The 112525-nt window shown below is 41.0% G+C and carries 126 protein-coding genes, 2 tRNA genes and 6 pseudogenes (2 of these 134 only partly in view); 24 read left to right on the forward strand and 110 right to left on the reverse strand.

Translation table 11 applies throughout. The annotated features are described in order from the left end of the window. From pepF to K1I67_RS00320, 7 genes are all read right to left on the reverse strand, one after another. Window positions 1-720, reverse strand: partial view of an oligoendopeptidase F gene (pepF, locus tag K1I67_RS00290; protein ID WP_223338301.1) — the start only. 1077 nt of this gene lie to the left of the window's left edge; only the first 720 of its 1797 coding nucleotides appear in the window; the start codon lies at window positions 718-720; its stop codon lies off the left edge, out of view. 10 nt (window positions 721-730) lie between these two features. Beyond that, entirely contained in the window at window positions 731-1474 is a 744-nt protein-coding gene (locus tag K1I67_RS00295) for a 16S rRNA (uracil(1498)-N(3))-methyltransferase (RefSeq protein ID WP_223338302.1), read from the reverse strand. A 1-nt stretch (window position 1475) separates the two neighbouring features. Then, on the reverse strand, window positions 1476-2426 hold the full coding sequence (gene prmA / locus K1I67_RS00300) for a 50S ribosomal protein L11 methyltransferase (protein ID WP_223338303.1): 951 nt from the start codon (window positions 2424-2426) through the stop codon (window positions 1476-1478). 137 nt (window positions 2427-2563) lie between these two features. Further along, window positions 2564-3037 carry a GNAT family N-acetyltransferase gene (locus tag K1I67_RS00305; RefSeq protein WP_070458439.1) on the reverse strand — a complete coding sequence of 158 codons (474 nt, stop codon included), beginning with the start codon at window positions 3035-3037 and terminating at the stop codon, window positions 2564-2566. Next, a complete protein-coding gene (locus K1I67_RS00310; protein ID WP_223338304.1) occupies window positions 3024-3461 on the reverse strand; it encodes an NUDIX hydrolase in 438 nt (145 codons plus the stop codon). The genes K1I67_RS00305 and K1I67_RS00310 overlap by 14 nt, the downstream gene beginning before the upstream one ends. Window position 3462: 1 nt before the next feature. Further along, window positions 3463-4530, reverse strand: coding sequence for a M50 family metallopeptidase (locus K1I67_RS00315; protein WP_223338305.1), 1068 nt, complete (start codon window positions 4528-4530; stop codon window positions 3463-3465). An 18-nt stretch (window positions 4531-4548) separates the two neighbouring features. Beyond that, window positions 4549-5019: a DUF3013 family protein gene (locus tag K1I67_RS00320; protein WP_223338306.1), complete on the reverse strand. Its 471-nt coding sequence runs from the start codon at window positions 5017-5019 to the stop codon at window positions 4549-4551. A gap of 115 nt (window positions 5020-5134) precedes the next feature. Between K1I67_RS00320 and K1I67_RS00325 the strand changes: the two genes are divergently transcribed. The 5 genes from K1I67_RS00325 (at window position 5135) to K1I67_RS00345 (ending at window position 9323) form a co-directional block, all read left to right on the forward strand. Beyond that, window positions 5135-6406: a replication-associated recombination protein A gene (locus K1I67_RS00325; RefSeq protein WP_223338439.1), complete on the forward strand. Its 1272-nt coding sequence runs from the start codon at window positions 5135-5137 to the stop codon at window positions 6404-6406. 264 nt (window positions 6407-6670) lie between these two features. Then, a tRNA-Lys gene (locus K1I67_RS00330) sits at window positions 6671-6743 on the forward strand. Window positions 6744-6959: 216 nt separating this feature from the next. Next, complete coding sequence (locus K1I67_RS00335) at window positions 6960-7391, forward strand: Rrf2 family transcriptional regulator (RefSeq protein WP_223338307.1); 432 nt, start codon at window positions 6960-6962, stop codon at window positions 7389-7391. A 77-nt stretch (window positions 7392-7468) separates the two neighbouring features. Continuing rightward, a complete protein-coding gene (locus K1I67_RS00340; protein ID WP_223338308.1) occupies window positions 7469-8473 on the forward strand; it encodes an NADP-dependent oxidoreductase in 1005 nt (334 codons plus the stop codon). 13 nt (window positions 8474-8486) lie between these two features. After that, entirely contained in the window at window positions 8487-9323 is an 837-nt protein-coding gene (locus tag K1I67_RS00345) for an alpha/beta fold hydrolase (RefSeq protein ID WP_223338309.1), read from the forward strand. Between the two features lie 112 nt (window positions 9324-9435). Here K1I67_RS00345 and K1I67_RS00350 read toward each other — a convergent pair. Beyond that, window positions 9436-10091, reverse strand: a pseudogene (locus K1I67_RS00350) (hypothetical protein). A 237-nt stretch (window positions 10092-10328) separates the two neighbouring features. Between K1I67_RS00350 and K1I67_RS00355 the strand changes: the two are divergent. Then, the gene (locus K1I67_RS00355) at window positions 10329-10862 is read left to right on the forward strand and encodes a hypothetical protein (protein ID WP_074324530.1); all 534 of its coding nucleotides are present in this window, start codon (window positions 10329-10331) and stop codon (window positions 10860-10862) included. A 60-nt stretch (window positions 10863-10922) separates the two neighbouring features. Here K1I67_RS00355 and K1I67_RS00360 read toward each other — a convergent pair whose 3' ends face one another. From K1I67_RS00360 to rpsL, 18 genes and pseudogenes are all read right to left on the reverse strand, one after another. After that, a complete protein-coding gene (locus tag K1I67_RS00360; RefSeq protein ID WP_223338310.1) occupies window positions 10923-11591 on the reverse strand; it encodes a hypothetical protein in 669 nt (222 codons plus the stop codon). A gap of 164 nt (window positions 11592-11755) precedes the next feature. Then, window positions 11756-12289: a thiol-disulfide isomerase gene (locus K1I67_RS00365; protein WP_223338311.1), complete on the reverse strand. Its 534-nt coding sequence runs from the start codon at window positions 12287-12289 to the stop codon at window positions 11756-11758. A 57-nt stretch (window positions 12290-12346) separates the two neighbouring features. Then, window positions 12347-13300, reverse strand: coding sequence for a hypothetical protein (locus K1I67_RS00370; RefSeq protein ID WP_223338312.1), 954 nt, complete (start codon window positions 13298-13300; stop codon window positions 12347-12349). A gap of 6 nt (window positions 13301-13306) precedes the next feature. Then, window positions 13307-13402, reverse strand: a pseudogene (locus tag K1I67_RS00375) (beta-carotene 15,15'-monooxygenase); the annotation flags it as partial. Window positions 13403-13456: 54 nt separating this feature from the next. Next, window positions 13457-13663, reverse strand: a complete 207-nt coding sequence (locus K1I67_RS00380) for a hypothetical protein (RefSeq protein ID WP_223338313.1) — start codon at window positions 13661-13663, stop codon at window positions 13457-13459. Window positions 13664-13686: 23 nt separating this feature from the next. Next, window positions 13687-14109 (reverse strand): hypothetical protein, encoded by a 423-nt coding sequence (locus K1I67_RS00385; protein ID WP_223338314.1) that lies wholly within the window; start codon window positions 14107-14109, stop codon window positions 13687-13689. Between the two features lie 133 nt (window positions 14110-14242). Next, entirely contained in the window at window positions 14243-14797 is a 555-nt protein-coding gene (locus K1I67_RS00390; RefSeq protein ID WP_223338440.1) for a hypothetical protein, read from the reverse strand. A 74-nt stretch (window positions 14798-14871) separates the two neighbouring features. Next, a complete protein-coding gene (locus K1I67_RS00395; protein WP_223338315.1) occupies window positions 14872-15435 on the reverse strand; it encodes an ABC transporter substrate-binding protein in 564 nt (187 codons plus the stop codon). Between the two features lie 187 nt (window positions 15436-15622). Beyond that, a complete protein-coding gene (queA, locus tag K1I67_RS00400; RefSeq protein WP_223338316.1) occupies window positions 15623-16660 on the reverse strand; it encodes a tRNA preQ1(34) S-adenosylmethionine ribosyltransferase-isomerase QueA in 1038 nt (345 codons plus the stop codon). A 28-nt stretch (window positions 16661-16688) separates the two neighbouring features. Then, window positions 16689-17597 (reverse strand): LysR family transcriptional regulator, encoded by a 909-nt coding sequence (locus K1I67_RS00405; protein WP_004250738.1) that lies wholly within the window; start codon window positions 17595-17597, stop codon window positions 16689-16691. Window positions 17598-17738: 141 nt separating this feature from the next. Then, window positions 17739-17969 (reverse strand): GlsB/YeaQ/YmgE family stress response membrane protein, encoded by a 231-nt coding sequence (locus K1I67_RS00410; RefSeq protein ID WP_061863446.1) that lies wholly within the window; start codon window positions 17967-17969, stop codon window positions 17739-17741. A 9-nt stretch (window positions 17970-17978) separates the two neighbouring features. Beyond that, window positions 17979-19220 (reverse strand): aminopeptidase, encoded by a 1242-nt coding sequence (locus tag K1I67_RS00415; RefSeq protein ID WP_223338317.1) that lies wholly within the window; start codon window positions 19218-19220, stop codon window positions 17979-17981. A gap of 21 nt (window positions 19221-19241) precedes the next feature. Then, entirely contained in the window at window positions 19242-19394 is a 153-nt protein-coding gene (locus K1I67_RS00420; protein ID WP_223338318.1) for a hypothetical protein, read from the reverse strand. A gap of 13 nt (window positions 19395-19407) precedes the next feature. After that, on the reverse strand, window positions 19408-20082 hold the full coding sequence (locus K1I67_RS00425) for a hypothetical protein (protein WP_223338319.1): 675 nt from the start codon (window positions 20080-20082) through the stop codon (window positions 19408-19410). Between the two features lie 40 nt (window positions 20083-20122). Next, complete coding sequence (locus tag K1I67_RS00430; RefSeq protein ID WP_223338320.1) at window positions 20123-24517, reverse strand: PolC-type DNA polymerase III; 4395 nt, start codon at window positions 24515-24517, stop codon at window positions 20123-20125. A 115-nt stretch (window positions 24518-24632) separates the two neighbouring features. Beyond that, window positions 24633-26714 carry an elongation factor G gene (fusA, locus tag K1I67_RS00435; RefSeq protein ID WP_223338321.1) on the reverse strand — a complete coding sequence of 694 codons (2082 nt, stop codon included), beginning with the start codon at window positions 26712-26714 and terminating at the stop codon, window positions 24633-24635. Window positions 26715-27108: 394 nt separating this feature from the next. Beyond that, window positions 27109-27579, reverse strand: coding sequence for a 30S ribosomal protein S7 (gene rpsG / locus K1I67_RS00440; protein WP_000087876.1), 471 nt, complete (start codon window positions 27577-27579; stop codon window positions 27109-27111). A 19-nt stretch (window positions 27580-27598) separates the two neighbouring features. Continuing rightward, window positions 27599-28015, reverse strand: coding sequence for a 30S ribosomal protein S12 (gene rpsL, locus K1I67_RS00445; RefSeq protein WP_001142333.1), 417 nt, complete (start codon window positions 28013-28015; stop codon window positions 27599-27601). A gap of 346 nt (window positions 28016-28361) precedes the next feature. On the opposite strand from rpsL, the gene K1I67_RS00450 reads away from it, so the two are divergent. Both K1I67_RS00450 and K1I67_RS00455 read left to right on the forward strand, forming a co-directional pair. Then, a complete protein-coding gene (locus K1I67_RS00450) occupies window positions 28362-28802 on the forward strand; it encodes a LytTR family DNA-binding domain-containing protein (RefSeq protein WP_223338322.1) in 441 nt (146 codons plus the stop codon). Then, window positions 28799-29257 (forward strand): DUF3021 domain-containing protein, encoded by a 459-nt coding sequence (locus tag K1I67_RS00455; protein WP_223338323.1) that lies wholly within the window; start codon window positions 28799-28801, stop codon window positions 29255-29257. Before K1I67_RS00450 ends, K1I67_RS00455 begins: the two co-directional genes overlap by 4 nt. A gap of 40 nt (window positions 29258-29297) precedes the next feature. Here the strand turns inward: K1I67_RS00455 and mutS are convergent, their stop codons facing one another. Beyond that, window positions 29298-31826, reverse strand: coding sequence for a DNA mismatch repair protein MutS (gene mutS, locus K1I67_RS00460; RefSeq protein WP_223338324.1), 2529 nt, complete (start codon window positions 31824-31826; stop codon window positions 29298-29300). Between the two features lie 199 nt (window positions 31827-32025). Then, window positions 32026-32472, reverse strand: a complete 447-nt coding sequence (gene argR, locus K1I67_RS00465) for an arginine repressor (protein WP_223338325.1) — start codon at window positions 32470-32472, stop codon at window positions 32026-32028. 145 nt (window positions 32473-32617) lie between these two features. Here argR and argS point away from each other — a divergent pair, with 145 nt between their 5' ends. Further along, the gene (argS, locus tag K1I67_RS00470; protein ID WP_223338326.1) at window positions 32618-34309 is read left to right on the forward strand and encodes an arginine--tRNA ligase; all 1692 of its coding nucleotides are present in this window, start codon (window positions 32618-32620) and stop codon (window positions 34307-34309) included. A 280-nt stretch (window positions 34310-34589) separates the two neighbouring features. Continuing rightward, window positions 34590-34838, forward strand: coding sequence for a MarR family transcriptional regulator (locus tag K1I67_RS00475; protein ID WP_223338327.1), 249 nt, complete (start codon window positions 34590-34592; stop codon window positions 34836-34838). Window positions 34839-35288: 450 nt separating this feature from the next. Here the strand turns inward: K1I67_RS00475 and nrdI are convergent, their stop codons facing one another. The 5 genes from nrdI to K1I67_RS00500 all read right to left on the reverse strand — a co-directional run bounded on the left by nrdI (window position 35289) and on the right by K1I67_RS00500 (window position 39978). Next, complete coding sequence (nrdI, locus tag K1I67_RS00480; RefSeq protein ID WP_049527317.1) at window positions 35289-35756, reverse strand: class Ib ribonucleoside-diphosphate reductase assembly flavoprotein NrdI; 468 nt, start codon at window positions 35754-35756, stop codon at window positions 35289-35291. 72 nt (window positions 35757-35828) lie between these two features. Beyond that, window positions 35829-36362, reverse strand: a complete 534-nt coding sequence (locus K1I67_RS00485; RefSeq protein WP_223338328.1) for an ABC transporter permease — start codon at window positions 36360-36362, stop codon at window positions 35829-35831. A 61-nt stretch (window positions 36363-36423) separates the two neighbouring features. After that, window positions 36424-37710, reverse strand: a complete 1287-nt coding sequence (locus K1I67_RS00490) for a response regulator transcription factor (RefSeq protein WP_223338329.1) — start codon at window positions 37708-37710, stop codon at window positions 36424-36426. 2 nt (window positions 37711-37712) lie between these two features. Beyond that, window positions 37713-39386, reverse strand: a complete 1674-nt coding sequence (locus tag K1I67_RS00495; RefSeq protein WP_223338441.1) for a sensor histidine kinase — start codon at window positions 39384-39386, stop codon at window positions 37713-37715. Continuing rightward, window positions 39364-39978: a YesL family protein gene (locus tag K1I67_RS00500; RefSeq protein WP_075227305.1), complete on the reverse strand. Its 615-nt coding sequence runs from the start codon at window positions 39976-39978 to the stop codon at window positions 39364-39366. The genes K1I67_RS00495 and K1I67_RS00500 overlap by 23 nt, the downstream gene beginning before the upstream one ends. Before the next feature lie 267 nt (window positions 39979-40245). Between K1I67_RS00500 and K1I67_RS00505 the strand changes: the two genes are divergently transcribed. Further along, the gene (locus K1I67_RS00505; protein ID WP_223338330.1) at window positions 40246-40383 is read left to right on the forward strand and encodes a hypothetical protein; all 138 of its coding nucleotides are present in this window, start codon (window positions 40246-40248) and stop codon (window positions 40381-40383) included. A 649-nt stretch (window positions 40384-41032) separates the two neighbouring features. Here K1I67_RS00505 and cadX read toward each other — a convergent pair. Together cadX and K1I67_RS00515 are read right to left on the reverse strand one after the other, a co-directional pair. Next, on the reverse strand, window positions 41033-41371 hold the full coding sequence (gene cadX, locus K1I67_RS00510; protein ID WP_000711091.1) for a Cd(II)/Zn(II)-sensing metalloregulatory transcriptional regulator CadX: 339 nt from the start codon (window positions 41369-41371) through the stop codon (window positions 41033-41035). A gap of 11 nt (window positions 41372-41382) precedes the next feature. Beyond that, on the reverse strand, window positions 41383-41997 hold the full coding sequence (locus tag K1I67_RS00515) for a CadD family cadmium resistance transporter (RefSeq protein WP_317628361.1): 615 nt from the start codon (window positions 41995-41997) through the stop codon (window positions 41383-41385). A 28-nt stretch (window positions 41998-42025) separates the two neighbouring features. On the opposite strand from K1I67_RS00515, the gene K1I67_RS00520 reads away from it, so the two are divergent. Next, window positions 42026-42187 (forward strand): FanG protein, encoded by a 162-nt coding sequence (locus K1I67_RS00520; protein ID WP_223338332.1) that lies wholly within the window; start codon window positions 42026-42028, stop codon window positions 42185-42187. A 90-nt stretch (window positions 42188-42277) separates the two neighbouring features. Here K1I67_RS00520 and rpmG read toward each other — a convergent pair whose 3' ends face one another. From rpmG to K1I67_RS00540, 4 genes are all read right to left on the reverse strand, one after another. After that, entirely contained in the window at window positions 42278-42427 is a 150-nt protein-coding gene (gene rpmG / locus K1I67_RS00525; RefSeq protein ID WP_001265622.1) for a 50S ribosomal protein L33, read from the reverse strand. Window positions 42428-42442: 15 nt separating this feature from the next. Continuing rightward, complete coding sequence (gene rpmF / locus K1I67_RS00530; protein ID WP_000290417.1) at window positions 42443-42625, reverse strand: 50S ribosomal protein L32; 183 nt, start codon at window positions 42623-42625, stop codon at window positions 42443-42445. Between the two features lie 148 nt (window positions 42626-42773). Then, complete coding sequence (locus K1I67_RS00535; RefSeq protein WP_223338442.1) at window positions 42774-42950, reverse strand: PTS ascorbate transporter subunit IIC; 177 nt, start codon at window positions 42948-42950, stop codon at window positions 42774-42776. Window positions 42951-42974: 24 nt separating this feature from the next. Further along, a complete protein-coding gene (locus K1I67_RS00540; RefSeq protein WP_223338333.1) occupies window positions 42975-43982 on the reverse strand; it encodes an SPFH domain-containing protein in 1008 nt (335 codons plus the stop codon). 184 nt (window positions 43983-44166) lie between these two features. Between K1I67_RS00540 and ilvD the strand changes: the two genes are divergently transcribed. Beyond that, window positions 44167-45870, forward strand: coding sequence for a dihydroxy-acid dehydratase (ilvD, locus tag K1I67_RS00545; RefSeq protein ID WP_223338334.1), 1704 nt, complete (start codon window positions 44167-44169; stop codon window positions 45868-45870). A gap of 58 nt (window positions 45871-45928) precedes the next feature. Here ilvD and K1I67_RS00550 read toward each other — a convergent pair whose 3' ends face one another. From K1I67_RS00550 to K1I67_RS00785, 48 genes and pseudogenes are all read right to left on the reverse strand, one after another. Continuing rightward, a complete protein-coding gene (locus K1I67_RS00550) occupies window positions 45929-46270 on the reverse strand; it encodes a metal-sulfur cluster assembly factor (RefSeq protein ID WP_223338335.1) in 342 nt (113 codons plus the stop codon). Between the two features lie 117 nt (window positions 46271-46387). Continuing rightward, window positions 46388-48205, reverse strand: coding sequence for an acyltransferase family protein (locus K1I67_RS00555; RefSeq protein ID WP_223338336.1), 1818 nt, complete (start codon window positions 48203-48205; stop codon window positions 46388-46390). 132 nt (window positions 48206-48337) lie between these two features. After that, window positions 48338-49480: a tRNA guanosine(34) transglycosylase Tgt gene (tgt, locus tag K1I67_RS00560; protein WP_016466286.1), complete on the reverse strand. Its 1143-nt coding sequence runs from the start codon at window positions 49478-49480 to the stop codon at window positions 48338-48340. A 502-nt stretch (window positions 49481-49982) separates the two neighbouring features. Beyond that, window positions 49983-50870, reverse strand: a complete 888-nt coding sequence (locus K1I67_RS00565; protein ID WP_223338337.1) for a peptidoglycan amidohydrolase family protein — start codon at window positions 50868-50870, stop codon at window positions 49983-49985. A gap of 1 nt (window position 50871) precedes the next feature. Continuing rightward, a complete protein-coding gene (locus K1I67_RS00570; RefSeq protein WP_223338338.1) occupies window positions 50872-51204 on the reverse strand; it encodes a phage holin in 333 nt (110 codons plus the stop codon). Further along, window positions 51191-51607, reverse strand: a complete 417-nt coding sequence (locus tag K1I67_RS00575) for a hypothetical protein (protein WP_223338339.1) — start codon at window positions 51605-51607, stop codon at window positions 51191-51193. Before K1I67_RS00575 ends, K1I67_RS00570 begins: the two co-directional genes overlap by 14 nt. A gap of 16 nt (window positions 51608-51623) precedes the next feature. Continuing rightward, entirely contained in the window at window positions 51624-52235 is a 612-nt protein-coding gene (locus K1I67_RS00580; RefSeq protein ID WP_223338340.1) for a hypothetical protein, read from the reverse strand. Between the two features lie 14 nt (window positions 52236-52249). Further along, window positions 52250-52498, reverse strand: coding sequence for a hypothetical protein (locus K1I67_RS00585; RefSeq protein ID WP_223338341.1), 249 nt, complete (start codon window positions 52496-52498; stop codon window positions 52250-52252). A gap of 169 nt (window positions 52499-52667) precedes the next feature. Next, a pseudogene (locus K1I67_RS00590) lies at window positions 52668-56675 on the reverse strand (phage tail protein); the annotation flags it as partial. A 14-nt stretch (window positions 56676-56689) separates the two neighbouring features. After that, window positions 56690-57547 carry a phage tail protein gene (locus K1I67_RS00595; protein WP_223338343.1) on the reverse strand — a complete coding sequence of 286 codons (858 nt, stop codon included), beginning with the start codon at window positions 57545-57547 and terminating at the stop codon, window positions 56690-56692. A gap of 9 nt (window positions 57548-57556) precedes the next feature. Continuing rightward, on the reverse strand, window positions 57557-61711 hold the full coding sequence (locus K1I67_RS00600) for a phage tail tape measure protein (protein WP_223338344.1): 4155 nt from the start codon (window positions 61709-61711) through the stop codon (window positions 57557-57559). A gap of 811 nt (window positions 61712-62522) precedes the next feature. Next, complete coding sequence (locus tag K1I67_RS00605) at window positions 62523-62999, reverse strand: tail assembly chaperone (RefSeq protein WP_223338345.1); 477 nt, start codon at window positions 62997-62999, stop codon at window positions 62523-62525. Between the two features lie 68 nt (window positions 63000-63067). Continuing rightward, a complete protein-coding gene (locus K1I67_RS00610; protein ID WP_223338346.1) occupies window positions 63068-63649 on the reverse strand; it encodes a phage major tail protein, TP901-1 family in 582 nt (193 codons plus the stop codon). Window positions 63650-63665: 16 nt separating this feature from the next. Beyond that, entirely contained in the window at window positions 63666-64031 is a 366-nt protein-coding gene (locus K1I67_RS00615; protein ID WP_223338347.1) for a hypothetical protein, read from the reverse strand. 3 nt (window positions 64032-64034) lie between these two features. Then, window positions 64035-64379: an HK97-gp10 family putative phage morphogenesis protein gene (locus tag K1I67_RS00620; protein WP_223338348.1), complete on the reverse strand. Its 345-nt coding sequence runs from the start codon at window positions 64377-64379 to the stop codon at window positions 64035-64037. Continuing rightward, window positions 64376-64654 carry a hypothetical protein gene (locus K1I67_RS00625; RefSeq protein WP_223338349.1) on the reverse strand — a complete coding sequence of 93 codons (279 nt, stop codon included), beginning with the start codon at window positions 64652-64654 and terminating at the stop codon, window positions 64376-64378. The genes K1I67_RS00620 and K1I67_RS00625 overlap by 4 nt, the downstream gene beginning before the upstream one ends. Window positions 64655-64666: 12 nt before the next feature. Then, on the reverse strand, window positions 64667-65032 hold the full coding sequence (locus K1I67_RS00630) for a phage head-tail connector protein (protein ID WP_223338350.1): 366 nt from the start codon (window positions 65030-65032) through the stop codon (window positions 64667-64669). A gap of 14 nt (window positions 65033-65046) precedes the next feature. Then, complete coding sequence (locus K1I67_RS00635; protein WP_223338351.1) at window positions 65047-65928, reverse strand: phage major capsid protein; 882 nt, start codon at window positions 65926-65928, stop codon at window positions 65047-65049. Window positions 65929-65931: 3 nt separating this feature from the next. Next, window positions 65932-66531 carry a DUF4355 domain-containing protein gene (locus K1I67_RS00640; protein ID WP_223338352.1) on the reverse strand — a complete coding sequence of 200 codons (600 nt, stop codon included), beginning with the start codon at window positions 66529-66531 and terminating at the stop codon, window positions 65932-65934. A gap of 308 nt (window positions 66532-66839) precedes the next feature. Beyond that, window positions 66840-67013, reverse strand: coding sequence for a hypothetical protein (locus tag K1I67_RS00645; protein WP_223338353.1), 174 nt, complete (start codon window positions 67011-67013; stop codon window positions 66840-66842). A gap of 155 nt (window positions 67014-67168) precedes the next feature. Continuing rightward, window positions 67169-68569, reverse strand: coding sequence for a minor capsid protein (locus K1I67_RS00650; RefSeq protein ID WP_223338354.1), 1401 nt, complete (start codon window positions 68567-68569; stop codon window positions 67169-67171). After that, entirely contained in the window at window positions 68538-70010 is a 1473-nt protein-coding gene (locus tag K1I67_RS00655) for a phage portal protein (RefSeq protein WP_411575259.1), read from the reverse strand. Before K1I67_RS00655 ends, K1I67_RS00650 begins: the two co-directional genes overlap by 32 nt. 59 nt (window positions 70011-70069) lie before the next feature. Next, window positions 70070-71377, reverse strand: coding sequence for a PBSX family phage terminase large subunit (locus tag K1I67_RS00660; protein WP_223338355.1), 1308 nt, complete (start codon window positions 71375-71377; stop codon window positions 70070-70072). Further along, window positions 71355-71786, reverse strand: coding sequence for a terminase small subunit (locus tag K1I67_RS00665; protein WP_223338444.1), 432 nt, complete (start codon window positions 71784-71786; stop codon window positions 71355-71357). The genes K1I67_RS00660 and K1I67_RS00665 overlap by 23 nt, the downstream gene beginning before the upstream one ends. A 69-nt stretch (window positions 71787-71855) precedes the next feature. Continuing rightward, a tRNA-OTHER gene (locus tag K1I67_RS00670) sits at window positions 71856-71933 on the reverse strand. Window positions 71934-72276: 343 nt separating this feature from the next. Next, window positions 72277-72603: a DUF1492 domain-containing protein gene (locus K1I67_RS00675; RefSeq protein ID WP_223338356.1), complete on the reverse strand. Its 327-nt coding sequence runs from the start codon at window positions 72601-72603 to the stop codon at window positions 72277-72279. 103 nt (window positions 72604-72706) lie between these two features. After that, a complete protein-coding gene (locus tag K1I67_RS00680; RefSeq protein ID WP_223338357.1) occupies window positions 72707-72940 on the reverse strand; it encodes a helix-turn-helix domain-containing protein in 234 nt (77 codons plus the stop codon). 1 nt (window position 72941) lies between these two features. Further along, window positions 72942-73361 (reverse strand): YopX family protein, encoded by a 420-nt coding sequence (locus tag K1I67_RS00685; RefSeq protein WP_223338358.1) that lies wholly within the window; start codon window positions 73359-73361, stop codon window positions 72942-72944. Continuing rightward, the gene (locus K1I67_RS00690) at window positions 73358-73675 is read right to left on the reverse strand and encodes a MazG-like family protein (RefSeq protein ID WP_223338359.1); all 318 of its coding nucleotides are present in this window, start codon (window positions 73673-73675) and stop codon (window positions 73358-73360) included. Before K1I67_RS00690 ends, K1I67_RS00685 begins: the two co-directional genes overlap by 4 nt. A 12-nt stretch (window positions 73676-73687) precedes the next feature. Further along, window positions 73688-73939 carry a hypothetical protein gene (locus tag K1I67_RS00695; protein WP_223338360.1) on the reverse strand — a complete coding sequence of 84 codons (252 nt, stop codon included), beginning with the start codon at window positions 73937-73939 and terminating at the stop codon, window positions 73688-73690. 19 nt (window positions 73940-73958) lie between these two features. Next, window positions 73959-74360, reverse strand: a complete 402-nt coding sequence (locus K1I67_RS00700; protein ID WP_223338361.1) for a hypothetical protein — start codon at window positions 74358-74360, stop codon at window positions 73959-73961. Continuing rightward, entirely contained in the window at window positions 74357-74617 is a 261-nt protein-coding gene (locus K1I67_RS00705; RefSeq protein ID WP_223338362.1) for a DUF1372 family protein, read from the reverse strand. Before K1I67_RS00705 ends, K1I67_RS00700 begins: the two co-directional genes overlap by 4 nt. A gap of 184 nt (window positions 74618-74801) precedes the next feature. Continuing rightward, on the reverse strand, window positions 74802-74993 hold the full coding sequence (locus tag K1I67_RS00710) for a DUF1653 domain-containing protein (protein ID WP_223338363.1): 192 nt from the start codon (window positions 74991-74993) through the stop codon (window positions 74802-74804). After that, entirely contained in the window at window positions 74993-75493 is a 501-nt protein-coding gene (locus tag K1I67_RS00715) for a DUF1642 domain-containing protein (protein ID WP_223338364.1), read from the reverse strand. Before K1I67_RS00715 ends, K1I67_RS00710 begins: the two co-directional genes overlap by 1 nt. A gap of 122 nt (window positions 75494-75615) precedes the next feature. Further along, window positions 75616-75768 (reverse strand): DUF7204 family protein, encoded by a 153-nt coding sequence (locus K1I67_RS00720; RefSeq protein WP_162837477.1) that lies wholly within the window; start codon window positions 75766-75768, stop codon window positions 75616-75618. An 11-nt stretch (window positions 75769-75779) separates the two neighbouring features. Beyond that, on the reverse strand, window positions 75780-76295 hold the full coding sequence (locus K1I67_RS00725; protein WP_223338365.1) for a hypothetical protein: 516 nt from the start codon (window positions 76293-76295) through the stop codon (window positions 75780-75782). After that, a pseudogene (locus K1I67_RS00730) lies at window positions 76292-77433 on the reverse strand (DNA cytosine methyltransferase). Before K1I67_RS00730 ends, K1I67_RS00725 begins: the two are co-directional and overlap by 4 nt. A gap of 176 nt (window positions 77434-77609) precedes the next feature. Further along, window positions 77610-78134: a hypothetical protein gene (locus K1I67_RS00735; RefSeq protein WP_223338366.1), complete on the reverse strand. Its 525-nt coding sequence runs from the start codon at window positions 78132-78134 to the stop codon at window positions 77610-77612. 22 nt (window positions 78135-78156) lie between these two features. Next, entirely contained in the window at window positions 78157-78993 is an 837-nt protein-coding gene (locus tag K1I67_RS00740; RefSeq protein WP_223338367.1) for a PD-(D/E)XK nuclease-like domain-containing protein, read from the reverse strand. Between the two features lie 5 nt (window positions 78994-78998). Then, window positions 78999-79970 carry a recombinase RecT gene (locus tag K1I67_RS00745; protein ID WP_223338368.1) on the reverse strand — a complete coding sequence of 324 codons (972 nt, stop codon included), beginning with the start codon at window positions 79968-79970 and terminating at the stop codon, window positions 78999-79001. 18 nt (window positions 79971-79988) lie between these two features. Continuing rightward, a complete protein-coding gene (locus tag K1I67_RS00750) occupies window positions 79989-80174 on the reverse strand; it encodes a hypothetical protein (RefSeq protein WP_223338369.1) in 186 nt (61 codons plus the stop codon). Next, window positions 80171-80350: a hypothetical protein gene (locus tag K1I67_RS00755; RefSeq protein WP_223338370.1), complete on the reverse strand. Its 180-nt coding sequence runs from the start codon at window positions 80348-80350 to the stop codon at window positions 80171-80173. The genes K1I67_RS00750 and K1I67_RS00755 overlap by 4 nt, the downstream gene beginning before the upstream one ends. Beyond that, window positions 80343-80681 (reverse strand): hypothetical protein, encoded by a 339-nt coding sequence (locus K1I67_RS00760; RefSeq protein WP_223338371.1) that lies wholly within the window; start codon window positions 80679-80681, stop codon window positions 80343-80345. Before K1I67_RS00760 ends, K1I67_RS00755 begins: the two co-directional genes overlap by 8 nt. Window positions 80682-80813: 132 nt before the next feature. After that, window positions 80814-81434: a polymer-forming cytoskeletal protein gene (locus K1I67_RS00765; protein ID WP_223338372.1), complete on the reverse strand. Its 621-nt coding sequence runs from the start codon at window positions 81432-81434 to the stop codon at window positions 80814-80816. Between the two features lie 74 nt (window positions 81435-81508). Beyond that, complete coding sequence (locus K1I67_RS00770; RefSeq protein ID WP_223338373.1) at window positions 81509-81802, reverse strand: hypothetical protein; 294 nt, start codon at window positions 81800-81802, stop codon at window positions 81509-81511. A gap of 10 nt (window positions 81803-81812) precedes the next feature. After that, window positions 81813-82103, reverse strand: a complete 291-nt coding sequence (locus K1I67_RS00775; RefSeq protein ID WP_223338374.1) for a hypothetical protein — start codon at window positions 82101-82103, stop codon at window positions 81813-81815. Window positions 82104-82196: 93 nt separating this feature from the next. Further along, window positions 82197-82373, reverse strand: a complete 177-nt coding sequence (locus tag K1I67_RS00780; RefSeq protein ID WP_223338375.1) for a hypothetical protein — start codon at window positions 82371-82373, stop codon at window positions 82197-82199. Beyond that, window positions 82370-83182 carry an ATP-binding protein gene (locus tag K1I67_RS00785; RefSeq protein ID WP_223338376.1) on the reverse strand — a complete coding sequence of 271 codons (813 nt, stop codon included), beginning with the start codon at window positions 83180-83182 and terminating at the stop codon, window positions 82370-82372. Before K1I67_RS00785 ends, K1I67_RS00780 begins: the two co-directional genes overlap by 4 nt. A 62-nt stretch (window positions 83183-83244) precedes the next feature. Between K1I67_RS00785 and K1I67_RS00790 the strand changes: the two genes are divergently transcribed. After that, window positions 83245-83472 (forward strand): hypothetical protein, encoded by a 228-nt coding sequence (locus tag K1I67_RS00790; protein ID WP_223338377.1) that lies wholly within the window; start codon window positions 83245-83247, stop codon window positions 83470-83472. Window positions 83473-83598: 126 nt separating this feature from the next. On the opposite strand, the gene K1I67_RS00795 is transcribed toward K1I67_RS00790, so the two are convergent. Further along, window positions 83599-84408 (reverse strand): replication initiator protein A, encoded by an 810-nt coding sequence (locus K1I67_RS00795; protein ID WP_223338378.1) that lies wholly within the window; start codon window positions 84406-84408, stop codon window positions 83599-83601. 70 nt (window positions 84409-84478) lie between these two features. Between K1I67_RS00795 and K1I67_RS00800 the strand changes: the two genes are divergently transcribed. Further along, the gene (locus K1I67_RS00800; RefSeq protein ID WP_223338379.1) at window positions 84479-84802 is read left to right on the forward strand and encodes a hypothetical protein; all 324 of its coding nucleotides are present in this window, start codon (window positions 84479-84481) and stop codon (window positions 84800-84802) included. Here K1I67_RS00800 and K1I67_RS00805 read toward each other — a convergent pair. The 3 genes from K1I67_RS00805 to K1I67_RS09900 form a co-directional block, all read right to left on the reverse strand. After that, window positions 84776-84916, reverse strand: a complete 141-nt coding sequence (locus K1I67_RS00805; protein ID WP_190279314.1) for a hypothetical protein — start codon at window positions 84914-84916, stop codon at window positions 84776-84778. The two genes, K1I67_RS00800 and K1I67_RS00805, sit on opposite strands and share 27 nt — an antisense overlap. A 33-nt stretch (window positions 84917-84949) precedes the next feature. Continuing rightward, window positions 84950-85165, reverse strand: a complete 216-nt coding sequence (locus tag K1I67_RS00810) for a helix-turn-helix transcriptional regulator (RefSeq protein WP_001198773.1) — start codon at window positions 85163-85165, stop codon at window positions 84950-84952. 69 nt (window positions 85166-85234) lie between these two features. Continuing rightward, entirely contained in the window at window positions 85235-85357 is a 123-nt protein-coding gene (locus K1I67_RS09900) for a hypothetical protein (RefSeq protein WP_263284435.1), read from the reverse strand. Between the two features lie 47 nt (window positions 85358-85404). On the opposite strand from K1I67_RS09900, the gene K1I67_RS00815 reads away from it, so the two are divergent. Further along, window positions 85405-85641, forward strand: a complete 237-nt coding sequence (locus K1I67_RS00815) for a hypothetical protein (RefSeq protein ID WP_223338380.1) — start codon at window positions 85405-85407, stop codon at window positions 85639-85641. Here the strand turns inward: K1I67_RS00815 and K1I67_RS09905 are convergent. Both K1I67_RS09905 and K1I67_RS00820 read right to left on the reverse strand, forming a co-directional pair. Next, on the reverse strand, window positions 85631-85762 hold the full coding sequence (locus K1I67_RS09905) for a hypothetical protein (protein ID WP_263284436.1): 132 nt from the start codon (window positions 85760-85762) through the stop codon (window positions 85631-85633). The genes K1I67_RS00815 and K1I67_RS09905 overlap by 11 nt on opposite strands. Before the next feature lie 74 nt (window positions 85763-85836). Continuing rightward, window positions 85837-86112, reverse strand: coding sequence for a hypothetical protein (locus K1I67_RS00820; protein ID WP_223338381.1), 276 nt, complete (start codon window positions 86110-86112; stop codon window positions 85837-85839). A gap of 177 nt (window positions 86113-86289) precedes the next feature. On the opposite strand from K1I67_RS00820, the gene K1I67_RS00825 reads away from it, so the two are divergent. The 4 genes from K1I67_RS00825 (at window position 86290) to K1I67_RS00840 (ending at window position 89962) form a co-directional block, all read left to right on the forward strand. After that, a complete protein-coding gene (locus K1I67_RS00825; RefSeq protein WP_223338382.1) occupies window positions 86290-87087 on the forward strand; it encodes an XRE family transcriptional regulator in 798 nt (265 codons plus the stop codon). A gap of 59 nt (window positions 87088-87146) precedes the next feature. After that, entirely contained in the window at window positions 87147-87689 is a 543-nt protein-coding gene (locus K1I67_RS00830; protein ID WP_223338383.1) for a hypothetical protein, read from the forward strand. Window positions 87690-87852: 163 nt separating this feature from the next. After that, window positions 87853-88998 carry a site-specific integrase gene (locus tag K1I67_RS00835; RefSeq protein ID WP_223338384.1) on the forward strand — a complete coding sequence of 382 codons (1146 nt, stop codon included), beginning with the start codon at window positions 87853-87855 and terminating at the stop codon, window positions 88996-88998. Between the two features lie 106 nt (window positions 88999-89104). Continuing rightward, entirely contained in the window at window positions 89105-89962 is an 858-nt protein-coding gene (locus K1I67_RS00840) for a DUF975 family protein (RefSeq protein ID WP_223338385.1), read from the forward strand. A gap of 47 nt (window positions 89963-90009) precedes the next feature. Here K1I67_RS00840 and K1I67_RS00845 read toward each other — a convergent pair. The 8 genes and pseudogenes from K1I67_RS00845 to K1I67_RS00880 form a co-directional block, all read right to left on the reverse strand. Beyond that, a pseudogene (locus K1I67_RS00845) lies at window positions 90010-90371 on the reverse strand (DUF1304 domain-containing protein). Between the two features lie 10 nt (window positions 90372-90381). Then, the gene (locus tag K1I67_RS00850; protein ID WP_223338386.1) at window positions 90382-90807 is read right to left on the reverse strand and encodes a MarR family winged helix-turn-helix transcriptional regulator; all 426 of its coding nucleotides are present in this window, start codon (window positions 90805-90807) and stop codon (window positions 90382-90384) included. 160 nt (window positions 90808-90967) lie between these two features. Further along, window positions 90968-91831: a DUF2262 domain-containing protein gene (locus K1I67_RS00855; RefSeq protein ID WP_223338387.1), complete on the reverse strand. Its 864-nt coding sequence runs from the start codon at window positions 91829-91831 to the stop codon at window positions 90968-90970. A gap of 148 nt (window positions 91832-91979) precedes the next feature. Beyond that, window positions 91980-93107, reverse strand: a complete 1128-nt coding sequence (locus K1I67_RS00860; RefSeq protein ID WP_223338388.1) for a LysM peptidoglycan-binding domain-containing protein — start codon at window positions 93105-93107, stop codon at window positions 91980-91982. A 176-nt stretch (window positions 93108-93283) separates the two neighbouring features. Then, window positions 93284-93898: an HAD hydrolase-like protein gene (locus tag K1I67_RS00865; protein WP_223338389.1), complete on the reverse strand. Its 615-nt coding sequence runs from the start codon at window positions 93896-93898 to the stop codon at window positions 93284-93286. Window positions 93899-93901: 3 nt separating this feature from the next. After that, complete coding sequence (locus K1I67_RS00870) at window positions 93902-95182, reverse strand: MATE family efflux transporter (protein WP_223338390.1); 1281 nt, start codon at window positions 95180-95182, stop codon at window positions 93902-93904. Window positions 95183-95242: 60 nt separating this feature from the next. Further along, on the reverse strand, window positions 95243-96727 hold the full coding sequence (thrC, locus tag K1I67_RS00875; RefSeq protein ID WP_223338391.1) for a threonine synthase: 1485 nt from the start codon (window positions 96725-96727) through the stop codon (window positions 95243-95245). A 74-nt stretch (window positions 96728-96801) separates the two neighbouring features. After that, window positions 96802-98079, reverse strand: coding sequence for a gamma-glutamylcysteine synthetase (locus K1I67_RS00880; protein ID WP_223338392.1), 1278 nt, complete (start codon window positions 98077-98079; stop codon window positions 96802-96804). A gap of 371 nt (window positions 98080-98450) precedes the next feature. On the opposite strand from K1I67_RS00880, the gene adhP reads away from it, so the two are divergent. The 4 genes from adhP to K1I67_RS00900 all read left to right on the forward strand — a co-directional run bounded on the left by adhP (window position 98451) and on the right by K1I67_RS00900 (window position 102685). Then, entirely contained in the window at window positions 98451-99470 is a 1020-nt protein-coding gene (adhP, locus tag K1I67_RS00885; protein ID WP_223338393.1) for an alcohol dehydrogenase AdhP, read from the forward strand. Window positions 99471-99927: 457 nt separating this feature from the next. Then, entirely contained in the window at window positions 99928-100917 is a 990-nt protein-coding gene (locus K1I67_RS00890; RefSeq protein WP_223338394.1) for a PTS sugar transporter subunit IIB, read from the forward strand. A gap of 29 nt (window positions 100918-100946) precedes the next feature. Next, window positions 100947-101759 (forward strand): PTS mannose/fructose/sorbose transporter subunit IIC, encoded by an 813-nt coding sequence (locus K1I67_RS00895; RefSeq protein ID WP_223338395.1) that lies wholly within the window; start codon window positions 100947-100949, stop codon window positions 101757-101759. 14 nt (window positions 101760-101773) lie between these two features. Beyond that, window positions 101774-102685 carry a PTS system mannose/fructose/sorbose family transporter subunit IID gene (locus K1I67_RS00900; protein ID WP_049502678.1) on the forward strand — a complete coding sequence of 304 codons (912 nt, stop codon included), beginning with the start codon at window positions 101774-101776 and terminating at the stop codon, window positions 102683-102685. A 210-nt stretch (window positions 102686-102895) separates the two neighbouring features. Here the strand turns inward: K1I67_RS00900 and pepC are convergent, their stop codons facing one another. The 9 genes and pseudogenes from pepC to leuS all read right to left on the reverse strand — a co-directional run. Next, entirely contained in the window at window positions 102896-104230 is a 1335-nt protein-coding gene (gene pepC / locus K1I67_RS00905) for an aminopeptidase C (RefSeq protein ID WP_223338396.1), read from the reverse strand. 120 nt (window positions 104231-104350) lie between these two features. Then, on the reverse strand, window positions 104351-105073 hold the full coding sequence (locus tag K1I67_RS00910; protein WP_223338397.1) for a pseudouridine synthase: 723 nt from the start codon (window positions 105071-105073) through the stop codon (window positions 104351-104353). 316 nt (window positions 105074-105389) lie between these two features. Next, window positions 105390-105962, reverse strand: a complete 573-nt coding sequence (locus K1I67_RS00915; protein WP_223338398.1) for a nucleotidyltransferase family protein — start codon at window positions 105960-105962, stop codon at window positions 105390-105392. Further along, window positions 105943-106941, reverse strand: coding sequence for a Holliday junction branch migration DNA helicase RuvB (gene ruvB, locus K1I67_RS00920; RefSeq protein ID WP_317628362.1), 999 nt, complete (start codon window positions 106939-106941; stop codon window positions 105943-105945). Before ruvB ends, K1I67_RS00915 begins: the two co-directional genes overlap by 20 nt. Before the next feature lie 180 nt (window positions 106942-107121). After that, window positions 107122-107969: pseudogene (locus tag K1I67_RS00925) on the reverse strand (ABC transporter permease). Further along, window positions 107969-108832: an ABC transporter ATP-binding protein gene (locus K1I67_RS00930; protein ID WP_223338400.1), complete on the reverse strand. Its 864-nt coding sequence runs from the start codon at window positions 108830-108832 to the stop codon at window positions 107969-107971. Before K1I67_RS00930 ends, K1I67_RS00925 begins: the two are co-directional and overlap by 1 nt. Before the next feature lie 276 nt (window positions 108833-109108). Continuing rightward, window positions 109109-109531 carry a GNAT family N-acetyltransferase gene (locus K1I67_RS00935; protein ID WP_223338401.1) on the reverse strand — a complete coding sequence of 141 codons (423 nt, stop codon included), beginning with the start codon at window positions 109529-109531 and terminating at the stop codon, window positions 109109-109111. A gap of 11 nt (window positions 109532-109542) precedes the next feature. Continuing rightward, complete coding sequence (locus K1I67_RS00940) at window positions 109543-110235, reverse strand: GNAT family N-acetyltransferase (protein ID WP_223338402.1); 693 nt, start codon at window positions 110233-110235, stop codon at window positions 109543-109545. A 111-nt stretch (window positions 110236-110346) separates the two neighbouring features. Further along, a protein-coding gene (gene leuS, locus K1I67_RS00945; protein WP_223338403.1) for a leucine--tRNA ligase crosses the window boundary here: on the reverse strand, window positions 110347-112525 show its 3' portion. The gene runs 323 nt beyond the window's last position; only the last 2179 of its 2502 coding nucleotides appear in the window; the start codon falls outside the window, past its right edge; its stop codon occupies window positions 110347-110349.

Here is a 112525-nt window from a genome sequence, read left to right on the forward strand (position 1 = left end):
CAACAATTTCTCAGACTTGACCTGAGCAAGATAGGCTGCCGCAGCTGTATTTTGGTGCTTACGTAGTCCTTCTGAGAACGAACGGAAGGATTTCTCACGGACTTCAGCATCCTCGTGATTTTGGTAGAAATTTTCATAGGTCACAAAGCTATTTTTGTAAGTCTTCCCATGGGCTTCAAAGTCAGCCATTTCAAAATCTCCAGCTCGCATCTTAGTATAGATATCCTGTGGACTATAGAAAACTTCACCCAGATTGGTCAAGGCCTTCTCCACATCCGCCCCAAGATAGTGGGCTTTTTTGATTTTCGCCTGACGAATAGCTGCCGTCAAGTGAGGTAACTCACCCAAACGGTCCAAGACTTCCTCGTCTGCAGCCACTAAGGCATCATCAAAGAAGGTTAAGGCAACACTGGCATCTGTCTCAAACTCCATTCCAGCTTGGGCGATATTGGCAAAATCTTCATTACCATAGTCTGTCGTCTGAGGCATAAAGCTGTAATTACCAATATGACTCATCTGAATATAGATTTGTTCCAATTCTGCAAAGGCCTTCTCGAAATCTTCAAAAGTGTGAAGTTTACCCTTGTAGTCACGACTAAATTGATTGATATCTTCACGCGCCTTTTCAATCGCACGCAAGAAGTCCTCACTGTCTTGATATAAGGCTGTCAAGTCCCAAAGTTCCTTTTCGGGAAATTCTGAACGGTGTTTTTGTTCCATTTTCTTCCTCTTATTTCTCTAATTCTAATAATACACTAATGGCTGATAAGGCGTAAAGCGGTGCTGTTTCTGCTCGTAGGATACGAGGGCCAAGTCCTGCAAGAATCGCTCCTTTGGCTTCAAAACTTTCGATTTCTGCGGGTGAGAGGCCACCTTCTGGACCAAAGATAAAGAGTAGTTTACTTCCCTTCTCAAGACTACTTACTGCTTGTATAAGGGCTGCTGATTCTCCTTCTTTAGCTGACTCTTCGTAAGCTACCACGATACGATCAAACTGGTCGAACTGAGCTAAAAAGTTTGCTTTTTTTTCAAAAAGGGTAATGCTAGGGACATGATTCCGCTTGCTTTGCTCGGCTGCTCCAAGGGCAATTTTTTCTAACTTCTCAACCTTTTTGCCCAACTTCTTGCCGTCCCATTTGGCAACTGACCAGTCAGCAGGGAAGGCCCAAATCTGGCTAGCGCCAAGTTCTGTTACTTTCTGGGTGATCAACTCGAGCTTGTCTCCCTTAGGGAAGCCTGATGCGATGGTCACTTGGACTGGCAGTTCCACATTGTCAGCTAATTCCTCAACCAGCTCCAATTGACGCGCCTCTATATTTATCACGCGCGCCAAGCGCTTAATACCATCATCAAAGACCAAAGTAACCTCATCATTTTCCTTCAGGCGCATGACCTGAAACATGTGCTTGCTAGTTTCCTTGTCCTCAATAGTGACAGGTGAGATTGCACTCCCCTTGACAAAATACTGCTGCATGCTAGCCTCCAATCACACCAGAAATATCCTTGGTCTTCTTGAAGACACAGGCATTCCACTCCCCTTGGATCATGTGGGTTTCAAGAAAAAATCCAGCTGCTTCTGCTGACTCACGCACCATGTTCCACTTGTCCTTAATAATGCCACTCATGATCAGGTAGCCTTCATCCTTGACCAAGCGATAAGCATCATCCGTCAGATGAATGAGGATATCCGCCAAGATGTTGGCCACGATGACATCTGCCTCAATCGCCACGCCTTTAAGCAAATCACCTGGCGCTACATGGATGTTTTCCATACAAGGATTGAGCTCAATATTTTCCTGAGCGACACGAACCGCCACATCATCCAAGTCATAGGCGAAAATCTCCTTGGCACCTAGGAGTGAGCTTGCAATAGAAAGAACCCCTGAACCAGTCCCTACGTCTAGCACTGTTTCACCACCACGAAGAACTTGCTCCAAGGCATAAAGGCTCATCTTGGTTGTTGGGTGCGTTCCCGTTCCAAAGGCCATGCCAGGGTCCAGTTTGATAATCTTTTCTCCTGCTGTCGCCTCATAGTCCGTCCATGACGGTACGATGGTCAGGTCATGGGTGATGCGTGCCGGTTCATAATACTTCTTCCAGTTGTCCGCCCAGTCTTCCTCAGCCAAAGCAGTCGTACCGATCTTGACCTCGCCCAGATCCATAAAATCGGTCAATTCTGCCAAACGAGCCTGCAAGTCCGACTCAACTGCTGCTACATCAACCGTATCCGGGTAGTAGGCTGTGACCACGATTTCTTCCTGCTGCTCGACCTCAGGAAAAATCTCACCAAAGCGGTCCACATTCCCCACATAGTCCATGCTGTCTTCGATTGCCACCCCTTGAGCACCTAACTCAATCAAGAGATTGGAGACTAATTCCTCTCCCTCACGCTTAACTGTAACTTTTAACTCTTGCCATGTTTCCATATTTAAGATACCAAGCCCGTAAAACACAAAGCCAAAATAGGAACTTCAACGAAGACGCTTGAATCTAAGAGAAGTTTATCTTTTCTGCACAGTGTTTAGGGCGGGTTCAGTTTAGAAATGTAACCGAACCATCCTTTCTATTTCTCTATCCATTTTTTCATGTAGACCATATCCATGCCCTCTTTTTCAGGCTCAATATGGGTTTGATGGTAGCCATTCTTCTCATAGAAAGCAACCATGCCTGCATCTTGTAATACCGTACACAAATCCCACTGTGTAATGGTGGGGAACTCTTTTTCCAGCAAGCTTAAACCTGTAGATCCATACCCTTTTCCTTGATAGGGAGGTAAAATCGCCACTGTTCCCAACCAAGCATTTGTTAACTCTTCATTGGTCTGAATTCGTAAAAAACCAATCTTTTCTTCATCTTCTCTCACAAAGTAGTAATAGCTATTAGGACGTTCTACCAGTTTCCACTTGATTCGTTCGCGGTCCTCCAGATAAGGATCATACTCATCTTGGTATTTCTCATAGACCGCCTTAAAACTGGCTCTTTGAATGGCAATGATGGTTTCTAAATCTTCCGCTCCTGCTCTCTCAAGTCTTATCATAATTCTCCTCCAAATAATCCCTCAATCTACCCTGTAGCTGAGGCACTGCTTGTTTAGAATTGAGAAATTCCTCAATGCTCATCAGTTTATAGCCCTGACCTTCGTCACCAAAGACAATATTGTCAAATTGTTCTTGTCTTAGCTGACCAACCATAAAGACCGATTGCTTGTCTTTAAAGATTACGCTAGGATAAATCTTGCTCCAAAGCAGACAGTCTTCATCTAAATGAATTCCCAATTCCTCATAAACTTCACGCGCTGCGCACTCGAAAGGACTTTCGTTTCCTTCACGACCACCACCTGGAAATTCCCACATGTTGGGACAAGGGATATCGTCCTTGTCATCACGCAAGATAGTCAAGACCTTATCCCTACAAATCAAAGCAATCTTAGAGCCTGTAAAATCAGAAATTTCTATTTCCATATTAGACTCCTTCGGCTAATTCCTTTTCCAGTTCGGCTAACCAGTTTTCATAATATCTTTTCTCATCCCGTAACATCCGGCTGCTATTCATTTTCTGTCTAGCAATCTTCATAGCCTTGTGAGTTTGAACTACATCTTTCTTTACCTTAAATTGATACCAAGCTTGAATGACCTGCATATCCGCTGTTTTTAGAGATAAAAAGGATTTGACCCCTCGAATACTTGCATATTCTTCCGCTTTCTTATTATCTCCTTCTATCAGAGCAACTTGAAGAAGGTATAATTGAGAAATAGTTTTAGACATTGGATTATCTGTTTTCTCTAACACAGACTGAAACTGTTGCTTTGCAAGCTCTATATTATCATCCAATATGAATACCAATCCCTGAAGAGTCTGAACACTTTCTGCAAAACTCCCTCTCACATCCTCATCAACAGACATGATAAAGTCTTTTAAATCATATTCTTGAGGAGCTAGCAAGGTCTGGGCAGAATGCCTCAACATCAGGTAGGCGTATTTCGTATTTTCAGGGTGTTGTAGTAATTCCCAAATTTTTGCTCCATCGGTAATCCCAACTGGCAGAGCATTGAATAGAAGAAGAGATAAATTTAGACAAATCCAAGTGCCTGCAAAATACCAGTTTGTTGTCAAAAAACCAAAAAGTGTTGCCAATAATATCAAGCAAAGGTGAACTATCAAGCCTCCTGAAAGCATCAAGATGATTCTTTGATCACTTTCATTCTCTTTTAAACCAATATACTGAGCACCAACATTTTTTATAACTGCTGTTCGACTAAGATGAAGCCTTCCTGACTTTTTGGTTAAAAGAAAGTTCCCTAATCCAAAAGCCACCAGCCGATAGCCTGTCAAGTAGCCACAAAAAGCATGTCCCAGCTCATGAAGAATAAAGATTAAATACATACTTAGAAGAGCGAAGGCATAACCAAAAGTAAAGACTAAAACTGCGGAATACCCCAACTCTGCAAATGCGATTGTTCCACAAGCAAAAGCTAGCATAATAAATACAAAAGCTAGCACATAAACCAAATAAATCCCAATTTTCTTCATAAAATCTCCAACCAACTCCTAGTATCTCGGATAAGGGTAAAATTCTCCTTCTTCCAAGCCTGCTTTTCCTTCTTCAAAGACTTCTTGGTTCCATTCCATGACGAATTCTTCTGCTTCTGGGTCTTCCAAAAAGTCCATGAGGGCATCTAGTCCAACCTCTGCAGTATCTTTAAGAAATAGCGCAAAATAAGCTAAAAACTCACGAGAAAAACCTTTCTTCGGCAAATAAGGGATGACTGCCAGATAGTCTTCCTCATTAATTATTGACTTGGCAGGGTTGTAAAAAAGTACCGCTTCTTCAAAAAGGATATCATCTGACGAAACCTCTCCGTCTTCATCTAACATCTCCACCCCTGCAGCATTTTGTGCCTCTAATAGAAAACTCACTTCAACCGCATGATTACGCTTGTCCCAACTAATCTCATAATCAAAAGGAAAGTTCTTATCCAACTCTTCTTGTAAAACATCTAAAAATCCATATGTTGCCATTTTGTCCTCTTTCTATACGACTCTTCAATCGCCCCGAATACTCGGAAATATGCTAAAATAGATACTACCATATTACCACATTAGTATCAGAAAATCCATGTTAGAAAGGACTGCTATGCCAGACAATCTCGCGCTTCGTATGCGCCCCAAAACCATCGACCAGGTCATCGGTCAGGAGCATCTGGTTGGACCAGGCAAGATTATCCGCCGCATGGTGGAGGCAAATCGTCTATCATCCATGATTCTCTATGGACCTCCAGGAATTGGTAAGACCAGTATTGCCTCAGCCATCGCTGGAACGACCAAGTATGCTTTTCGGACCTTCAATGCCACTGTTGATAGTAAAAAACGTCTCCAAGAAATCGCTGAAGAAGCTAAATTCTCAGGTGGTCTTGTACTGCTACTAGACGAGATTCATCGTCTTGACAAGACTAAACAAGACTTCCTCTTGCCTCTCTTGGAAAGCGGACTGGTCATCATGATTGGGGCGACGACTGAAAATCCTTTCTTTTCTGTCACTCCAGCCATCCGCAGTCGCGTTCAGATTTTTGAGTTGGAACCCTTGTCTAACCAAGATGTCAAAGGAGCCATTCAAATAGCCCTGACTGACCCTGAACGAGGCTTTGATTTCCCTGTTGAGTTAGATGATGATGCCCTTGATTTTATCGCAACATCTACCAACGGAGACCTCCGCTCTGCCTTTAACTCACTTGATTTGGCAGTTCTCTCCACACCAGCAAAGGATGACGGCATCCGTCATATCACACTTGACATCATGGAAAATAGTCTTCAGAGAAGCTACATCACTATGGACAAGGATGGAGATGGACATTACGACGTTCTCTCTGCTCTCCAGAAATCCATCCGTGGCTCTGATGTGGATGCCAGTCTCCACTACGCTGCCCGCTTGATTGAAGCAGGTGACCTTCCTAGTTTGGCACGCCGTTTGACGGTGATTGCTTATGAAGATATCGGCTTGGCTAATCCCGATGCACAGATCCATACCGTAACTGCTTTGGATGCTGCACAAAGAATCGGCTTCCCCGAAGCTCGCATCCTCATTGCCAATGTCGTCATTGATTTGGCGCTTTCACCTAAGTCCAACTCAGCCTATGTGGCTATAGATAAGGCCTTGGCTGCCCTTAAAACATCGGGGCATCTGCCGATTCCACGTCATTTACGGGACGGCCATTATAGCGGTAGCGAGGAATTGGGAAACGCCCAAAATTATCTTTATCCCCATAACTATCCTGGTCACTGGGCCAAGCAAGATTATTTGCCAGAAAAAATTCGCGACCATAGCTACTTCTCACCAGAAGATAGCGGAAAATACGAACGAGCCCTAGCTCAGCGCAAGGAAACCATTGATAAATTACGAAATTTGTGAAATCCTTTCCAAATAATTACATTTACCCCTTGATTTTTTTTGAAAAAGTGGTATTATATAAACATAGAAACGCTGTGGTGTACGACCTCACACTTAAGTGTTGACCGACTATTTTTTGTATTATTAGGGAAACAAAAGTCTTCTAACAGCATGTAGGCCGTCTCACACGGAAACAGCTTCAGTTAGAGCGAGTTGCCCACCTGCTTAATTGCGCGGGTTCAATACAAACCGTGAAGTTTCGGCACCAATACAGCTTTTTTGTTTGCCTCCTTAGCTCAGTTGGTAGAGCAGTAGACTCTTAATCTATGGGTCGCAGGTTCGAGCCCTGCAGGGGGCATCTAAATCAACAGGAAAAAGCCTTGATAACCAAGGCTTTTTTGTTGTTCTAAAGTATATTTATCCCCTATTTTTTATGAACTGCCTTTCCAGACATCTCTAATCTGATGACACTCTTCAAAAAAAATTTTAAAATTTAAAACAAAAGTTTTGCTTTTCTTTTTATTTGTGTTATACTTGTTCTTGTGTCAGATACAAGTTATCTAAAGGAGTTTATATGGATACGAAATTTTCAGTAGCCTTACATATCCTGACTATGATTAGTGAGAGCAAGGATACCTTAAGTTCACAAGCTCTGGCTGAGAGCGTCGGAACCAACGCTAGTTATATTCGTAAGGTGATTGCCTTATTGAAAAATGCTGGACTAATCCAGTCTCATCAAGGAAAAACGGGCTACCAACTTAGTAAACCCCCAAGGAACATCACCTTACTTAACATTTATTTTGCCACACAAGAAGTCAGCCACATCAGCTTATTTCCCGTTCATCAAAATAGCAATCCGGATTGTCCCGTTGGGAAACATATTCAAGCTGCCGTTTCGCCACTATTTGCTAGCGCTGAAGCTCAACTTGAGAAGGAACTAGCCCAGCAAACCTTAGAAGATGTCATTAACAATCTTTATAAAGAAGCCAAACAAAAACGAAACTGATTTGCATGCAGATCAGTTTTAAAAAGACTAGACTTGTATCTTTATTAGATACAACAAAAAATAGAAAAGAGAAGACAATGAAAGCTGCGCAACATACTACTTATAACAAAAACAATATCACTCTTAACATCACAGAAATCGCAAAACCAAGTATCACAGACAAAGAAGTTTTGGTCAAAGTCACCGCTGCTGGTGTTAATCCTCTCGATAACATGATTTCCCGAGGAGAAGTCAAGATGATTGTCCCTTACAAACTCCCACAAACTGCGGGAAATGAAGTGGTCGGTATCATTGAAGAGACCGGTAGCCAAGTCAAAAATCTCAAAGTCGGAGACCGAGTTTTTGGGCGTTTACCACTTGATCATATTGGTGCCTTTGCAGAATACGTAGCTGTCGATAGTCAGGCTATAGCCAAGGTTCCAGACTATCTGTCTGACGAGGAAGCGGCTGCTGTCCCTTTGACTGCCTTGACTATTATGCAAGCCTTAGAACTCATGGGGGCTCAAGCTGGCAAGACCATCTTTATCTCTGGTGGTACAGGCGGTGTCGGTGGGATGGCCATTCCGATTGCTAAGGCTAAAGGTTTGAAGGTCATTACCAATGGGGCTGGAGATAGCGCTGAGCGTGTATTGAACCTAGGAGCAGATCGTTTTATCGATTACAAAACAGAGGATTATACAAAAACTGTTAGCCAGGTTGATTATGTCCTTGATACCCTTGGTGGCACTGAGACTGAAAAACAAATGTCTATCATGAAAAAAGGTGGTCAGCTTGTTTCCCTCCGTGCTATGCCAAATGGTGACTTTTCCAAACGTATGAACCTGCCAAAATGGAAACAAATCTTACTTGGACTAGCCGGTCACAAATTTGATAAGATGGCTGACAAATACGGCGTTCACTACCATTTTATCTTTGTGGAAAGCAATGGTGCTCAATTACAAGAGGTAGCTGACCTCTTTAGCAAATTGGAAATCAAGCCATCTATCGATACAGTCTATCCATTTGAAGAAGTGAATAGCGCCTTAGACAAGGTCGCTAATGGTCGCTCACGTGGAAAAACAGTCCTCAGCTTTAAGAAATAAAAAGGAAAAGACAATGTCATATCTTACAACTAAAACTCAATACATCACTGTCGACGGGAACAAAATCGCCTATCGCGAACTCAGCAAAGGCAAATCAAAATTACCTCTTCTGATGCTGGTCCATTTGGCAGCAACCCTCGACAACTGGGATCCAAAACTCTTGGACTTGATTGCTGAAAAACACCATGTGATTGTGGTCGACCTTCCTGGTATCGGAGCCAGCCAAGGCAAAGTGGCGCCAACCATTCCTGGAATGGCTGAGCAAACAATTGCCTTTGTAAAAGCCCTTAGTTACGATGAAATCAATCTCCTTGGCCTTTCTATGGGGGGCATGATTGCCCAAGAAATGGTTCGAATCAAGCCTGATTTGATCAACCGTCTCATCTTGGCAGGAACAGGACCTCGAGGTGGAAAAGAGGTCGATAAGGTCACAGGGAAAACATTTAACTATATGTTTAAAGCTGGACTCGAACGCATCGATCCTAGACGCTACATCTTCTATAACCATGATGAGCAAGGAAAAATCGAAGCTTTGAAAGTTCTCGGACGAATGGGGATGCGAACCAAGGAATTTGCGGACAAAGACATGAGTGTCCCTGGTTTCTTGACTCAACTCAAAGCTATTAAACGTTGGGGGAAAGATTCTCAAGACGACCTAAGATTTATCACCCAACCAATCTTAATCGTCAACGGGGATAAGGATATGCAGGTTCCAACAGAAAATTCTTATGATATGCATGAGAAAATAAAAGATAGTAAACTCATCATCTATCCACATGCTGGTCACGGTTCGATTTTCCAATATGCAGAAGAGTTTTCAAAAGAACTCATTGCTTTCTTGGAGGACTAATATGGTCAAAACCATTCTAATAACAGGTGCTACGGATGGCACAGGAAAAAGCCTTGTATCAAGGCTTTTTTGTTTATCTAAGTATTTAGGGGCTATCCCAAAAGATAGTTTCTCAATTTTCCACTTCTTCCTTAAATCGTACTTTTCCTTGGCTGTATAATCTCATAATTTTCACAAAGCGAACGGGATTGTTTTGGTTATACAAAAGAAAAATTGAAAAGAATAACAAGCCCGCTAACCACAAACCATAGCCTTCATCAATCGGTTGGCCAAATTTTAGAGGAAGAGTCAAGAAATACAAAAAATAAAAGATGGACACTATATTTACTGCAAAGCGGGCAAATCGAAAAGGTAAAGCAGACAGTTGTCTAGGATCAAACTGGTTTTTCACAAACAAATTATGAGATGCGGCATAGTAAAAGACTTTCTCTGTCGTCGGCTGTGCTTTGCGAACATTTTCAAGAGTGCTCGTTCAAGTAAAGCAACCAACGAGAAAAACTGCATCAACCAAAATAGAAAAATACAAGCTAGACTAAACCAGTTATAGACACCAATAAACTTGAGGGAAAAGAAGCCCGAGATTGCAGGCCCACCTGCTAGTAAGAGAATTACCAAGTCAGGAATAAAGGAATTCGTGTTACGAGCGCCTTCAGTATTGAGCAACCTACTCTTTGGAGCAGCTAGAGCCTCTCCTGTCTTTTGGTCATAATAAACAGCTTGTCCATTGCATTCGCCGATAAAGACACGACGGCGTCCAAGAAAAAACATATTGACCTCTTTCTATTTATGAAAACAAGTCCTCAAATTTTGGAATTTTATTATCCTAGTATACCATAAACCAACTTACTAGGTCATAGAATAGCTAAGAGCTACATCTTGCTAAAAGGTTGACAGAACTTCGCTCCATAGGATATGATGGGAATACCTAGAATTTTAACTCTGCATGTTCTTTACGACTTCTACTGAAAAAGCGTTAGTGAGTACAATTCTATATTTGGAGGTTTTATGAAAATCTATTATTCAAAATTTGTCGGTGTCGGCTATCTAGTCTTTGCAGCGGGTGTATTCTTTCAATTTTTCTTTTTCCTCGCGCATGGATTGATCGACTTTTCCCAGCTTAGTCTTCTCACTGTGGTTCCAACCATCCTCTTTTTCGCTGCTATCTATTCAACGATTGCAGGCATCAAAAGACTTTCTAGTCGTAGGCTCTCCTTTGAATTCACCTTTGAAGGCATTTATGTCTATCCTGGGCTCTTCTTTTCCAAGGAAATCTTCATTCCGAAAGAAGAATTGTTGCGAGCATCGTATGTTGAAGTGGATGTCAGTGACCCCGACCATGTCAACAGCAAGGCTTGCTATTTAGATTTTGACCTGAGAGAGGTGACCCAGCTAGAAGATATTTCTAAGTCAAACGTCATCATCGATACAAGTGTTCTAATATTGCGGCTCGCCCTTAGCCTCTGTCGATTTAGAGAGGAAGAAAAAGCCGAGTTGGCGACCTATCTAAAAGAAAACTACGGAATTGATTTCTTATATTAGAAAGCAATAAAAAAAAGCCCTGTTGTAGGGCTTTTTGTGTTGTTAGCGATTTAGCATATGCTACGTTCCGCTTTCATCCTGTTCTTTCTTAAATCGCACTTTTCCTTGGCTATATAATCTCATAATCTTCACAAAGCGAACTGGATTGTTTTGGTTGTACACTAACACGAGTGCAAAGATTACTAATCCAGCTACCCAGAATTCATAACCAAGTTCAATCTCCTGACCAAACTTTTGAGTGTAATTATAAAAAATATATAGCAAATAGATATTAGTGGCAACTATTAGAAAACGAACAATTCGGAAGATTTTAGTAGACAACTTAGCTGGATCAAAGTTATCTTCCCCCACCATCAGGTTATGAGAAGCTGCATAATGAAAAATCTTTTCTGTCGTCGGCTGGGCCTTGCGTACATTTTTATATAGAGCTCGTTCGAGTAAAGCAACCATAAACAAAAACTCAGCCAACCAAAATAATAGGATAAAGGTCAAACTGGTCCAGTTATAGACCCCGATACTCATAGCCGCAAGGAAGCCAAAGCCACCCGTTCCACCGGCCATGAAGAAAATCACCAATTCAGGAATGTAGGCGTTGGTCTTCCGAGCCCCTTCAGTATTGAGTAGGACACTCTTGGGAGCAGCTAAAGCCTCTCTCGTCTTTTGGTCATAATAGACCGCTTGACCATCACATTCGCCGATAAAGACACGACGGCGTCTAAGAAAAAACATCTTGACCTCTTTCTATTTCCTTTGTTATATTTCCTTCTTAACTCGACTATTTCTGTACCGTTCAACTGCCTTCAGCCATCGAATCAACCAGACAATGTGTTTTCGATTTCCACGCGCAACATCTGTATTTAAGAGCTTACTTTTAGCAGTACCTATATCTATACTTAGGCATATAAGATCCGATACATATTTTCCATGAAGCCATCAATCTCTCCTCGAACAATTTTCAACAAACGATCTTCTTCGGATTGCGAGATAGAGACTCCTTCTCTTTTTCCACTGTCGTTATCCTGAGAATAGTTAGAATAAATTAAATTAAGCTCTTTATCTAACACGAAAGCTACATATGTTTGTTTTTCATTAACTTGTGTAATGAAAAATAACTGAAAATCTTTTGTATCTTTCTGAGGAGGGCTGATTTTCAAATGTACTTCTCCTTCTATTTCAAGTGGATAAATGACTCCGTCTAGACGAATGGCACCATCAGATGGAATAATGTAGCCCGCTTTACGTATTTGAGATGCATACTTTTCCGAGGCCATTAAATAATGAAGAACTTCGACTTTATCCTGTTTTTCAAAAGCTGTTTTTAGAGTACTGGATTCTTGAGAATTCTTATAAGCGAGATACAAAGGAATAACTAATAAGATAAAAGATACTATTATCAACCACTTAAACTGTTTCATTTTATCTAACATTACTCTTACCTCCTCTTTCTAAATAGTCAAAGAAGGCTTTCTGCTTTTTCTTTCTCTCTATCTCTTCTTTTTAATCTGATAATAAATAAAACTAATAGTGGTATCCAAAAGAATTGAATAACCAAAAGTTCTTATTGTCCATATAAGCCAAATCGGGCTATTTTCAGCATCTATATTCAATAGTTTTAAAGACACTGCTAGAGTCAAAAATAAGACAACTTCTGTAGTCAAGCGGTGCTTTGCCTTTTTAAGGTCTATGGTTTTCAAAAAGGACTGACTCTTGGTTTCCTTAGGTACTTCTTCCCAATAGGTCTTATCCTTACTTCTTAGATAAAGTAGATAACCAACTTCGACGATTAATCTTGAAAAAGCTGAAATAAACACTATATTGCTCACAATCCCAAATGTTTGCAAATAATAACCGGATAAACTAGCCAATCCTCCGCCTAACAAAGTAACTCCTAGAATAATCCAAAGGGATGGTTTACTGTAAACACTTGAAAAGGCTATATAGTTAGCAGTTGTTCGTTTATCTGAAAATCCTTTTCTTAGTTGCTTTTTTAACCAACTGGCATTATAAACAATTAACCCCATGAATAAACCAATGGAACTTAACCAATAAATCAGCGAGTAGATCAGCGAATTTTTTAGAACCTCATTCGTTAAAATAGTGAGGATATAATCCATTAAAACCAATGAAAGATGAATCCCATTGATTAGTACAAAGAGCATCGCAGTACTAAAGAGTTGATGTTTATAGATGAATGTCTTGCTGAATGACATAATCTGACAGCCCAGCATGAGCAATAGAAGGAGACATAGAAAAAGAAAAGGGACATTCGAAAAGGGATCTACTGTGAACTGCTCCTTGATAAAAAAGTATACATGAGTCAGGTCGATACTCAATACAAACAAACCAGCCCAGGCCAAACTCAACATTCTAACAGAAGCTCTCGTGGAACCCAGCGCTTGAAAATATTCCTTATTTAATGCTTCTGACTGACGGTTCATATCCCACTACTCCTCTTCTAGTTGACTGCTTTTGATCAACTTCTTATAATAGCGTTTGCTGTACCATTCGCGGTCGCTAATCCCCAGATATTCTTTGTATTCCAGACGGCGTCTAAGAAAAAACATATTGACCTCTTTCTATTTCCTTTGTTATATTTACTTCTTAACTCGACTATTTCTGTACCGTTCAACTGCCTTCAGCCATCGAATCATATTATTTTGCCACAGCAATAGAACTGCGACAGCTGGCAAAATCCCCATCAGGCTTAAAGGAAACACCTCACTGCCGATTGGTGTTCCCATCATCTTCAAAACGAGCATGGAGAGGACAGAAATCGGACCCACCAAGCCCATGATAGCCATAAAGACTGTGAAAATCCAAGCAATTAGCTTCTTGCCAAGGGTAACCTTCTTATCTGAAAAATTTTTCCAAAAGAGATTGTATTGACGGCTCTTCTGAAGTTTTCCTTGCTGGTAGGTTGCGCTAAGGCAACATTTTTGTAGAGTGCTCGCTCCACGATCACCAATAGCAAAATGGCTTCCAGTAACCAAATTAGCAGAAAATAAATCAGAGTTCCATAGCTATAGACACCCGTAAAAAAGCGTGTTGCCGGAAAAAGCTGCATGATGCTACTGAATGCTAAAAGGCCACAAATCAACCAGACAATGTGTTTTCGATTTCCACGAGATGCCTCAGTATCTAAAAATTTACTTTTAGGAGCTGCTAGAGGATTTCGTGGCTCATCGACATGGACATAAATAGCCTGACCATCACTTTCCCCTATATAAATCACTTTCCTAAAAAACATACTTATCTTTCTCCTCTAACCAACTGTTTTTCTTAAAACTTCCCTGAAAAAGAGATTTTTTCTTCATTTACTCCTCAAATTTTATGACACAATTGATAGATTTTTTCCCAAAGAGAGATAAAAAATGAAAGAATTATAAACCTTGAGCAATATTTCCTAGTTGGTTCACTCGATCATGAATGGTTTCCACGTTTAGGTTTCCATGTTGATATTCACAAAAAAATCCATTTTCGTAGAAAACTTGCTCTGAAAGCTGACCTTTTGGTGTATTTGGGTATTCAATCATAACAACATTAAAGACACCACCTGTTCCTGTCCCCTCAATTGTATTGCCTCTAAAATGATAAGTGAAAGCCCGAAATTGTTTCCCCTTGTAGTTACCAGAGATGACATAGGCAACTTTTCTCTCATGTCCACACCCAAAAGGATAATAGCTAAAATTGGCATATTTTTCTACATAGGGACTTTGGGTAGGAGTTATAGTGAGCGTACTAGATATCGTTCTGCTTGAGTAATCCCTATAGTTGTCTCTACCTTGAGCTTGGTCAAATTGATATCCGTGCGCAGTTGCAAAGGCTAGATATTCATTGTTATTTTTATTGGCGTGGCTAATAGCCCAATAAACAATCCCTGCTACAAAAACAAAGATTAGTAACATAAAGATGATAAAGAAAACAACAAAAGTCATACTCATTTTATACTCCTTTTTAAATTGGTTAGAAAGCAAGGACATTTCATCACCCTTACTTCTGATTGATGTTCTTAGTTGCGGTAAAACTGGTTATCTTTGTCGCTTACAGATTGACCGATAGACAAGACATCTTGACTGCCATCTGTACCTGTCACTTCATTTTGGACTCCAGCTGGGGTAAAGATCAGTCGTGCCCCTTGTCCACCACCGACAAGATGAATACCTGTTGAGTAGTAGCCATCTTTTTCCTCTACTTGCCCCATCTCGTATTTAAAGGTTCCATTTGCACTTTGGATTGTTACAATCCCATCTGCTGTGACTGTTGCAGTTGTTCCCGCGTAGTTTTCCCAAGTTCCTACAAATTTAGCGTAAGCCTCTTGTGATTTTTGCTTATCTTCCGTTTGTTCTGCTTGAGTGGTTGTAGCTTCTATCGTACTATTTGTTTCTGACTTCTGCCCCTCTTTTTGGCCTGCTTCAGTTTTACTTGCGGACTCTGTAGTCACCTTGCTTGTTGTTTCCTTTTGGTTTGAAGCTGAAGTGTTCTTGTCAGTCTTTCCACCACAGGCAGCCAAGGTCAAGGCAGCCAACAAGGTCAGGACTGATAGGCTCGTATAGCGCAATGTTTTGTTTTTCATAAAAATCTCCTTTGAAATAGATACAGATAAAAGTAGCTCGTCAGATTTTGCATAGATTTTTGACGGCTGTTTCGTAGTCTTCAGTGTATCATTTATTTAGCATTAATTCAATAGCTATCTGATATCAAAAAAGGCTAATCCAATCAGGAATTAGCCCTTTTATTTCTAGTTTTGATTTGCTCGTTTTTTAGTAGATAAACATGGCATCGCCAAAACTAAAGAAACGGTATTTTTTGTCGATAGCATGCTGGTAGGCTTCGAGGACCAATTCACGGCCTGCAAAGGCAGAAACAAGCATGACCAAGGTAGACTTAGGTAAGTGGAAATTAGTAGAAAAAGCATCCACCACTTTCCAGTCATAGCCCGGTTTGATAAAGATATTGGTCCAGCCAGAATCGGCCTGGATTTGCCCATCAAACTTACTTCCGATAGTCTCTAGCGTACGGATAGAGGTTGTTCCTACAGCAATGACACGGCCACCATTTTCCTTGACCTGACGCAAGGTTGAAGCGGCTTCCTCAGATAATTGGTAAAACTCTGAGTGCATTTCGTGTTCATCTAGATTGTCGACTGAAACTGGTCTAAAGGTTCCAAGACCAACGTGCAAGGTCAAGTAGACTAGGTTAACTCCTTTCTGCTGGATCTCTTCTAGTAGTTCTTTTGTAAAATGAAGGCCTGCAGTCGGAGCAGCGGCTGAGCCACTCTCCTTGGCATAGACGGTCTGGTAACGTTCACGATCATCCAATTTTTCGTGGATATATGGAGGCAAAGGCATTTCTCCCAGACTTTCAAGCACTTCTAGAAAAATTCCTTCATACTCAAAACGGACAATACGGCCACCATGGGTTAATTCCTCGGTCACAACTGCGCTAAGTCGACCATCACCAAAAATAACACGGGTGCCGACCTTGAGACGTTTGGCAGGTTTTGCCAAGACTTCCCATTCGTCTCCTGCTGTATTTTTCAAAAGCAAGAGTTCAACATGGCCCCCTGTTTCTTCTTTTTGACCATGAAGTCGCGCTGGTAGTACGCGGGTGTCATTCATAACCAGGGCATCACCTGGCTCTAGCATTTCGATAATGGAGTGAAAGTGGCGATCTTGAAATTCTCCAGTCTGGCGATTGACCATCAAGAGTTTAGAGGCATCGCGCTTTTCAAGAGGTGTTTGTGCAATCAACTCCTCAGGCAAGTGAAAATCAAAATCATTTGTATTTAATGTCGTCATTCTTCTTTTCTCTTCTCATTTATTCAAATTACTTATCAAAGCGAACTTCTTCAAGTAGGTACTCGATGAAGCGTTCACCCATCTTAGACAAGCTAGTTTTCTCATGCTGGATATAAACCAGTTCAATGGGATCATCAATATCAAGCGGAATCGAAACGATATTGTCTCCATTAAGATTACTATTGAGGATACCCGTCGCGATGGTATAGCCGTCCAAACCAATCAAGAGATTGAACAAGGTCGCACGGTCACTAACAACGATGGATTTCTTGTGGTGTTCCTGAGACAAAATCTCCTCTGAGAAATAGAAGGAATTATGGGTACCTTGGTCATAGCTCAAATATGGGAAGTCTTCTAGGTCTGCCAACTGCACCTTGTCTCTTTTAGCAAGAGGGTTGGTCTTGCTGACAAAGATATGGGGTTGGGCTGTAAATAGATGGTGGGCAACGAGATGGTTGTCGTCCAACATCTTCGAAAGAACGTCCCGGTTATAGCTATTTAAAAAGAGGACTCCGACTTCACTTCGGAAGTTCTTGACGTCGTCAATGATTTCCCAGGTTCTGGTTTCACGCAAAAAAAGCTCATACTTTTCCATATCGCTTTTCTTGAGCAAGGAAACAAAGGCGTTGACCACGAAGGCATAGTGCTGCGAAGACACACTAAAAAGCTCGCGATGAGCGATTGGGTTCTTATAGCGTTCTTCTAAAAGTTGCGTTTGTTCGACAACCTGACGGGCATAGGACAAAAATTCCATCCCATCACGTGTGAGGGTGATTCCTTTAGGATTTCGGATAAAAATCTCAATTCCCATCTCATTTTCTAAATCACGAACGGCATTTGATAGAGAAGGCTGAGTAATGAAAAGTTGCTTGGCAGCCTCATTCATGGAACCAGTCTCTACGATTTTGATAATATAGTGTAATTGTTGAATTCTCATATTTTTATTGTACCATACTTGACGCAATATAAAAAGAACCAGTCACTGCAAGTCCCATTATCCTTTGTGAATCTTAAAAGAGGTCGGAACAGTTCCAACCTCTTTTTATCTTTATAGTTAAATAAGCTTTCAAATCGAAACTTAGCTTCCTCTTTCCCAGAAGATGGCTAACAAAATCATGGCTCCTAAAACTGATGGGATAATGGCTGTACCGTTTAGGCTTGGCCCCCAAGCACCAAAGAGTAATTGTCCTAAAAAGGCACCAATCCAGCCGAGAAACATTTTCCCGAAGCATCCCATCCGTTCTCCACGATTGGTGATAGCTCCTGCTAATAGTCCGATCAAAAGACCGACAAACATACTTCCAATCATAGTTTCTCCTTAAATTGCCCAATCTCCATTGCGGAAGAGTGGTACGCGTGTTCCATCCTCACGGATACCATCGATATCCATTTGGTTAGAACCAATCATAAAGTCAACGTGAACATCTGAACGGTTAAGTCCTGCAGCTTCAAGTTCTTCTTCGCTCATCTCTGCTCCACCAACAACACTGGTTGCATAGGCTGCACCGATAGCCAAGTGGTTAGAAGCATTTTCATCAAAAAGAGTATTAAAGAAAGTAATACCTGACTGTGAAATTGGGCTTGGATCTGGTACCAAGGCACATTCACCCAAGGCACGCGCACCAGCATTCTTAAAGACAAGGTCCTTCATAACTTGATCACCCTTTTCAGCTGTGATATCAACGATTTGACCATTTTCAAAGGTTACCTTGATGCCTTCGATGATATTTCCATTGTAGCTAAGAGGTTTTGTAGATGTTACATAACCATCTGCACGACGGAAGTCAGGAGCTGTAAACACTTCTTCTGTTGGCATATTTGGTAAGAAACCTTCACCTTGGGCATTGATAGCTCCAGCTGATTCCCAAACGTGGTTCTTAGGCAAGCCAAGTGTCAAATCAGTTCCAGGCGCTGTGTAGTGAAGGGCTGAGAATTGTTCATTGTTCAGCATTTCCGCCTTGCTCTTGAGAATAGCTGCATGTTCTTCCCAAGCCTTAACTGGATCTTCTTCGTAGACACGGCAAGTCTTGAAGATTTGATCCCAAAGGAGGTCTACTGCTTCTTCGTCACTCGCAGCATTTGGAAAGACTTTCTTAGCCCACTCTAGTCCAGCTGCAGCAGCTACAGTCCAGCTAACCTTGTTGGATTGCGTTGCGATACGCATTGGTTTCATGGCAATTCCCATAGCTTTGGCAGAAGCTGAAAGTTTTTCTGCATCAACTCCGTTCAAGGCACCTGGGTCAGAAGAACGAACACCGAGACGACTTGCTTTGTTTTCAAGAAGGTAATTCATCTCAGCAATTTTGTATTCTGGTACATTGTCCAAACGCTCCATTGGCGCGTGAAGGAATTTCTCACGGTTTACAAAGTCATCTGCCCATTGAACGATAACTTCGTGTGCACCAAGTGCATAAGCCTCTTTAACAATTAAATGCGCCAACTCGCGTTGTTCCACATCGATAGAGAGAGCCAGAGTGTGACCAGGTTGCACGTTCACTCCGTTAGCAACCAACAACTTAGCATATTTTTCTAGATTTTCTTTAAAATTTGGTAAAACCATTTTGTTTTCTCTTTTCTATTTTTATTTTTCTTTTAAAGCAGAAAATAATCCTGCCAAAGCAATAGCACTAGACAAAAGTGCTGTCGATAGAAGAATTGTCTGATCAGCAAGGTCCAATTGATACTCAAACACCTTCTCAGCTGGCTTGTCTTCCGCAAAAATTCTTAGTTTCATCAAATGTCCTTTCTTATTCCCCATGCTCTCCTAGATAGAGACGTCGAGCCTCTGGGCTATTCGTGAGGATATCTACATAGGTTTCATAGTTATCAAGCAGGGGCTTTCCTAAAGAGATATCTTGTTCTGGATTTATATTTTTCCCATAAAGATAGCAAAGGTAGAGACGCTCATTGAGTGTTGGAAATACTTCAATGGACATGTGTTCAGCCTGACCTACTCGTTCCCAATCCTGTTCTTTGATATCTGGTATGATATAAGCTTGGAAAAGGCCCATAAGTGGATTATCCTCCGGTTGACCACTGTCCTTATCCGCTAGAACTAAAGAACAGCGTCGACCAAAACCAGCTACTTGGCGCTCCCTCCCCTTTACCGAAACAGTAATAGGATGACCTCCAATATGACTATAGATCCATTCTTTGGGTAATCCATAATCTAATAAGGGCTCAAGATCTTTAACAATCGTTACAGGACTATAGCGTAGAAACTGGCGAGTAACAGCCTTACAAAAGAGGATATCCTCCTCTTTCAAGGTCACACCCTTCCAGTTATTTTCCTCGTTAAAATGGTTAAAAAATACTAGATAGGGTTCTCTCACCATTTGCGCTAAGACATAAACACCATTTCGTAAGCATATGGAAATAACTTTCCCTGATTTCCAGGGTGTTGCTCTTTTTTTCTTTAGCATCAATAACCAACCTCAAACCTACACAAGACATTTCATACTATTAAAACAAATCATCAAACAAACTCAACTGATTGTCCTCTGGCATATTGCCGAGAATGCCCATTTCATCCATCTTTTCAACCAAGGTTGATGAGAGTCCACCACGCTTGCGTAGTTCTGTTTTAGAGAGGAATTCTCCTTCTTGGCGCGCACGCACCAGTTGCTTGGCAACGTTCTCTCCCAGACCATCCATAGCGACAAACGGTGGGATGAGGGTGTCTCCATCTATGAGGAATTCCGTCGCATCACTACGATAGAGGTCCAACTTCCCAAATTTGAAACCACGTTCCCACATCTCATTGACGATTTCAAGTGTGGTGTAAAGGTCAATTTCTACGTTGGAAGCTTCATTGTTCTTGCGCTTTTCAGCAATTTCTTGCATCTTGCGTTTAATGGCATCCAAACCTGCACCCATGGTCTTGATATCAAAGGCCTTAGCACGGATGGAGAAGTAAGCACAGTAATAATAAATCGGATGGTGAACCTTGAAGTAGGCCACACGAAGGGCCATCATAACGTAGGCTGCTGCGTGGGCTTTAGGGAACATGTACTTGATTTTCCCACAAGATTCGATATACCACTCAGGTACATTATTGGCCTTCATGGCTTCGATATAACCATTGCGTTCTTCTTCTGATATTTTGAGCCACAATCCCTTACGCACGCGCTCCATGATGGTAAAGGCCATCTTAGGATCTAGACCAGCGTGCATGAGGTAAACCATGATGTCATCCCGACACCCGATAACGGTTGATAGGTCCGCAATTCCAGCCTTGATCAAGTCTTGGGCATTTCCCAACCATACGTCGGTACCGTGAGACAAACCAGAAAGCTGGAGCAACTCGGCAAAGGTGGTCGGATGGGTTTCATCAACCATTCCTCGAACAAAGTTGGTTCCAAACTCTGGAATACCAAGCATACCTGTAGAAGTTCCGATTTGCTCAGGCGTCACTCCTAGGATATCTGTTCCTGAAAAGAGGGCCATGACACCCGGATCATCCATTGGGATATCATTTGGATCAATACCTGACAAGTCCTGCAGTTTCCGAATCATGGTCGGATCATCATGTCCCAGTACATCGAGCTTGAGGACGTTCTCATCGATATCGTGGAAGTTAAAGTGAGTCGTTTGCCACTCGGCAGTGACATCATCGGCAGGATATTGCACTGGAGTAAAGTCATAGACATCCATATAGTTAGGGATAACAACGATCCCCCCTGGGTGCTGACCAGTCGTCCGTTTGACACCGGCAGCTCCTTGAGCAAGGCGCTCCACTTCAGCCTCACGGTAGAATTTGCCATAGTCACGCTCGTAACCTTTGACAAATCCATAGGCTGTTTTAGCAGCTACCGTACCTACCGTTCCGGCGCGGAAAGCATATTCTTCTCCAAAGATATCTCGGACGTCCAAGTGGGCGCTCGGTTGATCTTCCCCTGAGAAGTTCAAATCGATATCGGGTACCTTATCTCCGTCAAAACCAAGGAAGGTCTCGAAAGGAATATCCTGTCCATTTTTGCTGAGCTTGTGGCCACAGTTTGGACAGTCTTTATTGGGCATATCAAACCCTGAACCGTAAGAACCATCTGTGATAAACTCACTGTACTGACACTGACCACAGACATAGTGAGGAGAGAGAGGGTTGACCTCGGTAATCCCAATCATGGTCGCAACAAAACTGGATCCAACAGACCCACGAGAACCAACCAAGTAGCCTCGTTCGTTGGAACGGTGCACTAGCATTTGCGAAGCTAGATAAATCACGGCAAATCCATTCCCCAAGATAGAGGTTAGTTCCTTTTCAATCCGTAGATCAACGATATCTGGCAGTGGATTTCCATAGATTTCAAAGGCTTTCTTATAGGTTAGCTCAGCAACTGTTTCTTCGGCTTGGTCAATGAAAGGTGTATACAAGTCACCTTTAACGACCTCAACAGGCTCAAAGATTTCTGCCAAGGCATTGGTATTTTCAATGACAATCTTACGAGCCAAATCTTCTCCTAGAAAGGCAAATTCATCCAACATTTCATTGGTTGTTCTAAAATGCGCCTTGGGTAGTGGAGCTGGTTGGGCAGCTTCTCCATGACCGATCGTTCGGTTAATCATGGCTCCCTGACCTAGACTGCGGACGATGATTTCTCGATAAATTTCATCCTCAGGTTCGATATAGTGGACATTTCCTGTCGCAAGAACGGGCTTACCGAGACGGTCTCCGACATCAATTAAGCTCTTGATGATGGTTTGGAGTTCCTCCATGTCCTTGACCTGCTCTTTGGCAATCAGAGGGGCGTAGATAGCCGGAGGCATGACCTCGATAAAGTCATAGTATTTAGCTACTTCGATTGCCGCATCTACCCCTTGTGACACGACTGCATCAAAGACTTCCCCTTCCGTACAGGCTGAACCTAAGATCAAACCTTCTCGATGGGCATCTAGTACCGTACGTGGAATCCGTGGAACTCCTTCAAAATACTGGGTATTTGAAAGAGACACCAGTTTAAAGATATTTTTTAAGCCCACCTGATTTTTCACATAGATGGTCGCATGCTTGACTCGAGCTTTTTTATACGAATCCGGACTTATTAAATCAAGGTTCAATCTAGCCAAATCTGTCACACCATGCTTTTCTGCTACTTCCTTGATAAAGATGAAAAGCAGACGGCCAGTTGCTTCCGCGTCATAGTTGGCCATGTGGTGGTGTTCTAGGGCAACTCCAAAACGCTTGGTCAAGGGTCCAAGACCGTGGCGCTTGTATTCAGGATAGAGATTTCTTGCGAACTCTAGCGTATCGATGACAGGTTGAGTAATTTTTGGCAGACCGTGACGTTCATAATTGGCATTCATAAAGCCAACGTCAAAGCTTGCATTATGGGCGACAAGAACTGTATCTTTACAGAATTCTTGGAATTCTTTCAGAACTTGAACCAAGGGTTTGGCATTTTTTACATGGTCATCCGTAATTCCAGTCAATTCCGTAGTAAAGGCTGACAAGGGATGCCCTGGATTGATAAATTCATCAAATTCAGCAATGATATTGCCCTTATACATCTTGGAAGCCGCCACCTGAATCAAGTCATTATAGATAGCCGATAGACCTGTTGTTTCTACGTCAAAGACCACATAGGTTGCTTCAGACAAATCCATCTCAACTTCGTTATAGGCGATAGGTACACGGTCTTCAACGATATTGGCTTCCATCCCATAGATCAGCTGGATACCAGCTTTCTTAGCGGCCTTATAGCCATGAGGGAAGGACTGAACATTCCCATGGTCCGTAATTGCTACCGCCTTGTGTCCCCATTTAGCAGCTGTCGCAACGATTTCTTCTACTTCAGGCAGAGCATCCATGATCGACATATTGGTGTGCGCATGGAACTCAACACGACGTTCTCCCTCTGGCATCAAGTCTTTCCGTTCATAGTGGACGACTTCCTGGACATCTTGCACATTCATGGTCAAATCTCGCGTGAAATTATTGACTTCAACATTTCCACGAACACGGAGCCAAGAGTTTTTCTTGATCATGTCAAATTTTTGGGCTTCTTCTTCATTCTTGACCCATTTTTGCATAGAGAAACTAGAAGTATAGTCCGTCATCTTGAAGTTAATCAAGACACGACCCGTTCTAGTCACCTTATGCTCAACATCAAAGACAACTCCTTCAAAAACCAATCTATTTTCTTCGGTATTGACCTCGATCATAGGAGTAATCTCTGCCTTATCAAGTTTAGGCTTAGCAGCTGCCTTCTTGGCTTGAAAATCAAAAACAGGTTTGTCCTCAACTGGAGGAGGCGGGGCCATCTGTTCTAACTGTTCCATAGCCCGAAGAGTTTCTTCATTGGCTGCTTGAATAATCATTTGATTTTCCGTCTGAAAGGCTTCTTGTTCTTCCCTTGTGAGATCTTCATTTTTTTCTAAACTGCAGGAAAGTTTAGGAAAACCAAAGTGTTCCAACTGTTTACTAAGATTTGGCAGATGATTTTTTCTAAAATGCTCTGTATCTGCCGCTTCTGAAGCTTCAATGATTAACTGGTCATTTTCAAAGCGAACCTGAAAATCCTGATATATAGAACGAAAACCTTGACTAGCACAAGGACCTTCCGAAAAAGCCTCTCGATAGTAGGCTTGTAAAAGTTCTCTAGAAAATTCCTGATTTCTCGTTTTTATCTCAAAACTAGCCTGATTTCCTGTTTTTGAAAATTCTTCCTTCAAGCCTCTTTTTAACTCAAGAAAGAGCTCAAAAGGTAAAATATTCTCAAAGACAAAACGGAATTCCCAAACCTTGCTTCGTTTGTGAACAATAACTTGTTCTATTTCAGCCTGACTAAAGGCTTCATGATTTCTCACTTCAGCGGGGATTCCCAACTGATTCATTAAAATTTCAAAAGTGGTTGACATCCATTTTCCTCACAATATACTCCTTCTATTTTACCATATTTGAGGCACTTTTACCTATTTCTACCAAACAGAAAAAGGAAGCCACTAAGTGACTTCCTCGTAGAGTGACGACGTATTAGTCTTCACCCTTGTTTTTCTTAATGATTTCTTCTTGTACTGACTTAGGTACATCTTCGTAGTGGTCGAATACCATCATAAATGTACCACGTCCTTGTGATGCAGAACGAAGAACTGTTGCGTAACCAAACATTTCAGCAAGTGGAACGTAAGCACGAACGATTTGGCTGTTACCGTGTGCTTCCATACCATCTACACGTCCACGACGAGCAGTTACGTGACCCATAACATCACCAAGGTTTTCTTCTGGAACAGTGATTGTTACAAGCATCATTGGTTCAAGGATAGCTGGTTGTGCAGTCTTAGCAGCTTCTTTAAGTGCAAGAGATGCAGCGATCTTGAAGGCTGTTTCAGATGAGTCGACATCGTGGTATGAACCATCGTAAAGCTTAGCTTTAACGTCAACCATTGGGTAACCTGCAAGAACACCGTTAGCCATAGATTCTACCAAACCTTTTTCAACCGCTGGGATGAATTCACGAGGAACCACACCACCGACGATTGCGTTTTCGAATTCGAATCCTTTTCCTTCTTCGTTTGGAGTAAATTCAATCCATACATCACCGAATTGACCTTTACCACCAGACTGACGTTTGAAGAATCCACGTGCTTGAGTAGAAGCGCGGAATGTTTCACGGTATGATACTTGAGGAGCACCTACGTTCGCTTCAACTTTGAACTCACGACGCATACGGTCAACAAGGACGTCAAGGTGAAGCTCACCCATACCAGAGATAACTGTTTCACCAGTTTCAACGTTAGTTTCAACGCGGAATGTTGGATCTTCTTCAGCCAATTTTTGAAGGGCGATACCCATCTTGTCTTGGTCTGCTTTAGATTTTGGTTCAACCATCAATTGGATAACTGGTTCTGGAACGTTGATTGACTCAAGGATGATTTTAGCTTTTTCATCTGTCAATGAGTCACCAGTTGTAGTGTCTTTCAAACCAACGGCAGCAGCGATATCACCTGAGTAAACAGTGTCGATTTCTTGACGGCTGTTAGCGTGCATTTGAAGGATACGTCCGATACGTTCACGTTTACCTTTAGAAGTGTTCAATACGTATGAACCTGATTGAAGAACACCTGAGTATACACGGAAGAATGTCAAACGACCTACGAATGGGTCAGTCATGATCTTGAAGGCAAGAGCTGCAAATGGCTCTTCGTCAGATGCTGGACGAGTTTCTTCTTCTTCAGTATCTGGGTTGATACCTTTGATCGCAGGGATGTCAAGTGGGCTTGGAAGGTAGTCGATAACCGCATCAAGCATCAATTGAACACCTTTGTTCTTGAAGGCAGAACCACACAATACTGGGAAGAATTCAACGTTGATAGTCGCTTTACGGATACCAGCTTTCAATTCTTCGTTAGTGATTTCTTCACCTTCGAGGTATTTCATCATCAATTCTTCGTCAGTTTCAGCAACTGCTTCGATCAATTTTTCACGGTACTCTTGAGCTTGGTCAAGGTATTCAGCTGGAATGTCTTCTTCAAGGATATCTGTACCAAGGTCGTTAGTATAGATTTCAGCTTTCATCTTGATCAAGTCGATGATTCCACGGAAGTCATCTTCTGAACCGATTGGCAATTGAATTGGGTGAGCATTTGCTTGAAGACGATCGTGAAGTGTGCTTACTGAGTAAAGGAAGTCAGCACCGATTTTATCCATTTTGTTGGCAAATACGATACGTGGAACTCCGTACTCAGTTGCTTGACGCCAAACTGTTTCAGTTTGAGGCTCAACACCTGATTGTGAGTCAAGAACGGTAACCGCACCATCCAATACACGAAGAGAACGTTGTACTTCGATAGTGAAGTCCACGTGTCCTGGTGTGTCGATGATGTTTACGCGGTGATTGTTCCATTGAGCTGTTGTTGCAGCAGATGTGATAGTGATACCACGCTCTTGCTCTTGCTCCATCCAGTCCATTTGTGACGCACCTTCGTGAGTTTCACCGATTTTGTGGATTTTACCAGTGTAGTAAAGAATACGCTCAGTTGTTGTTGTTTTACCAGCATCGACGTGAGCCATGATACCGATATTACGAGTTTTTTCAAGTGAAAATTCGCGTGCCATGAGGTTTGTTTCTCCTATTTATTTTTGATTTCTATTCTATTATAACACGATTTCAATAAAAACGGATAGGCAGGACCCACCCGTTCTCAATGTTTTCATGCTATTGTTGGTTTCGACTTACTAGATGGTAAGTTGAGTTGAACTCGGACTAAAGTTAGTTAGCCGATTTGAGCCAGAACGGGATGCGGGGTGAAAAAGATAAACTTCCTTGTATTCATCGAATACTGCGTCAGTTTCCTATTTTCACTGTGCATCCTTACCGTTCCTAGCATCATGATCTAGTTGAGCTCAAGCTAAAAGTCTGGAGAAAAAGATGAATCTCATTGGTTGCAATCGCAACCTGCTTCGATTCCCTATTTTCTCTGGGACTTTCTTAACGCTTTCGCATCCTATATTACCAACGGAAGTGTGCGAAGGCACGGTTAGCTTCAGCCATACGGTGAGTGTCTTCACGTTTCTTAACTGCTGCACCAGTGTTGTTAGCAGCATCCAAGATTTCTTTTGCAAGACGGTCTTGCATTGTGTGTTCACCACGAAGGCGAGCGATTGTTACCAACCAACGAAGTCCAAGTGTTGTACGACGTTCTGGACGAACTTCAACTGGGACTTGGTAGTTAGAACCACCAACACGACGTGCACGTACTTCAAGTACAGGCATGATGTTTTCCATAGCTGTTTCAAATACTTCAAGTGCATCGTTACCAGTAACTTCTTTGATTTGTTCAAAAGCACCGTAAACGATTGAAGCAGCTGTACCACGTTTACCGTCAAGCATAACGCGGTTGATAAGACGAGTAACTAATTGTGAATTGTAAAGCGGATCTGGCAATACGTCACGTTTTGGAGCTCTATTTTTACGACTCATTTCTCTTTATCCCCTTTCCTTATGCTTTTTTCGGACGTTTAGTACCGTATTTAGAACGGCCTTGTTTACGATCGTTAACACCTGCAGTATCAAGTGCACCACGGACGATATGGTAACGTACCCCTGGAAGGTCTTTTACACGTCCACCGCGAAGAAGCACCACGCTGTGTTCTTGCAAGTTGTGTCCGATACCTGGGATGTAGGCAGTAACTTCGATAAGGTTGCTCAAACGTACACGAGCAAATTTACGAAGGGCAGAGTTAGGTTTTTTAGGTGTCATAGTTCCAACACGAGTTGCAACACCACGTTTTTGTGGTGAAGAAACGTTTGTTTGAACTTTTTTATGACTGTTGTAACCAACGTTCAAAGCTGGTGATTTAGATTTTTCTACTTTTGATTTACGCGGTTTGCGAACCAATTGGTTAATTGTAGGCATCTACATTCTCCTGTGTTTTTTTATTTTTGGTGATGATACACTTGGTGACAGCTATCATCTGTGTGTACTTTTGCAACATTTGTCAGCACGTCCCTGTACACTCTTGAGAGACCAAAAGTAAAAAGTACCGTCTATTATTGTACCACGTTTTTTCTATTTTTGTCAATATATTTCTTCTTATTTTTTGACTTCTTGGATCATAAATCTATCTGAAAACGCTCACCTACCAGATAGGTTCTCCAATCGACCACATAGACAAATCACCTTGTAATTGTCTAAAAAATGGTGTTTAATAGATTTGTAAGCAAGAGATCTCTATTACAATTTTATAAAGAAAGGAGAAATTATGAAAGTCAGACTTGACATTGATGCACAACATACTGAAGAACAAATTATCATCGAAGCGCCAACCTTGTCCACTCGAGTTCAAAAAGTCCAAGACTTTGTCCAATCCCTGGATCAAAATGAAACCATCAAAGGAAAATTTCAAGATCAGGTTTACCTGATTCAGATTAGCAAGATTCAGCGTATCTACATTGAAAATCGGAAGGTTCTGGCCGAAACAGATAGCCAAACCTATGCACTCGACATTCGTCTCTACCAAGCAGTTGACATTTTGCCTGCTTCCTTTATCCAAATTTCCCAGTCAGAAATTATTAACATTGACTCTATCAGTCACCTCAAATTAACCTCTAACGGCTTGATTGAAATCTATCTCAAAAACGACAGTTTCACCTACTCATCTCGCCGCTATCTAAAAGCTATTAAGGAGAAATTAGAACTATGAAAAAACAAGTATTTCACGATGCCACAACCGGTATCCTCATCGGTCTCATCCTATCCATTATCTTTTCTTTTATCTATTCGCCAAGTTACTACGCACCTCTAAGCTATGAATCCCCCGTTGGTCAATTCATGAGAGAGCATCAAGTCCATGGTTCTCTAGTCTTGCTCTACTCTACGATTATCTGGGCAGCTATCGGAGTCCTCTTTAGTTTTGGTAGCCGTCTATTCGCTCAAGACTGGAGCCTTCTTCGTGCGACTGTCACTCACTTCTTCCTTATGCTTTTAGGCTTTGTACCTTTAGCAATTCTAGCAGGATGGTTCCCATTAAACTGGGTTTTCCTCCTCCAACTCATTCCAGAGTTTGCAATTGTCTACCTCATTATTTGGACGATTCTCTACAAGATAGAATCAAAGAAGGTTGCCCATATCAACCAATTATTGGCTCAGAAAAAATAAGACCTAAAAACCCACTCAGTCTTGTGAGTGGGTTTTTGACTTATAATTTTTGTTTCCATTCTAACAAGAGGTTCATAGCTTGCATCGGTGTCATATTGTAAACATCTAGTTGGGCCAACTCTGCTAGGATAGGATTTTCTTCTTTTTCATCAAAGAGAGACATTTGCTCATTGACTGTGTTTCTTTGAATAGAAGGATTCTTCTGGCCTTGGCTCTCTAGCTGAGTTAAAATAGTATCAGCCCTTTTTAGCAAGTCTTCTGGTAGTCCAGCAATCTTGGCTACATGAATCCCGTATGATTTGTCAGCTGGTCCTGGTTCTATCTTATGAAGGAAGGTAACCTGTCCATTTTGTTCTAGCGTAGCCACATGAACATTGACCAGATGCTCAAGATCAGATTCCAGACTGGTCAATTCATGGTAGTGAGTTGCAAAAAGAGTCTTGGCACCAATATGCTCATGGATGTACTCGATGATAGACTGAGCCAGGGCCATACCATCATAGGTTGCAGTTCCACGCCCCAACTCATCAAAGAGAATCAGGGATTTCTCAGTAGCATGCGCAATGGCATTATTGGCCTCCATCATCTCGACCATAAAGGTGGATTGACCTGAAACCAAGTCATCCGCTGCACCGATACGGGTAAAAATTGCATCAAAGATTGGCAGGTGAGCACTTTCTGCAGGGACGTAAGATCCCATCTGGGCCATAACTGCTGTTATTGCCAACTGACGAATATAAGTTGACTTCCCGCTCATGTTAGGCCCTGTAATCAGCTGGATACTGGTAGCTTCATCCATTTGGATGCTGTTCGGAATATAAGTCTGGGCTCCCATGACCTTTTCAACAACAGCGTGACGACCTTTTTGAATATCAATTCGTGAATCTTGTGTAAATTCTGGTCGAATCAAGTGCTGATTTTCTGCTACTACTGCCAAACCTTGTAAAACATCGACAGTAGCAATTCCTTGGGCTAGGGCTTGCAGGCGTTGGATATACTTGCCAACCTCCTCGCGGATACGCATAAAGATTTCATATTCAAGACTGGCTGACTTCTCACGCGCTTCTAACATTTCACCCTCGATACGCGCCAACTCTTCTGTTCCAAAACGTTCAGAGTTTTTTAGCGTTGCCTTGCGGAAAAAGTGGGCTGGAACATGACCGAGCTGCGAGTTGGTGACATGGAAATAGTAGCCGTCTTTTTTATTGTAATCAATCTTGAGAGTATGGATGCCAGAGTTTTCTCTTTCCTTGGCTTCAATCTCAGCAATCCAGCTGGTCCCTTCCCTGAGAACACGACGGTATTTATCCAAGGTCTCATCAAAGCCCGTTCGAATAATACCACCTTCGGTAATCACGTGAGGAGCTTCCGAAGCAATGGCTGCGCTAATAAGACTCTCCAACTCAGGAATAGCATCCAGCTGTTCAATCAAATAGGCTAGAGCTGGTTGCTCCATTCCTTCTAAAATTGCTCGGATTCGTGGAACACTTCCCAAGGTAGTCGCTAATTGCAAGAGGTCTTTGGGATTGCTTTTCCCAAAAGAAACACGACTAGCCAGACGTTCGATATCGTAAACTCCCTTGAGGCTTTCCGTTAAATCACTGCGTTCAAAGAAATAATCCAGGAAGACTTGTACAACTTCCTGACGTTCAAGGATACGGTCCGTATCAATCAAAGGACGTTGAATCCAAGAACGTAGAAGACGCATCCCCATTGCAGTTTTAGTCTCATCTAGCAACCAGAAAAGACTGCCTTGTTTCTTACCTGAGCGAGCATTTTCAACCAAATCCAGACTAGCCTTGGTCGCAAAATCCATCTGCAAGAAATCTTTGATTTCATAACGAATAACTGGTTTTAAGTGATTCAACTCTCTCATCTGCGTCCGATGAACATACTGGAGAAGCTTACTGCTGGCAGCTTGTTCAACAGGTGCCAAGCGTGGATCTAGTAGATGTACATCTTCAAATGAATCTTGCTCATAGGAAAGTACCAAATTCATTTGACGACTGAGAATCTGTTCTTCCTCTTCGCTTAAGGCATAGCCGATGACGACTTCCCTGGCCTTAAGATTACGGATTTCACCACAGACTAGGGTAAAATCCAATAAGCCTGTCACATAGAAATCACCCGTCACCAGATCCATGTATGCCAAGCCAAATTGAGAACCATCACGATCAATAGCCACCAAAAAGTTGTTTTGACTATCTGGTTTACTGCTATCAACGACTGTACCAGGTGTAATTACCTGCACAACCTCACGCTTAACAACGCCTACAGCCTGCTTAGGATCCTCCATTTGCTCAGCAATAGCAACCTTGTAACCACGCTCAACCAGGACATCAATATACTGTTGGGCAGAATGATAAGGAACTCCAGCCATGGGAATAGGATTTTCAGCATTTTTATTGCGACTGGTTAGTGAAATTTCTAGTATCTGAGCAGCATTGACTGCATCTTCATAAAACAACTCATAAAAATCACCCATACGAAAGAGCAAAAAAGCATCTGGATATTGTTTTTTGATATCCACATACTGTTGCATGCCTGGTGATAATTTTTCTGTCGTCATCCATTCTCTCCTTGTTAAAAATAGAGAGTGGGACAGAAATCGGTAATTCGTTAGAATTCGATTTCGTCGTCCCACCTCCGCACAGTTGAGTAGGGCTGTAAAAGCTGATGAAATCAGCGTAGTAGAGCCTACTCAACCACTGCATCTTTCTCGACAATCAAAAGACAATTGAGAGGCTAGGACTTTTGTCCCAACCTCCTTATCTATTCTTCATCAAATCTAACAAACGATCTTCCATGAGCTTAGCAACATGCTGATCTCGGCAGATCACCAATAGGGTATTAGCACCCGCAACTGTCCCTAAAATCCATTCATCCTTGTTGGCATCGACAACATTGGCTAAAACTGCGGCTTCACCCAGCTTCGTATGCAAAACTAAGGTGAACTCAGCTCTTGCTACACCTTCTAAATGATGGGATAAAAACTCAACTAGGTCAATCTTCTCTGTCTCATTTGCCAGTACATAGTAGACCTTATCATTTTTCTTAACCTTGGTCAAGCCCAGTTCGCGTAGGTCACGAGACAAGGTTGTTTGCGTCACAAAAACATTGCGTGCTTCCAAACGATCTTGAATCTCTTTTTGAGTCCCTAATTTCTCCTCAGTAATCATCTGTTTGATTAACTGATGACGTTCTCTTTTTCTCATAACATCCTCTCGAGTGTATATTTATAACATTTTACAACTATTTAATAAGAACATTATACCAAAAAAACCGAATATTTCAAAAAAATTCTCATCATTCCTCAAAATTGTGATAAAATAGTAGAAAAGTCCAAAAAAGGAGCTCTTAATGAATACAAAAGAATTGATTGCTAGCGAGTTGGCTAGCGTCATTGATAGCCTGGACCAAGAGGCTATTTTAAATTTACTAGAAACACCTAAAAACTCAGATATGGGAGATATCGCCTTTCCTGCTTTCTCCCTCGCAAAAGTTGAGCGTAAAGCTCCCCAAATGATCGCTGCTGACATCGCTGAAAAAATCAATAGCCAAGCCTTTGAAAAAGTCGTCGCTACTGGACCTTACGTTAACTTTTTCCTCGATAAGTCTGCTATTTCTGCGCAAGTATTGCAGGACGTCATCACTGAAAAAGAGCACTACGCTGATCAAGAGATTGGTAAGCAAGAAAATGTCGTGATCGACATGTCTAGTCCTAATATTGCTAAACCATTTTCAATCGGTCACCTTCGTTCAACAGTTATCGGAGATAGCCTGTCACATATCTTCCAAAAGATTGGTTATCAAACTGTCAAGGTCAACCATTTGGGAGACTGGGGCAAACAGTTTGGGATGTTGATTGTTGCCTACAAAAAATGGGGTAATGAAGAAGCTGTCAAAGCTCATCCAATTGATGAACTCCTCAAGCTCTATGTCCGCATCAATGCTGAAGCTGAGAATGACCCAAGCTTGGATGAAGAAGCACGCGAATGGTTCCGCAAGCTTGAAAACGGAGATAAGGAAGCTCTTGCTCTTTGGCAATGGTTCCGTGATGAAAGTTTGGTAGAATTTAACCGTCTTTACAATGAGTTACAGGTTGAATTCGACAGCTATAACGGGGAAGCCTTCTACAATGACAAAATGGATGCAGTTGTAGATATCCTAGCTGAAAAAGGACTATTGGTCGAATCAGAAGGTGCCCAAGTTGTCAATCTTGAGAAATATGGCATTGAACATCCCGCTCTTATCAAAAAATCTGACGGTGCTACCCTCTACATCACACGTGACTTGGCCGCTGCCCTTTATCGTAAAAACGAATACCAATTTGCCAAATCGATCTATGTTGTTGGTCAAGAGCAATCAGCTCACTTTAAACAACTCAAGGCTGTATTACAGGAGATGGGTTACGATTGGAGTCAAGATATTGTCCACGTTCCGTTTGGTTTGGTAACAAAGGAAGGTACGAAACTTTCTACTCGTAAAGGAAATGTTATCTTGCTAGAGCCAACTGTCGCAGAAGCCATCAGTCGTGCTAAAGCGCAAATCGAAGCCAAAAATCCTGAACTCGAAAATAAAGACCAAGTTGCGCATGCTGTTGGGGTCGGTGCCATTAAATTCTATGACCTTAAAACTGACCGTACAAATGGGTATGACTTCGACCTTGAAGCCATGGTATCCTTTGAAGGAGAAACTGGTCCTTATGTTCAATATGCCTACGCTCGTATCCAATCGATCTTACGCAAAGCAGATTTCAATCCTGAAGCAGGTGCCAACTATAGCTTGAATGATGCTGAAAGTTGGGAAATCATCAAGCTCATCCAAGACTTCCCACGTATTATTAAACGTGCAGCTGATAACTACGAGCCTTCTATCATCGCTAAATATGCGATTAGCTTAGCGCAAGCCTTTAACAAATACTACGCTCATACTCGTATCTTGGATGAAAGTCCAGAACGCGACAGCCGTCTAGCTCTCAGCTATGCAACTGCAGTTGTCCTCAAAGAAGCACTTCGTTTGCTCGGCGTAGAAGCTCCAGAGAAGATGTGATTCAGTACTAACAATTGGAACTAAAGTTCCTATTTGTTAGACGCTAGCCGCTTTTATGCGGACTTGCTATCTGCTTCACTAGTAGTACAACAGACATATTATCGATTTCTGTCGCACTACGTCGTAATCGGTAAAATCACTTGATTGCAGAACAATCTAAGTAACTAACGCTAAATCCTATAGGCGAATTGCCTAAACACTTTACTAGAATGACTTGAAAAGCGGAGACTCTTCGCTTTTCTCTTGCTATTCATTTCTTTATCACTTAGGGAGAATTTTTATGAGCCAATACGCTTATATCTTAGTTGTTATTAGTCTTCTTTTTCTCTTTCTTGTCAACAAATATGAAAAAGAGAAACTTCAAAGACTGCTTCAGGACCAACTATTGAAAGATCAAGATTTTCGTGCAACTATCAAAGAAAAAATCCAAACGATAGAAAATATCAATGATGTCATCGACTACATCAATAAGGGATATCGTTTGGGAATCATGATTTCAAAGGAAATTGTGGAAGACATCAGAAAATGAGGCTGGGACAAAAGTCCTAGCCTCTTCTTGTCTTTGGATTGTCGAGCAAGACGCAGTGGTTGAGTGGGCTCTACTACGCTGATTTCATCAGCTTTTACAGCCCTACTCAACTGTACGGAGGTGGGACGACGAAATCGAATTCTAACGAATTACCGATTTCTGTCCCACTCTCATTTTTTCCTGAGAACTAAGATTCCCACCAGTATAACAATCCCTAGTGATGCCATGATTCCGTAAGCTGACAAACTTTCATCAAGAAATTTCTTGGAGAACTGCAACAGAGCGAACTCTAAGAGTAGCAAAGCACTGCATAGCATAATATCCTTGAAGCTTGGTTTGCGTTTTATATACTTTAAAAATGATCTCTGTAGTTTACACATTTCGATTGTTCCCTTTTGGAGTAAATCCTTCATCCATAGAATAAATCTCTTCCTTAGAAAATCTGGCCTCTTACAAAGCTTCTAATTCATAGAGTTCTGCAATAATCCCTGCAACCTTTTTAATATCTCCCAGCATTCCACGCATCTCAAAGTCTGCTAGAACAGGGAAACCAAAGCGTTGGCTGTATTGTTTAGCCGTCAAACAGTATTGGTTGTTAAAGTTACGATTGCCTGATCCTACAACACCAAAACATTTACTGGCATTGTCTCCATAGGCGATAAAATCACCTACTGGAGTAGTCAAAATCTCCACATCACCATTGTCAACACCATTGCCACCTTCTAGGTAAGTCGGTAGGAAAGCGACATAGGGATTAGTCATCTCAAAGAAGTCTTCTCCTTCCTTGACCAAATCTTTAATATGAATTTTTTCTACTTCAATGTTCTCATACTGTTCTAATAGATATGCCTTCAATCGTGTTACGAAACTCTCCGTGTTTCCGCTCAAACTGATATAGACCAAGGAAATTTTTTTCATGCTCTCCTCCTTTTTTGAATCATAAAAAATAACTACCAAGATTGTATCTTGATAGTTATGCTTTGTCAACTCTTAGGCCAGTTCTTCCTCTTCTTGAGCTTCTGTTAATTCTTTTTGCTGACGCCACATTTTATAGAAGACGATTGCTAGGAAGATAACATTGAGTACGATCCCAAAAATAGCAGAACCTTTGGCACCAAGCTCCGCTCCCATACGGATGTTAGGATCTGTAAAAAGTGAAACCGCATCCTGAACGCCGATAAAGTTGTAGATAGAACCAACGATGGCAACGAAAACATAAGCAATATAAGTGTAGTTAGCCAATTGAAGGTTTTTACGAATAAGGAAAACCAAAGCCACAACAACTAGAATAACAGATAAGACAACCAAAAGAATGCTGAAGACAGAATGACCATGCTCCGATACCTTAATGGTGTAATCAACAAGCTCCTTAGCATAAGTAGCATTAACACCTGATGCTGATGTTTCTAGATTGCTCATACCCTCCGCGGTAGGTACTGGAGAGATAATTCCAAATAGCGACATTGCTGATAGTATGGCTGAAAAAATCAGTAATACCCATAGATAGATTGGTTTCTTTTTCATCAAAGCAACCTCCTTAAGTTTTTTAGTTTATTATAGCATATTTTAACAAGTAAAACAAATCCTACAAGTTTGCTTCTATCTGTTTTCGATAGGCTTTGGGAGACTTTCCACACAGTTTTCGAAAGACCTTATAGAAATAACCTACATTACTGTAACCAACCGTATAGCAGATATCCTCGATACTATCATTGGTGGATAACAAGAGTTGCTGAGCAGCCTTGATGCGTTGCTTATTGAGAAGCTCTGCAAAGGTAGAATTGGTTTCCTTCTTGATCAACTGCCCCAAATAAACGGGATTAATAAAGAGATCCTTGCTGATATCCTTGAGAGAAAGCTCTTTTTTGTAGTCTCTACCAATGACCTCAAGTACACTGACTACATTTTCATTCATACGGTATTGACCGAAGAAGGATGTCAAGGTTTCCTTGGTATAAGCGACTAAATCCTCAAAAGTTGTAATGGCATGAATGTTCTTGACGATATCTGTCATATCGTCTGCTTTCAGATGTTCAAAAAGATGGAAAACATCCATGACAAACTGGGTAAAGAGCTGCTTGGTAATGGATACTCTAGGGGTATTTTCAAGGACAATCTGCTTAAGCAAGGTCAATTCATCAATAATTTGCTGGAGATTTCCTTGGATGATTACTCGATAGATAGGTTCGTAGTAAGAAAAGAGACTTTCAGACTGATCTAAATTGACCGAGCCATAAAAGAGAGTCTTTTCAACATCACGCTTCCACTTTTCAAAATTAGCTTGATAAGGTACTTCAAAAGGCATGGCCAACAAGCCCTCAAATTCCTGATCAGCAAGGACAATCTGCCAGTCTTGACCTAGAACGTAGTAAGGAATGACAAAATTCCCTTGTTTTTCTTTTGAAAGCCCAATCCACCAGTTTTCTTTTTGGCTGAGATGAGTCTTGAAGGCTTCTTCATCTAGTTGCTGACTCAATATTTCTGGCTCATGAGATTTTTCACCAAGCTGACTGGCAATCTTTTCAAGCAAGCGTTCCAGTTCAACCTTATCGACTGGTTTGACCAGATAATCAACGACATTGAGATTCATGGCTTTTTTGACATAGTCAAATTCTTGATAGCCCGATAGTAGGATATAATAAGCATCTGGCAACAAGTCCTTCATTTCCTGAATCATTTCAAGTCCTGTTTTGTCAGGCATGTTGACATCAGATATCACAATATCCACAGGATGTTCTCGGACATAGTCAAGAGCGTCGTCGGCATGATTGGCTGTAGCGACGACTTCCATATCCCATTTATCAAAAGGAATCAAACGCTTGAGACCTTCGGTAATCATGTACTCGTCATCCACTAATAGTACTTTATACATCTTTATCCTTTCTCCTCATCCTGAATAGTAATTCGATAACGAACACCTTGGTGTTTCATTGATTCTACACTAATGTTATAGCGATCCCCAAAATAGAGAACAAAGCGTTCATGAACATTGACGATCCCAATGGACTGTCGTTTTTCACTATAATCCACTGTGTGTTCAAAGGTTCTTTGGGCTAATTTAGTTTGAATTTCTGCTAATTTTTCAGCAGACATGCCACGGCCGTTATCGGTTACTAAAATTTCGACATAACCCTCTTGTTTCAAAGCCTTGATACTGATAACATTGTCCGTTCTTCTGTGGTCAACTCCGTGGGCAAAATAATTCTCCACCAAGGGTTGGAGGGTGAATTTTGGAATGCGCATTTCTTCCAATTTAGGGTCAATCTTAAATCCGTAAGCAATGGATTTCGGATAGCGAACCATACAGAGATAGCTGTACTTCCGACAAAACTCTACTTCTTGCTTGAGCGTCGTTTCTCGTTCATTAGAAATGTTGTTGCGCAAGAGGCTACTAAATTCGTAAATAATATCCGCCAACTCATCCTGATTTTCCATAACTGCGTACATTCGTAAAAATTCGAGGGTATTGTACATAAAATGCGGATTGATTTGAGCTTGTAGAGCTCGCATATTGGCATCTTTTTGGCTCAACTCCAACTGATAAATATCATGGATATTTCTCTCCAGTCGATCCAACATATCATTTGTCGTTTCCGCGATTAAAAGTAATTCCTGGTCTTTCTTCGTAAGATCAATTCTTTTGCCTTGTTCTCCTTGAGCAATATCATGGATTGTTTCCACTAGGTCAACAACCTGCGCTTGGTACTTAGAAAATGTTTTTTTCAAGGTTACATATAAAATAACGATAAAGAGGAAACTAAAAGCAAGAATAAAAACCGAACTAGAGATGCTACCACTAAGGACATAACCTCGAGGAACTGCAACCTGAACCTGATATCCATGAGCAGTCTCATCTTGCAACCATTCCTCTCGATCACTTTTTTCACCTTGGTGAAACATTTCCGTTTCAAAAGGAGAGGTTATGCTCACAGCAATTGGGATATTTCCTCTGGTATTGTCAATAGCCTTATAAAAAACATCGGAAGATACAGAAACATAAATAACTCCAAGAGCTTGATCCGATACTGGATCGGATACGGGAACGGCAAAACTATTAGCATCTGGCTTAAAGGCGTCTGCAGAAACCTTGTAACCACTACGATTGTCCCTAGTCGAAACATAAACTTCTGTCGAGTCTTGCAAGACAATGGCTACACCCGTTACAAAATCATTGCGCACATAAAGGTCATCGATATTTTCATAAATGGATACAGAAATATAGGGTGATGCCTTACGCTCCAGTTGCCAATAGAAATAATCTGGTGTACTAAGGCTAAAATACTTATAAATTCCCTCGATTCGCGCTTGATTATCTACTAAACTTTGGGCTGAACGCGCTGATTCTCGATAGTAATACTCAACCTCACTCACTGTCCGAGTCAAAACCCGCTGAGAAACCTGTCTTGCTTCTTTTTCGCGACTATCCCAGTTTACATAGGAAATCAAAAGAGCAAAACTAGCAATGATGACAATCATCACCCAAGTATAGGTTCGAAGGAGTGAATGAAGCCAAAACTGTTTCATTCTATTTGGACGCCAATTTTTCATGAATGTTTTCATAAACAGGCTCCAATAAATCACTAATAAAGAAATGCCACATACCAATCCCTACAAAAATGATAAGGGCTGGCATATAGAAGCCAATAATGGCTAACAAGACGCTACCAAGAAGAACCTTGGCCACTGCTGACAAGCTCATAAAAATTCCGATAAAGGCAAGCTTTAAGGTATTTTGATAGGATAAGTCAAAATAAACTTGCAATTTTAGAGAAACTGTATAAGCCAAAAATACCAAGGCTACCAAAAAGATATTTAAAAATGTTGCTGCCAAATGTATAATGGTCTGATGCGGCAATTGGATCATGAGATACAAACCATAAATCAAGAGCAAGTCAAGTCCCATAAAGGTGTAGAAACTGAGATTGCTTTTAACAAAATTGCTCTTAAATAAAGCCCATGCTTCCTTGAAACGATAAGCACGGTAAGAATAGCCGTGTTCTGCAAATAAACTCATGAGAGTCGCACTAGCTGGCGCTATACCAAAGACTACTCCTCCTGCTAGTGTCAATAACCAAAAATAAACCGTTGCAATCATCCCCAAAAAGAAACGATGAAAGACTAGCTCAATAAAATTTCCCACGGTTTGCCTCCAAAAAAATAATCTAGAACTATTATAACATATTTCAAGCGCTCTCAAAAATAGGAGGAGAGAAAAGGTGGTGAGAATTAAACTCCCTACCTTTTCAGGAGCAAGTTTGCAGTAGGTGTCCATCGTTGTCAAGGGTGTACAAATATCAGTTTATAAAGGATATATATATTTGCTTAATAAAGGGTTCTGTACTATAATTAAGATAGATAGAGATACCGATTAATAATCAAAGAACCAGTCATTAAAAACGCCTACCATTTGGGAGAAGAAGCTAGCACGTTCTTCAAATCGATCAGCAATAACAAACAAGTCTTGCTGACGTTTGAAGACTTAGAAGACGAGCAACTGGAAGCAGTTAACGAAGACGGAAGCCTAAACGAAGAAATGGTAGACTAAACTATATCCGTTGGATTACATACGAAAGGAGTATGAATCATGACTATTTTTATTTTAAAAACTACTTTGTTTTGGGTTGCGCTTGTATTGAGTCTTTTCTCTGATAAATTGTTCAAACAACAATATGTAAAAATCGTAAAAATAATTTGCACTATAATCATGTTAGTCGTTTCATTATCATATCTGTTCTAAGTTATTTTAAGAATACAGGAATTTGTTTGTCCTGTATTCTTTTTTTCGTCAAATGTACATTGATAAAATGAATAAATAACAAGTTGATAAAATCAACCAAATTAGAGGCGAAAAAAGGTATAGATTGAACTGAAATATAGTGAAATTAACAAAAGAAAAAACGCTTAAAATCAGCGTTTTTCTTATGTATTGATTCGTATTGAATACTTACTTCACTTCTATCTACAGTTTCTAAATCTCTAAATATAATAGAGCTGAAGCAGTGGTAAAACAGATCATCAACAAACTTGGTAATATCTTAGGAAATAATTTCTTTATAGTCCAAGTCGGTTTGCTTTAAATTATACTTTTTTCTTAAACATTTGCTACGAGTAGGTCTTTCTTGTGAGTAATTTTCATCAAATAATTTCATAGATAAGTCCTGTATATAATCATGGTAAAGTAGTAAAAATAGTTGTTATCCTAGTTGATTAAAAAAATCTCTGATTTCCTCATCTTTTATAAAATAATATATAATTTTCCCCTCTCTTCTAGTATCCAAGATGTTTTGATTGGCTAGTTTACGAAGATGGTGGGAGGCAGATGCCATACTGAGATTTAGTAAACAGGCTATATCACAGACACAGAGTTCTTCAACAGCAAGGAGATAAAAGATGATATTTATCTGTTTATTATCGGTAAACTTTGATAAAATACGAAGTGATTTTTGGACTTTTTCCTTTTCAAGGTAGTTCGTTGCGGTTGTAACATTTTGTTGATTTATAACATTCACTTGGCAGATACTATCTTTTTTCATAATATTTTCTCCTAGCTTAACAAAGTCCATAGCATGTCAAAGCTGTTGTTTTCAATCAGGATATACATCCCCAATCCTAAATAAACAACGGCAATAAACCATCTGCTATATTTTTCCAAAGTTTCTCCAACAGAAGGGACTTGTGCCAATTTTTGGGCAGAAAAAACCAAGAGATAAATCATGACTAGAAAAGTAAGTAAAGCCACTATCAAATTCGTTAAATTTAAGGTAATAAAATATGGGACAAAAACACCAATATTGTCAGCACCACAACTTGCAAAAGTAATCATAGCGACTAGAAAAATCAGGTTTTTATCATCTTTGCGCAAACCATCTTTTGCAATAGCTTCTCCATCAGAATCTCCTAAAAGCAAAACTTTGAGTCCTAGGAAAATTGGAATCAAACCGAGCAAACCTAAAATCTCTTTACTAGGAATATAATTTAAGACAAATGCAAAAAGTAAACTTAGCAATATTAGACTAACAGAGCCTAGAAATTGTCCTAAATAGATGTTAATGATGTCTTTTCTGCTTTTTCTTTTGGCAAAAAATAACATTAGGATAATAAGTAAGTCTACGGCTGTCCCAGAATACAGGATTATTGAAGTAACAACATTTTGAACCATAAAACACCTCATTCAAATATATTTTTGAATGTATTTTAACATTAAACTTTGTAGATGTCAACTTCAGCTCCATCAAAATATAGATAAGAAGGTAGTGTACCAAACATTAAAAAGCCCTGCCATCGAAATGATAGCAGGGCTCAACTTCAATATCCAGATGATATATTTATCTAAAAAAGGTAGAGTTTGAACTGAAATATAGTGAAATGTATTGAAATTGAAAAAAAGAAAAAACGCTTAAAATCAGCGTTTTTCTTATGTATTGATTCGTATTGAATGCTTACTTCACCTCTGTAAACACAACGTGTTTGCGAAGTTTTGGTGAGTATTTCTTCAATTGAAGACGGTCTGGAGTGTTACGTTTGTTTTTAGAAGTAAGGTACAAGCGTTCACCAGATTCTTTGTGTTCAAGTGTAATATTTACGCGCATGGTATCTCCCTTCTATTATTCAGCTGATGCAGCTTTAGCGATCTTACGTCCTTTATAGTATCCTTTAAGTGATACACGGTGAGAACGTGAGTAATCTCCAGTAGTTTCGTCAAAGTTTACAGATGGAGCTGTTACTTTGTAGTGTGTACGACGTTTGTTTTTCTTCGCTTTTGAAGTGCGACGTGCAGGTACTGCCATTTTGATTTCTCCTTTTAAGATATAAATTCAGTTAGGTTTGATTTTCATCAACTTTAATAGTATATCAAAACTTTTTTGTAAAGTAAAGTTACTTGACAAAAAAAGATAAAAAAATTTTCCTATCCAATCTTTTGGATAGGAAAATAGATTAAATATCAATCTCGAAGGGTTCATCAATGGTTTCTGAGACGTATTTCCCGTCTTTTTTTCGTTGTTTGACGCATTCGGTGAGAAGATATTCAATTTGCCCGTTGACTGATCGGAAGTCATCTTCTGCCCATGATGCGAGTGCAGCATATAACTTATTCGAGAGTCGAAGGGGAATTTGCTTTTTTTAGCTTCTGCCATTTTAATAAAGGCTTCCTGTATTGACAATTGGTTGTGCATCATGATTGCCACAGAGAACGACTAGGAGATTTGAAACCATGGCTGCTTTACGCTCTTCATCTAGTTCAACCAACTCTCCTTCATTGAGACGTTCCAATGCCATTTCAACCATTCCTACAGCGCCGTCTACAATCATCTTACGTGCATCGATAATAGCAGATGCTTGTTGACGTTGAAGCATGACAGCAGCAATTTCTGGTGCATAAGCTAGGTATGTAATACGTGCTTCAAGGATTTCCAAACCAGCATCCTCTACACGACTTTGGATTTCTTCACGAATACGACTAGCTACAATCTCACTAGAACCACGGAGGCTTCCTTCATCCGCTTGCCCATCACCTGTAGTATCCACATTCGGAGACACATCGTAAGGATAGATGCGGACAATATTACGGAGGGCGCTATCACACTGCAATGAAAGATATTCTTTATAGTTATCTACGTTGAAGACTGCTTTGGCTGTATCGACAACTCTCCAAGTTACCGCGATTCCGATTTCAACAGGATTTCCCAGACAATCGTTAATCTTTTGACGAGAATTACTCAAGGTCATAACTTTGAGAGAAATCTGTTTCTTGCCAATTTCAATATTTACATCATTGCCATTTGATGATTTCATCCCTGAAAAAGTAGATTTTGTGCTAACATCACCACTTTGACCGAGTCGAGTGTGGATTGCAGGATTGACTGCTACGCTGAAGGGATTGACAAAGTAAAAACCAGGTTCTTTGATGGTCCCAGTATAGTTACCAAAGAGGGTCAAAACCAGAGCTTCCTGAGGTTTAACAACTTTTAAACCAGCATGAGCTAGAGCTGAAATTAAGATTAATAAAAGCCCGATAATAATTCCAAAAATGTTTTCCGAACCAGCACCCATTATAAATATAAGGAAACCAAGTACGAGTGCCAACTCAATGAGTACCAATGCTACTACACCATTTGGTTTTGAATTGATTAGTTTTTCAGTCATCAGAATGACCTCCTGTATTTGATATCTAAATGATATCACTTTAATTTTAAATGTCAACAAAAATATGCAACCTTTTTTAAGAAGATTTCAATGGTTTGAATTGTCTGAAAATTCAAGAATTTTCTTCTGTTCATTGCTTTTAAAATGTGCTATAATGGTAAAAACTGAAATGGGAGGGAACTTAATGACAGAATTAGATAAACGTCACCGCAGTAGCATTTATGACAGCATGGTTAAATCACCAAATCGTGCCATGCTTCGTGCGACTGGTATGACAGATAAGGACTTTGAAACACCAATTGTGGGAGTCATTTCGACTTGGGCAGAAAATACACCATGTAATATCCACTTGCATGACTTCGGTAAGCTTGCAAAAGAAGGTGTCAAATCTGCTGGTGCTTGGCCGGTTCAATTTGGAACCATTACGGTAGCAGACGGGATTGCCATGGGAACGCCTGGTATGCGCTTCTCTCTAACGTCACGTGATATCATTGCGGATTCTATCGAAGCTGCTATGGGCGGTCACAACGTGGATGCCTTTGTGGCTATCGGTGGCTGTGATAAGAACATGCCTGGTTCTATGATTGCCATTGCCAATATGGATATCCCAGCTATTTTCGCTTACGGTGGTACTATCGCCCCTGGAAAACTGGATGGTAAAGACATCGATTTGGTTTCTGTATTTGAAGGAATCGGTAAATGGAACCACGGTGATATGACGGCCGAGGACGTCAAACGCCTCGAATGTAATGCCTGCCCTGGCCCTGGTGGCTGCGGTGGTATGTATACTGCAAACACTATGGCTACTGCTATAGAAGTTTTGGGGATGAGCTTGCCAGGTTCTTCTTCTCACCCAGCTGAATCTGCTGACAAGAAAGAAGACATCGAAGCAGCCGGCCGTGCAGTTGTCAAAATGCTTGAACTTGGTATCAAGCCTTCAGATATCTTGACTCGTGAAGCCTTTGAAGATGCCATTACAGTAACTATGGCTCTGGGTGGTTCTACAAATGCCACTCTTCACTTGCTTGCTATTGCCCACGCAGCTAATGTTGACTTGTCACTTGAGGACTTCAATACCATCCAAGAACGTGTGCCTCACTTGGCTGATTTGAAACCTTCTGGTCAGTATGTCTTCCAAGACCTTTACGAAGTTGGTGGTGTGCCTGCAGTTATGAAGTACTTGTTGGCAAATGGCTTCCTTCACGGAGACCGCATCACATGTACTGGTAAGACTGTCGCTGAAAACTTAGCTGACTTTGCAGACCTTACTCCAGGTCAAAAAGTCATCATGCCACTTGAAAATCCTAAACGTGCGGACGGTCCGCTTATCATCTTGAACGGTAATCTTGCTCCTGATGGTGCAGTTGCCAAGGTGTCAGGTGTTAAGGTTCGTCGTCACGTTGGTCCAGCTAAGGTCTTTGACTCAGAAGAAGATGCTATCCAAGCTGTTCTGTCAGATAAAATCGTCGATGGCGACGTAGTCGTTGTTCGTTTCGTTGGACCTAAGGGTGGTCCTGGTATGCCTGAGATGCTATCACTTTCATCAATGATCGTTGGTAAAGGTCAAGGAGACAAGGTTGCCCTCTTGACAGACGGACGATTCTCTGGTGGTACTTATGGTCTAGTTGTTGGACATATCGCTCCTGAAGCTCAGGATGGTGGACCAATCGCCTACCTTCGTACAGGTGATATCGTTACCGTTGACCAAGATACCAAAGAAATTTCCATGGCCGTATCCGATGAAGAACTTGAAAAACGTAAGGCAGAAACAACCTTGCCACCACTCTATAGCCGTGGTGTCCTCGGTAAATATGCCCATACCGTATCGTCTGCTTCTCGTGGAGCCGTTACAGATTTCTGGAATATGGAACAATCTGGTAAAAAATAAGCAAATCAAAAGCAAGCCTCAAAATGGCTTGCTTTTTTGTCTGTTTCAAAATAGATAACTATCGTGGAGGTAGTCCTAGAGCTATACGACCGTAGCGGCTGATGCGTGTAATCTTCCAGGCAGGCGACCAGGTAACTTCAACTCTGACATCCTCAATTCCTTCAATCTGTTTTAATCCAGCTACTATTTCAATGGGTAAACTTTCTGCACAGTCACAGGCAGTATCGGTGAAGGTCATGACAATTGTACAAAGACCAGCCTCATCCAAATGAATCTCGTAAATCAAGCCAAGATTATAGACATCTAGTTCCACATCTGTATCGTAAATTTTTTCTAGTTTGTCAATGATTTGTTCTCCTAATGCTAGAGCACGGTCATTGATTTTGATATCTTCTCTCATTGCATTCCCTCCATTTGTAAACTGCACCTATTTTCTCATAATTCTGACAATTTGGCAAGTCTTTCCCAATTCTCTTTACAGCAAAAAAGTAGAGACACAATCTCTACTTTTGATTGATTATTTTGATTTGACAGATTTATCTGCGAGAGCTTTAACGGCAGCATTAATGGTTTCTGCGTAAAGTTTTGCTCCTTCATCCTGCTTGGTAGTATCACTACCGAAGTGAACCTGGTCTGTTCCCTTCCAAATATCTGGATGGTCCTTGGATACTTGGTTCCAATCTGCCAGTGCAATAAATGGATATTTTTGTGCCAGTTCACGCGCATAGCTTGCGTACTGCTCTACATAAGGTTGCGTTTCCTGTGTTATATCCCCCTCATATGGAGTTACTAAGACAAGTTGATGCCCCTTCGGTAGATTTGTTATCAGTAGATCCAAATCAGCCTTATAATTCTCAGGATTATTAACACCTGTAGCAATAACGACTATTTTAGGGAGGACTTTATTCTGACTGCGGTTGAGCATAATAGCATTGGCTTGCTTGGTATTTCTGCTTACTTGACCATCTGTCTGAGCGTCTGGTAGAACCTCTTTAAGTCCAGGTGTTGCACGCAAGGTTACAGAATCTCCGATGATGGATACACCTTCGGCAATATTGTAGCGACTTGCTTCTGCTTGATCCGCCATGGTTTTTGTACGGGTAATATTAGTTTGAGCTTGATTGAGGCCATTTACCATCAAATCCGTTTCAAAAGCGCCTACTTGAGGAGCAATAAGCATCACAATCAGTGTCAGTAAGCTAAGGAAACCAACGCTACCCGCAAAAATTGGTTGAATATGCGGAATTTCTTTTACCTTTTGCAATAAGCTACTGTTCTTCCCTGCAATGAAAGGTTCAATCACATAGAAAGAAAGGCTTGCAAAGAGATAAGAAAAGATAGTGGTGAGAATCACAGCTGGTAGATTGCTCATTAACTGAGAGAAAATGATATAAAACGGCCAGTGGAAAAGATAGACGGCATAGCTGGTATCAGCTAAGAAGCTAATTACCTTTGGCTCTTCAATCGTCGGAGTTTTCTCATGCAAAAGTCGTGCTGCAACGATCATCAGAAGGGCAGCTAAACTTGCCAACAAGAAGCCAAGCAAGTAGGCAAAGAGATAATTGAATTTCACGAAGAAGGTCAATAAGAGTAAAACCCCGAGACCAGCTGAAAAAACTAACAAGGTCTGTTTCAAGTCCAAGGTTTGATTCAAACGTTTGAGAAGAGGTGTCGTATGACGAACCCCTATCAAGGTAGCTAGGACACTACCTAGGAAGAACGGATAAACATGAGTTAGACTTGAAAAGTAAAGCGTTGAGTAGGAAGAAACAATGAAGCTACCAATAAACATTGAAAGGAAGCTAACAACAAAGGTAGCTGAAGATAGTAGAAAGACCATTCCCCGTAGTTGCCCACCTGTTTTGGCTTGCTTAGACATGAGCCAAACTGCCAAGCCCCACAAGATATAGTAATGAACTTCAACCGCTAAACTCCAGTTATGAACAAAGAGATGAGGAATGAACTGAGATTCATAACTTCCCCCTGTTAACATTTCATAGAAATTGGTCATAAAACCAAGGACACCAGCAATCTGACCACCAATCCCGGCTACATAATCCTGCCGAACCAAGAAAGTAAAGGGCATAACGACAAGGATCATCAAGACAACTGGTGGAAAAATCCGATAGAAACGTCTCCTGAAAAATCCTAGGATATCAATCTTCCCTTTTTGGCCAAATTCTTCTAACAAAAGTGACGTAATTAGGAAACCTGAGAAGGTGAAGAAGACATCAACCCCGAAGAAACCTCCTGGAAAAACCGTCTGAAAGAAATGGTACAAGAGTACCAAGAGTAAGCCTGTAATCCTGATCAAGGAAAACCATTTAATACGCATACGAGTTTATTCTCCGTTCATTAGAGTAGTAAAAAAACCATCTAATGTTCATTCCATATTACCTTTATTTTATCAAAAAAAGAAGAAAAATCCTAAGAGAAAACTTAGGATTCGAGCTTTAGATTGATAATCTTAGAAATTACGACCTGATTTATTGTAGCCATATTTTTCAACAAAATGCTCACGGAATTCCAAGAGATTGTCATCCATAATAGCCTGGCGAACCTGCTTCATAAGATTGAGCAAGAAGTAGAGGTTATGGTAACTGGTCAAGCGAATACCAAAGGTTTCGTCAGCCTTGAGCAAGTGACGAAGGTAGGCACGGGTGTAGTTCTTACATGTGTAGCAATCGCATTCAGGATCAAGTGGGGTAAAGTCCTCCGCAAACTGGGCATTCTTGACAACCAAACGTCCTTGGCTAGTCATACAAGTACCGTTACGAGCGATACGAGTCGGCAAGACACAGTCAAACATATCGACCCCACGAATAACCCCATCAATCAAGCTATCTGGCGCTCCCACTCCCATCAAGTAGCGAGGTTTATTTTCAGGAAGGAGTTGAGTGGTGAAGTCCAAAACCGCGTTCATCTCTTCGTGGGTTTCTCCAACGGCTAGTCCACCGATAGAATATCCTGGGAAGTCCATACTTACAAGGTCTTGAGCTGACTGACGACGAAGATCTTCAAATCCTGCACCTTGTACAATCCCAAACAAACCTTGGTCATGTGGACGACGATGAGCTTTTAACCCACGCTCTGCCCAACGGCTGGTACGTTCAATTGACTTCTTCACATAATCATAAGGCTGATAAAATTGAGGACATTCGTCAAAGGACATCATAATGTCTGAGCCTAGATTGTTTTGGATAGAGATGGCCTTTTCAGGTGAAAGGAACATCTTGGAACCATTGAGGTGATTCTTAAACGTTACTCCTTCTTCTGTGATATTACGGCTATCCGCTAGGGAATAAACTTGGAAACCTCCACTATCTGTCAAGATAGGCTGATCCCAGTTCATGAACTTATGAAGCCCACCTGCTCGAGCAATCAACTCATCTCCAGGACGTAGCCACAAGTGATAGGTATTAGAGAGGATAATCCCTGACCCCATCTCTTTCAATTCTTCTGGCGATTGGGTTTTAACAGTTGCTTGAGTTCCAACTGGCATAAACATAGGAGTTGGGAAGGTTCCGTGTGGCGTGATAATCTCACCCAGACGAGCTCCCGTGTGTTTTTCTTTCTTAATCAAACGATATTTGATTGGTGAATCTGACATTTTTTACCTCCGAAGCTGGGAAAGACAGTCCCAGTTCTTACTTTGTGCCCAAGGGCATACTGTATGATTCTATCAAAAAAAACAGGAACTGTCACGAACTATGGTATAAAGAATTTGTGTTTACGAATACTTTCCGTTGTTTGTCAACAGTTGAGTTTTTATTTATTTTTCTTTAAAATCATTTTCATTAATTGCTGTCATTTTTTTAAATCGTATTCATCTTCGTATTCATTTTCATACCACATTTGCCCGTATAGTTGAGAAGGTTGTAATTTAATTCTAATAGTTTACAAAATGATCAGTGAGTAATTTCACTGTTTTTATTTTTGAAAAAATTACTATTCCTCCGAAAAGATGATTTTACGAATTTGAAATGCGTTTATTGGATTTACGTTTATTGGATTTTAAATCCAACCTTTTTTAGACAAACAAAAAACCGCAAGCCTGAGCCTGCGGTAGATACCAATTTTAGAAAAGTCCTCCTTTCCTTTTATTTTTTAAATTATTTAGTAGTAATCAAGCCATCAGGCTCGACTGTGAATTCTGGCTTGTCTGCCATGCGGCCATCTGGTAAGAGTAGATACCAGCCATCGTTATAGCGAACGAAGCAATCAGACTTCATGTCTCCGTTAGTAGCATCACAATAATACCAGTTATCGTAATATTTCACCCAGCCAGTGGCCATAGAGCCATCACGGTTGAAGTAATACCATTTATCATTGATTTTCTTCCAGCTCGTGGCCATGTAGCCGTCCTTGTCAAACCAGTACCATTTACCGTCTGTGTGCTTGAGCCATTTCTCAGAATACATATACCCTGATTCATCAAAGTAGAACCAAGATTTGTTTTCTTCGATGTACTCAAATTTATCCTTAGGATATGATCCATTAGCCCGAGCAAACCAGTAACCTTTATCATCCTTTTGCCAGCCTTTTTTAGGAGGCTCAGGTTGAGCGCTTGAATTGGTCAAACGGTAAATGTAGAAATAAGGCTGACCTGCAAGAACCCAGATATAGTCATGATTATTGACTGTGATACCATTATAACGATAATTACAATGAATAATATTATCGCTATCTACAAATATACCAGTATGCCCCCCTGCGCCAGCGCTCGCTCCACGTCTGCCCCAAATAAATACATCCCCACGTTGAGCATTACACTCTTGGTTTTCTGCAATAAGCTCATAGCCATTCTTAATAAGCCAGTCATGCTCATACTCTGTATTGACTGCCCAACCAGCTGATGTAGCTCCTGCGCTTCTTAATGCATAATAGACTGAGCTTGAGCAGTCATAAGAGTCCGGACCGTTACGGTAGTCCATACTATAAGATACTTGACCTTTTCGGGCTTGCATCCAAGCAATAGCTGCTTCAATGTTTACTGCCATGTTACTGCCCTTTCCACGCATCATTCATCTGCTTAACTGCTGACTCGACAAATGTATCAAGGTCACGGTCGGTCATGCTGATGTTATATTTGCTAAGTTCTGCACGGATTTTAGCTCGTGCTTGCTCCATCTTCTCCTCGCCCTTATAGCCAGTTTCAGAAGCGACTTGCTCCACGGCATTGACTGCGTTTTTGGCCAAGATTTCGATAATCTTGATGGTCTTTTCTCCACCTTTTTTGACAAGGTAATCCTTGACCGCTTTGACTGCGATACCAGCTAAAATGACTAGGATGCTGATTGCTCCGTTTAGTAAAATTTCGTTAATCTGTTGCATTTATATTTTCCTCCACAATTTCCAATGCTAGAAATTTTTCATACAATACCTTGATGGCTCCATTGCCACCAAGCTCGATATAACTTTCATAAAGACGAGACAATTCCTCAATCTCATGCTGATTGGTATTGCCTCGTCTAATTGCTTTTTTTAGGTTTTCTTGCAATCGAAAACGCTGTAATCTTTGAAGACCTTTTCCAATAATGCTCAATCCTTTGCTATTATCTTTGCCGATAGTCTCAACATTCGAGACTGTCTTTTCAATAGCACTAATTTTGTCAGATAAGAGACTGATTTGTTTGTCAGTCTCTTTTGTATTCTGTGTGCTTTTAAAGGAGAAATAGCTAGGAATAATCACGATTAGAATCGGACTCAACTTATCCAAAAATGCTAGTAATTCCAATCAGACCACTTCCAATCTACTGTGCAGGAACTCGAGTGGTTTCAAGATCACTTTCGTTTTTTGGTACTTCCCACTTCCAAAGTCCAATTTTTCCGTTTTGCTCCAATACTTCCAACTGCTTAAGCGTTTCACCTTGATAAGTAAACGGCTGGTTTACTTGGACCATGACGCGCTTACCTTCGCTAAATTTCTCTGTATGATTCGGATCCTCGATCGCGAAGATCGCTTGTGCTGGATAGGTTGCGCCAACTTTACCAAGATCAACCAACTCCAGGCCACGTTTAAAGACTGTAGGGTCCAGCGGGTGGTCAATATCAGTTACGCGAGCGAGAACGCTCCATTCTGCAACTTCTTTCACTTTTTGAATTTTTTCGTCTTTCTTCGCGAGTTTTACTTCGTACTCTTGCGCTTGAGTGTGTAAGTCCTCTTGTAACTTCTTGACACCATCAGCCGGGTTTAACTCGGTCGCAACTTGGCCAAGTACAGCTTGGATCAGTACTTCATCTGATTCGTTGGTACGGTCCCCAATCAAAACACGCTCAAAGGCCGTGTAAGGGTTCGCTGAACGGATTGAAACGAAGGTGCGTCCTTCTTCTTGCAAGTATTTGTTAATGATTTTAAATTCCATTTAAATCATCCTTTCTAAATTTGTTTAGCTTTAACTTCCTCATAGAGGCTTTTAAGTCGTTCATCAGATTGTAGAATCTTATTCATTCCCTCAAAACCTAACTTGATATTTTCTAAGCTCGACAGTGCCTCGTCACGCTCATTTTTAACTTGTTTCAACTCAGCTAGCGCCTCGTCACGTTCAGCAAGATTGAAAGCCTCTGAGATACTTTTATTAGCTATCTGAATGCCTAAATTGTTAATAACTTTGTCTGTTGTGTTCATTATTTCTTCCTCTCTGTCACAGTGTAACATCCCAAAATCCGGGCGAACCTTCCCCGTTCTGTACACGAAATTCTCTTAGTCGTTTAAAGTTGTCATTTATCAATTCAAACATTTTTTTTAACGAGGTTGTTTGAATACCTTGATTGGCATAGCTTGTTAGTATGAGATCGCCAACAATTACGACCTGTCTAGCATCTGGTTCATTGAAGATTTTCAAACCGACAAAGTCTCTGTTCGGGTTGTGGCTTCCTCGGTCGTTGACACCGAAAGCAAATGCTGCATAATTAGTCCCTTCTGACACTGTGGGAGCAAGGAATGCCTTACGCCCTCCAGAATTAAATTCTAGTGAGTTTCCGGGTGATTTAAACTCGATACCAGCTCGTCCGTTAAATATAAATTGGTTCGTCTGTAAATTTATGCGCATATTTCCATTGATGGAATCAATCTGACCGCCTCTAATCTTCATACCGGTTAGCGTGCCGGCTAAGATACTGCTAGCGTTAACGTTAATAACGTTGATTTTGCTTGCATCAATCGTTCCAGCAGTAATTTTACTAGCAGATAGGCTAGCAATCATCCCATCTTTAATCACGGCATTATCAATCAGAGTCTCGCCAGTTATATGGGTCAATTTCCCGTCAAGTCGATTATGACCGTTAGCGCCAAGATTAAGACCTGAAACCAAAGCACCAGCACTGGTCAGATTTTGAACAGCCCACGAACCAGCCAGTTGAGTCATTTTTGTTTGAGTTGCTTCAAGCTTCGCATTCGCATCTGCGACTGCGTCTTCTGGATGTGGTTGCCATGCACGAGGTTTATATCCCTTATACAAATCGATTTCTGTAATGTACAAATCAGCGGTTCCTGATGATGATCCATTGTTATCAAAACGAATGAACGCATTATCCATTTCTCCAGAATTAAAAGTTACTGAAATATCTTCGCACCTAGCGGTAGATAGTTTCTTACCACTAACAATTTGCTTAATGATTGTGAATCCATTACTCTCGCCTGCTCTTCGTCCCAAAATAAAAACATCATAGCTTAATAAACGACTATTGTTAAAACCTCGAAAATTCAGCATATAGTCAGTATTTCGTTCGAGTTCAAAACGATGACTATCCAAGTGATTCTCTCTTTGAGTCGAATTACTTAGACGCATGAGGTCTTTCTGACTATTGTGGTAAAAGTCATGCTTAACTAATCTTCCTAAATTTCGAGTAGATGCCCATTCCTTAGTACCATTTTTAAAATCACTATTCTTAATGAGGTTAGGTCCACTTACACTATACTTCCCAACCTCGACCTGGAATAACTGACTAGTCATAGCCATACGAGCCACATTGTCTGCGATACTATTGTTAGTATTGCCCAGAATGCGCTCATAGAGGCGACTAGTCTCTTGCACTCGCTGGAAGTCCGTTTGGTTAGCCTTGCCAGCAATCTGAGAAATGATGCCTGCTAATCTGCCATCAACTGATTGCTTGTAATTGGCAATCTGAGTCGCTATCGTGCCATTCTGAGGGTTGGTAATAGCTTCAAACCTACGCTCAATGCCTCTCACATCTTCCTGGTGGGTTGATTTACCAACATATTCTCTGGATATCTGCTCACGCACTGCATTAACTTGACGAGCACTCTCCTCACGAGTGTAGCGTTGTAGTTCTTCCTTTCGCTGACCGTCTTTATTGACATAGTCCTGAACAGTTGACAATTCTGTACGCAGTTTACCAGCTTCAGCTACAACTAAGGTCTTATCTGCTTTATCCTTGGTTGCGTTCAGGATTTCCTGACGGATAGAGCTTGCTCTCACCTCAAATTCAGCCAGACTCAACATCTGATTTAGCTTGTTCTGTGTGTCTGTCTCAAGACTCTTCACAGACTGCCTGATATTCTCAGCAGTCACGTTGAGTGAGCTGATATCCGCTTTGGTTCTAAGACCTTCAGTCAGACGACTCACCCCAGCATCGAGTGCATCAGCACGCTGTCTGAAACTGGATTCAACAATTGAAATCTGACCTTCTATATCTTCAGGAGCTTCACTGTAATCAGTCGAGATATTCCCTCGTTCCAACTTAAGACCTGCAACATATACAGGAGCTTCAGTATTGAATCTCTCGATGCGTGGCAAAATAAATCCTGATTCTGTAATTTCGAAAGTCACAGAAGTTCGCTGCCATTCGTTTGAAATAGCCACTGAGGACATGTATGGCGATGTTCTAGCACGCTGATTGGTTGAAGCATGTGTGAAATACACATTTATCCGATCTCTATCGATGCTACTCTTGATGTAGAACGAGAGAGTATAGACTTCGCCTTTTTGGGTTTCAAAAGCCTGTGATATGCCGAACCATGTACCTACTCGGCTCATGACAGTCATGCCTTGATATTTCTCTGACTCTCTCGTCCAATTGCCGAGGTTTACCCAAGAACCGCTGAAATCTTTCGAGCCTTTAAATAGGTTGACTCCTCCGACCCTCACACTAGCTATTTTACTAGCCAGCTCCTCGGCTGTCTGCGTGAGTTCTGACTTGCTTGCCTTGCCATTGGCCAAGTTGGTCAGTTCTGCCAGTCTACGAGTCGTCATCTCTTCATACGTTGCTTGCGCTGACTTCACACCAGCCAATTCATTCTTGGTCTGGATAAGTGCCTTTACTTGCTTCTCAATCTCAGCTGTAACCTGTTCTTGCTTCGGTCGAATATCGTTTGCGATAGTCCGTTTCAGAACGCCCAAATCGCCTGACAAAGCCGTCTGAGCGTTCGTAGCCTGTCTCTTAAACTCATCAAGTTTGGAAACAGAATCCAACCCAATCCGCTTCGCTTCTTTAGCTAAATCTTCACTAGTTCCAGCTTTTTTAAAGGCTTCGTCACTTCTGCGTTTGTTTTCTTCACTTGCTTGTTCTACCGCTTTCTTGACTTCATCGAATTTTTTTTCAAATTCCGCTGTATCAAGTTTTAACTTTCTAAGCTCCCACTCTGCCCCGTTCCAGGTATACATTTCTGTATCTTCACCAGCCGTTAAGTAAAGAATATCACCACGTCTTATTGTTCCGATTGGCTCATCTTTTGGTTTAGTTGCACCATAATAGACCGTATTCTTACCATCCGCACTAGCAAGCGCCTTTGTAGCTACCGCTAGAGCGCTTTCTGCGTATTCTTTACTTTGTCCCACGCTGCGAATGATTGAGCCTTCCGAGCTTATTTGTTTTTGAACGCTTCCGATATCGTTACAAGTGACTTTATGGTTAATCAAGCGCCCCGTGACGTCATAAGAACTTTCAAACGAAACAATCCGAATTTTTTCCCAGAATCCTATCGTTTCGTTAATAGCCATAATATAATCGCCGGCCCGTGGTTGCGTGTATTGATAGCCGGCTCGGGTTAAATCTTCCATATCAAGTTGGACTGATATCGAGTATGAGTTATCCACTTCAAATTTTAAGCGTCTTAATAACTCGCCGGTATTTTTATAACGTTCATCCGTTACTGGTTCACCTTCGATACGTCCATAAATACTAGCTAGTGGACTTTCATATTCGGACGTATATCGACCTTTACTATGGTCTTCTTCATCCTTCCACGCACCGAGTCCGCGTTTATATGTAATGAATTTGTTGATATTTTTTTCAATCACTAGTTCATTCATATTGAAATTTTTTCGGACGACCGTCGAAAGATCCGCACCGATTTTTTTAGTAATCAGGACGACTTTCCCGGAAACTGAAAACTCAAGTCCAGCAGCTTTTATAATATCTTTAAACATTTCTAAACGCTTGGAATTTCCGAAGTTCTCTTTACGAATAGAATTCACTCGTACTCTTGGTCCAATCTGATATCGATAACCGCTATCTTTAAAGATGGCTTCAATATACACTTCAAAACGATGTGATCCATTGAATTCGGTATAACAATTCGAGTGCCCGAAGTCGTAAAAGAATTGGTGAACGGCGTCGAAGGAAACAGAAAGATTGCGCCCCTCGTCCCGAGGTTTGGCATAAACAATATTATAAAATTCACCGTTAAGCTCAAATTTCCAGCCCCTATCAATTTCGGACAAAACTCTATCATTTGAAATAATAGTCCCTGAAACTGAACGCTCACCATTTACGGCATTTTTGACTGTGAATTCAACTTGCGCTCCAAAAGCTTCGCCTTTTTCATTGTAAAATGTAAGCAATGTTTCCCTCCTTCCTATTTGTATAATTCTTTAAAACCAATTATCTTGATTGTGCCTTTAAAATTCGTAGCCCACGGGATTTTCTTATTCGCTTTTGGTTTAATCACGAAATACTCGAAATTCGTCCGATTATTGACATTATCACTAATAGAGCCAGTAAATAATCGTGTTTCCATTCCTGTAAGCCTTAATTTATTTCCCGATTGGATAGGCGTTTGGACGTGATTATATGTAAACCGTCGCTCGTCAATCTCAAGAAAGAAATTCGTTTGTTGAGCGTTTGCTGTTAATTCAACAATAAACGGAACTTCTAACTGACTAAGTGTGGCCGTCCCCGCATAATCAAACGTATTTGTTGAAAGCGTGATATTTTCCGGTACTGTTTCGCCATACGGCAATTCCGAAGTTACAAAACCAAAAGAAACGTTATATTTCAATCCTGCGGAAGATTTTCCGATGAACTCATATTCAATCGAACCATTATTGACGACCTTATAACGATATTTCCATGCTATATGAGGTATTGTTCCGAGGTTTAATTCGCCCGTTTTCGCTCCTGGTAGTTCAAATCCGTACAAGTCATCTTGTACTGGGTGCATTTTGGTAATGTAAAAACCATCATCCCCTAAAACATATCGATTCAATTCGTCTTTTTTATCAAAAAAGGCTTCCATCGTTGGGACAGTAAGCCTTGCTTTTACTTCTATTATTTTTTCGGTATAGGTCAAGCCGTCAAAAATTCGACCATTGCGACCTTTTACCGTTCGTGTTGAAATATCCACGGCCGGGGAAGAATCATCGACCGCGATATTATATAAGCCCAGCTCCGACAATTTCCGAATCCGACCGTCTTTTTCAATCAATAAATCCATGAGTCCCCCTTACGCGAAATATTCAGAAAGTGCTTGTTCTCTAGCGTCTTTCTCTTTGATTGTTGTATAAATCTTGTCACCCACAATTTCATTATGGACTTCAAATTTAGCATTTGATAATTGAGAATTCTTCACATCATCGCTTAGATTTTCCAAGCTTGATTTCAGACCAGTATTATTCACACTGGCTGAAGTTGTGATCAAGCTATCAACACCATAACTTTGGTCTGTAATCGCCATCGCATACTGTTTCGCAACACCATTGATTCTGCGCACCCAATCAGACATACCGATATACATCCCCTCACCTGTGAATCCACCAATAGATTTCATCACTCGAGAAGGAGAATGGATGTCCAGAGCAGAACGCATCACGCTTGCAATGTTAGAAGCGATTGAATATGCGAGTGAGTAAAGACTACCGGCCATGCTTGCTAGTCCATTGTAAAGACCAGAACCAGCATGAACACCAACAGAGTACAGATGACTAGCTAGCGTATTGAATATACTCACAATCTGACTATTTGCAGAAGACGAAATGCTGACTGCTTGATTCATTCCGCTATTAAAAGCAGATGATACAGCAGTCATGCCCTGTTGGACATAACTCTTAACCTTGTTCAGAGCACTATCAAATGTCTGGGCCATCTTGTTTCCGCCTGAAGTTGCAGCTTGGGTAACTTTATTCATGCCGTCTGTAACAGCCTTAGAAACACCGTTCATGGCATTTTTCGCAGCAGTTTCAGCATTCTTGAAGTTACTTGTGACAGCATTCGCAACCGCTTGAGAGCTACTTTCAGCGTTAGACTGCATAGTAGAAAATGCTGAGGTAGTAGATCCTTGCATGCTATTTGCTGAACCTGTCGCATTTCCACTCATGGTGCTATAATTACCTGAAACAGCAGCAGCTGTACTACTAGAAATAGCACTTGCATTACTTTGAACAGTCTGGAATGCAGTATTTGAGTCTACTTGAAGAGCTTGTAAATAAGAGCTAGCACTTGTATTTAACCCGCTCAAATTGCTTGACACATTCGCATTCATTGTAGCTGACTCTGTCGTTGCAGTCGTTTGGGCTTGTTGCATATTAGTAGATACATTGCTACTAAACATCTGCATGTCGATACCGGCAGCTGCTGCAAGACCTTGCATACTTGTATCGACATTTGTACTCATAGTATTAACCTTGGTTTGAGTATCAAGGTTCATTGCATCCATGGAAAGACCGACATTCGTTTGCATGGTTTGAGCCTGCAAGGTTGCATTTGTTGACATTTCTGTCGTTTTAGCAGAAACATGATCCGACATTTCTGTCGTCTTAGCCTTAACAACTTCGCTTCCTTCGGTTGTTTTCCCGGTAACAAAATCCCACATACCACCGAAGAAATCTCCTACTGCTGAAACTACTCCACCGATTGCTTCAGGAACAGCTGTTAACATCGCCTTGCCTAATTCAAAAATAATTTTTGCGCCAGCTTCAAGAATTTTTGGTAAACCTGCAATCAAACTGATGACTAATTGTGCGATCAGTTGCAGACCACCCTGAATCAGTTGAGGCGTTGCTTGCATCAATCCAGAAACAAGAGAAGATACAATTTGAGCAGCTGAAGCTATGATTTGTGGCAAGTTTTGAATCAAACCTGTCACAAGAGACACTATTAGCTGAATACCGCCCTGAATTATTGCAGGCAAGTTAGATACCAATCCCTGGATAAAGGATGTGATAACCTGTACCGCAATTTGCAAAATTGTTGGTAATGATTGGATGATTCCATTAATAAGATTTTGTTGGATTTGAATGCCATTCTGAATAATACTTGGCATTTGTTGGCCAAGACCAGTCAAGAATGTCGTCACAGCCTGTTGAGCTGACTGTAAAATCTGCGGAAGATTATTAAGGACGCCTTGCACTAGATTTGCTAGCAATTCAACACCCATACTAAGTAACTGCGGAAGTGCACTAGCAATAGACTGCACAAATGTTCCAATCACAGTCACTGCTGAACTGATTAGAGATGTAGCGTTCTGCCCTACTCCTTGAACCAAGCTACCAATCAAATCAACACCAGCCTGTACCAAGACAGGGAACATGGTTGCAAAAGCGCTGGCAAATTTAGCAATCAAATCAGCTCCCGATGCTATTAAAGCAGGAATTTGACTAGTTATGCCTGACACAAGATTTTGAATGATTTGAGGTCCTTTAGTCGTTACTGTATTTAATAACTGGTCTATTTGTGTACCAAATTGGTTGTTAATGATTCCCAAACCAGCCACGACGAGCCCAAGGATTGCAGTAGGTCCGATAGCAGCCAAAGCTACACTCATGACAGAGCTGATACCCTGCGACATTTGGCCCACCATTGCAGTCGCTTCCCCTCCAGCGCGACCTAAAATAGCTGGTACTCCTCCGATTTTTGAAGTGAAATTAATGATAGAATCCCCTGCGTGCCCGAAAACAAGACCCGCAGAATTTCCAAAAGTTGTAACTTTGCCACCCAGCTCGCCCAAGAGACCTGTCATTTTGGACAGTCCCTTAGTCGCAGGACCAAACGCGAAAGCACCTACCACCCCAGCGATAGCTGGTTGTAATCTAACCATCACGCTTTCAAATTTGCCCGCTTGTTCCTCGGTCATTTTTGTTCCGTTCAAAAACTGATTAAGAGCTGGATTCAATGAGTTTAAAGCGTCAAGGAATGTTTGCAAGCCTTTTGAGTTGGAAATTTTATCCACTAACTTATCAACGTATTTTACTAACGTTGTAAGCACCGGTAAAACTGCCGTCCCGACCTTAATTTGCAACGTTTCAAACGAACCACTCAAGGCTTCGATAGCCCCTTTTAAGTTGTTCAATTTTTCTGCCGCTACTTGAGCCGCCGTCACTTTATCGATAGCGGCTTGCATATTGTTTGCGCCTTCTGCTCCCTCGTTCATCGCGATAGTTGCAGCACGCACCGCGTCCGTACCGAATAACGTCTTCAAGGCCATTTGTTTTTCTGCGTCCGTTAAATGTCCCAACTTATCTTTCAAAACTTGAGAAATTTCCGCGAACGATTTTATTTTGCCTTCCGCCGTGAAGAATTGGTTAGCCCCGTCCTTAGTAATGATCCCGAGTTCGTGCATTGCTTCATATTGCCCCTTTGTTGAAGGTTGCAAGTTCATAAGCATTGTCTTGAGCGATGTCCCGGCGTCTGAACCTTTAAGTCCGTTTTGCGCGAATACTGCGAGGGCGTTTGTGGTATCACGGAACGATAGACCAAGCCCAGAAGCCACCGGAGCGACCATGGAAAGACCATATTTCAATTCGTGGACGTCTGTTGCTGACGCGTTAGCAGCTCCCGCGAGTTGATTTGCCGCTTGTGTAGCTGTCATGCCGTCACGACGGAAGGCGTTCAATGCCGTTGATGTAATTTCAGCAGCTTCTTTCAAGTCCAATTCCCCAGCGGTTGCTAAGTTTAGCGACGCGGTAAGTCCACCGTTTAGAATGTCTTGCGTGGAAACCCCAGCTTTTGCTAGTTCCCCCACGGCGTCCGCTGCTTCTGCTGCTGAGAAGGCTGTATCTGCCCCGGCTTTAATAGCTGCGTCGTTGAATTTCTTCATCGTTTCTGCGCTTTCGCCAGTAACAGCCTTGATATTGCTCATTTTAGCCTCGAACTCGGCCGCTTTTGAAATCGTGCTCTTAATTGCTTGTTTTCCAAGATCAAAAGCCTTATATGCAGCAGCAACTCCGATAACTTGCTTTAATAACCCACTAGAAGCACTTGCGGCGCTATTCGTATGGCTTACAATTCCAGTCAAAGCACTAACGGCTTTCTGTCCGGTTGTTTGAAACGCATTTCCGAGCGTTCCTCCGACGTGTGTCGCGAGCTTGCTCGTTGCTGATAACAAACGTCCACCGAATGAGTTACTAACTCGATCCGCGAAGCCGTTTACTTTGGTTGTCAAGCCTGAAAACAAGCTGGACCATGACGAATTGATAGGGTTTAAAACTCTTTGACCGAGCGAGCTTGTCACTCGTTGCGCTGCCGATAAAACGCGAGCCTCGAAAGCTGCTAAACTATTGGCAATGCCATTAAACGCGGTCTTGTAAGGTCCACTCATATTTTTAGCAGAATTCGCAAACACCGAACCGATTGAATGAGCTTTCGAGCTGATTCGTGTTGCCATCGAGTCGATACTATTCGCCATTTCTGCGAAAGCGCTCTTTGGTGATTTTATCGCGTTTGCGATATCAAAACTAAACGCTTTTTTAAACCCTGAATTAACTTTTGAACCGAACGACAAAATTTCGTTTTTCATCGTCCCAAAAATGCCTTTTATATCATTTGATAGACGGATAAGGCCATTTCTCAAGGGTTCGGGCAATTTTGCGCCAATATTTGAAGCGATACGTTGAAGCTCACCCATAGCGATTTTTACGCCACCAGTCAGACCTTGACCGATTTTAGAGCCTATCGATTGATTATTACTAGCTAGCCGGTTCATTAATTCCCCAACTTCGCGAATCATCTGATTGGCGCTTTTAGAAGCAGATTGCGCGGCCGTTTCAAATGCTTTTTTAGTTGAATTCACGACCTCGTTCATCGCCTTATCGTATTCGGTTAAATCCGCACCAATAAGGGCTTCGATTGAGCCATCAAAAGCCATCACTTCACCTCCTTTTTCTTTTTTTAATGTCTATTTCGGAAATGCTCGTTCAATCGTTCAATTTTCGCGAGTAAATCCTCGTTGTTTCTATTGTCGTTATCTTTTGGACTGAATAAGCGTCTAACTTTGTCACGATCCTTTTTCTTGCTTAGCTTGCTTACTTCCGCTTTTTTAGCGTTAAGCGTGTATCGTAAATTGAAGGCAAGCTCGACAAGATTTTCTCTTTCTTCGATACTGCGATAGTATAGACCTTCGCGAATCGCGTCAAGCTCCCTTTTGCTGCAAGAATAAATAATTCGTGTATCTGTTAGACCTAAACGGGCGCACTCGATTAAGAGATTGCGTTCTTCAACCTTCCAACTTGTGCTTCCGTTTGTTCGATCTGGAATTGTGCCGTTGCTTGATCTTGAGCTGTTTCCGCTTTCGCTTTCAAATACTTCAAGGCCAATTCGAGCTTCTCGATATACTTCAAAACTTTTTCGTTGAAAAAACCTGAATCCACCATTTCTTCTTCAATAGCTTTAAAGATAGGCTCGGTAGTTGTCGCGTCCAATTCTTCCAATTTAACTGAAATAGCTGTCAATGCTTCCTCGTCTGAAACAGCTTTCGCTTTCTTGCTTGCGCATAACTTAATTAAATCAACCAAAGCCGAATCGTTACGCTCAACTACTCGAAGGAATAGAGCCCCCACGCCGTCCTCATTCGGTTGTCCGTTTTCGTCACGACTCGATAATTCACGATTAACTTTAAACATAAGCATATAATCAAACTTAATTTCGATTGCACGGCTTCCGACTGTAAATTCCATAGTTTATACTCCTTTTGGTTAAAAAAATAAAAGCAAAAGGGCTTTTGACGGCCCTCTTGCTTGAAAAATTAGCGTGTGATGTTGTTGTAATCGCCAGTTGTTTCGCCCGGATTTTGGTAATCATATACTTCGTTAAGCATATTAATTTCTTCCGTTGAAAGCGGGAATTTCCCGTTGCGAAGACGTCCAACGATACCGACTGTATAAGTAAGTTCAGTAAATCCATCGATTGCGTCGTCGAATTCAATATCGTCTGTAATTTTACCATAACCGAATTGCGCTGGATAAGTGTCTTTTCCAGTCGACGTGTCTTTTACGCTTTCATCGACAATAACGCGCCAGATTTTGACTGATTCACCCGTTTTTTGAGCGTCCAAGATAACTTGAACTGATGGATCTTTTGGTGCAAAGTATTGAGCCAACTCGATTGAGTGCTCGTCTGTTGCTTTTTCAAGCAAACGCCCTTGTTGCGTTTGCTCGTCGATGTATTCCCCACCCATAGTAGTAGAGCCATCTTTACGATAAGCTGGAAGCATTGCTCCCGTACCTTTTTCTGCGTGGATTGACTGGATAAAGTAAAATACTTTCTTACCTACGACCGGCTTCGCGATCGTAATTTTGATTTTTGCCTTGTCTTCTGCTTCACTCATTTATAAGTGCTCCTTTTTAAAATATAATTTCTGTTAAGTTAATAACGATATGATAGACCTCCCGGCCTATTGAGTCATCTTTCAAGACGGTTGACGCCATCCGATTATTCCGACCGATTCGTCTGATCGCTTCTGATCGCACTCTCTCGACTCCTCCGCGACTTTCGTCGTCCGGTAAGAATATATCTATTTGGATGCTTAAATCCTCGATTATAAGCCCCGTCTGGACCGTTTTCGAGGTGTCCGAGCTCGTTTGCCCGATCACCAAAAACGGCTCGAGTACGTTTGAATCTGGAATGTTGAAATAGATCGGAATGTTCAACGGCTTCAATTTTTCTCGCAATTCCGCGAGTGTCTTGATCGAAGGTGCTTCAAATTCCATGGATCACCTCCTAAACATTTTGCGTAGATTCTTGAATAGAACCTCGCTTTCTTCTTTTACGGCCGGCCCGAGGAATGGTTGGGCTTTCATTTTACGCGTTCCGAGTTCGACATAGACCGAATAACCCGCCGGGGACGTTACCTTGTACCGTAACATACCCAGCCGAGCAACAAAAATCCCGTTTCGCATGAATCCGGTATCGACTGCTGCTTTTATTTTGGCTTTTCGTTCTACTCGCAAGGCCGATCTGTGCAATTCAGCACTTACGGCTCGCCTTGCTTGTTTCGGCTTATTCTGGACACGTCGAATGTACTTATCGAGCCCCTTGACTTTATAAGATAGGCTCATAAGTAAATCACCGTACTATTATGATGATATCTTTTGCCCTTGATTTTCATTTTTTGCCCCTTGTAAATGACTTCGGAAAAATCCCGATGGATTCCTTGTAAGTGAAGTTTGAACGCGTCAAAGTCATACTTTCCAAAGAGCCCCATCATTTCATAATTAGACATGGCATTGCGCATACAAGGAACGGGGAAGCTCTTTTTCTTCTCCACCTTGTCCAATAGCTCGTCCGTTGGGCGTTTTTCAAAAATCAAGGTTACGCGATCATTATAAATCATACGCGCCCCCTTTTAAATAAATCTAGCGATCCCACGGGCGCGATGTTTCACCGCGAGGCCTTCTAGTACGGCCTTGTTATCATCTGTTAGATAGCCATCCTCCCACGTAAAGCTCCGGCCTTCTTCGCTGTCAGTGGTTGCGCCTTCGGAGTTTAGGCGGTTGAATCGACTGACAGCCACGTCACGAAGGATATACGCCACCGTCTCGGGCAATTCCTCAAGCTGTGAATCAGAAAATCGGTTGACGTAAGCGATCATACGCTCGAAGCTATCCCGTACTATTAGGGCCAATAAATCGTCTTGTTCCTGATCGCTCTTTGGAATTCCTTTCAGCAAGCGAATCTCTTTCGTTGCTCTTTCTAGCTCAATAGCTGCCATCGTTCACCTCCTAATTAGGCTGCTACTGCTGCAGGTTTTTCGATAGTAGTTTCAACGACACCTTCTGGAATTTCAGCAAAGAGAACGTTTGCTCCAAAGAATACAGACTCGAAAGTGAGATTCTTCAATGCACGATCGCGAGCCACTGCGATAAGTCCAGTTTCATCTGTGAAGTCCGCAAACAATCCGCCAAGATCACCACTTGCAACGTTCAAGTTTGCAAAGACGAGATTTTCGATTGCTGTCGTGTAGATTTTCCCTTCTGGTACACCGTTCATCACGATCACGTTTTGCATACCCAAGAAATTCTTGAGCAAAGTCATTCCGAAGACGTTAGAAGCGTTAGCACCTACGCCAGCGTTTCCAAGGTATTCAGCAGCGTCAACCGGATTCACGAAAGTAACGACTGGAGATCCTTCAAATTCGTTGAAAGTTGCGATTTTTGCCCACGCTTGAGCAAGTGCGCCTTGCAATCCTTTACCTTTGTTTTTAGTTGGGTTTGCTTTCAAGAATGTAAAGAATTGCTCCTTAATTCCGTTTTGAATCTCGCGCATAAGACGAGTATCAGCTTCTGTGATTGCTACTGACGCACCGTGACGAGCGATTGCTTCCGCTGACACGGAACGACGTTTTTTGAACCAAGCGACCTCGTATGCTTGCGCTTTTGCGCGAACCATTTGAGAAAGCGGAATATCTTCACCCTCTGCCGGGTTGGTTGCGTTCACGTCTGCGGTCCATTTATAAGTTTGGATTTTGAGATCACTTGTCAATTCTTGACGACGTGTGACCCCAAGAAGTGTCAATAGATCATTGATATTTTTTGAAAATTTGTTAACAAAATCGATGGACTTAATTTCGCCCAGATTAGCCATTGTTGTTAGTTTTGCTTCAGCCATATTCTAGCCCTTTCTAAATAATTGAATGTTTTCAGCAATCGCAGCCTGACGCTTGTCAGTATCTTCAATTGCCATAATTTGTTCTTTCGTGATTCCTGTTGTAGTACCACGACGCGGCGCGCTCTGAACCAGTCGTTCGTTCACACGCTTTTCAACTTCGCTATCAAATACAGTTCGCAAAGCCGTAATTTTAGCCTTTACTTCTTCGGCAGTCGGAGCAAGCACATGATCTAAAAATTCTTGTGGCAAACCTTCATCTGCCAAAAGAGATTGAGTGGCCAGCTTCATTTCGCGCTCGGCTATATCCTGCTCGCGCTTTTCCAATTCAGCGATTCGTTTCGCTTCTTCCTCTCTGGCACGTTCGTCCTCAGTCAGCTTAGCCAGTCGCTCACCTTCGCTTTTAGCTTGTTCGAGCGCCGTAGCTTGTTCAGCTTCCCATTTTGACCGTTCAGCAGCCAACATTTTTCCGATTTCTGCGCGAGTGAATGTACGTTCGTGCTTCTCGCTACCTGCATTTGATTCTGTTTCCACTTTTTTCTCATTCTGAGTGTCGACAGTCTCAGTTGATTCAGTAGATACAGTTCCGTTGATTTCTTCTGACATAATTGTCCTCCAGCGATTACGTCGCCACTCGATAATCTCGCTTTACGCCCGGCGGCGAAACAATACAGCTTTTATTGTCATCGGTACAGTTTGGACAATATAAAAACCGTACGGGGTTCCATACGGTTTATAGCAGTCTATTCCTGCAAGTCAAGATTCTGGATCACCTGCTTTCTATTTTTGAACTCTTTGTTTAAGTTTTTAATAAACAAAAAGATAAAAGATATTAGCAGTAGGAATATCAGCCACCCAAAAGCGATTGTTACCCATTCCCAAATAAACATATTTTACTCCTTTCTAAGTTACAATTAATCAACTTCATACGATAATGAAGAAATGTCGGTTAATATTTTAGGTAGTAACTCAATCGCAGTGAATGTATCCGTTCCATAAATTTTTAACTCTAATTTCACTGTTGCTGATTCAATTTCGCCTGTTCCTAAAAATTCTACGTTAGTTATCCTAATTTTTGCTGTATCCATTTTCAATCCTTTCTGAGCACGAAAAAAGCGCCTAGATTACTATCTAAGCGCAAGATAGGCGGGACCGCCGAATGTCGCCCGCATTTCTCGACCCACTAGCTAAGTGGCGCGTTGGAGGCGGATACTTTTCAACCTCTATCTCTACTCTAAGTATATCACATATCATCTTTAGAGTAAAGTATCTTTTGCTCACGTTTCAATTTATTTAATTTTTGTTTTTTAATTTTGTGATAGTGGATGATGTAGTTACCATCATCCTTTTGTATAAGAGCCGCTTCCATTAGATATTTCAAACGTTCAGGGACTTTTTTATAGAGTAATATTGAATTGTTATGATGACCAGAATTATCTGCGGCATAATCTGGATTAGCAACCAATTCTTGCAACAATAGCATTTGTTCCAATGGGAATTCTGTGCCATGTTTTTCTAAGATTTTCGCTAAATCCTTACCAGTCACATGTATACGTTTTAGTAACTCTTCAGTCCCTTTCACACTTGGCAACTGTCCAATTGTATAGCTCTCTGCAAGACTTCGTTCAATACTCTTGTAAGGTAAGTTCCCTTTTGATATATCATCCCACAAATTAGCAAGATCATCTCTTAACTTCTCAAAGTCATTATCATGAACTTTAATATCACCATTTAGTTCCTCTTCGTCTGGCATCACACCCGACCTACAGCCGAAATGAAAAGGCGGAGCATTTACCCCTATCTGCATTTCGTCAATCAAATATCGTTTATTTTCCGCATGAATTCTTTTACAAATTTCAGTCGTTCGATTATCCAGATGAACCAGTATACGATAATATTTCAGCCCTGCATCCTTGTAGCGTTGGATAGCGGAGCGATTAACAATCATCGTTCCATCTGTCCTGACGAGTGTCTCGGCTCTGCTGTTGGCTACTTTGTATTTTTGTGCTAGGTCTCTAGCCATTGTTCTAGGGTGATCCCCACGGACAAAACCAGTCTTTAAAACTTTTTTCAAATCCTTGACAAGATTGTCTGTATTGCCCCACAATTGCTGACTGTAGTTGTAGCCGTTGAACGGAGTTTTCACCAATTCTTTTAGTGCTGGTTCGTTGATTGCACCAGTACGACCACCCATAGCCTTTTTATAGCCCATGAGAGCCATTTTTTGCAAATAAATTTCAAACTTATCAGCAATAAGACCTCTTGCTACACCTGCACGAAAAAGCATATCTAACTGCAAAGCATCTAACCTCGTTGCCCTAGATGATGCATATTGTTCATTCAACCTTTTGAGCAATTCTGGGTCTTTCTCGGATTGCTCACGATACTTTCTTGCGTTCTCCCGATAATTTGACAGGTCCGTACCTTTCAAACGCTGGATAGCCTCTTGATAGCTTATGCGACCATTCTCTGAATACTTGCTAACAAAATCATAAAAATCTTTTTGCATTTCATTAGCTTGCTCTTGATAGACTTTGTTTAGCTCAGCAAAAAAATCAATATCTTTTCTGTCTAGATAACGAAAAATCTCATCTGAGCGACCTGACCAATAATCAAGATGGTTTTGATTCAGCTTCTTGTTCATCATCGACCACCTCATTTACTGGCTCTAGTCGCGGTTCTGGCTGTTCTAAGACTTCTTGCTCTTTCAATCGTTCCATCTCATCTGCAGCATCCACACCCGTGACTTGATTCAGCAATTCAAAAATTGTCTGATCGCTGACAATACCGTACAATGATTTAATCATCTCAACGATTTCTTTTTCGTTTTGCGGAACGTTCGGGCTAAAGACTACAGATGTCTCATTGATTAACTCATAAGCTGTGTTTTCGTTACCTTGAATCTTCCAGATATTTACTGCTAAACGCAAGCGACGCATAAGACCGGCTTCAAACAGATCTTCTTGTTGCTCTCTGTAGTTGTCGCTAGCCATGAGCTTGTACTTCATTGACTCGCCTGATTGCGTACCAGCGAAGTTGTTGTCAAGTGTATCTGGAGTGAAAGTAAAACGCAAAATATCATTGACTAAGCGTTGCTTGTATGCCTCTGCGCCTGCACTATCATACGACTTAATCAAATAGCTAGCGTCTGGATTCGCTCCGCCCGGATTCGGGTTATCATCCAAGATGAGAACTTGTGCTTTCTTGTAAGCTTGCGACACATAGAGTCGACCATTTGGATTGATTCGTCCGTCTTCCAAAAAGTCATTTTCTTCTGCTCCTGTGTACGGATTTCCTTTAATCATCAAGATGGCATCGTTGCTATTTTGCTGAAAATTAGCAAGTTCAGACTGTGATAAGTCGTAAGCATCTATGTTATCCAAAACCGACTCATAAGAGCCTAAGCGGTCCTCGTTGTTGCTGTACTCGTTAACCGGAACAGCCTTAAAATAGTGCTCTTGCTCGTCCTTGAGAGCCATTTTATCGCTATCTGTGGACTTCCACTCATAACTATAGATACGATCTGCAGTATAGACTTTGATAATCGTCTTACGCTTGCTGTCACCATAATCTACATCGTAGTAGTTTACGGCCATAAGCGAGTTTTGCTCGTAAGTATCGTCATAAATGACAAAAGTCTGCTCTGGACTAAGTTTATACAACTTGACCCAAGCCTTGCTATCGCGCTCTGTGACTGTCAAAAGTTCGTAAGCACGTCCATACACACACAAATCTTTTTTGATGGAGGAATTGTGCTTTTTCTCGTTATTTTTGGCAGAAAAGGCTTTGATATTGTCAAGGATTGTTTTATTTTCATTTTTGTATTCAACCGGATTCCCTAGCATGTAACCTTGCTCGAAAATGGTGATGTACTTGGCAAAGTCACTAGAAATACGATTATCTGCCGCAGTTTCGTCAGTTTTAGCAGGTCGATACTTGATATTATTATCACCTTTGTAGTACCGCTTCAACTCTTTTAATCGTGGTTGTTGCTCTGCTTTATGACGATTTACATAGCGTTTTAACTGCTCAATCCAATTGTCAGAGCCATATTCGATAACTTCAAAATCTTCAAGCATCATCATAAAATGCTCGTTTGATCTACTGTCAAAGCGAGTACCATTTAAAAATTTAACTTCCAATTTTACCTCCTAAAATAATAAGATGCATTTTTCATGCGGTCTTGTGTTGATTTTCTTTCGATGTGATATTTTTCCAAAGCATATCGAATCGCATCAATTACGTGGTTATTCGCATCAATTGGCTCATTCAACCAATTGCCGTCTTTATCTTGCTTGTAGATGTACGTATCAAACTCTTCTATCGTCTTTTCACAAGACGGGTGGATATAGATTTTAAACTGCTTCATAAAGTCTATGCCAGCGTTAATCGAACCTTTACCTTTTACGGAGGCTTGTATTCTTCTAACGCCCTTAGACCTCAATTCCGCTATTAAGCGTTGTTCTGCGCTATCTGCTGTGATTTCAGCATTTAGCATGTCGCTCTTAGCAATCATCTGATAAATATCTTCAGTGGTCATAGCATGCTCGTAATACTCTGCATATATCCACAGCTCCTTTTTGTCCAAATCAACAGCCAGACGCGGAAAAGTAGTGGGGTCGTGTGTAAAACCAAAGTCAAGACCTGCAGTTGTTTCTCCCACTCGTTTGATTGTGTCCTGTATATCAAAATCTCGGACGCTGTAATTCTCGAATACCAGTCCCTCAGCCACGCCCCACTCACCATCACAGACGATTCTAGCCCGTCTAGGGTTCGTTTGGTACAAATCCTCATATCGTTTGATATCGACTTCGTCCAGCCACTCGTTGCATCGATAGGTGGTCGTGAGCGATAACGTATCAGCCCGTCTCGTCTCTTTGTCAAAGAAGACACGTTTGAGCCAGTGCCTTTCATTCCACGGGTTGAATGTGACTGTGATTTGTTTAAAGAAATCAGGTACATCTAAGCTACCACGGATAGACTCGACTACTGTACTGAACTTGTCTTCAGTTTCGATTTGGTACGCTTCCTCGAACCATGCCCAGCAAAGAATACCTACATCGACCGTGATAGATGTGATTTTCAACTCATCATCCAAACCACGAAAGAGAATCTTTTGACCTGTCTCTTTGACAGTTATTTCAGGCAATGACTCGTTGAATTTAAACTTATGAGCGACTTTCAGTTGGTTAGCTGCCCACTTGAAATCCGTGTAGGTCGATTGCTTGTTCGTGTTTGAGTATCTACGAATAACAAGTAAATTCGCCCAGGGATATTTCAAAATGCGAGTAACATAGTTCAAAGCAGTTGTCTTCGATTTCTTCGAACCACGAGATCCTTTTACAACTCGATAAAGATTTCTTGATCGCCAGAACTGACCGTATCCAGCTCCTACTGTCTTAGGTAGGTCTACAACAATATCATTCTGCTTAATCTGGTATGTCTGACTCATTCGCAAACACCACCGTTCCAGTTACATCAGCTTCAACCTTATCCGTCCAAAGTCTATGACGTTTGCCAAGAAGTTCAGCTGCCTTGATTCTATCTTTCGCACCGACATCGATATCGATAACCTGTTGGCCAAGTTCACCGATACTGCATAGAGTCTGTTCTTGCGTTTCTCCTCGCATGACTGAAGTTAGGTAAGTGAGTACCTCTTCCTGTGTTGCAATCTTCTCAGACGCAAGCTGAGCCAGTCTTTCGTCGATATAAGATTTGATTGTAGTATTTTGTAGTAACTTAGATGCGTTTGTATTAGCGTATTTAGAGCTATACCCTGCCTTAATAGCTGCATCTGTCGCATTTCCACTGATGATGTACTCATCAGCAAATCTCTGTTGTTTTAAAGTTAGTTTTGCGATTTTCCATCACCTCCATTTTTTTACAACACAAAAAGCCACACGCTTGTGTGACTTAATGAAGACCTCTCATAAGAACAGCAGGAATCGAACCCGCGTACGTTTCAGACCCTTTATGGTCATATCGCTCCCCCACTGAGCTATGTCCTTACTGCAAGGCGACTACTGACCTTGCAAACTGATAGATATTATATTTGTTTTTTTATTTTTTGTAGTCTTTTAAAACCTCTAGCGGAATCAAACCGCCTAGCTTATAACTTACCTAGGATATAAGTAACTACGCAATCATGCGAGGTCCAGTCGCTACTGCGACTATTTTTAAGTTAATGGCGGTGTTCGGAGTCGAACCGAATAAAAGAAGTTTATTAAAACTAGGAGACAAAACCACTTACCCATCACCGCCTAAGAGAGGCCGTAGCCTCAAAAAAACAAAGGGGTCATCATTCCGCTTTACCGTACTTGCTGACAATACCATAATACCACTTAAAAACTATCATTTACTCCCGTTATTATCAAAGATTTTTGAAAGATGACTTATCGCTTTATCTCTTGCACGTTGAATTGTTGCGTTACTGCAATTCAACCTTCTTTGTATTTGTGACCAAGGCAGACCGTCAATATATAGTAATCGCATCACGATGTTCTCAATCGGTTCTTCTAACTCTTCAATTGCTCTGACAAGTTCCTCTTGTTCCTTGTACTCCTTCTCGATTTCTTGATAGAGTTCAGCTATGCGATCAATAGCCTTGATGTTCATTTCTTCGGTGCGATTATCATTGCTCTGAGATTTTGGCATACTGTCAAAAGTTTGGCCTTTCATGATGCCAGACCTTAGATTGATAATTTCACAATGTAGAGATTGTATTTTAACATTCTTAAATTTTAGTTTCTTGAGTTCTTTCTCAATAGATCTCTGCACCCTATCACCCCTCTCCAATAAACACATTCATCGGCAAATTGAAATACGTTGCTACATCTTCGACATTATACATATCAGGCGCGGTTTTTAAATTCTCCCAATTTGAGATTGTTGCAGTTGAATAGCCTAGCTTATTCCCTAATTCTTTCAAAGTAATCTTATTGTCTTTTCGTTTTTGTCTTAGCATAAACGCAAAACTCTCACACTGTTTTCTTGTTAGTGGTTTTTCGTAATCCATTCTATTCCTCCCAAATATTTCCAACGATTTGACTGTTTTTAAGCGTTTCTGGTTCAAATGGGCTTATCCTATCTGGGTCAGCAGCGTTGATGCACTCTACATAAAAACCTAGTCCATCATACATAACACCTAGTGTTTGACATTCACCGCTGGATGTTTCAAGGTATCTGTAACTTCCGAATTTTACAACCATTTTTATGCCTTGAATTTCAAGGATATCCCCCTCAAAGATTTCTTGACCATTCTTATCTTTCAGTCCTGTTGACTGCATGAGGGTCAATTCTGACTTTTCGAAAGGAATAGGAATTCCGTAGTCCGATGTTGGTTTCTCCATGTTGCAAATCAAGACGTTATCTGTGATAAAAAAATGTTCTACGAATTTCTTTTCTACGTTATCCCACGCTCTAAATTTTGGTATCATCCCAAATCCTCCTCTTTGACAAATGAGCCGTTAACCATTTTACCTTTTCTGTTCTTGATTTCGTCATAAGCAAGCTGGAAGCACTCAGCAATAGACCAACCTTTCTGCTGACAGTAGATGGTCAGCACTACCAAAATATCTCCGACTGCATCTTTGCCCTCATCATCTCGTTTCTTGAGATGTGCCTGCGCCAGTTCTCCTGCCTCTTCAAATAACTTCAACGCTTGAGCCGTGCTATTGTCGGGGTTATCCAATCCTCGTTCTTTGGCCCAATTCTCTACATGATGCGCTAATAATTCCATGTTTGTTGTCATAACTTCCCTTTTCTATTTGTTATACAATGTTACATTGCTTGAGTGAGTGTAATAGACCTCTCCGTTTTCAAAAGTAACTCGAACGCTATCTTGTTCGTCGTATTTTGCCCATTGCTTGACCTTGCCTTCAACGATTTGTCCGTCAACTAGTTTGATTTTTGCATATTTGAAAGTAAAGGTTGTTCCAATGATATCTTTATTTCCACATCCAACAAGACTAATAAAAGACAAGCTGATTAAAGCTGTAATTAATAATTTTTTCATCAAATTTCTACCTCATCTCCTACAATTCTTCCAACTCAAAATACTCTGTCAGCTCATTCTTCAATTCTTCGAGAGTGTTGCATCGTCCAATCAAATCAGATACATCTAGCATCGTATCCTCTTTATTCAATGTATTCTCTGTCACTGCATTAGCTACCCATTTTGGATGTGTACCAGGGCGAGAAAATTGATCTTGTGGCAATAGCTCAAGCAATGCTTCATATCGCTCTTCAAGAGCAATCAGAGCCCCAAATACATCTATGTAGTCAGTATCTACTTTCTTGCTTTCAAAAACCTCTGGCTGATTTTGTTTTACGATTTCCGCATAAATAGCAGACCATTCTTTTTTTGAAAAACGTGATTTTTCAACCAATGCACCGTATTCAATTTCTTTTCCATCAACTCTAACTTTGTAATTCATATTCTTACTTCTTCTCCTACTTTCACATTATCATACACTTCCTTCGTAACCACGAACACCCCGTAGTCACGAATGGTAATTGTGTATAGTTTGCCATGTCGTCCTTTTTCAAGGACTTTTCCGAATATCTCAGCGCCTGCGTTATCAGCTTTATAGATAACCATCGGCTTCTTCTTTTCTAAATCTCGAATCCTGTCCATCTGCCAGATGTTCAACCCAGCAGACAATAATATCCAGATTGCTATGAATCGTTTCATTCTGTAACCTCCCCTTTTGAATATTTATTTTACCAAGATCGATCGTCGATAAATAGCGTTTTACAGTCTAAGCATAGCACGACGCTGACCGGTTTCAATCGACCGGTCGAATTATCGAAATGTCGCCAATCAGTATGGTGATGTACTGAAGACGTTGAATTACAATTTGGGCAGAATAGTTGCTTCATCCTTCCACCTCCTTAAATCGCCCGTCCATAAAAATCTCTAGTGGTCTAATCCAGCACCTAGCTTTTTCATCTAAAGAAACGTAAACCACGCATTTCTCAAGTGTTTCTTCCCATAGACCGACTTGTACTACTTTATACTTTTTCCCAGTTTTGAGATGAAGCCATACAGAATTTATTTCAGGTATCATCACTCCACCTCCTCAATCTCAATCCCCTCACAATCGAATACCCAGCTAAAGCCTGCTTCTTCTAGCTCTTTACGGGTGTGATGTGTTTGATATAAAGTATTTTTGTCTTTGCTTGAAAATATCCAGTAGTTTTCGTTTCTGTGACAATTTAAAAAATTAAAATTAGTATCAATACCTTTCACTTTCACCAAATACCGCTTCTCTTCCTCGACCTCGTAGCCCTCACGCCATTTTGCATGACTGAAATCTTGCTCAAATTCACCCATGATAGCCTTTAGCCAAACTTCACGATCATGCAATGGCAATTCTCGCAAGCGAGCTAGTATGTTCTTGACATAGCGAGGTGCTTCGTCTGCATGACCTGTTTCAGGTTCGTCTAAACGCTTCAAATCGCTTATTATACCGTCTGTTGCTACAACTTTAAAATTATAGCTATTTTTAAGCAACTCATATTTCGAAATTAATTCTTGTTTATTCGTTCTTAATTCCTGCTTATTCATCTTCCAACTCCTTCACTTTCTGTTTCAATTCTTCATTTCTCTTTCTCAACGAATCCCGTTCCAGCGCTCTAATCCGTCTCTTTCGTGCATCACACGGCTTCAAATACTCGTCTATTTTTTCTTCATTCCACCTTTTCAAGTTTGACTCGATACAATCGCTCTCCTCGATACTTGCTCTCAAGCTGAGCCTTGCATTTAGCAGCATCACCCTCTTTTTTGAAAAAGTGGGTTTCATCTACCATGTTGTCAAAATATAATGTTACAGTATAGCTCATATTTCTACCTCTTAACTTATCTTGTGGCTTTCCAGGTCTCCGAATTCGTGACCGTGGTTTACAAAGTACGAGCCAATCAGGATCGCGTCTGCCTCATCGTCTTTGACGTTCAGGTCGAAATTCTCGGACACTTTAGCAACCGCCTGTAGCTTCATAGATTTTTTACTTCGGTCCTTATAGCTGAACTTCCAGTGCTTACGCCATGTCGACACGTTCACAAAATACACATTATCAGCAATCAACCGCCCAAGGATGATGCCCGTTACAATTCCGATGCTGATCATGGATTGTTGATTAGGTCCCATGACCGAATTCTTCTCGACCACAATAGACTCAAATGCCCCTTCATAGCGTTGTAAGGCTCTTGATTGAATAGTTTTTAATTCACTAGCCATGAACCGACCACGCTCAAAGAATGACTTGCTTTTATGTTTTAAGACACCACTCTCGACAAGGTCCGAGCCTTCAAATAAGGCCCAGCCTGTCGCAGTAGTTGAAATGTCTAACGATAAAGTCAGATTTTTCATTTTAACTCCTTTGCGATTGCAGCGATAACATTGACTGTAACGCTATTTCCTGCTTGTTTGTATAGTTGACTGTTGCTATTTACTTCTTGAGCTTTGTCAAAAGCCCAGTCTGGAAAACCTTGCAATCTCCAGCACTCACGAGGTGTTAGCTTTCTAATTCTAAAGTCAGTCTCAACTACTCCTTGACTCTCTCCTGTCAAAAGAGTATTTGCAATCTGCTTACCAACTCTGCCTCTACGAGTTTTAGAGTTTGGATGAGATAGATTTACACTATCTCCAATTTCAGCTTCAGCATATCCTTGCGAGGTTGCTTCTTTAACTCGGATTTTAGGTTCAAGACCTCCACCTTGATATGCTCTGATTGTTGGTGCGATGCCATCTGTTTCGTAAACAACTCCACATTGATTAAAATTGGGTTGCAATACCCCAAATTGTTTTATAGTATTACTTTTTATTGCTATCTTTTGCCCCTCCCCTTTGTTCGTTGTGAGCGTAGGAGCTAGGCCGTCAGCTTGATAGACTTCTCCATTCATGCCATTTCCAGACGGGTTGACATTACCGATTTTCACGACTGATTGGCTACTAGTTGACTGACTTTCTCCGCCGAGAGGAAATACTCTTCTGGTACATTCTCCTCTAAGATGTCCGATAATGAACACACGTTCCCGATTTTGGGGACTCCGAAATTTTTGCTGTTAAGCACTTGCCATTCCACATCATACCCGAGTTCATCCAACGCTGAGAGGATTGTCTCAAAGGTATTGCCTTTGTCATGGTTGAGGAGTCCTTTAACGTTTTCAAGGAATAAATACTTAGGTTTGAGAATAGAAGCGAACCTTGCAATCTCAAAAAATAGAGTTCCCCTAGTATCTTCGAATCCTCGTCTAGCTCCCGCAATGCTGAAAGCTTGGCACGGAAATCCTCCGCAGATAACGTCAACTTGTCCAATATTTCTGATTTCTTTGTCTGTGACTGTTGTAATATCATGTAATTCTATTTCTCCCTCTGTGTTGTGGATTGCTTTATAACTTGCTCTTGCGAATTTGTCAATCTCACAAAAGCCTATACATTCGTGACCGGCGGACTCCATACCAAGGCGAAAACCACCGATCCCAGCAAATAAATCTAAAAATTTCATTCTGTTACTTTCTTAAAAACACGACTGCCTTTATGTGTGAGTTTGGCTAAATACGGACAGTCGCTCGTCCAAGGTCACATGACCTTCATTGACGTGTTTCTAGTTCGCAGTTTTACAAGAATACACGGCTTGTTTAATTTTGAGTTGTTTCCATTTTGGAAATAGTTGGTTTTGGGTTATTTTGATTTTTCAACAGCAAACATATCCTCGAATTCATCTGTCTGCTCTTTGAACTTCATCGGGCTGTCCCCTCTGAAATAAAATCCATTGTCATCCAATTCGCCTTTGACTCCTGTCGCCCAAGACAAGAAAATTGAGCCTTGGCAGTCAGGACAATTCATAAAAGTAAAGTAAGGTGGGACTTTCCACCTCTTCGCACATCCGCAAAACGGGCATTGCAAATCAACATCTACCTTCTCACTTGGTTTCTGCGAAACCGCTGTACTTCCGATAAATTTTTCTGATAACTTGTCCTTTGCTCTTCTGATATCGACAGCATCAATTTCAGTTAATTTCCGCTTGAATTCATCATCAATTTTTAAAACAGTCCCCGCACTCTCAGGCTCTTTCTGAGTTAAATCCTCAAGGATTTCATCAGCCCCTGTAACCATCTGATAGGCTTTGAATAATGTTTGATAGTCAAGCTCCTGCGCTCGTTCAAAGCTCAATTTCACATCATCTTGTTCAATATAGATCTTCATTCTTCCCTCACTTTTTTCAAATTTAATAATCACTTTCAATCAGGTCGTTCAGAGTAACAACTGCATCTAGTTTTTTCTGGCTTCTGCAGTAGTCACAATGCCCACACTTCTTAGGCTTCTGTTTGCCCTGGATCACGTCCCAAACCTCAACAATTTCGGACTTGATTTTTTCTAATCCTTCATCAAGCCATTCATCATCAATCTTCAAGATTTCACGGTCTGGTACGGTTTCCTTGCTGACTGCTACGATATAAGGTCTAAAATCGTTTCCTGTCATCTGTTTTAACAACTCACGATACAGACCAAGCTGACCGTGATACCCAAAATTCAAAATGTTATTGACTGCAGCAGGAACTTTCTTCTTGAGTTCTGCGCTCCATTCTTCTGCATAAATAGATTTCATGGTTTTTAAATCTACGAAATAGCCACGGCTCAGGTTTACGCTATCCAGCTTACCTTTGACTGGTACTCCTTCGATTTCACCATAGACAATCAATTCTTTCTGAACGTCGTCCGATGAATAGCCATGGTACAGACGGTTGAAGCCTTCATCATCTTTCAAGTTTTCAATCATCTTGTCGCCAATCACAAAATCAGATTTGAGATTTCCTTTGTTCTTGCCAGTCTTGGCTAGTAGCTTCTCGCCATTCTCGTCCATGAAATGCCGATGAGCTTCTGGACTTTCAAAATAGCTATGAACGTAGTTTCCGAGTAAGAGGGGTGTTTCATCCCTCTCCTCGGTCCATTCTCCGCTATCCAAAGCGAACGCCTTTGCTTGGCATTGCTGATACCGTTTAAAGCGTGAGTTGGTCAACCAACTCGTGTCCTGGTAGTAGTTTTCTTGAGTTAGTTCTTCCATGGATACTACTCCTTCACGTTGATCGTATTACCTTCAAACAAGCTAATTTCTTCCAAAACTTCGCCTGTTACTTCGTCAAAATCTGGGATTTCATCTTCTGGGTATTCGGTAGAGGCCAACTTGTTAGGATTTGCTGTTTTTTCAGCCGTTTTTGGGGGTGTTTTGCTTTCTTCGATAAAATCTCCATCCACCACGTTGTCGGGCTCTACGGGCGCGCTAGGGGCTTTTAAAATGTCGTCTAATGTTTCAACTTCATCCCTCACTGGTTCAGCATCTTTCACTCGACGCTCATTGTCATACTCGTTCGCAGTAGTTCGATTTACTGCATCAATAAACAAGTCGTTGTCGTCTGACGTATTAAAGAATTGTTTAGCCGCACGATTGATAACTGTACGCTTAGCCATTTCTTGAGGGAAGTTATTCTGGACATTCTTAGTTTTAGCTTGCGCCCAAGACTTGTCAATTTCCTTCTTGGTCATGATCGTGAGGATTTTTTCACCGTCCGTTTTTTCAATCACACAATAAGCACCCTCGATTGGGTTGTCCTGGTTCTTCCAGCTAGACTTGTGGCTGACAAATTTCCAGCGCCCGTCAACGTTTTCAGCTTCAAACTCGTCTCCTTTAAAGATAATCTGAGCGTAGATGTCTTTTACTTCGGGTAACTGTTTAACGACTTTCATTGTTCCGAAATAGGAACGAGTCAATTTGACTGTATTCCCGTAAGGAATGAAGTAGCATTGTGTCTTAGCAGGACTTAGTCCTTGTGTAACCATATCAAGTAAGGCATTATACACACTTTCAGGTGTGCATTTTTCTAGCAAGTTCCCACTAGCTGAATTTTTAAGGGCGTAGTATGCTGAGCTTAGAGCGTTACTTACGCTATAATTCTGTGCGATCATTAAGCCTTCTTTCTGCATTTCCTGAATTCGGGCAGCAACCGGTGATGTGATCTGTTTTTGTGTTAATTCGTTTGTCATTTTCTTCTCCTTTTAATTTTAGTAATTAAACATTGTTCCACAGTATCCAGCTTCTTCCAAAGCTAATTTTTGAAAATAATGTAACATGTCATTAATACTCATTTTTCTAACCATTTTCTCGGTTAGGGACTCGCCATCAATTTCTGCTTTCATTTCTTCTCTGAGTTCTCGTTTCCATTTTTTGTAATATAATCGCTTTTTCATTTCTTTCTTCCTTTCGTCTTCTTAAGATTCCAATTTTCACGTTTTATACGTCTATTTTCGTTTTGCAATTTCAAGATTATATCTTGTTGATCGTTGATAATTTCTCCGAGCTCAATTCCAAGATGTAAGTAGTCAGAGCGCCATTGGCCAATTTCTGCAAGTAGTTCTTCAATCATGCTCTAACTTCCAATACTTCTCTAAATCCACTGCCATAACGATGGACAGGTTTTTTTGCTCGATTAGGATTTGCCGTCTGTATGGTGCAAGTCCAGTTTGCCGTTCCTCTTCAGTACGCGGTAAGTAATACCCGCTCGGTTGTGTTTTCTTCGCAACAATCGGATGCTTAAAATTCACTCGCAAACTCTCTATCACTTCTTCCAAACTTCGTTTTGATAGACCTGTTTCTTGTCTGATTTTTTCAGCCTTGATAGGTTCTTCAAAACTTGCACGGTTAACAATCAAATTTAATACATTTGTTTCGATCTTACTCATTGTTCTACTAATCATATTCTCTCCCTAAATATACGCATCTTATTTCGGTACTACCACACTTCTCGCACTCGGTAGGCGGATAACTGTCTATCGCTTCAAACTGATGTCCGCAATCGTAGCACCCACAATCCCATATATACATTGTTATTACTCCTTGTGGTTCTTTTCGATTTCTTCTAATTTTTCGACAAATTCGACATACGCTTTGTAAAAATCTCCAGATTTTTTGCTATCTTTATATGCTTTTTCGACCAATTCATCACTGTTGCCATAAAAACAACCAACTCTCCATTTTTTGTTAGACTTTGTGTAAGTGAAATAACGACCGCTAGACCATGTATTTTTAAAGACAATATAATCTGCGTTGCCATATACCCAAGCGTTGCCTGATACCCTAGCGTCGCCATATACCCTAGCGTTGCCATATACCCAAGCGTTGCCATATACCCTAGCGTTGCCTGATACCCTAGCGTTGCCTGATACCCAAGCGTCGCCTGATACCTTTGCGTTGCCATATACCCAAGCGTCGCCTGATACCCAAGCGTTGCCTGATACCCAAGCGTTGCCTGATACCCAAGCGTCGCCATATACCCTAGCGTTGCCTGATACCTTTGCGTTGCCATATACCCAAGCGTTGCCATATACCCTAGCGTTGCCATATACCCTAGCGTTGCCTGATACCCAAGCGTCGCCTGATTGGCTTAAATTGTTTTCACTTGCGACATATCCGCCAATTTCTCCTTTTTCAATTCCACGAAATGAAATCAAGGCTTTTATTCTGAAAAGTTGAACTCCAAAAAACGTGATTGTATCATCTACTAATAATTCATATTTTTTCATTTTCATTGCTCCTTTGGATATGGTAGAGCTAGTAACTCTTCACGTAGACCTTCTGGTTTTTCTGTATCGTAAGTAAACTTACGATCACAGTTACGAATGTTCATGCGTGCGATATTATTGAATTGATTTCTGCCTTGATGGTAAACTTCAATAATTGCTCGGTCTTGTTCTTCAAGTTGCTTCTTTCTTTCTTTTGCTTGTTCTTCTTTGATAGCGATCAAAAACATTGCTACGAATAAGCAAATAAAGACTGTTGCAACTCCTAAAAGTTGGCTTGATAAAGTTGGTTCTGTCATTTTGTTCTCCTTATGCTCTTAATTTTCGTACTTCTTTTTCTAATTCCAAAATCTCGTAAACATCATTGACATCATACATAGTATCTTTCCCCTGCTTACGAAATCTTAATCCTTTACGTTCTAACTGCTTCACATATCCATGCGTAAAGCCGAACTTCTTCATCAAAGCTTGTTGATTGATTGGCATGCGATCATTCTCTAACTTCTCCTTGACCTGCTTTTCAGCAAAAGCCAACAATTGATTCGTGAACAATTCAGCGTTTTCGCCGTCCAATCGTAATTGTAACGTTATACCTTCCATTTTCTACATCCTCTCAACTATGCGGGCAAGCATTTTTGTGATATAATGGTTTAAATTGTAAGTATGCGCCTGATTGCCGTCAGGTGCTTTTTGTTATTTTGAGAATGTATAAACACATCCCTGCGTTGCAAAATGCATCAACTCGTTCATTTTTCTTGTGAATTGATATTCGTCTGTTTCCAGCAATCGCTCTTTCAGCAAGCTAGATAGTGGGTAGTTATAATTTCTTTCAAAATCAGCTATCTGCTGCTGCCGTTCCTCTGTTGTCAAAATGGTAAAATCCTCCTGTCCTCTGCGCTCTCTGGATATTTAAAAGTCAAATCCTTCGCACCTTTCGCAACTCGACTAATCAGACTCGAATCAAATACTTGTTTCATGTCCTTGCCGTCAAGGTTGGTTGTAAAAATCGTCTTATCCCTTGCATCAAGCAGGGTGTATAAGAAATCCTTTTTCCACTGAGTTTGATCACCCTTCCCAAAATCATCCAAAATCAAGTAGTCAACTTTCTTCAGCAAGTCCAACCATTCGTCCGTTGTCCGTGCATCTGTTCGATTAAAACCACTCTGGATCTTCTGAAACATAGTAGGCACGTTCATGAATAGCACGCTCTTAGGATTGTTATTCGCTTTAAAGTCGAGGTTCAACTTTTTAGCAATGGCAATCGCTAGATGTGTCTTTCCTCGACCAGGCTTTCCAAATATGACCGTGTTGCCTTTACCGTCTTGAAAATAGTGCCTTGCTACTCTAAGAGCGAAGTTCCTCGCCTCTTCATCCGTCTTATTTAAAACCGTAAAGGTTTTAAAACTCGCATCCATCATGTCGCTAGACATCAAGCTATTGCGTGCTAACACGTCGAATGTACTGCTTAGAATTGACGAGGTGTAAGCTTCACCAACTTTCTTTGCTTGTTCCCTTGCCATGTCTTCACGCTGACATTCAGGGCAAAACGTAGGCTGATAAAGCCCTTTCCGTCCTTTAGCTTGGACTGGTTGTTTGAACGTCCACATGAAGCATGAGTGTTTCTGACAAATCTCCTTCTCGTTCACATAGTGGAGTGGTTCAAGTCCTAATTTTTGCATTCAACCCCCTTATCTTAGTTCATCTATGCTAACCTCCAATGCATCAGCGATTTTGCATATATTTGGCCAAGAAAGATATTTCACCTTCTAGACCTGAAAAGAATTATCCTAACTATAATTGGGATGATTTAGACCGTTTTATTCAGGATGTTCTAAGTAATCCAGCATTTAAGGTTTGTTGCGTAGATCCTAAACTATATGTTATTTCTAAAGATGAAATTATTTCAGAATGTATAAGTGCTGGCTATACGGTTGAAGAACGTGAAGATGGCATTCTGAACATTTCATGATTTGCTATACTGATCACTTGAGATTCAAGTCTACTAATTCTTTTCAATAAGTCTATCGACTCTCCGATAGGCTTTTTTCTTTCCCCGCTATACGGATATCGTTTTGGTCTCATTTTCTTCCCCTTTCTAAAACGGTAACGGATCGTCGTATTCTTGGAATACAACTCTGTCGCTTCCTGTATTTGTTCTTCTCGTAGGATTCTTCCTGTTCTCGACTAACTCAACCGTGACCAGACCTTTCTGCTTCCAGTCCCTCAAGATGCTACTGAGATACTTGAAATAAGGCTTACCATTGCCCACGCATTCCTTGATAGCTAACTTGATAACCTCTTTGTTATGGTCTTGCAAGAATGCTTTCAAGTCTTCGATTTCAAATGGTGTTGGATAACGACCGAATTCTGAAAAAATCCAATCGTGAACAATTCCCAAGTCGTTTTCGGGTGCGTCCTCTATACTATATAAAGAGTTATCACCAGCACCATCTGGTTCACTCAGTCTTGATATATTAGTCTTGATATTATCAGTCTTGATTGAGTGTACTTTTGACACTTCTTGACGTGTACTTTCTACACTTCCTTTGTGTACTTTTGACACTTCTTGACGTGTACTTTCTACACTTCCAGAAATATATAGACGATTAGGTTTATTCACACCTTGTCTAACTTCTCTAAGTAGTCCAATATCATGCAATTCTTTCTTCGCTTGTACTATAGGCTTGTTACTACAATTAAGCTTTTCCATAAGTTGCTCGTTCGTAAAGTAAACGAATACGTCGCCTTTTTCGTCAAACCATTTATTTTGAATCGATAATGTACGTCTATCAAAGAGAAACATATATATCTGCTTAGCTTTGTCACTCAGCGCATTGTAAGGTGGATCATAAAGCCATTGTGGCATCTGATAAAAAGCATTGTTTTTCACTTCGCTTATTTTCAATCATTCTTTCTCCTTTCTATTTTTCTCAATCTCTTTCTGCTATAATGTAGTCAGAAAGGAGGTGAATCCTATGTCTTTTAAGATAAAAGGAATGGATGGGTTTGAGAAAAACCTCAAACAGTTATCTAAAAACTCTCAGGAAGTTTCAGGAACTCACAAATATTCTTTTGATGAAATATTTTCTGAAAAATTTATGCGCGAAAATTCGAATTTCACCAGCATAGAAGATTTCTTGAAATCAAGTCCTGAAAACATTTCTACCGCAGAGGAACTTGAAAAAGCAGATGAAACAACCTTAGACACATTCGTTTCAAATCAAACCAAATTCTCCAGCTGGAAAGAGATGCTGGCCGAAGCTCAAAAAGCTTTACTTATCAGTCGCCTTGGTTTTTAATTCCAGTTCCATTTCATTTAGCCGTTGAACAGCAGCTTCTAGTTCTTCGGCTTTCTTTATGACCTCTTTAGCGGATTCTATAAAATCTGATAAATTTTCAATTTCGATAAACATCACTAAGATCGTTCCTTTCTTATTTTTTTGTTTCTAGTTATTTACGAAATTTTCGTATTTTTTCCCTAAAAAAATATCATCGAATTTCACATTGAAAAAAAACATGTATTTTTTCAATAGCTGATAACCGATATCAGAGCTATCTTTTTCTAATCTAGCAATTGTTTGACTTGAAACTTCAAACTTTTCTGCCAACTCTGCTTGAGTAAGTCCTTTGTTGATTCTCATAGCCTCTAAAGTCCACTGCACGTTCCTACCTCCTTATTTTTCTATTTGTTCCTCGCAATTCTGCTATAATGTAAGCAGAAAGGAGGGTACTTACTCTACTTTTTTTAAAATTTTCAAAAACATTGAAAGTCCGCTAACTAATCCAGCTAAATACCCTCGCCCATAGTCTGTCATTAAGAATTTCAATAATTCAATTGCCTCTTCTTCGGTCATATACTTCACCCCCCCTTTCAAATATGGTATAATCAAAATAAAAATGATTGGAGAAAAACCATGTCACAACTCAAGAGTTCGTCCAGTTAAAATCTACTATTAACAATATCTATGATGCTATCGAAACGTTAAACAGCAATATTGCAAACGCACCAACTACCAATCGTCCAATGACTCAAGAAGATATTATCATGATGGCTTTTCAAGAACCTGAAAAACTTGAGAAAATCTTTGAGTTGCAAGCGAAGTATCCAAGTGCTTTCACACTTAAAACTACTGATTAGCCTGTTCTAAACGTCTGATTCGTTCCTCAAGACCCTTAACATAGCCTCTTAAGTAACTTATTTCGGCTATGTTTTTTTCTTGTTTTTTTTCTAATTTTAAAACAACTTCTTTTATATCCATCGCCTTCCTCCTTTCCCTATTTTTTTGCTTCAAGAGCAACAGCCTGCCAGGGAGTCGAACCCTGGTGCTACCGATCAGGCTACATTCATTTTGTCCAGCATTCCTGCGAATGCTGCATCAAAGCGAATGTCATCAATTTCATCTTGAGTGAAACCAGCATCAAGAAGATAACGCTCTTGGCGTTCGATCTCTTCTGCCAACTCTGTCCAACCGAAAGCGAATTGACGACTGTTGTTCCAGAATGATTCAAGCTGACCATAGAGGAAGCGTTCCTCGTATGTGTTTTGAAGTAAGGTTTCTTCAACCACTGCTTTGAAGATGTTGATGGCTTTCTCGTTTAATGTGTTCATGGTGTTTCCCTCCGGTTTGTTTTTTTGTTATTTCCTTAAGCTTGATTTAATTATAATACGATTTTTTCGTATTGTCAATAGTTTTTATCAAAAAAATAGGATTTTCTCATATTTTTGATTGTTTATCATTCAAAAATGATATATAATGTAATTATAAAAAATACGAGGTAATCGTAAATGGATGAAAAAAAACGAATGCAAATCATTGCTGAAAATATTACACACTTTAGAAAGCAACGTGGCATCACCCAAAAAGAGTTGGCTAAAGAAGTTGGAATTACGGCAAGTACTATGACAGACTATATGAAGTTAAGAAGCGCTCCTTCTTTTGGTGTTATCCAAAAACTGGCTGATTATTTCGGTGTTAAAAAATCAGATATAGATACTACTTTTAAGGAAGAATCCACCAACTCACTCCCAGATGCTCCAGATTCGCTCACACAGCAGATAACGGATAAGGTAGTGCAATTAACCACTCCAAACAAAAAAATCGTTCTACGGACGTCTGAGGAGCTTCTGGAGAGTCAAGAAAACGAAGAAAAAACGAAGGGAAACGAAGTGTCGGAAAACCTCATCAGCTTGTATCAAGTCGAGATAGTGTCTGAGACGGCTGCAGCTTGTGGATTTAACTATGGATTCGGCTACGACGATACAGATAGAGAGACTATAGAGGTTGACGAGCAACCACCACGTCATGACATTGCAACTAAGGTAAGTGGAGACTCCATGCAACCTGACTACCAAGACGGAGATATTCTCTATTTGGTAGACAAAGGACTGACCACCTACAACGGCGATTTAGCAGTTATCGCATACGGAGACCGTTCTTACTTCAAGAAGATATACACCGAAAACGGACGCTTACGCCTCGTGTCGCTCAATGACAAGTATGAAGACATCATCCTAGACTTCCCACCAGCTGAAGACACACACATCAAGATTTTTGCAGTTGTCGGGGTGTATAGAGGGAAATAAAACCATCGCAGACGAATTGATGCTCATTGATGAATATTACGAATTGATAGGATAAAATTATGGATTTCAAAAAATTAAAAGAATTAGCAAAAACTGCAGTTGATAAAACTGCAGAAGGATTAGACAAAGCTAACGAAATGAGAAAAAAAGCAGCACTAGAAACAAAGATAGTCTTACCTGAAAGCAATAAGTTTTCTAGTCCTACTACTATCAGAAAAACAGTTGATGGCCAATACTACATTGGTATGTACTCAGAAGAACCTGTGCTTTACGAATTTGAAAACTTTAGTTTTTCTGGTTCTACAATTATCGAGCGTACAACGACTACAGGAAAAACCAAGCAAAAAGGTCGAGTTGGTAGCGCTCTTCTTGGAGGAACGATTGGCGCTGCAATAACCCCAGTTGGGGCGGTTGTTGGTGCCATGGCTGGTGGAGCTAGAGAGAAAAAAGGAACTATCAATTCTACATCAGTCACTACACAAGAAGAAAAACCAGGATCAGCATCGGTATTACTCAGAAATATTGCAACTGGTGAAATCAAAACCATTTCAACTAAATTAACACAAGCGCAAGCAAATAATGTCGAAAGATTTTTTGACTAAATAAAAAATCCCCACACTCTCCGACGGCAATCTTGAGTGTGAGGATTCAACTTTCCCTGTGACAAGCAATGGAAAAGATGATAAAAAAATACACTTATAGTTTATCATAAATGCTACACCTTTTCAACTATGCGGGCAAGCAATCGAAAAGAAAGGACATTTTATGATAAAAAAATACATTACAAAAAAAGGAGAGACTAGATACCTCTTTCAAACATACTTGGGCATAGACCCTGCAACTGGAAAAGAAAAACGCACAACAAGACGTGGTTTTAAAACCATTAAAGAGGCCAAGGTTGCCGAACGTGATCTTCTATTAGATGTTGAAGAGAATGGTTTTTCAAACAATGATGATTTTCAGAATCCTACTTTCGCTGAAGTTGCTGAGCTATGGCTTGAAAGCTACAAGAGCACTGTAAAACCAACAACTTATCAGAACACTAAGAAGAAACTTAATGTTATGATTGACTCATATTTTACAGATATGAAGATTCAGCAAATCAGTGTCGCTTATTGTCAGAAGGTTGCTATAAAGTTAAGTAATCGTTATGTCCTCTATGCTAATTACTACTCTGTTATTAGCCGTATTTTCAAGTATGCCACTTCTCTTGATATTATTAAGTCAAATCCCTTAGATAAGATTATCAAGCCTAAAAATAAACCCTTAAAGGGCAAAGAAAACTACTATACAAAGCAGGAGCTAACGGATTTTCTTAAAGTTTCCAAAGCAAATTTTAAGCCTGTAGACTACACTTTTTTCCACTTACTCGCTTTTTCTGGCTTGAGAACTGGAGAAGCTATCGGTCTCATGTGGTCAGATGTTGACTTTGAAAATAAACGGTTAAGCATTTCTCGCACGGCTGTCGTGATTGGCAAAAAACAAACTGTTCAGGACCCTAAAACCAAAAGGAGTAAGAGAGTTATCACCTTAGATGCTGAAACTCTGAATGTTTTGAAACTCTGGAAACGACAGCAAATAAAAGAATATTTCCAGGCTGGTGTGCCTTACAAGCATGATTCGAATTATATTTTTACGAATGACATAGGGGGATGGCTTTTAGCCGCAACTATGAAAGTGAAGCTTAGCAGATTCTTTCGTAAACACAAAGATCTTAAAAAAATTTCGCCTCACGGATTTAGGCATACACACGCTTCTCTCCTTTTTGAAGCTGGTGTTGCAGCAAAAATCATTTCAGATAGGCTCGGTCACAATAATGTTCAAATCACCCTTGATATGTATACCCACATCAATGATAATCAACGTGTTGAAGTCGTTGACCAGCTCATGGATTTCATCCGCTCCAGCTAAAAGTAAAGTCGTATTCAATATCGTATTCACTTTTACCTGACACGCTAGAAGTCCACTGTTTTCAAAGGATTAGCAAGCTGTGTACTATTTATGGTATAATGAAAGAATGAAATACCCAAAAATTGATTTAAAAGAAGTTCGTCAACAAGCTAAACAGTTTCAAACTGAACATCCACGTCTATTGCTTGTCTTTTTACTACCAAGCATTTTCCTGATTCTATCCAGTTTTGTAAGCCCATTATCTCTGCTTGATGAAGAGATTCTTGAGCAATCCTTCTTTACTTTTTTGATGAGCTTGATTCAGTCTTCTCTCTTTCCGATAGCCGTTGGATTTACAAGTTCCATTATCCTAGCTGGCGCTCTCTTTACCACGATTAATCTTTACAGAATTTCCGAGATAGAGCTTTCCTTTAAAGATAGCTTGTCCTTACTTGATAATCGCTTCTTTACCCAGACTTTTCTAACTCTCTTACTCAAGCGTTTCTATCTCTTTTTATGGAGCATCCCTAATCTTTTTGGAGTTTACTTGCTCTTTTATAGTAGTGCTATGGCTCGTAAATTTGTAGAACTTCATCCCGAATTTCCAGCTGTCGATGTTACCAATTCAGATATTGAACATTTTCTACTTACTTTTGCACTCTACTTCTTTGGTAGCGTCTTTCTGATGATTTTGGGAACCATTCTCTATCTGCCTCAATACTACGCTTATTCCCAAGTAGAGTTGCTCCTATGTGATACCCTTGCAATTGGAATAGCCAAGCCGAGTCGCGTACTCAAAACCAGTCGCTTCCTTATGAAAGGCTATAAGTTTCAACGCTTTGTACTTGATTTACAGCTACTCCCTTGGTACATCCTTATCTGGATTAGCTTTGGAATTGCGAGCATCCCTACTTTCCCTTATATCTATAGCAGCCAATTCTTCTTTTATCAAAGACTGCTTGAAATCAAGCGAAGAAAAGTTTAATGTGAATGATTAAAACCAGCACCTTCTATGGAAAGTGCTGGTTGTTTTTATTTTAAGAAAAGGATACTTAGCAAGGTTAGAATAGCTGGTCCACCTTGCTTTAGAATGATTTTTTATCTGCTGTTAAAGCCCCATAAGTCGCTGCTCCTATGACAAACAACACAAAGATTGTTACGATTTCTAAGCTATGTGAGAAATAAATTCCGTAAATAAGAAATCCCCCAATCAAGGCATTGTAAATTCCTTGGTTTTTAAACAGTGAGGTGACAGAGGGGCGAGTCAACTCTTCCTTGTCCATATTAAAGACTCGGCTGGTTGCATCTGATTGGGTTGCCATACTCTCCAAATAAAAGATATAAAAATGTTCGAGGGCAACAAGGGTTGCCAAAATAGTAGTAATGATTGACATCGTTTTCTCCTTAAAATTCTATTTTTTCTAAACCTGACACTAGTTTCATCAGTAAAGTCGTCAGCTCTTTCTGCTCTGCAGTCGATAAGATACTCTCCATCTGTTCCTTCACTTTCAAGTGATGTTGGGGTGGATTGATCAAAAGTTGATTCTTGGCTTCTTGGGTCAATTCAACTAAAACCTCTCGCTGATTGATTGGATTACGATTACGACTGACATAGCCCTCTGACTCTAAAATTTTGAAATGACGGGTCAAGGCTGCCTGGTCAATCTCTAATTTCTCCTGAACGGCAATTTGGTTACAAGGTGACTTTTGCAATAAAAACTGCAGGATTTGATAGCGAGTCAAACTGATTCCCAGCTGTTTCTCAAAAAGTTGTGTGATGATTTGGTCTGCTAAGCGAACTTGATAAAGTAATTCATGTATTTCTACCATTTCTATCTCCTTGCAAACAATTGATTTATCAATTATTGACTTATCAAGTATATTGCAATCAGATAAAAAACGCAACTATTTTGCTCACTCCTTAAAAATAGCCTCTTGGTTTCAATCCCAAAAGGCTATTATTTCTATATTCTAAATAAAACTCCATCCATTAGCCTACCAAGTCCGCTCTAAGGATTTCCCCCTCTTTATCGATGACAACTTCGATGGCATGGCCTGCAAAAATTTCCTCTCTATCATCATAGTAGAGGGTCAATTCCCCGTCTTCATTGATCGATAGTTCACTTAAGTAAAGAGAATTAGTAAAATACTCTTCTGTTAACTCCACATCATTTTCATCTGAATAAATCCAGTCTTGGGCTGTTTCCCACAGTTCTTTAACAATATAGTCTTTAATCCGAGCATCTTGGACTTGGAAGGTTTCCATAAATTTCTTTAAATCATCGAAAGAACTTGGAGGGAGACTTTCATCTGCATTCGCAGCAAAGATAGCGTGAATCTTACCGACCTCATAAGTGATGAAGCCTTCAAACCAAGAATAGGCTCTATTTAGTGTGAATTCGCCAAGATCGTCTTGAATGATGACCGGTTTTTGATAGGCTTCAATCAAGGTTTCTAACCTAGAGTCTGAGGATTGGTCATCTAGGTATTCCAGCAAGTGGTAGCAGTTATTAGCTACTTCTGACATATATGGCTCTAGCTCCATGAAGGGGCGTTTTTTACATTTGATCCGATGAATTTTGTAGGGTTCAAAACTAAATCCCCATCGCTTTTCTTCAAATTCCTCAGGAGTCAGGAGCCATTCCAAACGTCCTTCAAGTTCAGAGAATTCCTGGGTTGCGACATTGACACTAGCTTTAAAATGAACAGACGGCATTTTACAACCATCTTTTAAAGAAGCAGCCCCATTTACATTTTGGAGGGTAAAAATCAAGAGCTCAACAATTTCTCCGCAAAATTCCTGTTCAAAATCATCTCTTGTTTTCTCAAATGGAGTTTTTAATCGTTTTGTCATTCACTTCATCCTTTCTCTCTGCTTTTAATACCTTAGCATTGTTTTGTATACGCTTACATTTTATCATGTTTTAGATTTTATTTCACTTATAAATACTATTTTTACAAAAAAGAAGCCGAAACTAGATTAGTTTCAACTCCTCTTTCTATTAGTTCATCGATACGTGAACGTGGTCATAGTGGTTTTCTGTGATGCTTCCACGGTCTGGCATTGGGTTCCAAGTGTAGGCTGGTCCATATTTGCTATCGTACGGTGCGTAGAAACGTTGTTTCCAGATGATGTAGCTAATGCCACGGGTCGCCATGTTCTGGATTGCATAATCTGCAATTTGGTCTCCAAGAGCTGAGCTTACTGGAACCATAAAGTCAATCGCAAGACCTTTTCCGTGATCACCACTATCTCCTGGACGGTATCCGCTAAAAGATGTAATGCCGAACAAGTTGGCAATTTCTTCTTTAAAAGCTGCTGTTTGTGGTTGAAGTCCTGCATTCTCTGATTTTGCTGCAGCAAGTCCTGCATAGTCAGGAGCTACTGGGGCTGCATAAGTGTTTGAAGAGTGCTGACTTGGTTCTGCTTGATAGGTAACTTCTTCTGTCTCAGATGCGCTTGTAGCCGTCTCTACAGCTGCTTCCTCCACTACTGGAGTTGAGGTTTCTACTACTGGGCTAGCAACTTCTGCCACAGTTTCAGTAGTAGCTTCAGTAGTTGCTTCTGTTGTTGTAGTCGTTGGTTCTTCAACTGTAGGAGCCTCTGTTACAGCTTCAGTAGTTGCTTCTGTGGTTTCAGCAGTTGTTGTCGTTGTTTTTTCTGACGATACTGTAGTTTCTGCTACAGCTTCAGTTTCTTCAACTGGTTGAGTTAAATCTTCAACCTGTACAGTTTGGTCATCTACAGTGACTTGGTTGGTTGTCAAATCTGCTGTGGCAGTTGTTCCTTCACCACCTTGGACTGCGTCAGGGGTTTGAATTTCAACCTCTGTCACTTCTTCCTTTTCATTGACAGTTGTTGTAAGGACTGTCTCAGGGAAAATCAAATCAATATTGCTGATTTTGTTCAAGTTAGCAAGAACGGTCACATCCACTCCCAAAGCTTCGGCAATGGTACTTAAGGTATCACCATACTGAATTGTATAGCTTGTTTTATTCTCACTTTTGGTAACATCGTTTTGAATTTGCTCAACACTACGTGCTGTCCATACTAGTTCTTCTGCTTGGGTTGCCAATACAGGGGCAAAGGACAAGGCTACTGTTGATGCTAAAATAATTCTTTTCTTCATACTATCAAACTCCTTTTCAAATGTAGTACCTGTCTATCATAACACAAAGAATGTAGAAAAAAAGCCCTTTTGGGGCTATTTAACAGAACTGTACATTCGTTGTAACAAATCATATTACTTGAAATAGTTTGTTAGTTTCTTGTCATCAAGCTGACATATTCTTCTTAGAGAAAGCTCTAGAAGGAAAGTGAGCTAATATCTTCCAAATGCTCCATCTGTTGATTACAAGTTGCAGGTGAGGCAAGAAAATTGATACTTTGAATGCCACTATTTTGGGCAAATTCTATATCCAAGAACCGATCTCCGATATAATAAGTTTGCTGTGGATCTAGTCCATACTTATCTATCAAATAGATTGCTGCTTCCGGACCAGGCTTCCGAGCAAAACCACTTTGATTGGTTAAAATCTCTGTGAAATAGTGGGCCAACCCCAAATTCTCCAAAATAGTAAAAGCATTGTCCCCTTTATGGGTATAAACAAACTGCTCAATTCCTTGCTGATCTGCCCAAGCTAAGATTTCACGTGCCCCTGGCATCAGAACAACCTGGGCATTCTTTTCAGCCAAGCTCTGAGCACGGACTTGATTGAGCCTAGCAGCATCCAAACCTCTTTCTCCTCCGACCTTCTCCAATAGATCTTGAACGGAAGTTTGTAGAATAAAGGCACGAACCTCAGCCTTATCATAAGGAATGTCAAACTGAGCAAAGGTCTCTTCGATTCCTGCTAAAATAGCCTCATAAGAGTCCAATAAAGTACCATCTAAATCCCAAATAAAAGCTGTTTCTTGCATTTCTTATCCTTTCAATGTCATGTAAGATTTGTAACGATAGCGTAGGAAAATCCAACGGAAACCATTATCCAAAAGAGTACCAGCCCAAATACCAGGCAAGCCCCAACCAAGAACAATCCCCATCAGATAGGCTGTCCCAATGCGAATACACCACATCCCGATACTTGTCGCATAAAAGGGAAGTCGGGCATTTCCCAAACCTTGCCAGACAGCTGTATAAATGACTGTCCCCGTCGTCATAGGAGTCCCTAATAGAGAGAAAAGAGTCACCAAAACACTGGCTTTGATAGCCACAGGATCACTGGTGTAGAGGTGACTTAGTGGTGTTCCCAGAGCATAGATACTAAGTGTTAAGGGCAACATGAGAAAGAAAGACAACCAAAAAGTTTGCTTACTTAAGTCATCCACCCTTGCCCAATCATTCTCTCCGACTGCTCGAGCTACCTGCATGACTGTTGCCGTAGCGACACCGAAGGCAGGCATATAGTTGAACTGTGTCAAAATTTCACCGATGGCATTCCCCGCAACTGCCTCAGTCCCGAAGGAAACAACCAAGGCAATAATGACAACATCACCAGCCCTCATCATGAGACGTTCTCCCGCTGCAGGTAAAGCCAAGGTCAGCAGGTCTTTGTCCAGCCCCAAACTTGGTCTCGTATATGGAAGTTTTAATTGTGACCACAAAATCACAACACCAACCAAACGAGATAAAATAGTCCCCCAAGCAACACCAGCTATCCCCATATCAAGGATAAAAATGGCAATACTTGAAAAAAGGATATTTAAAGCATTTGATAACAAACTAACATAAAGTGGAAGCCGAGGATTGTGGGTGGCGCGAATCAAAGCCCCCAAACTAGTCATCAAGCCCAAGAGAACAATTGAACCACCCACCAATGATAGGTAAAGTCCACCGCTCTCAGCTACAACTGCTTCTGTCCCCAAAAGACCTATCATCTCTCGACCAGCAAAGATGGACAAGAACCCTAAAACTAAACTCAGTAGCAGGGTAATCTTGATTGCTTCTGTCACATGATAGGCTAGTCTAGACTGGTCCTTCTGTCCCAAACTTTTTGAAATGACACTGGAAATGGCTGCTCCCAGAGCGATGAAAATAGCCTGATAAATAGTGATGATATTACCCGCTACCGAAACACCCGAAATGGCGATTAAACCTAAGTTAGCTACCAAATAGCTGTCCACCATCCCCATGAGCATCTGCAAGAAATTTTCACCCATGGCTGGCAGAGCAATGTTGAGAATATCCTTATTTTTCTTAAACAATCCTTCCTCCTGATGAAAAGAAACCCAGTTAGTTTCCCAACCGAGTTTACTTCCTCTCTTTTAAAGTCCTAGATAAGTTTCTACTGCAGTCTGCATCTCTGCTGCTGCAACAGTTGTCTTGTGACGAACTGGAGCTGTTTCAAGGCCATCCACTGCTGGTGGCACTGCTACTCCTGAAATCTCATGTAACTGAGCCAAAGCTTCAAAGTCGCTAAGTCCTGATTTTCCAGTTACAGCTTCTACTGCAACTACTGGGAATTTGTATGGACTAGCAGTTGATGCAATCACGGTCTTGGTCGCATCGCCTGTCGCTGCTTGGTATTTTTTATAAACTGCTGAAGCAACTGCTGTATGAGGGTCCTCGATATAAGCATCTGCCTCATAAACACGCTTGATTTCTGCTGCTGTTTCTGCTTCCGTCGCATACTCTGCTGCAAAGAAATCAAGAATTTCCGAATCAAAATCAGTCAACTCATACTGACCTTGGGTATTCAAAGCATTCATAAGTTCAGCTGTCTTAACCGCATCATTGCCCAAAAGATGGAAAATCAAGCGCTCCAAGTTTGAAGAGACCAAGATATCCATAGATGGGCTAGTGGTTACCTTAAATTCACGCTTCTTGTCATAGACACGACTTTTAAAGAAGTCTGTCAAGACATTGTTGTCATTTGAAGCACAGATTAGCTTGCCGACTGGCAAACCGATTTGTTTAGCGTAAAAGGCAGCCAAGATATTTCCGAAGTTTCCTGTCGGTACGGTGAAGTTAACCTTGTCACCAGCCTTAATCTCGCCAGTTTTAACAAGCTGAGCATAGGCATATACATAGTAGACAATCTGTGGAACCAAACGGCCGATATTCATAGAGTTAGCTGATGAGAACTGCAACTTGTTGGCTGCTAATTTTTCACGAAGAGCCACATCATTGAACATCTGTTTCACGTTTGTTTGGGCATCGTCAAAGTTTCCATCAATGGCTACAACATGCGTATTGTCCCCTGTTTGAGTCGTCATTTGCAACTCTTGTACCTTGCTGACACCGTCTTTTGGATAAAAAACGATAATTTCAGTACCTGGAACATTCGCAAATCCTGCCATGGCAGCTTTTCCTGTATCACCAGATGTCGCTGTCAAGATGACAATCTTGTTTTCCAAGCCGTGTTTCTTAGCTGCCGTTGTCATAAAGTATGGCAAGATAGACAAGGCCATATCTTTAAAGGCGATGGTAGAACCGTGGAAAAGTTCTAAATTATATTGACCATCGAGTTTTACAAGAGGGGCAATAGCTGGTGTATCAAACTTGCTATCATAGGCATTGTTGATACAGTAGTCCAACTCTTCAGCTGTAAAGTCATCCAAGAAGGCTGACAAGACTAGTTTCGCCACTTCTTGGTAAGAAGCGTCTTTCAATGTGTCAAAATCCAAGTCCACCTTTGGATAGCTAACTGGAGTAAACAAACCTCCATCAGTCGCCAAACCTTGCAAAATTGCCTGGCTAGCTGTTACAGTATTTTTCGCATCACGCGTTGATTGATAAACTAATGTCATAAATCTCTATCCTTTATCTATAGTCTCATCCATTATATCATGATTTTTCAGAAAATTCTCCCTTTATAAGAAAATTATCGGGTCAATTTTTCTTTCAAAGGCTCTAAATAGGTCATTTCTCTCTGACCTCTCATCTCAAGTCCTTGTTCTGCTATAGCTAGTAAGTCTTTGGAGAACTGGATTATCCCAGATTTTTCCTCATCTGTGAGTTGTTTCTTAGAAAACTGTCTTCTCAAAGACTTGTAGTCACGGCCAAATTCCGCAAAGAAGGGGGCTGTTGCTAGATAATCTTCAAACTTATCAAGATTCACCAACAAACCTAGATGAAAGGCCGTCGAAGCAAAGGTGCGGTCTAGGGGCTGCGTACAAACACTACGAAATTCAACGGTTCCTCGAGTTGTTAAGTCCTGAAATTGATAGCTACGGTGTGTTTGGAAATCCTTCTCTTGAGGAACAAGCAGAGTTTCTTTCCTATTCAGAGTATAGGCGGGAATTTCATCAGTATCTAAATAATCTCTAGCTCGAATCGGAGAAAAATAGTAGGTTTCCCCATCACGTTCTGCTGTAAAAATCGCAGAGCGGTCTAGATAAGCAAAGAAATCATCCTCATTTTGAAATAGTTTGGCATTGACACCAACATTCTCTGGATAAATCCCATGCATGGATTCTTCCCAAAAAATATCTCGTGAAATCTTGGTGTCCCAGTCTGCTCCAGAAAACTCAGAATTGGCAAACAGGTAGGCTTTGGCTGCCTCTATCTGGGTGAAAGCATTGATAACTCGTAGGTAGTTAGCAGTCGATACATCCAACTGAACTTGACTCCCACAGATAAAAGCACCGTATTGTGGAAAGTCATGCAAATCAGCTCTATCTTGGCGACTTCCCATATGCAGGTAAGCCATCAGCATCTGGTAACGTGGATAACCCACAGGTCGATTGTCATTCTGATCCCAGTTTGGGTGAATCCCCCAACCTTGGATAGCATGTTCCTTTTCGCCTAGCTTTTCTTGGATTACCTTCATATAGGCCTGAAAACGTCCTTCAACCTCTTGGATATTCTGAGCCCTACCAAAGGCAAATTCCAAGGTTGTATAAGAAACTTCAAATAAAATCCGATCTTGACTCGTTGGTTCTACAAGTTGAATCGGATTGCCATCCTGGTCCTCTTTTTCAACTTTCAGACTGAGAGCATCCACCAAAAAGCGCATCAAGTCCTTGCTGACTTCAATATCTGTGGGTTTCCCTTTCGTGTGTACGATAGGAAACTCCAACTCAATACCAATGTAGAGTTGTGGATTTTTTTTGATATTTTTTAAATAGCGATCTTTTAATAACTGAATTGAAGGGGACATACATACCTCTCACTCTAAATACTCTTACTAGAAACATCAATTGCTTTCTATATTATACCAAAAACCCTTCGAGAAAGAACTCAGAAAATTTGCTAGTAATTTTGGGAAGTCGATACATACCAAACTATTCTCAGGTTTATAGGTATTCCTTCTCTGATACTCCAATATTTATTGTTCAATTTTCACAGTCTTATCAACCGGTTAAGCGATTACATAGTTTTTTACATAAAAACCATTGTACTATAGTAAATATTGTGATATACTTCACATGTAAAAACATGAGAGGGCAGTTTAAATCTGACTTCCTTGAAAAATTTTCAAGCCAAGCCCCTTTTCCTCTGCACCTCAACGACTAATCAAGGAGGATAGCTATGAAAGCTGTTGTTGTAAATCCAGAAGGCACTGGTGTTGCTATTGAAGAAAAAGTTCTCCGTCCACTCGAAACAGGGGAAGCTCTTGTAGAAGTTGAGTACTGTGGTGTCTGCCACACTGACCTCCACGTTGCACATGGTGACTTTGGTAAAGTTCCAGGACGCGTTCTCGGTCACGAAGGTATCGGTATTGTCAAAGAAGTTGCTCCTGATGTAAAAAGCCTCAAAGTTGGCGACCGTGTCAGCGTAGCTTGGTTCTTTGAAGGCTGTGGTATGTGTGAATACTGTACAACTGGACGCGAAACTCTTTGCCGTACAGTAAAAAATGCTGGCTACTCAGTAGATGGTGGTATGGCTGAACAATGTATCGTAACTGCAGATTATGCTGTTAAGGTTCCAGAAGGGCTCGATCCAGCCCAAGCTTCTTCTATCACTTGTGCCGGTGTTACCACATACAAGGCTATCAAAGAAGCAAAAGTTGAGCCAGGTCAATGGGTTGTCCTCTATGGTGCTGGAGGCCTTGGTAACTTGGCTGTCCAATACGCTAAAAAAGTATTCAACGCTCACGTTATCGCAGTAGATATTAACAACGATAAACTTGCCCTAGCTAAAGAAGTTGGAGCAGATATCGTGATTAACGGTCTTGAAGTCGAAGATGTCCCAGGCCTTATCAAAGAAAAGACAAACGGTGGTGCTCACTCAGCTGTCGTAACAGCTGTATCAAAAGTTGCCTTTAACCAAGCAGTTGACTCTGTTCGTGCAGGCGGTCGTGTAGTAGCTGTCGGTCTCCCATCTGAAATGATGGACCTTAGCATCGTCAAAACAGTTCTTGACGGTATCCAAGTCATCGGTTCTCTCGTTGGAACACGTAAAGATTTGGAAGAAGCCTTCCAATTTGGTGCTGAAGGTCTGGTTGTACCAATCGTTCAAAAACGCCCTGTCGAAGATGCCATTGCTGTCTTTGATGAAATGGCTGCTGGAACCATCCAAGGTCGTATGGTTCTAGACTTTACTCATTAAGATAAATAATAAATGCCAAAACGAGGTAGGACAGAAAATCCCACCTCGTTTTTTTAGCAATAATACTCTTCGAAAATCAAATTCAAACCACGTCAGCTTCGCCTTACCGTACTCAAGTACAGCTTGCGGCTAGCTTCCTAGTTTGCTCTTTGATTTTCATTGAGTATAACATTTTGATACGACAACTAATTGGACTTGGGGCAATTTTTAGACGCCCAAGAGCACTAGTGACGAAAACTTCCTAGTCCCTCCACTTTTTTATATTAAATTTTTTGACCATTTTATAGATGATTTTATAAAAAGTTGATATATCAATATTTGTAAAAATGGAGATTTGAGATTTTTTTCACTCTTTATTATAATTAGTTGCTTTTTTTCTGAAATCGATTTATACTTAAGGAGTCTTAAAGTTTTCTTAAACTACAAGTCAAACATTTTATAAGGAGGAATGACAATAATGAGTATCGGAATCATTATTGCGAGCCACGGTGAATTTGCTGCGGGTATTCATCAGTCAGGATCTATGATCTTTGGTGAACAAGAAAAGGTTCAAGTTGTAACCTTTATGCCAAACGAAGGTCCAGATGATTTATACGCCAAGTTCAACAATGCTGTGGCTGCATTTGACGCAGAAGATGAGGTTCTAGTCTTGGCTGACCTTTGGAGTGGTTCTCCATTTAACCAAGCTAGTCGCGTAATGGGAGAAAATCCTGAGCGTAAATTTGCCATCATCACAGGACTTAACTTGCCGATGTTAATCCAAGCCTACACCGAGCGCCTGATGGATGCTAATGCAGGAGTGGATAAAGTCGCTGCGAACATCATTAAAGAAGCCAAAGATGGCATCAAGGCTCTTCCAGAAGAGCTAAATCCAACTGAGGAAGTTGCAACTGCTGCAGCTGCTCCAGTTGCCCAAGCTGCTATTCCAGAAGGAACAGTTATCGGAGACGGTAAATTGAAAATCAACCTTGCACGTCTTGACACACGTCTCCTTCACGGGCAAGTCGCAACTGCTTGGACACCAGATTCAAAAGCTAACCGTATCATCGTTGCTTCAGATAACGTAGCTAACGACGACCTTCGTAAAGAATTGATCAAACAAGCGGCTCCTAACGGAGTGAAGGCTAACGTTGTTCCAATCAAAAAATTGATTGAGGTTGCTAAAGATCCTCGCTTTGGTGAAACACATGCCCTTATCTTGTTTGAAACACCACAAGATGCCCTTCGTGCTATCGAAGGTGGTGTGCCAATCAAAACTCTTAACGTTGGATCAATGGCTCACTCAACTGGTAAAACAATGGTCAACAACGTATTGTCAATGGACAAAGACGACGTTGCTACATTTGAAAAAATGCGTGACCTCGGTGTTGAATTTGACGTACGTAAAGTTCCAAACGACACTAAAAAAGATTTGTTTGACTTGATTAGCAAAGCTAACATTCAATAATTAACATTAAATAGAAAAGGAATAAAACCATGTCAGATATTTCATTCATTTCTGCTATCTTGGTTGTAGTTGTTGCCTTCCTTGCTGGTCTTGAAGGTATCCTCGACCAATTCCAATTCCACCAACCAATCGTAGCATGTACCCTTATCGGTCTTGTAACTGGTAACCTCGAAGCAGGGGTTATGCTTGGTGGATCACTTCAAATGATTGCCCTTGGTTGGGCAAACATCGGTGCTGCCGTTGCTCCTGACGCTGCCCTTGCCTCTGTTGCCGCAGCAATCATCATGATTAAAGGTGGTAACTTTACTACTGAAGGTATCGCAGTCGCAACTGCAACTGCTATCCCGCTTGCAGTAGCTGGACTTTTCTTGACTATGATTGTTCGTACAATCTCAGTTGGTTTGGTTCACACTGCAGATGCTGCTGCTAAAGAAGGAAATATTGCAGCTGTTGAGCGTGCTCACTACTTTGCCCTTATTCTTCAAGGTCTTCGTATCGCTATTCCTGCAGCCTTCCTTATCGCTATCCCAGCTTCTGCTGTTCAAGACGCTCTTGGTTTAATGCCAGACTGGTTGAACGGTGGTATGGCTGTTGGTGGTGCCATGGTCGTTGCTGTTGGTTACGCTTTGGTTATCAACATGATGGCTACTCGTGAAGTATGGCCATTCTTCGCTATCGGTTTTGCTCTTGCAGCAATCTCTCAATTGACTTTGATTGCCCTTGGTGTAATCGGTGTTGCCCTTGCCTTCATCTACCTCAACCTTTCTAAACAAGGTGGAAACGGTGGCGGAGGAGCTGCAACTTCTAACGACCCAATTGGTGATATCTTAGAAGACTACTAGAAAGGGGAACAATCATGGCTGAAAAAATTCAATTATCAAAATCAGACCGCCAAAAAGTTTGGTGGCGTTCACAATTCCTTCAAGGTTCATGGAACTACGAACGTATGCAAAACTTGGGTTGGGCTTACTCTTTGATCCCAGCTATCAAGAAACTTTACACTACTAAAGAAGACCAAGCTGCTGCTCTTGAGCGTCACCTTGAGTTCTTCAACACTCACCCATACGTAGCTGCTCCAATCATGGGGGTTACTCTTGCACTTGAAGAAGAACGCGCAAACGGTACTGAAATCGATGACGCTGCTATCCAAGGTGTTAAGATCGGTATGATGGGACCTCTTGCTGGTATCGGTGACCCAGTCTTCTGGTTTACAGTTCGTCCTATCCTTGGTGCCCTTGGTGCATCACTTGCTGCAACTGGTAACATCGTTGGACCACTTCTCTTCTTCTTTGGATGGAATGCAATCCGTATGTCATTCCTTTGGTATACACAAGAGTTTGGTTACAAGGCTGGATCTGAAATCACTAAAGACATGTCAGGTGGTATCTTGAAAGACATCACTAAAGGAGCATCTATCCTTGGTATGTTCATCCTTGCTGTTCTTGTACAACGTTGGGTATCAATCAACTTCACTATCAACCTTCCAGGCAAACAATTGTCAGAAGGTGCCTACATCAACTTCCCAGAAGGTGCTGTTACTGGTGGAGAATTGAAGGGTATTCTTGGTCAAGCGCTTAGTGGTATGAGCCTAGATAGCGTTCAACCACAAACACTTCAAGGACAGTTGAACTCATTGATTCCAGGATTGATGGGACTTCTCCTTACTTTCCTTTGCATGTGGTTGCTTAAGAAAAAAGTATCTCCAATCACAATCATCCTTGCCCTCTTTGCAGTTGGTATCGCAGCTCGTTTCTTCGGTATCATGTAATCAGTAAACTTAAAAAAGGAACTAGGTTCTAAAACCTGATTCCTTTTTTCTATGCTTTTATACTCAATGAAAATCAAAGAGCCAACTTGAAAACCAGCTGCAAGTTGCTCAAAGCGCAACTTTGAGGTTGTAGATAAAACTGACGAAGTCAATATCATATATCTACAGCAAGGCGAAGCTGGCACGGTTTAAAGAGATTTGTGTAGAGTATTATTCTGCTAAGGCACCCATTGGATCCCATGGTGCAAGGACGATTGGTTCTGCTTCATAAGCAGCTCGTTCTTCTGCTGTTAATAATTCCTTACGAACAACGATTTGGTAAGTGTATTCGTCCATCCAAGCATCTGAGGCAACAAAGTAACCATCTGCACCGACCTTATCTCCCCATGAGTTTTCAACTTTCCACTTGATTGATTTACCGTTTTCGTCCAAATCAACACCTGTCAAGACCATAGCATGAGTCATCAAGCTTTCGCTGTAGTCCAAACGTCCAGCTTTATCTTGAGTGAGTTGAATGTCCATGCTTGATTCAAAGTCATAAACATCTGTCGCAAGGATCCCTGCCTTACGGTTGCTGAGCTGGCCGACATCTGAACCAAACCAAACAGTTTCTCCTGTTTGCATTTGGGCAATCGCCAATTCTTTCAAGCGTTCCATAGGTACGTTAATGTAGCGAACTTCACGGCTACCAACGACATTTCCCAACATCTCAACTGTGTATGATTTACCGTAAGGTTTATCGGCAGTTGGAGCATTGATCACAGAAACGTAGTCTTCTAGTGGAAGATCAACATATTTCTTGTAAAACTCTTGTGGTGTGATGCCTTTTTCGCTTTGGTAGTTATTATCTTTATCACGATAAGCAAAGTCAAACTGACGTGGTGGAAGCCCTAATGACATGGCAAGGAAGTTAAAGATTTCTTTCAAGAGGTCTTCTTTCTTAGCTTGAACACTTGCTTGATCCGCACCTGAAGCTAATAGGTCACGCAAAATTTGAGCATCTTGACGAAGCAATTTGTTAAGAATGGCGTTGAGCTCACGGCTATTGCTAGATGAAACAGACTCTGGATAAACAGACTTAGGCACGACACCGTATTTCTCAAAGAGAGCTACTACCATATCCCATTGACCACCGTCTTGTTGAGGAGTTTGGAGTAGGAAGCTAACCTTACGGCTCGTCAATTCTTGGTCAGCAGTCGCAATCACTTGCTCCAAGAACCAGTTAGATTTTTCATACTTGTCCCAGAAGAAGGTGTGGGCTTGTGACAATTCAAAGTTTTCAAGTTTGTATTGAGAGATAAGTTTGTGGCGGAAAGTGTTAAGGGCTGCAAACATCCAGCAACGACCAGAAGCCTTCTGGTTAGTGACCTTGTCCTTTGTCAAATCAAGTGAGAAAACAGGTGTATTGTCTACATGACTTTGACGACGCTCTAGGGCTGCAAAAATACCGTTATGGCTAGCTGCATTTTCGATAGCTTGATATTTTACATTTGCTTCATAGTTGGCAAATAATTTATCTGTAAATGATTCTTGAATCGCGTTCATAAAATCCTCCTTTTATTCTACAGTCTATTATAACTCTTTTCACAAAGGAAGCAACCAAAAACTGAAAAAGGCAAGGATATTTTCCTCACATTTTCCTAATATTTCATAATTCTTCTGTCACTAGCTGACACTCTCAAGTAACCCTTCCAGTTCTTTCTTGCTTAAGCGACGCCATTCTCCACGTTTTAAATCCTCATCCAAGGTCAAAGTTCCCATGGTTAAACGTTGCAAGTCTACGACTTCCTTACCACAGTAGGCGACCATACGCTTTACCTGGTGGAATTTCCCTTCTGCAATGGTCACTCGGACCAGGCTTTCTTCCTTATCTCTATCAATAGACACAAGCTCTAGCTTGGCAGGCTGACAGGTAAAATCCTTGAGCGGAATTCCTTGCGCAAATGTCTCAATATCTGCATTTGTCATCATTCCCTTGACCTGCGCCAGATAGATTTTATCCACATGACGTTTGGGTGAAAGAAGAGCATGAGCTAGCTGGCCATCATTGGTCAAGAGTAAGAGTCCATGCGTATCGATATCCAAGCGCCCTACCGGAAAAACTTCCTTGGCACGTGCATAGTCATCCAACAAATCCAAGACTGTCTTGTGCTTCGGATCTTCAGTTGCTGAGATAACTCCTTTGGGCTTGTTCATCATATAGTAAACAAACTCCTCGTAGGCTAGCTTTTGCCCATCAAAGCGAATCTCATCTGTCTCTTCATTAATTTGCAACTTAGCAGATTTTTCTTTCTTACCATTGACCGTCACGCGCCCAGACTTTAGAAAGTTTTTAACCTCTGTCCTGCTACCTATAGCACAGGCAACTAAAAATTTATCTAATCTCATAAAGCTATTATATCATGAAAAAGCATAGATTTATACTCTTCGACAATCTCTTCAAACCACGTCAACTTCACCTTAGATTATATATGTGACTAACTTCGTCAGTCTTATCTATAACCTCAAAGCTGTACTTTGAGCAACCTGCGGCTAGCTTCCTAGTTTGCTCTTTGATTTTCATTGAGTATTAGAACAAAAAAATAAGCCGCCTGATTGGGCGACTTTATTTTATAGGGAGATTATTATGAAAAATTTTTAGGAGTTAAAGTTAAGGTCTTCTTAACTTATGAGATAAGTATACAGCTCCTATCTTAAAGTTTCCTTAAGTTATTTTAAATGTGAGATTTTTCCATTTTTCTCGCCAGTTTTTCTTGGATAAACGCTGTTGATAGAGCTTCATCCGGTCTTGATTTTCTAAAAAATGAGGAGTTGGATGAACCTGAAAGTTCAAAATATCCTCCAAACCATAAGGCGCAAAGAGCTCTAAAGTTGCGTCAGCTTGCAAGCGAAGTCCTACTGCCGTGCAACGTTCAGGATATTTACTCATGGCATCGCAGGAATTTCTATACGGAGGCGTATGGGGACTATGCTGATGCATATAGACTTGATTTTTCAACTCCCATTGGTACTGGGGAAAGTTCTCTCTCAACTTGCTTTCTATAACCAGCGTTTCTTCGTAACTCACATCTGGGTCAAAGAAAATCACATCCACATCCGTTTCACGGTCAAAGGCCGGCTTATCTGACAAGAGATTCCAGATAAAATTTCGGACCGATCCAGCAGCCAACCAAGAATCATTCAACTCCGAGTCACGGATGATGGTCAAAATAGCCATCATGTCAGAATTTTCCCTAAAAGAGTCTAAGATTTCAGCCTTATTTTTCAATGTATTCATACCCTAAATGTTCATAAGCCTTGGCTGTCGCGACCCGTCCTGAACGAGTTCGCATGATAAATCCTTTCTGGATCAGGTAAGGTTCATACATATCCTCAACCGTCTCACGCTCTTCGGCGATATTCACCGAAAGAGTTCCTAGACCGACAGGACCTCCACCGTACATCTCAATCATGGTGCGGAGAATTTTCTGGTCCACATAGTCCAAGCCTTCATGGTCTACATCCAGCATAGTTAAAGCCTTATCCGTAATCACATCATCAATCAAGCCATCGCCCATAATCTGCGCAAAGTCGCGCACGCGCTTGAGGAGACGATTGGCGATACGAGGAGTTCCACGACTACGGAGGGCCAACTCAGCAGCCGCCTCATGAGTGATTTCCATCTCAAAGATATCCGCCGTCCGCTCGACAATCTCTGTCAAGTCGTCATGGGTATAGTATTCCATGTGACCAGTGATTCCAAAACGTGCACGAAGAGGATTTGAAAGCATCCCTGCTCGTGTCGTCGCACCAATCAAGGTAAAAGGAGGCAAGTCTAGATGGACGCTACGGCTAGCTTCCCCTGCTCCAATCATGATATCGATGTAGAAATCTTCCATAGCACTGTAAAGTACCTCTTCTACTGACATGGGCAAGCGATGAATCTCGTCGATAAAGAGCACATCTCCTGGCTCCAAGTCATTCAAAATCGCTACCAAATCACCGGCTTTTTCGATAACGGGACCAGACGTCTGCTTGAGATTGACTCCCAGTTCATTGGCAATGACAAAAGCCATGGTTGTTTTCCCGAGACCTGGAGGGCCAAACAAAAGAACATGGTCCAGCGCCTCATCACGCATTTTTGCTGCTTCGATAAAGATTTGAAGCTGATCCTTGACCTTATCTTGTCCGATATATTCACGTAAATATTGGGGACGGAGGGTACGTTCTACCAACTCCTCATCGCCCATGATTTCATTATCTAAAATTCTACTCATGCTCCTATTATAGCAAAAATCCGGCCTACAAACAAAAAAGCCACCGAATTTGGTGGCTTCTTTAGGGAGATTATTATGAAAAAGAAAAGTTTAGGATTTCTATTAAATAAAGTTAGGAGGTCTTTACTTAATGGTTACATGATACATGAGTAAACTTAAAGTTAACTTAAGATAAAAGAATTATTTTAATTTTTTCTTGCTAGAAACCTTAACCAAGACTAGCCAAAGCAGAAAAGTTAGGAGGCAGATACTCAACACTATTAAGTATGTTTCTTCCTTTGTTAAAAGGTCCTGCCAATTAAGCCGGATTCCTAATTTTTCTTGAAACTCTTCTAATAGGCTACTATTCCCCATAAATGTAGTTTCTAATTGCTCCTTCATTAAGACCTGTCTATAGAGAGAAGCAAGATAGGTAGCCGGTGTGCACTTCATGAGAATTTGAGCGAAGTTAGGAAGAATTCCCATTGGTACATAAGTTCCTACTAAAAATCCTGAAGCTGTACCTACAATGGTAGCCAATTTACCTAGACTATCTACTGACTGGAAATGGTAAACCAAGAGTGCATTTACCAATGTTGAAAGGAGACTACTTAGCAGCATGATTAAACTTATTTCAAATAGCTTACTCATAGCTGGAATTTCTTGAAAATAAAGGCTCATAACAATAAGCATAAAGGCTTGCATAACAAAGGAAATGATAAGGCTACTAATAAGATAAGACAGTTGCAAGCCCCAGCTCCCTAAGTCTGTCAAAAAGAGATCCTGATCCACTTGATTTTCACGGTCTTGTACCATCTGGGTCAAAGCTGTAAAACTGGTTGTAATCCCAGTCACAGCCAAGGTTCCACCCATCAGCCAGTTATTTAATAGACTCTTATTATCAGGAAGTTGGGACCAGGCATCCATCAAATTTTTCTGCAAAAAAATGATATAAAGTAGAAAGGAAATCAAAGCTCCTAGTAATGAGAAAAAGACTCCTGAACGATTACGAAAATACAACAAAAATCACGTTTTAATAAGGCTAACATCAGCGCACCTCTCTTCCTGTAAGGGCTATGAAGGCATCATCCATAGTTCCTGGACGAAATTCAAAGCCAGCAATCTTCTCACGAACTTGGGTCAAATAATCAATAGCTTCCAATTGGTTCTCGGGATAAAGACTATACTCAAACTCATTTTCTTTTTCCACAGGCATATTTTTAGGTAAGAATTTCTCCACTTGCTTGTCTTTAAAATAAATTTTTAAAAGATTGGAAGCGTACTCACTTTTAATCTCAGCAGCAGAACCTTGGGCAATAACCTTTCCATTATCTATAATATAAAGTTGATCTGCCTCATCTGCTTCATCCAGATAATGAGTCGTTAAGATAATAGTCATCCCTTCATATCTTTGTAGACGATACAATAAATCCCAAATGGATTTGCGAGTCTGAATATCTAGTCCAGTCGTAGGCTCATCTAGAAATAAAATATCGGGATTGGATAGGAGAGCCCGAGCAATGTCAACTCGACGTTTCTGTCCTCCTGATAAAGTTCCATAAAGTTGTTTCTGAAAAGCAGTCAACCCTAGTTGATTGATTAAATCTTCCACACGACCACCTTTAGTCCCCTTATACTGCTGGGCTCGAATGGTTAGGTTTTCTTTGACTGTCAACTTTTCATCCAATACACTTGCTTGAAAAACAACTCCAATCCTAGTATTGGGCGCATAGATGATTTGACCATTAGTAGCTCGTTTAAGTCCGATTAACATTGAAATCGTGGTCGATTTGCCAGCCCCATTAGGTCCTAAGATTGCGTTAAAACTTCCTTTTTTAAACTCTAAATTTATATCTTTTACTGCTGTATGGTCTCCATAGTTCTTAGTGAGGCCTTTTGCTTGTAAAATCATATTTCCTTCCTCCTTTTTACACCTTCAGTTTAACAAAAAGGAAAAAGAAAAAATATAGTTTGGTACTATGTGGTCAAAATGGATGATTATGTGGTCAATTCTACCTTAAAACTTCTGCATTTGAACATAAAAAAAGCCACCTGATTTGGTGGCTTCTTTAGGGAGATTATTATGAAAAAGAAAAGTTTAGGATTTCTATTAAATAAAGTTAGGAGGTCTTTACTTAATGATTACATGATACATGAGTAAACTTAAAGTTAACTTAAGATAAAAGAATTATTTAAATTTTTTTCGATCCACCCAAATCATTCCTGTACAATCATAAGTAGATAAGGTTTCAAACCCCAGAGAACGGTAAAAAGCCAAGTTTTTTTCTGTCTGTTCAGTCGCTAGTTGTATTTGATAGGCATCCTTATAGTCAGCTAAGGCTTCTTTCATCAAGTTACTACCAATTCCTTGGCGCTGATAGCTAGGCAAAACAATCAAATCCTGGACAAAAACGGATGAAAAACCGTCTCCAACCAGACGCACTAAACCAACGATTTCCTTACCATCACGAGCAACATAAATAGCCAATGAGTGAGCTAAAGATTGCTCCAGCATCTGAGTTTGATTTGTATAGTTTGTCCAACCAACTGCCTGATAGAGATGTAAAATGTCATCAATTGAAACAGATGATTTTTTTGTAATCTTAATCATATCAAACCTTCCTAACATTCTCGTAGAGATTTAATCTGATGGCCATATTCATCAAAATTATCTGGCTTCAGCCATGCTTCAAAACGAGCCTTAACCCTTGGCCAGTCCTTATCGATCATCGACAGCCAATCCGTATCTCTGGTGCGACCTTTATAGATAACAGCTTGACGGAAAGTACCTTCGTAGATAAATCCCAAACGTTCTGCTGCTTTTCTAGAAGGTAGATTTAATGCATCACATTTCCACTCATAACGACGATAATTGAGTTCTTCAAAGACATAACGAGCTAGCAAATAGTGAGCTTCTGTTCCCATCTTGGTCTGTTTGAGAGCCGGAGAAAAGGTCACCACGCCAACTTCTATTACTCGGTTATTCTGGTCAATGCGCATGAGAGAGAAAGTTCCCAATGCCTTGCCCGTTGCCTTGTCTATTATCGCATAGTAAAAACGGTCCTTACAAGCTAACATCTGATTTAAAAGGCTGACCAGTTCCTCCATATCTGCCACTGGCTCCTGAAAGAGATAGGTCCACATCTCTCGAGGAGTATCTGGACCATAAACAACCAGCAAATCCTCCGCATGCTTTTCTACTGACAAAGCTTCGATAATCGTATACTGTCCTTCTATCCGTACAAGTGAGGGCAAAACTCCGGGTGTGTCGTCTACAGGTTCACCAATCATCTGACCATATTCATTTACTGGCATAACTTTCTCCTTGTCTCACTCTTATAAGTATAAAGATGTGAATAGTATATCACATCTCACAGGTAATATTCAAAAAATCCTCCAGAACTTAGCTCTGAAGGACTTTTAAATTTATTTTGTTACGATATTTACAAGCTTATTAGGTACACTAATTACTTTCATGATTTCTTTGCCATCAATCTCTGCTTTGACTTTTTCGTCAGCCAGAGCAATTTCTTGCAATTCTTCGCGTGAAAGGTCTTTAGCGACCATGAGTTTAGCACGGACTTTTCCTTTGATTTGAACGACGATTTCGATTTCGTCCTCAACCAATTTGCTTTCGTCCCATGTTGGCCAAGCTACATAAGAGATAGACTCGCCTGTTGCTGCGACTGTTTGCCAGAGTTCTTCTGCCAAGTGAGGCGCAAATGGGGCGATCAACTGGATAAAGCCTTTGGCATAGTCAATATAGAGCTTTTCTTCCTTGTTAGCCGCGTTAACAAAGACCATGAGCTGGGCAATGGCTGTGTTGAATTTCATGGACTCGATTTGCTCTGTGACAGCTTTAACGGTTTCGTTATAAACCTTGTCTAGAGCGCCATTGTTTTCCGCAATGATTTCTTTACTTGTAATCAAACGGTAAACACGGTCAAGGAATTTACGACTTCCTTCCAGACCTTCTTCAGACCAAGCGATGGAAGCATCAAGTGGTCCCATGAACATTTCATAGACACGAAGGGTATCAGCACCGTATTGTTCCACCACATCGTCTGGGTTAACCACGTTCTTGAGGGATTTAGACATCTTGGCTGGTGCTTGCTCCAATTCTTCTCCTGTTTCCACATGGAAGAAAGAACCATCACGTTTTTCAACCTTATCAGTTGCCACGAGAGCACCACGGTGGTCACGGTAGCTAGTTCCCAAGATCATTCCTTGGTTAAAGAGTTTTTGGAATGGCTCCTTAGTTGGTACAACACCAAGGTCATAGAGGAATTTATGCCAGAAACGAGCGTAAAGCAAGTGAAGTACGGCGTGTTCTGCACCACCTACGTAGATATCTACTGGCAACCATTGTTTGAGGAGATCCTCGTCAGCCAATTTCTCTGTGTTGTGTGGATCGATATAGCGGAGGTAGTACCAGCTTGAACCTGCCCATTGTGGCATAGTATTAGTCTCACGACGACCTTTGACACCATCCTCACGAGTCACTTCAAGCCAGTCTGTCAAGTTAGCCAATGGGCTTTCACCAGTACCTGAAGGGCGAATGTCCTTGGTTACTGGCAAGACAAGTGGCAATTCACTTTCTGGAACAGCTGTTGAAGTCCCATCTTCCCAATGAATGATTGGGATTGGTTCACCCCAGTAACGTTGACGGCTAAAGAGCCAGTCGCGGAGACGGTAGGTCACCTTTTCTTGACCAAAGCCTTTTTCTTCTAACCAAGCCACAATTTTAGCAATGGCGTCTTCTTTGTTGAGACCGTTCAAGAAGTCAGAGTTGACGTGAAGGCCATCTTCTGTGTAGGCAGCCTCTTCAACGTTTCCACCTTCCAAGACTTCTACGATTGGAAGACCAAACTGTTTAGCAAATTCCCAGTCACGCTCATCATGGGCAGGTACGGCCATAACAGCACCTGTACCGTAGCTGGCAAGAACATAGTCCGCAATCCAGATTGGAATTTCTTTGCCATTGACAGGGTTAATCGCATAAGCACCAGTCCAAACCCCTGTTTTTTCCTTGGCAAGGTCTGTACGAGCCAAGTCTGACTTGAGGCTTGCTTGATGCTTGTAGTCCGCTACAGCCTCAGCTTGTTCAGGTGTCGTGATGGCATCTACTAGTTCATGTTCAGGCGCCAAAACAGTGAAGGTCGCACCGAAAAGAGTATCTGGACGAGTCGTAAAGACGGTAAATTCCTTGTCAGTTCCTTTTACTTTGAAGGTGACATTGGCACCAGTTGATTTCCCAATCCAGTTTCGTTGCATGTCCTTGATAGATTCTGGCCAATCCAACTCATCCAAGTCGTTGAGCAAGCGCTCTGCATAAGCCGTAATTTTAAGCATCCATTGGCGCATTGGTTTGCGGACAACTGGATAGCCACCACGCTCAGAAGTTCCGTCAGGAAGCACTTCTTCGTTGGCGATAGCTGTTCCTAGTTCCTCAACCCAGTTGACTGGTACTTCTGCTTCATAAGCTAAACCTTTTTCGTAAAGCTTAGTGAAGATCCACTGCGTCCACTTGTAGTAGTTCGGATCGGTTGTATTTACTTCACGGTCCCAGTCGTAAGAAAATCCAAGGGCATTGATTTGGCGCTTG

This window comes from Streptococcus infantis, assembly GCF_019929575.1.
Lineage (GTDB): Bacteria > Bacillota > Bacilli > Lactobacillales > Streptococcaceae > Streptococcus > Streptococcus infantis_L.

Bases quoted from the DNA above. Each gene is read 5' to 3' on its own strand.
- K1I67_RS00820 (WP_223338381.1), bottom strand. From the start codon at position 86,112: ATGAACACATTAAACGAGAAAGCCATCAACATCTTCAAAGCAGTGGTT.
- K1I67_RS00425 (WP_223338319.1), bottom strand. From the start codon at position 20,082: ATGCTAAAGAAAAAAAGAGCAACACCCTGGAAATCAGGGAAAGTTATT.
- K1I67_RS00850 (WP_223338386.1), bottom strand. From the start codon at position 90,807: ATGGTAGAAATACATGAATTACTTTATCAAGTTCGCTTAGCAGACCAA.
- K1I67_RS00605 (WP_223338345.1), bottom strand. From the start codon at position 62,999: ATGGAATTTACAGTCGGAAGCCGTGCAATCGAAATTAAGTTTGATTAT.
- K1I67_RS09905 (WP_263284436.1), bottom strand. From the start codon at position 85,762: ATGGATATAAAAGAAGTTGTTTTAAAATTAGAAAAAAAACAAGAAAAA.
- K1I67_RS00685 (WP_223338358.1), bottom strand. From the start codon at position 73,361: ATGATACCAAAATTTAGAGCGTGGGATAACGTAGAAAAGAAATTCGTA.
- K1I67_RS00570 (WP_223338338.1), bottom strand. From the start codon at position 51,204: ATGCAACAGATTAACGAAATTTTACTAAACGGAGCAATCAGCATCCTA.
- K1I67_RS00880 (WP_223338392.1), bottom strand. From the start codon at position 98,079: ATGTCCCCTTCAATTCAGTTATTAAAAGATCGCTATTTAAAAAATATC.
- K1I67_RS00355 (WP_074324530.1), top strand. From the start codon at position 10,329: ATGAAAATCTATTATTCAAAATTTGTCGGTGTCGGCTATCTAGTCTTT.
- K1I67_RS00340 (WP_223338308.1), top strand. From the start codon at position 7,469: ATGAAAGCTGCGCAACATACTACTTATAACAAAAACAATATCACTCTT.
- K1I67_RS00360 (WP_223338310.1), bottom strand. From the start codon at position 11,591: ATGTTTTTTCTTAGACGCCGTCGTGTCTTTATCGGCGAATGTGATGGT.
- K1I67_RS00390 (WP_223338440.1), bottom strand. From the start codon at position 14,797: ATGACTTTTGTTGTTTTCTTTATCATCTTTATGTTACTAATCTTTGTT.
- K1I67_RS00720 (WP_162837477.1), bottom strand. From the start codon at position 75,768: ATGAGCTATACTGTAACATTATATTTTGACAACATGGTAGATGAAACC.
- K1I67_RS00610 (WP_223338346.1), bottom strand. From the start codon at position 63,649: ATGAGTGAAGCAGAAGACAAGGCAAAAATCAAAATTACGATCGCGAAG.
- K1I67_RS00640 (WP_223338352.1), bottom strand. From the start codon at position 66,531: ATGTCAGAAGAAATCAACGGAACTGTATCTACTGAATCAACTGAGACT.
- queA (WP_223338316.1), bottom strand. From the start codon at position 16,660: ATGACGACATTAAATACAAATGATTTTGATTTTCACTTGCCTGAGGAG.
- K1I67_RS00520 (WP_223338332.1), top strand. From the start codon at position 42,026: ATGTATTTTAACATTAAACTTTGTAGATGTCAACTTCAGCTCCATCAA.
- adhP (WP_223338393.1), top strand. From the start codon at position 98,451: ATGAAAGCTGTTGTTGTAAATCCAGAAGGCACTGGTGTTGCTATTGAA.
- rpsL (WP_001142333.1), bottom strand. From the start codon at position 28,015: ATGCCTACAATTAACCAATTGGTTCGCAAACCGCGTAAATCAAAAGTA.
- K1I67_RS09900 (WP_263284435.1), bottom strand. From the start codon at position 85,357: ATGACCGAAGAAGAGGCAATTGAATTATTGAAATTCTTAATGACAGAC.
- K1I67_RS00680 (WP_223338357.1), bottom strand. From the start codon at position 72,940: ATGGATTACGAAAAACCACTAACAAGAAAACAGTGTGAGAGTTTTGCG.
- K1I67_RS00690 (WP_223338359.1), bottom strand. From the start codon at position 73,675: ATGACAACAAACATGGAATTATTAGCGCATCATGTAGAGAATTGGGCC.
- K1I67_RS00840 (WP_223338385.1), top strand. From the start codon at position 89,105: ATGAAATACCCAAAAATTGATTTAAAAGAAGTTCGTCAACAAGCTAAA.
- K1I67_RS00310 (WP_223338304.1), bottom strand. From the start codon at position 3,461: ATGGAAATAGAAATTTCTGATTTTACAGGCTCTAAGATTGCTTTGATT.
- K1I67_RS00385 (WP_223338314.1), bottom strand. From the start codon at position 14,109: ATGTTTTTTAGGAAAGTGATTTATATAGGGGAAAGTGATGGTCAGGCT.
- K1I67_RS00935 (WP_223338401.1), bottom strand. From the start codon at position 109,531: ATGATTAAGATTACAAAAAAATCATCTGTTTCAATTGATGACATTTTA.
- K1I67_RS00320 (WP_223338306.1), bottom strand. From the start codon at position 5,019: ATGGCAACATATGGATTTTTAGATGTTTTACAAGAAGAGTTGGATAAG.
- K1I67_RS00600 (WP_223338344.1), bottom strand. From the start codon at position 61,711: ATGGCAACACGAATCAGCTCGAAAGCTCATTCAATCGGTTCGGTGTTT.
- K1I67_RS00365 (WP_223338311.1), bottom strand. From the start codon at position 12,289: ATGTTAGATAAAATGAAACAGTTTAAGTGGTTGATAATAGTATCTTTT.
- thrC (WP_223338391.1), bottom strand. From the start codon at position 96,727: ATGACATTAGTTTATCAATCAACGCGTGATGCGAAAAATACTGTAACA.
- K1I67_RS00890 (WP_223338394.1), top strand. From the start codon at position 99,928: ATGAGTATCGGAATCATTATTGCGAGCCACGGTGAATTTGCTGCGGGT.
- K1I67_RS00410 (WP_061863446.1), bottom strand. From the start codon at position 17,969: ATGATTGGAAGTATGTTTGTCGGTCTTTTGATCGGACTATTAGCAGGA.
- K1I67_RS00450 (WP_223338322.1), top strand. From the start codon at position 28,362: ATGAAAGTCAGACTTGACATTGATGCACAACATACTGAAGAACAAATT.
- K1I67_RS00775 (WP_223338374.1), bottom strand. From the start codon at position 82,103: ATGGAAGGTATAACGTTACAATTACGATTGGACGGCGAAAACGCTGAA.
- K1I67_RS00335 (WP_223338307.1), top strand. From the start codon at position 6,960: ATGGATACGAAATTTTCAGTAGCCTTACATATCCTGACTATGATTAGT.
- K1I67_RS00295 (WP_223338302.1), bottom strand. From the start codon at position 1,474: ATGCAGCAGTATTTTGTCAAGGGGAGTGCAATCTCACCTGTCACTATT.
- K1I67_RS00635 (WP_223338351.1), bottom strand. From the start codon at position 65,928: ATGGCTGAAGCAAAACTAACAACAATGGCTAATCTGGGCGAAATTAAG.
- K1I67_RS00370 (WP_223338312.1), bottom strand. From the start codon at position 13,300: ATGAACCGTCAGTCAGAAGCATTAAATAAGGAATATTTTCAAGCGCTG.
- rpmG (WP_001265622.1), bottom strand. From the start codon at position 42,427: ATGCGCGTAAATATTACACTTGAACACAAAGAATCTGGTGAACGCTTG.
- K1I67_RS00555 (WP_223338336.1), bottom strand. From the start codon at position 48,205: ATGCGTATTAAATGGTTTTCCTTGATCAGGATTACAGGCTTACTCTTG.
- K1I67_RS00710 (WP_223338363.1), bottom strand. From the start codon at position 74,993: ATGATACCTGAAATAAATTCTGTATGGCTTCATCTCAAAACTGGGAAA.
- rpsG (WP_000087876.1), bottom strand. From the start codon at position 27,579: ATGAGTCGTAAAAATAGAGCTCCAAAACGTGACGTATTGCCAGATCCG.
- K1I67_RS00940 (WP_223338402.1), bottom strand. From the start codon at position 110,235: ATGCCAGTAAATGAATATGGTCAGATGATTGGTGAACCTGTAGACGAC.
- K1I67_RS00395 (WP_223338315.1), bottom strand. From the start codon at position 15,435: ATGAAAAACAAAACATTGCGCTATACGAGCCTATCAGTCCTGACCTTG.
- K1I67_RS00675 (WP_223338356.1), bottom strand. From the start codon at position 72,603: ATGAAAGGCCAAACTTTTGACAGTATGCCAAAATCTCAGAGCAATGAT.
- K1I67_RS00515 (WP_317628361.1), bottom strand. From the start codon at position 41,997: ATGGTTCAAAATGTTGTTACTTCAATAATCCTGTATTCTGGGACAGCC.
- K1I67_RS00800 (WP_223338379.1), top strand. From the start codon at position 84,479: ATGTCTTTTAAGATAAAAGGAATGGATGGGTTTGAGAAAAACCTCAAA.
- K1I67_RS00325 (WP_223338439.1), top strand. From the start codon at position 5,135: ATGCCAGACAATCTCGCGCTTCGTATGCGCCCCAAAACCATCGACCAG.
- K1I67_RS00305 (WP_070458439.1), bottom strand. From the start codon at position 3,037: ATGATAAGACTTGAGAGAGCAGGAGCGGAAGATTTAGAAACCATCATT.
- argR (WP_223338325.1), bottom strand. From the start codon at position 32,472: ATGAGAAAAAGAGAACGTCATCAGTTAATCAAACAGATGATTACTGAG.
- K1I67_RS00835 (WP_223338384.1), top strand. From the start codon at position 87,853: ATGATAAAAAAATACATTACAAAAAAAGGAGAGACTAGATACCTCTTT.
- K1I67_RS00625 (WP_223338349.1), bottom strand. From the start codon at position 64,654: ATGATTTATAATGATCGCGTAACCTTGATTTTTGAAAAACGCCCAACG.
- ilvD (WP_223338334.1), top strand. From the start codon at position 44,167: ATGACAGAATTAGATAAACGTCACCGCAGTAGCATTTATGACAGCATG.
- mutS (WP_223338324.1), bottom strand. From the start codon at position 31,826: ATGACGACAGAAAAATTATCACCAGGCATGCAACAGTATGTGGATATC.
- K1I67_RS00430 (WP_223338320.1), bottom strand. From the start codon at position 24,517: ATGTCAACCACTTTTGAAATTTTAATGAATCAGTTGGGAATCCCCGCT.
- K1I67_RS00735 (WP_223338366.1), bottom strand. From the start codon at position 78,134: ATGAAGATCTATATTGAACAAGATGATGTGAAATTGAGCTTTGAACGA.
- K1I67_RS00930 (WP_223338400.1), bottom strand. From the start codon at position 108,832: ATGATTTTACAAGCAAAAGGCCTCACTAAGAACTATGGAGACCATACA.
- K1I67_RS00565 (WP_223338337.1), bottom strand. From the start codon at position 50,870: ATGGCAGTAAACATTGAAGCAGCTATTGCTTGGATGCAAGCCCGAAAA.
- K1I67_RS00785 (WP_223338376.1), bottom strand. From the start codon at position 83,182: ATGCAAAAATTAGGACTTGAACCACTCCACTATGTGAACGAGAAGGAG.
- K1I67_RS00595 (WP_223338343.1), bottom strand. From the start codon at position 57,547: ATGGATTTATTGATTGAAAAAGACGGTCGGATTCGGAAATTGTCGGAG.
- K1I67_RS00745 (WP_223338368.1), bottom strand. From the start codon at position 79,970: ATGACAAACGAATTAACACAAAAACAGATCACATCACCGGTTGCTGCC.
- K1I67_RS00805 (WP_190279314.1), bottom strand. From the start codon at position 84,916: ATGTTTATCGAAATTGAAAATTTATCAGATTTTATAGAATCCGCTAAA.
- K1I67_RS00755 (WP_223338370.1), bottom strand. From the start codon at position 80,350: ATGATTGAAGAACTACTTGCAGAAATTGGCCAATGGCGCTCTGACTAC.
- K1I67_RS00380 (WP_223338313.1), bottom strand. From the start codon at position 13,663: ATGGCTATCATGGGCTTGGTGGGTCCGATTTCTGTCCTCTCCATGCTC.
- K1I67_RS00695 (WP_223338360.1), bottom strand. From the start codon at position 73,939: ATGAAAAAATTATTAATTACAGCTTTAATCAGCTTGTCTTTTATTAGT.
- K1I67_RS00705 (WP_223338362.1), bottom strand. From the start codon at position 74,617: ATGAAACGATTCATAGCAATCTGGATATTATTGTCTGCTGGGTTGAAC.
- K1I67_RS00650 (WP_223338354.1), bottom strand. From the start codon at position 68,569: ATGAACAAGAAGCTGAATCAAAACCATCTTGATTATTGGTCAGGTCGC.
- K1I67_RS00455 (WP_223338323.1), top strand. From the start codon at position 28,799: ATGAAAAAACAAGTATTTCACGATGCCACAACCGGTATCCTCATCGGT.
- K1I67_RS00495 (WP_223338441.1), bottom strand. From the start codon at position 39,386: ATGAAAAATTGGCGTCCAAATAGAATGAAACAGTTTTGGCTTCATTCA.
- K1I67_RS00655 (WP_411575259.1), bottom strand. From the start codon at position 70,010: ATGATGATGCTTGAAGATTTTGAAGTTATCGAATATGGCTCTGACAAT.
- K1I67_RS00660 (WP_223338355.1), bottom strand. From the start codon at position 71,377: ATGAGTCAGACATACCAGATTAAGCAGAATGATATTGTTGTAGACCTA.
- K1I67_RS00825 (WP_223338382.1), top strand. From the start codon at position 86,290: ATGGATGAAAAAAAACGAATGCAAATCATTGCTGAAAATATTACACAC.
- nrdI (WP_049527317.1), bottom strand. From the start codon at position 35,756: ATGAAAAAAATTTCCTTGGTCTATATCAGTTTGAGCGGAAACACGGAG.
- K1I67_RS00855 (WP_223338387.1), bottom strand. From the start codon at position 91,831: ATGACAAAACGATTAAAAACTCCATTTGAGAAAACAAGAGATGATTTT.
- pepC (WP_223338396.1), bottom strand. From the start codon at position 104,230: ATGAACGCGATTCAAGAATCATTTACAGATAAATTATTTGCCAACTAT.
- cadX (WP_000711091.1), bottom strand. From the start codon at position 41,371: ATGAAAAAAGATAGTATCTGCCAAGTGAATGTTATAAATCAACAAAAT.
- K1I67_RS00475 (WP_223338327.1), top strand. From the start codon at position 34,590: ATGAGCCAATACGCTTATATCTTAGTTGTTATTAGTCTTCTTTTTCTC.
- K1I67_RS00540 (WP_223338333.1), bottom strand. From the start codon at position 43,982: ATGACTGAAAAACTAATCAATTCAAAACCAAATGGTGTAGTAGCATTG.
- K1I67_RS00315 (WP_223338305.1), bottom strand. From the start codon at position 4,530: ATGAAGAAAATTGGGATTTATTTGGTTTATGTGCTAGCTTTTGTATTT.
- K1I67_RS00630 (WP_223338350.1), bottom strand. From the start codon at position 65,032: ATGGCAGCTATTGAGCTAGAAAGAGCAACGAAAGAGATTCGCTTGCTG.
- K1I67_RS00550 (WP_223338335.1), bottom strand. From the start codon at position 46,270: ATGAGAGAAGATATCAAAATCAATGACCGTGCTCTAGCATTAGGAGAA.
- K1I67_RS00405 (WP_004250738.1), bottom strand. From the start codon at position 17,597: ATGAGAATTCAACAATTACACTATATTATCAAAATCGTAGAGACTGGT.
- K1I67_RS00830 (WP_223338383.1), top strand. From the start codon at position 87,147: ATGGATTTCAAAAAATTAAAAGAATTAGCAAAAACTGCAGTTGATAAA.
- ruvB (WP_317628362.1), bottom strand. From the start codon at position 106,941: ATGAGTAGAATTTTAGATAATGAAATCATGGGCGATGAGGAGTTGGTA.
- K1I67_RS00865 (WP_223338389.1), bottom strand. From the start codon at position 93,898: ATGCAAGAAACAGCTTTTATTTGGGATTTAGATGGTACTTTATTGGAC.
- K1I67_RS00900 (WP_049502678.1), top strand. From the start codon at position 101,774: ATGGCTGAAAAAATTCAATTATCAAAATCAGACCGCCAAAAAGTTTGG.
- fusA (WP_223338321.1), bottom strand. From the start codon at position 26,714: ATGGCACGCGAATTTTCACTTGAAAAAACTCGTAATATCGGTATCATG.
- K1I67_RS00615 (WP_223338347.1), bottom strand. From the start codon at position 64,031: ATGGAATTTGAAGCACCTTCGATCAAGACACTCGCGGAATTGCGAGAA.
- K1I67_RS00770 (WP_223338373.1), bottom strand. From the start codon at position 81,802: ATGACAGAACCAACTTTATCAAGCCAACTTTTAGGAGTTGCAACAGTC.
- K1I67_RS00490 (WP_223338329.1), bottom strand. From the start codon at position 37,710: ATGTATAAAGTACTATTAGTGGATGACGAGTACATGATTACCGAAGGT.
- K1I67_RS00580 (WP_223338340.1), bottom strand. From the start codon at position 52,235: ATGGAATTTAAAATCATTAACAAATACTTGCAAGAAGAAGGACGCACC.
- K1I67_RS00485 (WP_223338328.1), bottom strand. From the start codon at position 36,362: ATGAAAAAGAAACCAATCTATCTATGGGTATTACTGATTTTTTCAGCC.
- K1I67_RS00620 (WP_223338348.1), bottom strand. From the start codon at position 64,379: ATGAGCCTATCTTATAAAGTCAAGGGGCTCGATAAGTACATTCGACGT.
- K1I67_RS00715 (WP_223338364.1), bottom strand. From the start codon at position 75,493: ATGAATAAGCAGGAATTAAGAACGAATAAACAAGAATTAATTTCGAAA.
- prmA (WP_223338303.1), bottom strand. From the start codon at position 2,426: ATGGAAACATGGCAAGAGTTAAAAGTTACAGTTAAGCGTGAGGGAGAG.
- K1I67_RS00915 (WP_223338398.1), bottom strand. From the start codon at position 105,962: ATGAATACATTGAAAAATAAGGCTGAAATCTTAGACTCTTTTAGGGAA.
- K1I67_RS00645 (WP_223338353.1), bottom strand. From the start codon at position 67,013: ATGGATACAGCAAAAATTAGGATAACTAACGTAGAATTTTTAGGAACA.
- K1I67_RS00895 (WP_223338395.1), top strand. From the start codon at position 100,947: ATGTCAGATATTTCATTCATTTCTGCTATCTTGGTTGTAGTTGTTGCC.
- K1I67_RS00760 (WP_223338371.1), bottom strand. From the start codon at position 80,681: ATGATTAGTAGAACAATGAGTAAGATCGAAACAAATGTATTAAATTTG.
- argS (WP_223338326.1), top strand. From the start codon at position 32,618: ATGAATACAAAAGAATTGATTGCTAGCGAGTTGGCTAGCGTCATTGAT.
- K1I67_RS00740 (WP_223338367.1), bottom strand. From the start codon at position 78,993: ATGGAAGAACTAACTCAAGAAAACTACTACCAGGACACGAGTTGGTTG.
- K1I67_RS00700 (WP_223338361.1), bottom strand. From the start codon at position 74,360: ATGAATTACAAAGTTAGAGTTGATGGAAAAGAAATTGAATACGGTGCA.
- K1I67_RS00750 (WP_223338369.1), bottom strand. From the start codon at position 80,174: ATGAAAAAGCGATTATATTACAAAAAATGGAAACGAGAACTCAGAGAA.
- K1I67_RS00860 (WP_223338388.1), bottom strand. From the start codon at position 93,107: ATGAAGAAAAGAATTATTTTAGCATCAACAGTAGCCTTGTCCTTTGCC.
- K1I67_RS00415 (WP_223338317.1), bottom strand. From the start codon at position 19,220: ATGGTTTTACCAAATTTTAAAGAAAATCTAGAAAAATATGCTAAGTTG.
- K1I67_RS00345 (WP_223338309.1), top strand. From the start codon at position 8,487: ATGTCATATCTTACAACTAAAACTCAATACATCACTGTCGACGGGAAC.
- K1I67_RS00910 (WP_223338397.1), bottom strand. From the start codon at position 105,073: ATGAGATTAGATAAATTTTTAGTTGCCTGTGCTATAGGTAGCAGGACA.
- tgt (WP_016466286.1), bottom strand. From the start codon at position 49,480: ATGTCAGATTCACCAATCAAATATCGTTTGATTAAGAAAGAAAAACAC.
- K1I67_RS00725 (WP_223338365.1), bottom strand. From the start codon at position 76,295: ATGAAAAATCTGACTTTATCGTTAGACATTTCAACTACTGCGACAGGC.
- rpmF (WP_000290417.1), bottom strand. From the start codon at position 42,625: ATGGCAGTACCTGCACGTCGCACTTCAAAAGCGAAGAAAAACAAACGT.
- K1I67_RS00420 (WP_223338318.1), bottom strand. From the start codon at position 19,394: ATGAAACTAAGAATTTTTGCGGAAGACAAGCCAGCTGAGAAGGTGTTT.
- K1I67_RS00585 (WP_223338341.1), bottom strand. From the start codon at position 52,498: ATGAACACAACAGACAAAGTTATTAACAATTTAGGCATTCAGATAGCT.